General features: G+C 67.7%; 111 protein-coding genes, 8 tRNA genes and 1 pseudogene (2 of these 120 cut by a window edge). 63 read left to right on the forward strand and 57 right to left on the reverse strand.

What is annotated here, in order from left to right; translation table 11 throughout:
• A protein-coding gene (locus DMC64_RS02190; RefSeq protein ID WP_125731712.1) for a sulfite exporter TauE/SafE family protein crosses the window boundary here: on the forward strand, positions 1-24 show its final stretch. The gene continues 738 nt to the left of window position 1, outside the view; the window shows 24 of its 762 coding nt (coding positions 739-762); its start codon lies off the left edge, out of view; the stop codon is at positions 22-24.
• A gap of 49 nt (positions 25-73) precedes the next feature.
• Here DMC64_RS02190 and hisC read toward each other — a convergent pair whose 3' ends face one another.
• Complete coding sequence (gene hisC / locus DMC64_RS02195) at positions 74-1,129, reverse strand: histidinol-phosphate transaminase (protein ID WP_037333317.1); 1,056 nt, start codon at positions 1,127-1,129, stop codon at positions 74-76.
• A 97-nt stretch (positions 1,130-1,226) separates the two neighbouring features.
• Here hisC and DMC64_RS02200 point away from each other — a divergent pair, with 97 nt between their 5' ends.
• From DMC64_RS02200 to DMC64_RS02235, 8 genes are all read left to right on the forward strand, one after another.
• Complete coding sequence (locus DMC64_RS02200; protein WP_037333315.1) at positions 1,227-1,859, forward strand: dienelactone hydrolase family protein; 633 nt, start codon at positions 1,227-1,229, stop codon at positions 1,857-1,859.
• A 48-nt stretch (positions 1,860-1,907) separates the two neighbouring features.
• Positions 1,908-2,387: a hypothetical protein gene (locus DMC64_RS02205; RefSeq protein ID WP_233629538.1), complete on the forward strand. Its 480-nt coding sequence runs from the start codon at positions 1,908-1,910 to the stop codon at positions 2,385-2,387.
• Positions 2,387-3,520 (forward strand): PPE domain-containing protein, encoded by a 1,134-nt coding sequence (locus DMC64_RS02210; protein WP_125731714.1) that lies wholly within the window; start codon positions 2,387-2,389, stop codon positions 3,518-3,520. Before DMC64_RS02205 ends, DMC64_RS02210 begins: the two co-directional genes overlap by 1 nt.
• Complete coding sequence (locus tag DMC64_RS02215) at positions 3,520-4,281, forward strand: ESX secretion-associated protein EspG (protein WP_125731716.1); 762 nt, start codon at positions 3,520-3,522, stop codon at positions 4,279-4,281. Before DMC64_RS02210 ends, DMC64_RS02215 begins: the two co-directional genes overlap by 1 nt.
• A gap of 19 nt (positions 4,282-4,300) precedes the next feature.
• Positions 4,301-6,277, forward strand: coding sequence for an acetoacetate--CoA ligase (locus DMC64_RS02220; protein ID WP_125731718.1), 1,977 nt, complete (start codon positions 4,301-4,303; stop codon positions 6,275-6,277).
• Positions 6,278-6,307: 30 nt separating this feature from the next.
• Positions 6,308-7,957, forward strand: a complete 1,650-nt coding sequence (locus DMC64_RS02225; protein WP_125731719.1) for a phosphatidylglycerol lysyltransferase domain-containing protein — start codon at positions 6,308-6,310, stop codon at positions 7,955-7,957.
• A gap of 65 nt (positions 7,958-8,022) precedes the next feature.
• Positions 8,023-8,112, forward strand: a tRNA-Ser gene (locus DMC64_RS02230).
• Between the two features lie 42 nt (positions 8,113-8,154).
• Positions 8,155-8,228, forward strand: a tRNA-Arg gene (locus DMC64_RS02235).
• 70 nt (positions 8,229-8,298) lie between these two features.
• Here DMC64_RS02235 and DMC64_RS02240 read toward each other — a convergent pair.
• The 6 genes from DMC64_RS02240 to DMC64_RS02255 form a co-directional block, all read right to left on the reverse strand.
• Positions 8,299-9,459, reverse strand: a complete 1,161-nt coding sequence (locus DMC64_RS02240; protein WP_125731721.1) for an HNH endonuclease signature motif containing protein — start codon at positions 9,457-9,459, stop codon at positions 8,299-8,301.
• Between the two features lie 112 nt (positions 9,460-9,571).
• Positions 9,572-9,646: transfer RNA gene (locus DMC64_RS42615), tRNA-Cys, on the reverse strand.
• A 15-nt stretch (positions 9,647-9,661) separates the two neighbouring features.
• Positions 9,662-9,733, reverse strand: a tRNA-Arg gene (locus DMC64_RS02245).
• A 3-nt stretch (positions 9,734-9,736) separates the two neighbouring features.
• Positions 9,737-9,825 (reverse strand) — tRNA-Ser (locus tag DMC64_RS02250).
• A gap of 13 nt (positions 9,826-9,838) precedes the next feature.
• Positions 9,839-9,915: transfer RNA gene (locus DMC64_RS42620), tRNA-Pro, on the reverse strand.
• A gap of 35 nt (positions 9,916-9,950) precedes the next feature.
• Positions 9,951-10,023: transfer RNA gene (locus DMC64_RS02255), tRNA-Arg, on the reverse strand.
• Positions 10,024-10,633: 610 nt separating this feature from the next.
• Between DMC64_RS02255 and DMC64_RS02260 the strand changes: the two genes are divergently transcribed.
• Entirely contained in the window at positions 10,634-11,809 is a 1,176-nt protein-coding gene (locus DMC64_RS02260) for a YDG/SRA domain-containing protein (RefSeq protein ID WP_199754853.1), read from the forward strand.
• Here the strand turns inward: DMC64_RS02260 and DMC64_RS02265 are convergent.
• Positions 11,806-12,369 (reverse strand): TetR family transcriptional regulator, encoded by a 564-nt coding sequence (locus tag DMC64_RS02265; protein WP_125731723.1) that lies wholly within the window; start codon positions 12,367-12,369, stop codon positions 11,806-11,808. The two genes, DMC64_RS02260 and DMC64_RS02265, sit on opposite strands and share 4 nt — an antisense overlap.
• A 47-nt stretch (positions 12,370-12,416) precedes the next feature.
• Between DMC64_RS02265 and DMC64_RS02270 the strand changes: the two genes are divergently transcribed.
• Positions 12,417-13,085, forward strand: coding sequence for an SDR family NAD(P)-dependent oxidoreductase (locus tag DMC64_RS02270; RefSeq protein WP_125731725.1), 669 nt, complete (start codon positions 12,417-12,419; stop codon positions 13,083-13,085).
• Between the two features lie 4 nt (positions 13,086-13,089).
• A complete protein-coding gene (locus DMC64_RS02275; protein ID WP_125731727.1) occupies positions 13,090-13,983 on the forward strand; it encodes an SWIM zinc finger domain-containing protein in 894 nt (297 codons plus the stop codon).
• Here the strand turns inward: DMC64_RS02275 and DMC64_RS02280 are convergent.
• Positions 13,980-14,972: a tetratricopeptide repeat protein gene (locus tag DMC64_RS02280; protein WP_125731729.1), complete on the reverse strand. Its 993-nt coding sequence runs from the start codon at positions 14,970-14,972 to the stop codon at positions 13,980-13,982. The two genes, DMC64_RS02275 and DMC64_RS02280, sit on opposite strands and share 4 nt — an antisense overlap.
• A gap of 177 nt (positions 14,973-15,149) precedes the next feature.
• Here DMC64_RS02280 and DMC64_RS02285 point away from each other — a divergent pair, with 177 nt between their 5' ends.
• Positions 15,150-15,797, forward strand: coding sequence for an HNH endonuclease family protein (locus DMC64_RS02285; RefSeq protein WP_369797390.1), 648 nt, complete (start codon positions 15,150-15,152; stop codon positions 15,795-15,797).
• A gap of 28 nt (positions 15,798-15,825) precedes the next feature.
• Positions 15,826-16,482 (forward strand): alpha/beta fold hydrolase, encoded by a 657-nt coding sequence (locus DMC64_RS02290; RefSeq protein WP_125731731.1) that lies wholly within the window; start codon positions 15,826-15,828, stop codon positions 16,480-16,482.
• On the opposite strand, the gene DMC64_RS02295 is transcribed toward DMC64_RS02290, so the two are convergent.
• Positions 16,460-17,095 carry a nitroreductase family protein gene (locus DMC64_RS02295; RefSeq protein WP_125731733.1) on the reverse strand — a complete coding sequence of 212 codons (636 nt, stop codon included), beginning with the start codon at positions 17,093-17,095 and terminating at the stop codon, positions 16,460-16,462. The genes DMC64_RS02290 and DMC64_RS02295 overlap by 23 nt on opposite strands.
• 55 nt (positions 17,096-17,150) lie before the next feature.
• On the opposite strand from DMC64_RS02295, the gene DMC64_RS02300 reads away from it, so the two are divergent.
• Entirely contained in the window at positions 17,151-17,627 is a 477-nt protein-coding gene (locus DMC64_RS02300; protein WP_052120267.1) for a MarR family transcriptional regulator, read from the forward strand.
• On the opposite strand, the gene DMC64_RS02305 is transcribed toward DMC64_RS02300, so the two are convergent.
• From DMC64_RS02305 to DMC64_RS02315, 3 genes are all read right to left on the reverse strand, one after another.
• Entirely contained in the window at positions 17,596-18,021 is a 426-nt protein-coding gene (locus DMC64_RS02305; RefSeq protein WP_037333278.1) for an ATP-binding protein, read from the reverse strand. The genes DMC64_RS02300 and DMC64_RS02305 overlap by 32 nt on opposite strands.
• Positions 18,022-18,098: 77 nt before the next feature.
• Complete coding sequence (locus DMC64_RS02310) at positions 18,099-18,872, reverse strand: SigB/SigF/SigG family RNA polymerase sigma factor (RefSeq protein ID WP_037333276.1); 774 nt, start codon at positions 18,870-18,872, stop codon at positions 18,099-18,101.
• Positions 18,869-19,285, reverse strand: coding sequence for an anti-sigma factor (locus tag DMC64_RS02315; RefSeq protein WP_037333273.1), 417 nt, complete (start codon positions 19,283-19,285; stop codon positions 18,869-18,871). The genes DMC64_RS02310 and DMC64_RS02315 overlap by 4 nt, the downstream gene beginning before the upstream one ends.
• Positions 19,286-19,421: 136 nt before the next feature.
• Between DMC64_RS02315 and DMC64_RS02320 the strand changes: the two genes are divergently transcribed.
• The 5 genes from DMC64_RS02320 (at position 19,422) to DMC64_RS02340 (ending at position 22,127) form a co-directional block, all read left to right on the forward strand.
• Positions 19,422-19,730 (forward strand): WhiB family transcriptional regulator, encoded by a 309-nt coding sequence (locus tag DMC64_RS02320; RefSeq protein ID WP_037315146.1) that lies wholly within the window; start codon positions 19,422-19,424, stop codon positions 19,728-19,730.
• 214 nt (positions 19,731-19,944) lie between these two features.
• Positions 19,945-20,298 carry an STAS domain-containing protein gene (locus DMC64_RS02325; RefSeq protein WP_016330770.1) on the forward strand — a complete coding sequence of 118 codons (354 nt, stop codon included), beginning with the start codon at positions 19,945-19,947 and terminating at the stop codon, positions 20,296-20,298.
• A gap of 57 nt (positions 20,299-20,355) precedes the next feature.
• Entirely contained in the window at positions 20,356-21,141 is a 786-nt protein-coding gene (locus tag DMC64_RS02330; RefSeq protein WP_125731735.1) for a metal-dependent hydrolase, read from the forward strand.
• A gap of 63 nt (positions 21,142-21,204) precedes the next feature.
• Positions 21,205-21,762 carry a TetR/AcrR family transcriptional regulator gene (locus tag DMC64_RS02335; protein ID WP_125731737.1) on the forward strand — a complete coding sequence of 186 codons (558 nt, stop codon included), beginning with the start codon at positions 21,205-21,207 and terminating at the stop codon, positions 21,760-21,762.
• A 53-nt stretch (positions 21,763-21,815) separates the two neighbouring features.
• Complete coding sequence (locus DMC64_RS02340; protein WP_125731739.1) at positions 21,816-22,127, forward strand: hypothetical protein; 312 nt, start codon at positions 21,816-21,818, stop codon at positions 22,125-22,127.
• Positions 22,128-22,178: 51 nt separating this feature from the next.
• Here DMC64_RS02340 and DMC64_RS02345 read toward each other — a convergent pair whose 3' ends face one another.
• Together DMC64_RS02345 and DMC64_RS02350 are read right to left on the reverse strand one after the other, a co-directional pair.
• Positions 22,179-23,816 (reverse strand): ABC transporter permease, encoded by a 1,638-nt coding sequence (locus DMC64_RS02345; RefSeq protein WP_125731741.1) that lies wholly within the window; start codon positions 23,814-23,816, stop codon positions 22,179-22,181.
• A complete protein-coding gene (locus DMC64_RS02350) occupies positions 23,813-24,709 on the reverse strand; it encodes an ABC transporter ATP-binding protein (RefSeq protein WP_125731744.1) in 897 nt (298 codons plus the stop codon). Before DMC64_RS02350 ends, DMC64_RS02345 begins: the two co-directional genes overlap by 4 nt.
• Positions 24,710-24,803: 94 nt before the next feature.
• Here DMC64_RS02350 and DMC64_RS02355 point away from each other — a divergent pair, with 94 nt between their 5' ends.
• Complete coding sequence (locus tag DMC64_RS02355; RefSeq protein WP_037333262.1) at positions 24,804-25,307, forward strand: GbsR/MarR family transcriptional regulator; 504 nt, start codon at positions 24,804-24,806, stop codon at positions 25,305-25,307.
• Between the two features lie 230 nt (positions 25,308-25,537).
• On the opposite strand, the gene DMC64_RS02360 is transcribed toward DMC64_RS02355, so the two are convergent.
• Together DMC64_RS02360 and DMC64_RS02365 are read right to left on the reverse strand one after the other, a co-directional pair.
• On the reverse strand, positions 25,538-25,849 hold the full coding sequence (locus DMC64_RS02360; protein ID WP_158634196.1) for a helix-turn-helix domain-containing protein: 312 nt from the start codon (positions 25,847-25,849) through the stop codon (positions 25,538-25,540).
• A 223-nt stretch (positions 25,850-26,072) separates the two neighbouring features.
• On the reverse strand, positions 26,073-26,384 hold the full coding sequence (locus tag DMC64_RS02365) for a hypothetical protein (protein WP_125731748.1): 312 nt from the start codon (positions 26,382-26,384) through the stop codon (positions 26,073-26,075).
• A gap of 374 nt (positions 26,385-26,758) precedes the next feature.
• On the opposite strand from DMC64_RS02365, the gene DMC64_RS02370 reads away from it, so the two are divergent.
• Positions 26,759-27,820, forward strand: coding sequence for a hypothetical protein (locus DMC64_RS02370; protein ID WP_125731750.1), 1,062 nt, complete (start codon positions 26,759-26,761; stop codon positions 27,818-27,820).
• An 11-nt stretch (positions 27,821-27,831) separates the two neighbouring features.
• Here DMC64_RS02370 and DMC64_RS02375 read toward each other — a convergent pair whose 3' ends face one another.
• Positions 27,832-28,701 carry a 1-aminocyclopropane-1-carboxylate deaminase/D-cysteine desulfhydrase gene (locus DMC64_RS02375; protein ID WP_125731751.1) on the reverse strand — a complete coding sequence of 290 codons (870 nt, stop codon included), beginning with the start codon at positions 28,699-28,701 and terminating at the stop codon, positions 27,832-27,834.
• Positions 28,702-29,338: 637 nt separating this feature from the next.
• On the opposite strand from DMC64_RS02375, the gene DMC64_RS42625 reads away from it, so the two are divergent.
• The 3 genes from DMC64_RS42625 to DMC64_RS02385 all read left to right on the forward strand — a co-directional run bounded on the left by DMC64_RS42625 (position 29,339) and on the right by DMC64_RS02385 (position 33,076).
• Positions 29,339-30,652 carry a hypothetical protein gene (locus DMC64_RS42625; protein WP_158634197.1) on the forward strand — a complete coding sequence of 438 codons (1,314 nt, stop codon included), beginning with the start codon at positions 29,339-29,341 and terminating at the stop codon, positions 30,650-30,652.
• The gene (locus DMC64_RS02380) at positions 30,642-32,075 is read left to right on the forward strand and encodes a type IV secretory system conjugative DNA transfer family protein (protein WP_158634198.1); all 1,434 of its coding nucleotides are present in this window, start codon (positions 30,642-30,644) and stop codon (positions 32,073-32,075) included. Before DMC64_RS42625 ends, DMC64_RS02380 begins: the two co-directional genes overlap by 11 nt.
• A gap of 152 nt (positions 32,076-32,227) precedes the next feature.
• Positions 32,228-33,076, forward strand: a complete 849-nt coding sequence (locus DMC64_RS02385; RefSeq protein WP_158634199.1) for a replication-relaxation family protein — start codon at positions 32,228-32,230, stop codon at positions 33,074-33,076.
• A gap of 47 nt (positions 33,077-33,123) precedes the next feature.
• Here DMC64_RS02385 and DMC64_RS02390 read toward each other — a convergent pair whose 3' ends face one another.
• On the reverse strand, positions 33,124-33,540 hold the full coding sequence (locus DMC64_RS02390; RefSeq protein WP_125731757.1) for a hypothetical protein: 417 nt from the start codon (positions 33,538-33,540) through the stop codon (positions 33,124-33,126).
• Between the two features lie 41 nt (positions 33,541-33,581).
• Between DMC64_RS02390 and DMC64_RS02395 the strand changes: the two genes are divergently transcribed.
• From DMC64_RS02395 to DMC64_RS02405, 3 genes are all read left to right on the forward strand, one after another.
• On the forward strand, positions 33,582-33,857 hold the full coding sequence (locus tag DMC64_RS02395) for a hypothetical protein (RefSeq protein WP_125731759.1): 276 nt from the start codon (positions 33,582-33,584) through the stop codon (positions 33,855-33,857).
• Positions 33,858-34,565: 708 nt separating this feature from the next.
• On the forward strand, positions 34,566-34,964 hold the full coding sequence (locus DMC64_RS02400) for a hypothetical protein (protein WP_125731761.1): 399 nt from the start codon (positions 34,566-34,568) through the stop codon (positions 34,962-34,964).
• Between the two features lie 60 nt (positions 34,965-35,024).
• Positions 35,025-35,264 carry a hypothetical protein gene (locus DMC64_RS02405; protein WP_125731763.1) on the forward strand — a complete coding sequence of 80 codons (240 nt, stop codon included), beginning with the start codon at positions 35,025-35,027 and terminating at the stop codon, positions 35,262-35,264.
• Between the two features lie 69 nt (positions 35,265-35,333).
• Here the strand turns inward: DMC64_RS02405 and DMC64_RS02410 are convergent, their stop codons facing one another.
• Complete coding sequence (locus tag DMC64_RS02410; protein WP_125731764.1) at positions 35,334-36,893, reverse strand: recombinase family protein; 1,560 nt, start codon at positions 36,891-36,893, stop codon at positions 35,334-35,336.
• 51 nt (positions 36,894-36,944) lie between these two features.
• Positions 36,945-37,544 carry a TetR/AcrR family transcriptional regulator gene (locus tag DMC64_RS02415; RefSeq protein WP_125731766.1) on the reverse strand — a complete coding sequence of 200 codons (600 nt, stop codon included), beginning with the start codon at positions 37,542-37,544 and terminating at the stop codon, positions 36,945-36,947.
• 96 nt (positions 37,545-37,640) lie between these two features.
• On the opposite strand from DMC64_RS02415, the gene DMC64_RS02420 reads away from it, so the two are divergent.
• The 6 genes from DMC64_RS02420 to DMC64_RS02440 all read left to right on the forward strand — a co-directional run bounded on the left by DMC64_RS02420 (position 37,641) and on the right by DMC64_RS02440 (position 43,426).
• Complete coding sequence (locus tag DMC64_RS02420) at positions 37,641-38,273, forward strand: NAD(P)-dependent oxidoreductase (RefSeq protein WP_125731768.1); 633 nt, start codon at positions 37,641-37,643, stop codon at positions 38,271-38,273.
• An 85-nt stretch (positions 38,274-38,358) separates the two neighbouring features.
• Positions 38,359-39,084 (forward strand): SGNH/GDSL hydrolase family protein, encoded by a 726-nt coding sequence (locus DMC64_RS02425; RefSeq protein WP_125731770.1) that lies wholly within the window; start codon positions 38,359-38,361, stop codon positions 39,082-39,084.
• Between the two features lie 116 nt (positions 39,085-39,200).
• Complete coding sequence (locus DMC64_RS42905; protein ID WP_162836882.1) at positions 39,201-39,371, forward strand: hypothetical protein; 171 nt, start codon at positions 39,201-39,203, stop codon at positions 39,369-39,371.
• A gap of 330 nt (positions 39,372-39,701) precedes the next feature.
• Complete coding sequence (locus DMC64_RS02430; protein WP_007030724.1) at positions 39,702-40,307, forward strand: RNA polymerase sigma factor; 606 nt, start codon at positions 39,702-39,704, stop codon at positions 40,305-40,307.
• Positions 40,304-40,783, forward strand: a complete 480-nt coding sequence (locus DMC64_RS02435; RefSeq protein WP_125731772.1) for a carboxypeptidase regulatory-like domain-containing protein — start codon at positions 40,304-40,306, stop codon at positions 40,781-40,783. The genes DMC64_RS02430 and DMC64_RS02435 overlap by 4 nt, the downstream gene beginning before the upstream one ends.
• 42 nt (positions 40,784-40,825) lie before the next feature.
• The gene (locus tag DMC64_RS02440) at positions 40,826-43,426 is read left to right on the forward strand and encodes a CHAT domain-containing protein (RefSeq protein ID WP_125731774.1); all 2,601 of its coding nucleotides are present in this window, start codon (positions 40,826-40,828) and stop codon (positions 43,424-43,426) included.
• 223 nt (positions 43,427-43,649) lie between these two features.
• On the opposite strand, the gene DMC64_RS02445 is transcribed toward DMC64_RS02440, so the two are convergent.
• Positions 43,650-44,090, reverse strand: coding sequence for an SRPBCC family protein (locus tag DMC64_RS02445; RefSeq protein WP_073846095.1), 441 nt, complete (start codon positions 44,088-44,090; stop codon positions 43,650-43,652).
• A gap of 49 nt (positions 44,091-44,139) precedes the next feature.
• Between DMC64_RS02445 and DMC64_RS02450 the strand changes: the two genes are divergently transcribed.
• From DMC64_RS02450 to DMC64_RS02465, 4 genes are all read left to right on the forward strand, one after another.
• Positions 44,140-46,104, forward strand: coding sequence for an FUSC family protein (locus DMC64_RS02450; protein ID WP_125731776.1), 1,965 nt, complete (start codon positions 44,140-44,142; stop codon positions 46,102-46,104).
• Positions 46,105-46,177: 73 nt separating this feature from the next.
• The gene (locus tag DMC64_RS02455; RefSeq protein WP_016330785.1) at positions 46,178-46,516 is read left to right on the forward strand and encodes a hypothetical protein; all 339 of its coding nucleotides are present in this window, start codon (positions 46,178-46,180) and stop codon (positions 46,514-46,516) included.
• 202 nt (positions 46,517-46,718) lie between these two features.
• Positions 46,719-47,651, forward strand: coding sequence for a TauD/TfdA family dioxygenase (locus tag DMC64_RS02460; RefSeq protein WP_125731778.1), 933 nt, complete (start codon positions 46,719-46,721; stop codon positions 47,649-47,651).
• Positions 47,652-47,712: 61 nt separating this feature from the next.
• Entirely contained in the window at positions 47,713-47,940 is a 228-nt protein-coding gene (locus DMC64_RS02465; protein WP_016330787.1) for an antitoxin, read from the forward strand.
• 78 nt (positions 47,941-48,018) lie between these two features.
• Here DMC64_RS02465 and DMC64_RS02470 read toward each other — a convergent pair whose 3' ends face one another.
• From DMC64_RS02470 to DMC64_RS02490, 5 genes are all read right to left on the reverse strand, one after another.
• Entirely contained in the window at positions 48,019-48,972 is a 954-nt protein-coding gene (locus DMC64_RS02470; protein WP_037333234.1) for a prephenate dehydrogenase, read from the reverse strand.
• Positions 48,973-49,020: 48 nt separating this feature from the next.
• Positions 49,021-51,039, reverse strand: coding sequence for an NADPH-dependent 2,4-dienoyl-CoA reductase (locus DMC64_RS02475; RefSeq protein ID WP_125731780.1), 2,019 nt, complete (start codon positions 51,037-51,039; stop codon positions 49,021-49,023).
• 9 nt (positions 51,040-51,048) lie between these two features.
• Complete coding sequence (locus DMC64_RS02480) at positions 51,049-51,585, reverse strand: PadR family transcriptional regulator (protein ID WP_037333229.1); 537 nt, start codon at positions 51,583-51,585, stop codon at positions 51,049-51,051.
• A 112-nt stretch (positions 51,586-51,697) separates the two neighbouring features.
• Complete coding sequence (locus tag DMC64_RS02485) at positions 51,698-52,546, reverse strand: SAM-dependent methyltransferase (RefSeq protein ID WP_174491988.1); 849 nt, start codon at positions 52,544-52,546, stop codon at positions 51,698-51,700.
• A 27-nt stretch (positions 52,547-52,573) separates the two neighbouring features.
• Positions 52,574-53,041, reverse strand: a complete 468-nt coding sequence (locus DMC64_RS02490; RefSeq protein ID WP_037333227.1) for a MarR family winged helix-turn-helix transcriptional regulator — start codon at positions 53,039-53,041, stop codon at positions 52,574-52,576.
• Positions 53,042-53,185: 144 nt separating this feature from the next.
• On the opposite strand from DMC64_RS02490, the gene DMC64_RS02495 reads away from it, so the two are divergent.
• A complete protein-coding gene (locus tag DMC64_RS02495; RefSeq protein ID WP_125731782.1) occupies positions 53,186-54,133 on the forward strand; it encodes an alpha/beta hydrolase in 948 nt (315 codons plus the stop codon).
• Positions 54,134-54,269: 136 nt separating this feature from the next.
• Complete coding sequence (locus DMC64_RS02500) at positions 54,270-55,487, forward strand: esterase family protein (protein WP_125731784.1); 1,218 nt, start codon at positions 54,270-54,272, stop codon at positions 55,485-55,487.
• Here the strand turns inward: DMC64_RS02500 and DMC64_RS02505 are convergent.
• Together DMC64_RS02505 and DMC64_RS02510 are read right to left on the reverse strand one after the other, a co-directional pair.
• Positions 55,467-56,318 (reverse strand): oxygenase MpaB family protein, encoded by an 852-nt coding sequence (locus DMC64_RS02505; RefSeq protein WP_125731786.1) that lies wholly within the window; start codon positions 56,316-56,318, stop codon positions 55,467-55,469. The genes DMC64_RS02500 and DMC64_RS02505 overlap by 21 nt on opposite strands.
• 45 nt (positions 56,319-56,363) lie before the next feature.
• Complete coding sequence (locus DMC64_RS02510; protein WP_125731788.1) at positions 56,364-57,269, reverse strand: serine hydrolase; 906 nt, start codon at positions 57,267-57,269, stop codon at positions 56,364-56,366.
• 131 nt (positions 57,270-57,400) lie between these two features.
• Between DMC64_RS02510 and DMC64_RS02515 the strand changes: the two genes are divergently transcribed.
• Complete coding sequence (locus DMC64_RS02515) at positions 57,401-58,000, forward strand: DUF4383 domain-containing protein (protein ID WP_125731790.1); 600 nt, start codon at positions 57,401-57,403, stop codon at positions 57,998-58,000.
• A gap of 3 nt (positions 58,001-58,003) precedes the next feature.
• Here the strand turns inward: DMC64_RS02515 and DMC64_RS02520 are convergent, their stop codons facing one another.
• The 3 genes from DMC64_RS02520 to DMC64_RS02530 form a co-directional block, all read right to left on the reverse strand.
• Complete coding sequence (locus DMC64_RS02520; RefSeq protein ID WP_125731792.1) at positions 58,004-58,984, reverse strand: hypothetical protein; 981 nt, start codon at positions 58,982-58,984, stop codon at positions 58,004-58,006.
• 82 nt (positions 58,985-59,066) lie between these two features.
• Positions 59,067-60,440 (reverse strand): 3-carboxy-cis,cis-muconate cycloisomerase, encoded by a 1,374-nt coding sequence (pcaB, locus tag DMC64_RS02525; protein ID WP_125731794.1) that lies wholly within the window; start codon positions 60,438-60,440, stop codon positions 59,067-59,069.
• 203 nt (positions 60,441-60,643) lie between these two features.
• Positions 60,644-61,183 carry a DinB family protein gene (locus DMC64_RS02530; protein ID WP_125731795.1) on the reverse strand — a complete coding sequence of 180 codons (540 nt, stop codon included), beginning with the start codon at positions 61,181-61,183 and terminating at the stop codon, positions 60,644-60,646.
• A 99-nt stretch (positions 61,184-61,282) separates the two neighbouring features.
• On the opposite strand from DMC64_RS02530, the gene DMC64_RS02535 reads away from it, so the two are divergent.
• A tRNA-Lys gene (locus DMC64_RS02535) sits at positions 61,283-61,358 on the forward strand.
• A 206-nt stretch (positions 61,359-61,564) separates the two neighbouring features.
• On the opposite strand, the gene DMC64_RS43650 is transcribed toward DMC64_RS02535, so the two are convergent.
• The 9 genes from DMC64_RS43650 to DMC64_RS02575 all read right to left on the reverse strand — a co-directional run bounded on the left by DMC64_RS43650 (position 61,565) and on the right by DMC64_RS02575 (position 70,425).
• Positions 61,565-61,906 (reverse strand): tyrosine-type recombinase/integrase, encoded by a 342-nt coding sequence (locus DMC64_RS43650; RefSeq protein ID WP_199754915.1) that lies wholly within the window; start codon positions 61,904-61,906, stop codon positions 61,565-61,567.
• Entirely contained in the window at positions 61,903-62,316 is a 414-nt protein-coding gene (locus DMC64_RS42915) for a tyrosine-type recombinase/integrase (RefSeq protein WP_199754854.1), read from the reverse strand. The genes DMC64_RS43650 and DMC64_RS42915 overlap by 4 nt, the downstream gene beginning before the upstream one ends.
• A gap of 113 nt (positions 62,317-62,429) precedes the next feature.
• Entirely contained in the window at positions 62,430-62,813 is a 384-nt protein-coding gene (locus DMC64_RS02545; protein WP_125731797.1) for a hypothetical protein, read from the reverse strand.
• A 336-nt stretch (positions 62,814-63,149) separates the two neighbouring features.
• Positions 63,150-63,995, reverse strand: coding sequence for a hypothetical protein (locus DMC64_RS02550; protein WP_125731799.1), 846 nt, complete (start codon positions 63,993-63,995; stop codon positions 63,150-63,152).
• Positions 63,985-67,302: a hypothetical protein gene (locus DMC64_RS02555; protein WP_125731800.1), complete on the reverse strand. Its 3,318-nt coding sequence runs from the start codon at positions 67,300-67,302 to the stop codon at positions 63,985-63,987. The genes DMC64_RS02550 and DMC64_RS02555 overlap by 11 nt, the downstream gene beginning before the upstream one ends.
• A 242-nt stretch (positions 67,303-67,544) precedes the next feature.
• Positions 67,545-68,354, reverse strand: a complete 810-nt coding sequence (locus DMC64_RS02560; protein WP_125731803.1) for a hypothetical protein — start codon at positions 68,352-68,354, stop codon at positions 67,545-67,547.
• 111 nt (positions 68,355-68,465) lie between these two features.
• The gene (locus DMC64_RS02565; protein WP_125731805.1) at positions 68,466-69,410 is read right to left on the reverse strand and encodes a response regulator transcription factor; all 945 of its coding nucleotides are present in this window, start codon (positions 69,408-69,410) and stop codon (positions 68,466-68,468) included.
• 299 nt (positions 69,411-69,709) lie between these two features.
• On the reverse strand, positions 69,710-70,228 hold the full coding sequence (locus DMC64_RS02570) for a hypothetical protein (RefSeq protein ID WP_125731807.1): 519 nt from the start codon (positions 70,226-70,228) through the stop codon (positions 69,710-69,712).
• A complete protein-coding gene (locus tag DMC64_RS02575; RefSeq protein WP_125731809.1) occupies positions 70,225-70,425 on the reverse strand; it encodes a hypothetical protein in 201 nt (66 codons plus the stop codon). Before DMC64_RS02575 ends, DMC64_RS02570 begins: the two co-directional genes overlap by 4 nt.
• A 534-nt stretch (positions 70,426-70,959) precedes the next feature.
• Between DMC64_RS02575 and DMC64_RS02580 the strand changes: the two genes are divergently transcribed.
• Positions 70,960-71,235, forward strand: a complete 276-nt coding sequence (locus DMC64_RS02580) for a hypothetical protein (protein ID WP_125731811.1) — start codon at positions 70,960-70,962, stop codon at positions 71,233-71,235.
• Positions 71,236-71,706: 471 nt separating this feature from the next.
• Here the strand turns inward: DMC64_RS02580 and DMC64_RS02585 are convergent, their stop codons facing one another.
• Both DMC64_RS02585 and DMC64_RS02590 read right to left on the reverse strand, forming a co-directional pair.
• Positions 71,707-72,318, reverse strand: coding sequence for an NYN domain-containing protein (locus DMC64_RS02585; RefSeq protein ID WP_199754855.1), 612 nt, complete (start codon positions 72,316-72,318; stop codon positions 71,707-71,709).
• Positions 72,319-72,640: 322 nt separating this feature from the next.
• A complete protein-coding gene (locus tag DMC64_RS02590; RefSeq protein WP_125731815.1) occupies positions 72,641-73,138 on the reverse strand; it encodes a helix-turn-helix domain-containing protein in 498 nt (165 codons plus the stop codon).
• An 832-nt stretch (positions 73,139-73,970) separates the two neighbouring features.
• Between DMC64_RS02590 and DMC64_RS43145 the strand changes: the two are divergent.
• Positions 73,971-74,147, forward strand: a pseudogene (locus DMC64_RS43145) (DUF349 domain-containing protein); the annotation flags it as partial.
• A gap of 614 nt (positions 74,148-74,761) precedes the next feature.
• Positions 74,762-75,559 carry a hypothetical protein gene (locus tag DMC64_RS02600; RefSeq protein WP_233629539.1) on the forward strand — a complete coding sequence of 266 codons (798 nt, stop codon included), beginning with the start codon at positions 74,762-74,764 and terminating at the stop codon, positions 75,557-75,559.
• 43 nt (positions 75,560-75,602) lie between these two features.
• On the opposite strand, the gene DMC64_RS02605 is transcribed toward DMC64_RS02600, so the two are convergent.
• Positions 75,603-76,148 carry a response regulator transcription factor gene (locus tag DMC64_RS02605; protein ID WP_199754856.1) on the reverse strand — a complete coding sequence of 182 codons (546 nt, stop codon included), beginning with the start codon at positions 76,146-76,148 and terminating at the stop codon, positions 75,603-75,605.
• A gap of 395 nt (positions 76,149-76,543) precedes the next feature.
• Between DMC64_RS02605 and DMC64_RS02610 the strand changes: the two genes are divergently transcribed.
• A complete protein-coding gene (locus tag DMC64_RS02610) occupies positions 76,544-77,581 on the forward strand; it encodes a hypothetical protein (protein WP_125731821.1) in 1,038 nt (345 codons plus the stop codon).
• A gap of 240 nt (positions 77,582-77,821) precedes the next feature.
• Positions 77,822-80,560: a hypothetical protein gene (locus tag DMC64_RS43610; protein WP_125731823.1), complete on the forward strand. Its 2,739-nt coding sequence runs from the start codon at positions 77,822-77,824 to the stop codon at positions 80,558-80,560.
• A 99-nt stretch (positions 80,561-80,659) separates the two neighbouring features.
• On the opposite strand, the gene DMC64_RS02620 is transcribed toward DMC64_RS43610, so the two are convergent.
• Entirely contained in the window at positions 80,660-81,115 is a 456-nt protein-coding gene (locus DMC64_RS02620) for a hypothetical protein (protein WP_158634200.1), read from the reverse strand.
• Here DMC64_RS02620 and DMC64_RS42630 point away from each other — a divergent pair.
• A complete protein-coding gene (locus tag DMC64_RS42630; protein WP_158634201.1) occupies positions 81,114-82,244 on the forward strand; it encodes a hypothetical protein in 1,131 nt (376 codons plus the stop codon). The genes DMC64_RS02620 and DMC64_RS42630 overlap by 2 nt on opposite strands.
• A 71-nt stretch (positions 82,245-82,315) precedes the next feature.
• Positions 82,316-83,158: a class F sortase gene (locus tag DMC64_RS43155; protein ID WP_233629540.1), complete on the forward strand. Its 843-nt coding sequence runs from the start codon at positions 82,316-82,318 to the stop codon at positions 83,156-83,158.
• A 15-nt stretch (positions 83,159-83,173) separates the two neighbouring features.
• Here the strand turns inward: DMC64_RS43155 and DMC64_RS02640 are convergent, their stop codons facing one another.
• A complete protein-coding gene (locus DMC64_RS02640; RefSeq protein ID WP_233629541.1) occupies positions 83,174-83,788 on the reverse strand; it encodes a DUF2625 family protein in 615 nt (204 codons plus the stop codon).
• 155 nt (positions 83,789-83,943) lie between these two features.
• Between DMC64_RS02640 and DMC64_RS02645 the strand changes: the two genes are divergently transcribed.
• Positions 83,944-84,531, forward strand: a complete 588-nt coding sequence (locus tag DMC64_RS02645; protein ID WP_125731833.1) for a YiiX/YebB-like N1pC/P60 family cysteine hydrolase — start codon at positions 83,944-83,946, stop codon at positions 84,529-84,531.
• A 67-nt stretch (positions 84,532-84,598) separates the two neighbouring features.
• Positions 84,599-85,801 carry a hypothetical protein gene (locus DMC64_RS02650; protein ID WP_125731835.1) on the forward strand — a complete coding sequence of 401 codons (1,203 nt, stop codon included), beginning with the start codon at positions 84,599-84,601 and terminating at the stop codon, positions 85,799-85,801.
• Between the two features lie 38 nt (positions 85,802-85,839).
• Here DMC64_RS02650 and DMC64_RS02655 read toward each other — a convergent pair whose 3' ends face one another.
• The 3 genes from DMC64_RS02655 to DMC64_RS02670 all read right to left on the reverse strand — a co-directional run bounded on the left by DMC64_RS02655 (position 85,840) and on the right by DMC64_RS02670 (position 92,487).
• Entirely contained in the window at positions 85,840-86,568 is a 729-nt protein-coding gene (locus DMC64_RS02655) for a dienelactone hydrolase family protein (RefSeq protein ID WP_125731837.1), read from the reverse strand.
• 168 nt (positions 86,569-86,736) lie between these two features.
• Positions 86,737-87,945, reverse strand: a complete 1,209-nt coding sequence (locus DMC64_RS02665) for an amidohydrolase family protein (RefSeq protein ID WP_125731840.1) — start codon at positions 87,943-87,945, stop codon at positions 86,737-86,739.
• A gap of 60 nt (positions 87,946-88,005) precedes the next feature.
• Positions 88,006-92,487 (reverse strand): DUF6531 domain-containing protein, encoded by a 4,482-nt coding sequence (locus DMC64_RS02670; RefSeq protein WP_125731842.1) that lies wholly within the window; start codon positions 92,485-92,487, stop codon positions 88,006-88,008.
• A gap of 213 nt (positions 92,488-92,700) precedes the next feature.
• Between DMC64_RS02670 and DMC64_RS02675 the strand changes: the two genes are divergently transcribed.
• A complete protein-coding gene (locus DMC64_RS02675; protein ID WP_125731844.1) occupies positions 92,701-94,227 on the forward strand; it encodes a nucleobase:cation symporter-2 family protein in 1,527 nt (508 codons plus the stop codon).
• Positions 94,228-94,251: 24 nt separating this feature from the next.
• On the opposite strand, the gene DMC64_RS02680 is transcribed toward DMC64_RS02675, so the two are convergent.
• Positions 94,252-94,971: a MerR family transcriptional regulator gene (locus tag DMC64_RS02680; RefSeq protein ID WP_125731846.1), complete on the reverse strand. Its 720-nt coding sequence runs from the start codon at positions 94,969-94,971 to the stop codon at positions 94,252-94,254.
• A 25-nt stretch (positions 94,972-94,996) separates the two neighbouring features.
• Positions 94,997-95,830, reverse strand: a complete 834-nt coding sequence (locus tag DMC64_RS02685) for an alpha/beta fold hydrolase (protein ID WP_125731848.1) — start codon at positions 95,828-95,830, stop codon at positions 94,997-94,999.
• 183 nt (positions 95,831-96,013) lie between these two features.
• Here DMC64_RS02685 and DMC64_RS02690 point away from each other — a divergent pair, with 183 nt between their 5' ends.
• Both DMC64_RS02690 and DMC64_RS02695 read left to right on the forward strand, forming a co-directional pair.
• The gene (locus tag DMC64_RS02690) at positions 96,014-96,217 is read left to right on the forward strand and encodes a cold-shock protein (protein WP_005149851.1); all 204 of its coding nucleotides are present in this window, start codon (positions 96,014-96,016) and stop codon (positions 96,215-96,217) included.
• Between the two features lie 102 nt (positions 96,218-96,319).
• Entirely contained in the window at positions 96,320-96,964 is a 645-nt protein-coding gene (locus tag DMC64_RS02695) for a GNAT family N-acetyltransferase (protein WP_125731850.1), read from the forward strand.
• Here the strand turns inward: DMC64_RS02695 and DMC64_RS02700 are convergent.
• Both DMC64_RS02700 and DMC64_RS02705 read right to left on the reverse strand, forming a co-directional pair.
• Positions 96,954-97,601 (reverse strand): response regulator transcription factor, encoded by a 648-nt coding sequence (locus DMC64_RS02700; RefSeq protein ID WP_063277218.1) that lies wholly within the window; start codon positions 97,599-97,601, stop codon positions 96,954-96,956. The two genes, DMC64_RS02695 and DMC64_RS02700, sit on opposite strands and share 11 nt — an antisense overlap.
• Complete coding sequence (locus DMC64_RS02705; RefSeq protein ID WP_125731852.1) at positions 97,598-98,794, reverse strand: sensor histidine kinase; 1,197 nt, start codon at positions 98,792-98,794, stop codon at positions 97,598-97,600. The genes DMC64_RS02700 and DMC64_RS02705 overlap by 4 nt, the downstream gene beginning before the upstream one ends.
• Before the next feature lie 140 nt (positions 98,795-98,934).
• Between DMC64_RS02705 and DMC64_RS02710 the strand changes: the two genes are divergently transcribed.
• The 4 genes from DMC64_RS02710 to DMC64_RS02720 all read left to right on the forward strand — a co-directional run bounded on the left by DMC64_RS02710 (position 98,935) and on the right by DMC64_RS02720 (position 101,806).
• Positions 98,935-100,023 carry an alpha/beta hydrolase gene (locus tag DMC64_RS02710; RefSeq protein ID WP_125731854.1) on the forward strand — a complete coding sequence of 363 codons (1,089 nt, stop codon included), beginning with the start codon at positions 98,935-98,937 and terminating at the stop codon, positions 100,021-100,023.
• 154 nt (positions 100,024-100,177) lie between these two features.
• Positions 100,178-100,333: a hypothetical protein gene (locus DMC64_RS42635; RefSeq protein WP_158634202.1), complete on the forward strand. Its 156-nt coding sequence runs from the start codon at positions 100,178-100,180 to the stop codon at positions 100,331-100,333.
• Positions 100,330-100,713, forward strand: coding sequence for a PPOX class F420-dependent oxidoreductase (locus tag DMC64_RS02715; protein WP_125731856.1), 384 nt, complete (start codon positions 100,330-100,332; stop codon positions 100,711-100,713). The genes DMC64_RS42635 and DMC64_RS02715 overlap by 4 nt, the downstream gene beginning before the upstream one ends.
• A gap of 106 nt (positions 100,714-100,819) precedes the next feature.
• Positions 100,820-101,806, forward strand: a complete 987-nt coding sequence (locus DMC64_RS02720; protein ID WP_125731858.1) for an MCE family protein — start codon at positions 100,820-100,822, stop codon at positions 101,804-101,806.
• Positions 101,807-101,821: 15 nt separating this feature from the next.
• Here the strand turns inward: DMC64_RS02720 and DMC64_RS02725 are convergent, their stop codons facing one another.
• Entirely contained in the window at positions 101,822-102,244 is a 423-nt protein-coding gene (locus tag DMC64_RS02725) for a hypothetical protein (protein ID WP_174492075.1), read from the reverse strand.
• The gene (locus tag DMC64_RS02730) at positions 102,237-102,602 is read right to left on the reverse strand and encodes a hypothetical protein (protein WP_037333184.1); all 366 of its coding nucleotides are present in this window, start codon (positions 102,600-102,602) and stop codon (positions 102,237-102,239) included. Before DMC64_RS02730 ends, DMC64_RS02725 begins: the two co-directional genes overlap by 8 nt.
• A 425-nt stretch (positions 102,603-103,027) precedes the next feature.
• On the opposite strand from DMC64_RS02730, the gene lanKC reads away from it, so the two are divergent.
• The 4 genes from lanKC (at position 103,028) to DMC64_RS02750 (ending at position 109,297) form a co-directional block, all read left to right on the forward strand.
• A complete protein-coding gene (gene lanKC, locus DMC64_RS02735; protein ID WP_125731860.1) occupies positions 103,028-105,571 on the forward strand; it encodes a class III lanthionine synthetase LanKC in 2,544 nt (847 codons plus the stop codon).
• Between the two features lie 39 nt (positions 105,572-105,610).
• Complete coding sequence (locus DMC64_RS02740; RefSeq protein WP_123798255.1) at positions 105,611-105,754, forward strand: SapB/AmfS family lanthipeptide; 144 nt, start codon at positions 105,611-105,613, stop codon at positions 105,752-105,754.
• 142 nt (positions 105,755-105,896) lie between these two features.
• Positions 105,897-107,564, forward strand: a complete 1,668-nt coding sequence (locus DMC64_RS02745) for an ABC transporter ATP-binding protein (protein WP_125731862.1) — start codon at positions 105,897-105,899, stop codon at positions 107,562-107,564.
• The gene (locus tag DMC64_RS02750) at positions 107,561-109,297 is read left to right on the forward strand and encodes an ABC transporter ATP-binding protein (RefSeq protein WP_125731864.1); all 1,737 of its coding nucleotides are present in this window, start codon (positions 107,561-107,563) and stop codon (positions 109,295-109,297) included. The genes DMC64_RS02745 and DMC64_RS02750 overlap by 4 nt, the downstream gene beginning before the upstream one ends.
• Here the strand turns inward: DMC64_RS02750 and DMC64_RS02755 are convergent.
• Both DMC64_RS02755 and DMC64_RS02760 read right to left on the reverse strand, forming a co-directional pair.
• A complete protein-coding gene (locus DMC64_RS02755; protein WP_199754858.1) occupies positions 109,253-109,672 on the reverse strand; it encodes a thioesterase family protein in 420 nt (139 codons plus the stop codon). The genes DMC64_RS02750 and DMC64_RS02755 overlap by 45 nt on opposite strands.
• Positions 109,666-110,898 carry a hydroxyacid-oxoacid transhydrogenase gene (locus DMC64_RS02760; RefSeq protein WP_038520332.1) on the reverse strand — a complete coding sequence of 411 codons (1,233 nt, stop codon included), beginning with the start codon at positions 110,896-110,898 and terminating at the stop codon, positions 109,666-109,668. The genes DMC64_RS02755 and DMC64_RS02760 overlap by 7 nt, the downstream gene beginning before the upstream one ends.
• 171 nt (positions 110,899-111,069) lie before the next feature.
• On the opposite strand from DMC64_RS02760, the gene DMC64_RS02765 reads away from it, so the two are divergent.
• On the forward strand, positions 111,070-112,132 hold the 5' portion of the coding sequence (locus DMC64_RS02765) for a thiamine pyrophosphate-binding protein (RefSeq protein ID WP_255355312.1). 599 nt of this gene lie beyond the right edge of the window; the window shows 1,063 of its 1,662 coding nt (coding positions 1-1,063); the start codon lies at positions 111,070-111,072; its stop codon lies off the right edge, out of view.

Raw genomic sequence — 112,132 nt, forward strand, 5'->3', positions numbered from 1 at the left:
ATGGTGCAACTGCTCCTCAAGTAGGAAACGGCCCGCACTCCGTCGACGAAGTGCGGGCCGCCCCGAACCCTTGTCAGCGCGGGAAGTCCCCGGCCGCTTCGAGGAAGAGGTCGTTCTCCTCAGGCGTCCCGATGGTCACTCGCGCGCCTTCGCCCGCGAAGGGACGCACGATCAGCTTCCGCTCCAGGGCGTGCTCCGCGAACTCCGTCGTCCGCTCGCCCAGCGGCAGCCAGACGAAGTTCGCCTGCGTCTCCGGCACCTCGTAACCCTTGGCCACCAACGCATCCCGGACCCGGGTGCGTTCCGAGACGATCTCCTTGCAGCGTTCCAGCAGTTCGTCGGCCGCGTCGAGCGAGGCGATGGCCGCCGCCTGGGCGATCATGTTCACCGAGAACGCGACGTAGACCTGCTTCAACGCGACGGTGATCGCTTCCGGGGCCACCGCGTAACCCACGCGAAGGCCGGCGAGGCCGTACGCCTTCGAGAACGTCCGAAGCACCGCGACGTTGTCCCTGCCGCGCGCGAGTTCGACGCCGTCCGGCACCTCGGCGTCGGTCACGAACTCCTTGTACGCCTCGTCGAGCACGACGAGCACGCCCGAGGGCACGGCGTCGAGGAAGCGTTCGAGTTCCGCGCGCCGCAGGACCGTTCCGGTCGGGTTGTTGGGGTTGCACACGAAGACCAGCCGCGTCTTCGGCGTGATCGCGGCCAGCATCGCGTCGAGGTCCAACCCATGCCCGGCCGTGAGCGGCACCTTCACGCTCACGGCGTTCGCCACCTGCGTGACGATCGGGTACGCCTCGAACGAGCGCCACGGGAAGACGACCTCGTCGCCCGGGCCGCACAGGGCCTGGATCATCTGCTGGCAAAGGGAAACCGAACCGCAGCCGACGGCGATCCGGTCGACGGACTCGTTCAGCTCGCGGGCCAGCCGCTCGACGAGCGCGGAAGCCGTGATGTCCGGGTACCGGTTGATGCCCTGCGCCGTCTCGGCTATGGCCTGCGCCACACTCGGCAGCGGTCCACCGGGGACCTCGTTGCTCGCCAGCTTGATCGCGCCCTGGATTGTCCGGCCAGGGACGTACTTCGGCAACGATTCGAGATCCGCACGCGGCGAAACAGGTGACATCTTCGGCGCTCCTACGTCTGGGGGACGGCTCCGACACCGTATCCTCCCGCGCGGGCGCAAGCTCCGAATATTTACCTAAGAGTGGTCTGATGGAGGAATGACCCTGACGACCACCGTGGAACATCAGCACGCCGACGGCCACACGCTGCGCCTGACCTTCGCCGAACCGGATGGTGTCGTCCGCGGCGGACTCGTGGTGCTGCACGAGGAGGCCGAAGAGGTCGAAGAGGGTTTGGGCCTGCTCCTGGCCGGTCTCGCCGGCGAAGGCTGGCTCACCGTCACACCGCATCTCGACCGGGACAACCTCACGCAGCAGGACCTGCTCGAAGCCACCGACGCGACGCTCTCCTGGCTCGCGGAGCGCGGCGTCCAAGCGGATCTCGTCGGTGTCGTCGGTTTCGACCTCGGGGGCACGGCCGCGCTGGTCGTGGCGTCGAACCGCAGGCTGGGCGCGGCGGTCAGCGTCGGCGGGCAGGGTGTCACCGGGCTGCCGGTCCTCGTCGAGATCGCGGGACGGCTCACCAGCCCGTGGCTCGGCATGTACGGCGACGCCGGCGACGAGGCCGGAGGTGCCGAGGTCGAGCAGCTGCGTGACGCGGCGGCGACGGCGAACGTCGCGACGAACGTCGTCCACTATCCGGGCGCCAATCACCGCTTCGACGCAGACCCGGACGCGGCCGCGGAAGCCTGGCAGCGCACGTTGAATTGGTTCGACGCCCACCTGCGCTGACCCCGTTCGCGCTAGCATTCCCCTCAAGATGTGACAGGGGAGGGTCGAATGGCACAGTCACCCAAGGTGCCCGTGACGCCACAAGCCGCGTTCGGAGCTTCGGCTCCGGCGCTGGCTCCGGTGGCGGGTCAGATCCGGGACTCCAAGACCGATGCCAAGAAGGGGGCCGTCAAGGTCTCCGAGGACGCCGCCAAGAAGCTCGTCGACGCCCTGCTCAAGGCGCGCCAGGAGCTCAACGCGCTGATCAAGGACTCGACGGAGTTCAACGCGCCGCTGAAGCTGGGCGACAACGTCGTCGGGCACACCATGAGCGATCGTTTCCAGGGCGCCGCGAACAAGGGGACCGAGGCGGCCGTACCCGTGCTCAAGGACTTCGCCAAGGTGCTCAAGGACTTCCAGCTCACCGTGATGGCGGCGCGGAAGATGTACGTCGCCGCGGACGAGGAGGGCCAGGAGCAGCTTGAACGGGTCGCCCGCCGGTTCGACATGGAGGACATCGTCGGCCACGTGCGGAAGGACGAGCACTGATGCGCATCCTGCCCATGCCGTGGCCGCCGCGGGAGCCCGAACCGCAGCCGGGCCCCGAAAGCCTCACCGCCGACATCGACTGGATGAGCTACTCGCATCGAGAGCTCTACGCGATGGTCCACAACGAGCTGGACCTCGCGAGCGCGGAAGCCGTCGCCGCGCAGTGGACGAAGATCAGCGCCTTCCTCGACCGGGTCGGTTCCGAGCTCCGGGCGGCCCTCGCGGCCACCGCCGACGGCTGGACGGGCGAGGGCGCGGACAGGGCCCGCGACGCCGCGATCAAGCTCGTCGACTGGGCGGGCGAGACGGGCTGGCGGGCGGAGAACGTCGCGAACTGCGTGCGCCGCCAGGCGGACATCGCCGAAACCGCGCGCCGCACGATGCCCGAGCCACCGGGATACGCGCCGCGCCCCAAGTTGCCGGAGCCGCCGAAGCGGCGTCCGATCCCGGTCTCCGATTCGACGCAGGCCATGTCGACCTCGGCACCGTCGGGATCCGAGTTCGCCGAAGCCGGGCGGATCGTCGCCGAACCCACCGACGAGAGCTCGCAGGATCTGCACCGCCAGGCCGCCGACGTGATGAAGCGGATGCAATTCAGCTCCGGCGAGGTTTACGAGAACGTTCCGAGCTTCACGTCGTACGGCAAACAGCCGAAGATCCTTGAGACGCCCGAAGAACCGAAGCCGAAACCCGAAGAACCGAAGCCGGAGCCGGTCCCGCCGCCGGACGACTCGACACACAGCAGCGGCGCCGACGACGCGGCCCCGATCCAGGTGCGCGAGCCGGTCGAGGCGCCGCGCGGGCCAGGCGCGGGCAGCGGCGCCTACGTGCCACCGCCGCCCGGCACCGTCGGAGGGACCCAGGAACAGCTCGGGCAAGGCGGCCGGTCCGGCGCCGGTGCCGGTGGTTTCGGGCCGTCGGGGCAGCCCGGGCAGCCGGCCGGGACCCGCGCCGCGGCCGCGGGCATGGGCGGCTTCGGCGGTATGCCGATGGGGATGGCGCCTTCGCAAGGGCGGCAGGGCGAAGAAGCGCACAAGGCGCCGGACTACCTCGTCGAGGATTCCGACGTATGGGGCCTCAGCGGGCATGTCACGCCGCCGGTCATCGGCGAGGACCCGAGGAGCGGTCGCTGATGGACTGGATCCGGCTGCACGTCGGCGAGCTGTTCCTGCTCTGGTCGGCGCACGGACGCGACGAACTGCCCGCGGTGCTGGAGGTCCCGCACGTCGGGCGGACACCGGAGTTCCGCGCGGAGCTGGTGACCACGGCGAGCGCGACGCTGTCGGAACGCGGCCTCGGCACGGTGGACGCGCCCGCGCCCGAACTGGTCCGGCTGCTGCACACCGTCGCGAACAGCGAACTCACGCTCGATCTGCGGCTCGACGGGGATCCGGCGTACCGGGCGGTCGGCTGCGTATCCGATCGCGGCGCGGTCGTGATCGGCGTTTCGGGCACCGACGTCGAGTTGGCGGCCCTGCGGGAACCGCTCGTCGCCGCGACGCTGCTGCAGGCTTTGCCGCCGTGCGAGCAGGGGCGGGGCCTGTCGGTCAATCTGCGTGTCGACGACTACACGGCCGCGTGCGAGGCGGGGGAGCGTGGCGGGCAGCCGGCGTTCTCCGACGTCCTGCGCGACGCCGGGCTGAGGGAACCCGAGATCATCGTCATGGTGCGGATCGCGACGCAGCGGATCGGCAGTGGGCGGCTCGGCGCGGTCAGGAAGTCTTGGGAAGGCCGCTGGGTGCGCGGAGAGGGTACGTTGACCTGGGTCGACACCCCCGACGGCCGCTACGGGCTCCGGCGCGATCGAGGGTGGCTGACCGTCACCCCGCTCGACGCATCACGGCTGAAGTCGATGGCGTACGAGCTGTTCACGGGGGCTCGCCAAGCAGGTTAACGAGGGTTAACATCGCGGGGTGACTCACACCGCCGACGCCCCGGAAGTGCTCTGGCGCCCCGAGCCGAGCCGCCTGCCCGACACCAAGATCGACGCGTTCCGCCAGTGGCTGCGCACCGAACGCGGCGTGGAGGTCGACGACTACAACGCGTTGTGGGAGTTCTCCACGCGGCGGGTGCCGGAGTTCTGGTCCGCCGTCGCCGAGTTCCTCGGCGTGCGCTGGCACGAGCAGCCCGGTGAGGTGCTCACCGGTGAGATGCCGAACGCCCAGTGGTTCGCGGGCGGCACCCTGAATTACGCCGAGCACTCGCTCATGCCCGGCGTCGCGGGCGCCGCGAAGGCCGACGACGAGATCGCCGTGATCTTCCACCGCGAGGACGGCCTCTCGTCGCAGCTGACGTACGGTGCGTTGCGCTCCGCCGTCGCCGCCGCGCGGCAAGGGCTGCGCGAACTCGGAGTGTCCAAAGGGGACAGGGTCGTCGCGCTGGCGCCGAACTGCCCGCAGACGCTGATCGCCTTCCTCGCCACCGCGAGCCTCGGCGCCATCTGGTCGTCGTGCTCGCCGGACTTCGGTGTCCGCGCGATCACCGACCGCTTCGCGCAGATCGAGCCGAAGGTGCTCATCGCGGTCAACGGCTACGTCTACAATGGACGGTGGTTCGACAGCCGGTCGACGGTGAACTCGTTGCGCGACGAGATCCCCACGCTCGAAGCGACCGTGCTCGTCGACTACGCCGGCGGCCGCCTCGACGGCACCCTCGATTGGGACGAGCTGCTCACCGACAACGCCGGCGCGGAGCTGGCCTTCGAACCCGTCGACTTCGCCCACCCGCTGTGGGTCCTGTACTCCTCGGGGACCACCGGCCTGCCGAAGGGCATCGTCCACGGGCACGGCGGGATCACCCTCGAACACCTCAAAGCCCTTGCCCTGCAAAGCGATCTCGGCCCGGGCGATCGGTTCTTCTGGTTCACCACCACCGGCTGGATGATGTGGAACTTCCTCATCTCCGGCCTGCTGACCGGCACCACGATCGTGCTCTTCGACGGCAGCCCCGGCAGCCCGGACCTCAACGTGCTGTGGCATCTGGCCGAGCAGCACCGCGTGACGTACTTCGGCACGTCGGCGCCGTACATCCAGAGCTGCCTGAAGGCCGGGATCAAACCGGCCGAGCGCTTCGACCTGACGGCGTTGCGCGCCTTGGGATCCACCGGCGCGCCGCTGAGCGTCGAGGGCTTCCGGTGGATCGTCGACGAGGTGGGCAAACGCGTCCAGATCTGCTCGGTGTCCGGTGGCACGGATCTGTGCGCGGCGTTCGTCGCGTCGGCCCCGGACGTCCCGGTCTGGCTGGGCGAACTCTCGGTCCGCGCGCTCGGTGCCGCCGTCGCCGCCTTCGACGAGGACGGCAAGCCGGTGGTGGAGACGGTCGGCGAACTGGTGATCACCGAGCCGATGCCGTCGATGCCGGTGTTCTTCTGGAACGACCCGGACGGCTCGCGGCTGCGCGAGGCGTATTTCGAGATGTACCCGGGGATCTGGCGACACGGCGACTGGATCCGGATCACCGGCCGCGGCTCCGCCGTCATCTACGGGCGCAGCGATTCGACGCTCAATCGCGGCGGCGTCCGGATGGGCACGGCCGAGTTCTACCGCGTCGTCGAATCGTTCGACCAGGTCGCGGACTCGCTCGTGATCGACACTTCGGCGGCGGGCAACGAGGACGGGCAGCTGCTGTGCTTCCTCGTGCTGACCGAAGGCGCGTCGCTCGACGAGGTCGAACCCGCGCTGCGCAAGGAACTGCGCGGAGCCCTCTCGCCGCGGCACGTGCCCGACCGGTTCGTCCAGGTGAGCGAGGTGCCCCGCACGCTCAACGGCAAGAAGTGCGAGGTCCCGGTCAAGAAGATCCTTTCGGGGGTCTCACCTGACCGCGCCGTCAGCCGGGATGCCCTGCTGAACCCCGACGCCCTTGTACCGTTCGTAGAGCTGGCAAGGAGCTGACAGGGGCGGGATTTGGCAGGTGCTTGGCGGGTGGCGGGCGCCACCACGGTGGCGGTGATCACCTGGGTGACGCGGCTGGCCGGGTTGCTGGCACTGGTCTCGGTGCTGGTCCCGGCCGGGCGGCGCACCCTGCGCGGGCACGTCGCCACCTGGCTGGAACTGCCGCACGAGGCCACGGTCGGCGCGGCGACGGTCGCGCTGGTGACCGGCGTGCTGCTGATGCTGCTCGCCACCGGTCTCAAACGACGGAAGCGGCGGGCCTGGCAACTGGCGGTCGCCGCGGCCGCGCTGCTGACGGTGTCACACCTCGGGCTGCGGCACACCCTCGGCGCGGGGCTCGTGTCGCTCGCGCTGCTGATCGCCCTGATCGCGACGCGGCGGCACTTCATCGCGCTCCCCGATCCGGTGACCGGCCGGTGGCGCGCGATCCGGGTCTTCCTGCAACTGACGGTCGCCGGCGTCGCGATCAACTTCGCGCTGCTGTCGGTCGCGCCTGTCGACGCGGGTGTCGGCGACCGCCTGGCGCAGTCGACGCTGGCCCTGATCGGCGTGAGCGGCCCGGTGACGTTCCCCGCGCTGTGGCTGGAAGACCTCTCGGCGGCGGTCGGCCTGCTGTTCGGGATCGGCGCGGTGCTGCTGGCGGCGTACTTCCTCCTCCGCTCGGCCGAACCCGCCCCGGAGCTGACCGACGAGGAGGTCGAGCGGCTCAGGGGGCTGCTGGGGGAGCGGGACTCGCTGGGGTACTTCGCACTGCGCCGGGACAAGTTCGTGGTCTTCTCGAAGTCGGGGAAGGCCGCGGTGACCTATCGGGTGATCGCCGGGGTCGCGCTGTGCTCGGCGGACCCGCTCGGTGACCCGGAAGCGTGGCCCGGCGCGATCGAGGAGTACCTGGACGTCTGCCGGCGGTACGCGTGGACCCCGGCGACGATGGGCTGCTCGGAACTGGGCGCGACCGTCTGGGCCCGCTTCGGGCTCGAAGTGCTGGAGATCGGCGACGAGGCCGTCGTCGACACCGACACCTTCACGCTCGAAGGGCGCGTCATGCGCGGAGTCCGCCAAGCCGTCTCACGCACGAAGCGCGCCGGCTACACCGCGCGGATCCGAAAGGCCGAAGACCTACCGGCCGCGGAACTCGACGAACTGCGCGCCCTCGCCGCCACCTGGCGCGGCACGGATACGGAACGCGGCTTCTCGATGGCCCTCGGCCGCATGGGCGACCCGGGCTCGGTCCTCGTGACCGCCGAACACGACGGTCAGGTGCGCGGCGTCCTCCAGTTCGTCCCCTGGGGTGAGAAAGGCCTGTCGCTGGACGTCATGCGCCGCGACCGGACCGCCGACAACGGCGTCAACGAACTGATGATCTCCGAGCTGCTTCTGACGACGCCAGCCCAGCACGTCTCCCTGAACTTCGCCGCCTTCCGCGCGGTGCTGGAACAAGGCCAACGCATCGGCGCCGGCCCCGTCGCGCGCCTATCCGCCCGGACACTGCGATTCTTCTCACGCTGGATCCAGATCGAGACCCTCTACCGCTTCAACGCGAAGTTCCAGCCGCGCTGGGTCCCGCGCTACCTCGCCTACCCCGCGGCCCGAGACCTCCCTCGCGTCGGCGTCGCCGTCTTCGAAGCCGAAGGACTCGGCGGACGCCCATCTGGCCTGCTCAGAGCCCTGCAACGCGTCTAAGGGGGGTGCCTTCCGAGGGGGTCCAGGGGGTGTGTAACCTATTTGAGCAGTGGTCGTTGGGCCTGGGAGGCTTCGCCTAGTCTGGTCTATGGCGCCGCACTGCTAATGCGGTTGGGGGTGACCCCCCCTCCCGGGTTCAAATCCCGGAGCCTCCGCTGGTGCCTGTTCCGGCAGGTGCTAGATTGATAACTGAACAAGCGCCCGTAGCTCAGCTGGATAGAGCATCTGACTACGGATCAGAAGGTCAGGGGTTCGAATCCCTTCGGGCGCACGTCTGGTTGAGACAGCACTAAGGCCCTCTCGTTCGCGGGAGGGCCTTTTTGTCTGTCCGTTGTGGAGCGTTACTGGTCGGCCTTGCGGTGGAGTTCGGCAGCCCTGGCACGGAAACGACGCTTGATGGCGGCGCGGTTGGCTCCGCGGGTTTTCGCCGCATGGCAGTTTGGACACAGCGCGATCATGACGGATGGGTGATCAAGCCCGCTCAGTGCGAGATCGTCGACGTGGTCCACTTCAAGGATCGCCTCACCACCAGGTGCGGTGTCGAAGGGCATGCCTGTGCAGTCGTCGTTCTCGCAGTCGCCGTCCGCGCGGACGAGCACTGCATCACGTACGGCCCGACTGCGGGGAAAGAGATTTCGGGTTCCCTTGGACGGCTTGCGTCCACCGCGACCAGCCTTCGATGACTTGTCGATGAGGCGAAGGTAGTCCTGGTAGGTCTTCTTTCGCTGGCTGCTCGTGGCGTTCTCGGCTGGCGGCTGCGGCGGAGGCGTGTCCTTGATGTCTCCGTCGTCAATGAGCTTGCGCACACGATCCGGCCAAGTGGCTAGCTCGGGGCCGGGGACCGCCATCACTTGGAACGCATACTCGAGACGGAGTTCTTTGTTGTCGTCAGGTGACCACACCTGCGCTCGGCTCAGGATTGCTACCCACGTAGTGAACTTGAAGGTGCCACCTGCCGGTCGGTACCAATACCGCACGGCCTCGCGATTTCTGCGAGCGCTGTCGAGTGCCTTGTTGCCTCGTATGAGCTTTTGGTTGCCCTCACGCCCCTCACCGCGATACTCGAAGGGGTTTATAGCGTCTGGTGGTTCGTCGGCGTACGGCCCCTCTTCGTCGGAGAAAATATTGAGGACACCGTCGCCAAGGAACGTGGTTATCCCGGCGACCCCGTTGCCGCCAAAGGTGTTCCGGATGGTGGTTCGGTTGGGGTACTCCGCCCCCAGCAGTGGGGGCCACACTCGGGCCGTTGTCGAGCTGGCGAAGCCAAGTCGGCTGAGGCGGCGTGCTGCGGCTTCTCCGGTGAGATCGGAGGCGGGGAGTTTGTCGCGGTCTGGATGCTGAACCTTGTACGCGAGACTGGCAACTTTCTCGGCGTGGTAGTACTTGCCGTCGAGTTCGAGGACGAAGGCGCGAGTGAACCCGGCCCCGGTTACTCCTGGGTCGATGACATCGCACTGTTGTACTGCCGTGAGCACCGCGTCTCGACTCGTGAGCTCCTTCAAGGACACCTGGATACCCCCATTCGAACGTACGTCCGAATGTAGCGCAGGGGCTTGCGGCAGTGGAACTCTATTGCCACCTACGCAACTGTGTCGCCAGATGGTTACTCTGCGGTGGAGACCCACCCGGGAGTCGAACCCGGAGTCCAACGGCTTTGCAGGCCGCCGCACGACCGTCGTGAAGTGGGCCGAGTTGGGATCATCGTGCCCTCGGCAGGAGTCGAACCTGCGTTCCCGGCTTCGGACGCCGGCGTCGTATCCGTTGGACCACGAGGGCTTGCGGAGGATGCAGGATTCGAACCTGCGCGACGCTCTCACGCCGACCACCGTTTTCGGGACGGTTGCCTTACCGGACTCGGCCAATCCTCCTTGTCGTACTGCTTGGTCGGACGCCCGCGAGTCGAACGCGGTGACTCCTGATCCCAAATCAGGTGGGGTCGCCAGTGCCCCTCGCATCCGTCGACCGGCGTATCCCCCTCCGATACGCCGACCAGTACCCCTGCCAGGACTCGAACCTGGGACCTCCGCATTCGTAGTGCGGCGCTCTGTCCACCTGAGCTACAGGGGAGAGGTGGAGACGAGTGCACGCCTCCACCGGCGCTCGTCCTGGCCGCCTCTTTCGGCGACGGGGACGAGCTTTGGGAAAAGTCTTCTGTTGTCAAGGTTCGCGCTGAATAGGCAGCGTCGAGCACCGGCGGGAGGAGTCGAACCCCCTGGATACGGTTTTGGAGGCCGTTCCGCTTCCCAAGCTCGCCGATAGAGAATTATTTTGCGCAGCAAAAAGAGAAGCCGCCCATCAGTTTCCTGATGGACGGCTCCCTCGCATCACACGCGCTATGGCGTCATGATGGGGAGCCTTTGTCGGCAAGAACTTGCTGGTCAGCTCGGTGTGAGCCTCGCCAGGGACAGCGCGACGGACATACGGCGGTGGGCGCGACGGCTGAATGCCAACGCTGTGCCTTTCCCGCGTGCATGTTCATCATGGCTGCTCCTGAGATTGGTGAGTGCTGTAACTATGACTGATGAATCAACATAGTGCAATGCTATTTACCGATCCCGCTCTTCGGACAGGGTATGGGCTCCGCGGGGTGGGTGCCGCGAGCATGAGGCCAAAGCAAAGTTGATGTTCGTCCGGTTGAGGGTGTTGCGCTGCCGCAAGTTGGCCTAGCGTCTTGTTGTGGGCTTGAACGACATCTCTCGAGAAGCGGTGCTTGCGGCGATCGCTGAGCACGACAACGTTGGTGCCGAGCGCTTCAGGCGTCTGCAGGGTGTGACGCGTGCATCTCGCTACGTGGTGATGCACGAGGGATCGGATTACGACGCGAAAGTGCTCGTGCTGTCAGCGCACCGCTCAGTGGTCGGCGCGGAGCTCGGTGTGGCTGACTTGGGGGCAGCGGAAGAAAAGCTGATTGCTCGCCTGGGTCGTCTCGGGTTCGAGTTCAGGAACGTCGAGACTCACCGGCTGGCTGTCGGCGGAGAAGGGTTCGGGGAGATCCCTGGTATCCCTGAGGGGACTACGTTCGTCAACCGGCGAGACGCGTTCGATCGTGGAGTCCACAAGCAGCTTCAGGCTGGCATTTCCGGGAAAGGCGATACTGGAGCGAAGTCCATCGTTGTCTCTGGTGGGTACTCAGACGACAAGGACTTTGGGGATGAGATCATCTATACCGGCCATGGCGGGCGGAGTCCGTCAGGAAAGCAGATTGAAGATCAAAGCTTTAAAGCCAGTGGAAACGCTGCTTTGGTGACAAGCAGTGTTACTGGTGAGCCTGTTCGGGTGATCCGTGGCGCCGACAAGAAATCCTCCTATGCGCCAGATTCGGGTCTTCGCTATGACGGCCTTTACCGGGTTGCCGAGGTGTGGCGTCAGCCCGGTAAGGATGGCTTCATGGTTTGCCAGTTCCGCATGATGAAGCTGGCGGTTGGGACCGTGGTGGCTGCGGAGCCGCAAACTCAGGCGTTGCTGCCGATTCCTGCAGGTAACGATGCTCCCGCTAGGGTGTCTGCCAAGGTGCAGCGCTTGGTTAGGTCCACGCAGGTGGTCAACTACGTGAAACAAGTGCATGACGATGTGTGTCAGACTTGTGGGGTTCGATTGAGGATTGGCGACAAGGCCTATTCTGAAGGGGCTCATATTCGCGGCCTTGGGCGCCCGCATAACGGCCCTGATGTCTACTCAAACGTCCTCTGTCTATGCCCTAATTGCCACGTGCTGTTTGATTATGGGGCCATGGTGATTAGTGAGGACATGAAAGTCGTCGTGCATGGCGAGGTGGTGAGCGAGTTGCGTCAGCATGTAGACCACCACATTGATAAGGATCATCTCGATTACCACCGAGAGCACTACGCTTAAGACCCGCGCTCAAAGACGCTGGTCAGCGTCTCCCGGATCAGCCCCGCCAGATCCGCCTCCCCATCCGTCTCCGCCCACCGCAGCAGCGCGACATGCGCCGCCCCAAGGCACGCCATCGCCGTAGCCCGCACCCGAAACTCCTCTTCGGGCGAACAACCGAGCGCGGCCACGATCGCGTCCGCCGTCGCGTACTGGCTGTCCAGATGCCGCGCCCGTAGCGCCGGCACCGAGATCATCAGCCGCAGCCGCGCCAGCAGGAACGCCTTCTCCGACGAAGACCCGTGAGCGGCCGTCTTCGAGAGCGCGTGTCCGATCCGCGCGGGCAAGGGCCCAGGGGGCGCGGCAGCGACGGCCGAAGCGGTCACGGGGTCGTATTCGTCGTAGAGGACCAAGTCCTCCTTTGTCGGGAAGTGCCGGTAGACCGTCATCGCCGAGACGCCGGCGGCCGCGGCGACGTCGGCGACGGTGGTCGCGTCGTAGCCGACGTCGGTGAAGAGGCGGATGGCGTGCGTCTGGACGGCGAGCCGGGTTTCGGCGCGCTGGCGGTCTCGGAGGCTCACGTGGTAGACACTATCAAAGTGTTAGTCACTAACATCTGGGGTGCGCAATGAAGACGGCATTGGTGACGGGGGCCTCGCGGGGGATCGGGGCGGCGATCGCGCGGCGGCTCGAAAAGGACGGCATCGAAGTCCTGAGACACGACAGCACCAAGGGCGACTTGTCGACCATGGACGGAGTCGACAAAGCCCTGGAGGGCATCGACAGCCTGGACATCCTGGTCAACAACGCGGCGGCCGCACCGGGAGGGCCGATCGAGACCGACACGCCCGAGGGCTTCGACCACCTGATGGCGGTGAACGTGAAGGCGCCGTACTTCCTCATCCAGCGGGCACCGCTGAACGACGGCGGCCGCATCGTCAACATCTCGTCGGTCGCCACCAGGATGGCCAACCCGGCGCAGACGTCCTTCGCGATGACCAAGGGCGCGCTCGAGACGATGAGCCGCACCCTCGCCCACCAGCTCGGGCCACGCGGGATCACGGTCAACGTCGTCGCGCCGGGCGCCACCAGGACCGCGGACAACGGCCGGATCTTCACGCCGGAGCTGGAGGCCGCCATAAAGACGCTCACCGCGCAGCGAAGGCTCGGCACCGCGGAAGACATCGCGGACGTCGTCGCGTTCCTCGTTTCCGACGACGCCCGGTGGGTGACCGGGCAGGTCCTCGACGCGAGCGGTGGGTTGTTCCTCGGTCCTCCGGCGCAAGGCGCAGAATAGGCCGGTGACGTGGTTCAGCGAGGACGAACTCCGCAGGCAAGCCGGTGACGTCTCGTTCGCGCGCGGCGCCAAGTACCTGGAGTCGGTCGAGACGCTGGACGACGTCGCGGGCGGGGTGACGGCCGTGGTCAGCGGCACCGACCGCTACACGGTCCGGTTGCGCAACGTCGACGGCGAGCTGGTCGGCGAGTGCTCCTGCCCGCACGCGGCGGACGGCTTCTTCTGCAAGCACTGCGTGGCCGTCGGGCTGCTGGTCCTCGAAGGGGTGGCGGACGGCGGCGCGGCCGACATCCGTGGGTACGTCGAGACGTTGGACCGCGACGAGCTGGTCGAACTGCTCGTCGGGCACGCGAACGAGGATCCGGTCCTGTTCCGCAAACTCTCGCTCAAGGCGGGCCGCGGCGACCTCGACGCGTTGCGCCGCCACGTCGAGGGAACGTTGCGGTTGCGCGGTTTCGTCGGCTTCCAGGGCACGGTCGCGTACACCGAGAAGGTGCGCGAGGTGCTCGCCACCGCCAGGGAACTCATGGACGGACCGTTGCTGTGCCGCGTCATCGAGCTGGTCGTGGAGGCGTTGGACTTCGTCGAGGACTCCTTCGGCGTGCTCGGCTCCGAGGTGTCGGGCGCGCTCGCGCTGTACGCGGAAGCCTGCGCGGACACGCCACCGGAGCCCAAGGAGCTCGCGGAGTGGTTGCTACGGCTGGATCTCGACGGTTCCGGCCGGGTCGACGTGAACATCGCGGACTTCACCGCGGGCCTCGGTTTCGAGGGGCTCGCGGTGTTCCGCGCCGGCGTCGAGGAGCGGTGGCGGCTCGACGACGGCGAGGACCCGTATCGCAGCCGCAAGCTCCAGCGGCTGCGCGAGGGGTTCGCGGCGATGCGGAATTGGCAGGCCTAGTACCGCTGCCGGTTGCGGTACAGCTCCTCCAGATCCCGTAGGCCCGCCTGGTCGCCGGTGTCGGCGGCCGCGCGGAACCAGTGTTCGGCCTCCTGGAAGTTGCCGTGGTCGGCGGCCAGCCTGCCGAGGTTGGTGTACGCGGGAACGCTGCCGAGTTCCGCGGCCTTCCGGTACCAGGCGGTGGCCTCACCGGGGTCGTTCCGGTCGTTGGCCAGCACGCCGAGGTTCGTCATCGCGGCGGCGTCGCCTCGTTTGGCGGCCTTGAGATACCAGCGTTCGGCGGCGTCGAGTTCGCCGCGGCGGTGCAGCACCAGGCCGAGGCGGACGGCGGCGTCGGGGGCACCGGCGGCCGCGGCCGCGTGGAAGCAGCTTTCGGCGCGCGTGAGGTCACCTCGTTGCTGCGCCTGATGGCCGAGTTTGATCAGCGACGCCGCGTCGGCCTCTTCGCTCGCCTTGCGCCACCAGGGATCCGCTTCGGACGTCCGGCCGGTGTCGCACAGCACCGCGCCGAGCGTGATCATGCCTTCGACGTTGCCCGCCTCGGCGGCCTCGCCCGCCCAGTATTCGGCTTCCTCGAGATCGCCACTGCGGTGCCTTGACCGCGCGAGTTCCGCCATCGCCTCGACGCGGCCTTCGGCGGCGGCCCGGCGCCACCAGTCCTCCGCCGCCTCCCGATCCCCACGGCGCGCACAGAGATTTCCCAGATGCGACATGGCCTGCGAATCACCGGCGGTCGCGGCTTCGCGGTACCAGCGTTCGGCCTGTTCCGGTACGCCGCGCTCGTTCAGGAGATGCGCCAGGTTGCCCATCGCGACCCTGTCCCCGCCCTCGGCGGCCTTGCGGAACCACGTCTCGGCCCCGTCGAGATCACCACGCTCCAGCGCGGTGGATCCCATCCGTGCCATGGCGATCACGTGCCCGCGTTCCGCGGCCTTCCGGTTCAGATAGTCGTCGACCCGGGTGTTCCACTTACGTTTTTCGGCGCCCACAAGCCCGCTCCTTCCGGCAGCGTCCCTGGGGTAGTCGCTGCTCAAGGCCCCGATGTGACAACAACTACCGGGTGTCATCGCCGTGTCGCGCCCGGTTTCCCCGCGCCGCGCGGCGATACTTGGCGCTCCCCATCCCCCGTCGAGAGGAACCGCGCGGTGGCCACGCGTACCAGCCAGATGACCACTGCTCAGCGGTTGCTCCTGCTGATCACCCTCGCCGCCGTCGTGCTCGCGGTGTTCTGGTTCGTGAGCGGCAAGGGCGACGCGCTGCAGCCGAAGCCCGCGAACCCGGCGAGCGCGGCCGACGCGCGCAAGCAGCTGGACGAGCTCACCGTCGCCCCGCGCGGCTCGATGGACGGCTACGACCGCAAGAAGTACCCGCACTGGGACAACCAGGGGAACAACTGCAACACCCGCGAGTTCGTGCTCAAACGCGACGGCAAGGACGTCAAGACCGGTTCCGACTGCGCCCCGACCTCCGGCAGTTGGACGAGCATCTACGACGGCGAGACCTGGACGAAGCCGACCGACGTCGACATCGACCACATGGTGCCGCTCGCGCAAAGCTGGGTCAGCGGCGCGAAATCGTGGACCGACGAGAAGCGGCGCCAGTTCGCGAACGACCTGACCCGGCCGCAGCTGTTCGCCGTCACCGACAACGTCAACCAGGAGAAGAGCGACAAGGCGCCGGACCAGTGGAAGCCGCCGCTCGTCTCGTTCTGGTGCACCTACGCCACCGACTGGATCACCGTGAAGCACTACTACGGCCTCACGATCACGACAGCGGAGAAGAGCGCGCTCAGCGACATGCTCGGTCGTTGCTGATCCGCCCGGTTTCGGGTTGGCTGGGGCCATGGCGACCTTCGTACTGATCCACGGCGGTGGCGGCAGCGCCTGGGACTTCCACCTCCTCGAGGCGGAACTGACCGGGCGTGGGCACGACGTCGTCGCGGTGAACCTGCCGATCGAAGACGAAAAGGCGGGCTTCCCGGAACACGTCGAAGCCGTCGTGAACGCCATCGGCGATCGCGGGGACCTGGTCGTGCTCGGTCATTCCTACGGCGGCTTCACCGCGCCGTTGGTCGCCGAGAAGCTTTCGCCGCGGCTGCTCGTGATGCTGACGCCGATGGTCCCGAAGCCGGGCGAGTCACCGGGGGACTGGTGGGGCAACACGGGTTTCAAGTCCGACGAAAGCCTCAGCGAAGAAGAGCAGTTCTACAACGGCGTCCCCGCGGACATCGTCGCGGAGGCGGGCTCGCACGCCCGGAACCAGGTCAGCGCCGAATGGGGACAGCCGTGGCCGCTGGACAAGTGGCCGGACGTCCCGACGAAGGTGCTCATCGCGCGTGAAGACCGCTTCTTCCCGCCCGAGTTCCAACGCCGGGTCGTCCAGGACAGGCTCGGTTTCGTCCCCGACGAGATCGTCGGGTCGCACTCCGTGCCGTTGAGCCACCCCAAGGAACTGGCGGCCCGCTTGGAGTCCTACCTCACCAGCGATCCAGCCGCATGACCTCTTCCAGCGGCTGACGCGCGGCGGGCTTGAACGTGTCGCCGGTGTAGAACGCCGTCGGGATCAGCGCGGCCTGGTGCACGTTCTCCGGCAGGCCGAGGATCGCCGCGGCCTCCTTCTCGTACGCGAGGTGCAGCGTCGTCCACGCCGTGCCGAGCGTGACCGCCCGCGCCGCGAGCATGTAGCTCCACACCGCCGGCAGCAGGTTCCCCCACAGCCCGGCCTGGTTCCCGGCGGGCAGGTCCGCGCTGTCGGTCTCCAGGCACGGGATGACGTGCACGGGCACTTCGCCCATCTTGTCGGCCAGGTACTCGACGCTGGAGCCGACGCGCTTCTGCACCTTCGAGCGCTGGGGGTCGTCCGCGAACAGCTTTCCCGCCGCCCGAGGGGAATCCAGGTACTCGCGGCACGCCCGCTGGTAGAGCTTCCCGAGCTCGGCCCGCTGCCCGGGATCGGTGATCACCAGCCAGTGCCAGCGCTGGGTGTTCGACCCGCTCGGCGCCTGCAGCGCGACCTGCAGGGCGTGTTTGACCAGTTCGAGAGGCACCGGCCGGGTCAGGTCCAGTCGTTTGCGGACGGTCCGGGTGGTCGTCAGCAGCTCTTCGGGCGTCATCTCAGAAGTATGTCGTTATGATCCGCTGGTGGGGAGGCCGCCGCGCGAACGAGGGATGGGCACTTTGCTCAGGCACGTCCTCGACGTGACCGAAGCCGACGTCTCCGCGTTCTTCGAGGACATCGGGCTGGGGGACTACCGGCCGCGGTTCACGCCGTTCGTCCGCGCGATCGTCGCGCACGGGCCGCTGCCGATCCGCGACCTCGCCGCCGAAGTCGGCGTCACCCATTCCGCGGCCAGCCAGACCATCGCGCAGATGGCGCGTCAGGACCTCGTCTCGCTCCGGCCCGGGACGGACGCCCGGCAAAGGATCGTCTCGCTGACCGAGAAGACACTCGGCCTGATGCCGACGCTCGAAGCGGAATGGGCGGCGACCAGCGCCGCGGCCGCCCAGCTGGAAGCCGAACTGCCGTACCCGCTCAGGGAGGTGCTGGTCGCCGCCGTCGAAGCGCTGGAGCGGAAATCGCTGCGCGAGCGCATCGCCGAGACGGACGCCGCACTCAAGCTGAAGCGTCGGCTCGAGCAAGACTGAACACGGCCCAGACGTACTTGCCGCCCGAGCAGAGCTCGTGTCCCCAGTCGTCGGCCAACGCGTGCACCAGCTGAAGACCGCGGCTGCGCGCCGCCATCGGCGACGGCTCCTTCAGCTTCGGCCGGTTCGTACCGGAGTCGAAGACCCGCAGGGTGAGCCTTCCGTCGGAGTATTCGACTTCGAGCCTGTCCGGCTTCTCTCCGTGCTCGAAGGCGTTCGTGACGAGCTCGGAGGTGGCCAGGAGGACGTCGTCGACTTCCGGCCCGTCGAGGCCGAGGTTCCCGAGAGTCGTCCGCACGGCCTGTCGCGCGACGGCGGGTGCCGTCACATCGACCGGCAGGGGCAGGGAGACCACCGGCAACGAGCCCTCCGATCGCGTCTTGGACATCGTCATGGTTCCGCACCTCCCCTCACGAGAGACTCCCAGATCCGCTGTTCGCCTCCCTGATACCCACAAGGGCCGAGGTCGAATCAGACTCCGTCGGTGAGTTCCGTCTCGGTCAATCCTTCACGCAGTTTCTTGAGCGTGGCGGCCAGCAACCTTGACACCTGCATCTGGGAAACGCCGACCCGGCGCGCGATATCCGACTGGCTCATCCCGGACCCGAACCGCAGCGCGACGATCTTGCGCTCGCGATCGGGCAGCCGTTCCAGCATCGGCCGCAGCGCTTCCCGCAGCTCCGCCTGGCTCAGATTGGCGTCCGCCTCGCCGAAGCGGGTGTGCGCCGAGTTCTCCAGGAGGTTGTCCAGCGAGGCCCCATAGCGGCCTTGGCCTGCCCGGAGGCCCTCGTAGACCTCGTCGATCGGGACGCCGAGATGCGCGGCGATCTCACTGGGTTTCGGCGCGCGCGAGAGCCGGACGGTGAGCTCCTCGCGCACGGCCGAGATGTTCGCGTTCAGCTCCTTGAGCCGCCGCGGCACCCGGACCGACCAGCTGTTGTCACGGAAGTGATGCCGCAGCTCGCCGGAGATGGTGGGGACCGCGAAGGCCAGGAAGTCGCTGCCCTGACCGGGATCGAACCGGTCGACGGCGTGGATCAGCCCGATCGTCGCGATCTGGACCAGATCCTCCATCGACTCGTCCCGGTTGCGGAACTTGCGCGCCAGATTGCGCGCGAGTTCGAGGTGCGCGCGCACCAGCTCGTCCCGCAGCGCCTCGCGCTCGGGGGCGTCCGGGGGCAGCGCGCACATGCGCTCGAACAGGACCGGGACATCCGCGCCGTCTTGCCCGACGGGTTCGGTCACGGCCGGGCCGCCTCGCTCTCCCGGACGAGTTCCACCCTGGACAGGTAGCCGCCGTCGGCCGGGGTGACACTCCGCCGCGCGGACGTCGCGAGCGCGGTGAGCAGCTGCCAGGACAGACCGGTCTCGTCGTCGGGTTCCGGGGAGTCCGAAAGCACCGAGACGGTCACCTCGATCCGCCCGTCCTTCCACGAGAAGACGCAGGTCAGATGGCCGTCGGCGGCCGAGGGGAGCAGCATGGAGCAGGCCTCGTCCACCGCCATCCGGAGGTCTTCGACGGCGTCCAGATCGAAGTCCTGGCGCATCGCGATATCCGCGACGATCGTACGGAGAGTGGGTACCACGTGCGGTACCGCGGCCGTGCGTACCTCGATGAGTTGAGCGCCCTCCCCGCCGGGCGGGGTGTTGTCCACCACGTGTGTTCCTCTCTCGAGCTGCGCTGCCGATCGGTCAGATGCCCTGGGTGTGAGCAAACCAAACCCACGTTTGAGCCGTGCAGGGGGCGGGCATGTAACCGGCGACAAACGATCTCCTTGGAAGGCGGGGACCGACATGGCTGACGTGAGCCGGCTGCCGAACGTGGTGGCGGAAGAGTGGGACTGGCAGCTCCGTGGGTCGTGCCGAGGCGCGGACAGCAGCTTGTTCTTCCACACGGACAACGAACGCGGTTCCGCCCGTGAGCGGCGCGAATCGCGCGCCAAGGCGATCTGCCAGACCTGCCCCGTGCTGGCGCAGTGCCGCAAGCACGCGCTCGCGGTGCAGGAGCCGTACGGCATCTGGGGTGGCCTCGGCGAGATCGAGCGTCGCGAGCTGTTCCTTCGTGAACGCCGCGCCGGGCGCAAGGCCTTGACCGCGCATTGAGCGCGCCCCGGGCACCGGTCGGCGACGCGCACGACGGCGATCGTGGCGCCCCGTCCGTACTGGGTTAGGGTTGGGACTGTCGTTGCGGGGACAGCCACGCCTACCCGCCGAAGAAGAGCGTGCGTCCGTGTCCGGACTGGGCGCGGCCGTCGCTTGAGACCACAGGCGCGTTCCGGCGCTGAGCGTCGGTTCTCACCTGATGAGGAGAATGTGCATGCCCGCAGCGGACCAGAACACCACGCCGCCCGGTTTCAGCATCACGCTGGACGCCGACGCGTCTGAACCGCGTGTGGTGGTCACCGGTGAGCTCGACCTGCTGACGAGCCCGCAGCTTCAGGAGACCCTCGGGGCCCTGATCACGGACAAACCGTCCGGCCGGGTGGTCGCCGACCTGACCGGCGTGACCTTCTTCGACTCCTCGGCGCTGAACGTGGTGCTCCAGGCGCAGCGTCAGGCCGCCGAGAAGGCGGTCGAGCTCGAACTGGTGCCCAGCCCCCAGGTGAGCCGCGTGATCGAGCTCACCGGCGTCGCCGAGCACCTCAGCGTGTCGGAGGAGCCCCCCGCCTGATCCCCCGCTACGGTCGTGGGCTCGTGATCCGCGACACCTGGGGGCAGCTGCAAGATGATGGGGCGGACGCATGCCCTGACGGGGTGGTGCGCGGGCCTCGCGCTCGCGCCCGCCGTCGGAGCGGGCACGGTGCACCAAGCGGTCGTCTTCGCCGCGACCACGGCGGGTTTCGCACTCCTTCCCGACCTCGACCATCCGGGCGCTCGCGCGTCGAAGCTGCTCGGCTGGTTCACCGGCGCGATCTCATGGCTGCTTCGCCGCGTTTCGGCGGGGCTCTACGCGCTGACCAAGGGGCCTCGGGACGAGAAGGTCACCGGTAAGCACCGCCATCTCTCGCACACCGTCCTGTTCGCCGTCGGCCTCGGTTTCCTGACCTCGTGGGGGACCACCGAGGGCGGGCCTTGGGCCGTGTTCGGCGTCGTCGTGCTCGGCCTGCTGCTCGCGGAAGGCGCGCTCGGCGACTGGCTCCTGCCGGTCAGCGGCGCCGCCGTCGGCTGGTGGGTGTGGACCGCCCCGCCGGACAAGGCGGCGCAGCTCGCGGAGATCTCCGGCTGGCTCGGCATCGCCGTCGCGGCCGGGTGTTTCGTGCACTGCCTCGGCGACGCGCTGACCGAATCCGGCTGCCCGTTCCTGTTCCCGATCCCGATCGCGGGCGAGACCTGGTACGAGATCCGGCCGCCGAAACCGCTGCGGTTCCGCACCGGCAAGAAGGTGGAGAACCGGCTGATCTTCCCGGTGTTCGCGGTCGCCGCGGTGGTGCTGATCCCGGGTGTCTGGGAGTACCTCTTCACCACGGTCCAAGGGCTGCTCACCCCGGGCGGGACGCAGACCGCGGTCCAGTGAGGAATGCCCTCGTCGCCGTCGGCGTTGAATCGGAACGCCGGACCCGGTTGAGGAGGGGGAACAGTGGACAAGCCCGTGCTGCGCGCCGACGCGCGCCGCAACCGAGCGAAGGTGCTCGCGGCCGCCGAAGAGGCCTTCGCCGTCGACGGCCTCGCCGTCCCCCTCGACGAGATCGCCCGCATGGCCGGTGTCGGCGCGGGCACCGTCTACCGGCATTTCCCCAGTAAGGAAGCGCTCTTCCAGGCCGTCGTCGTGGACCGTCTCGAACAGTTCGCGCGGGAAGCCCGCGAGTTGCTGACCGCCGAAGACCCCGGCGAAGCATTCTTCGACTTCTTCAGACGCGTCGTCCAGCAGGCGTCCCGGAACCGGGCCCTCTGCGACGCGCTCGCCGAGACGACCGGGCTGGGTTTCAAGGCGAGCGCGGGCGACGAATTCCGCTCGGCGACGCAGGCGCTGCTGACCAGGGCACAGGCCGCGGGCGCGGTGCGTGAGGACATCGACGGCGACGACCTGCGCGCCCTGATCGCCGGGTGTCTCGCCGCCGAACGGTACTCACTCGAAGAGCGGCATCTCGTGCGGATCATTGTCGACGGTTTGCGCACGCTACGTAACAAAACGTAAGATCAACGCGAGTAGTCCCCGTACCTGCGCTTCGCATGGCGAGGGGGTGCCGGATGTCGAGTCAGGGTTCCGTCACGGTCGCGGCCATCGCGGGTCTCGCGACCGGACTGCTCGTCGCCGCGCTCCTGGTCGCCAGCCGTGAGCCCCAGCCCCGCGTCTACGAAGTCGGCACGACCCCGTCCCCGACCTCGACGTCCCGTTCGGTCGGGCCGGTCACGGTGACCGTGCCGGGGAGCGCCCCGGAGCCGCTCGTCATCACGCGGACCAGCACGCCGGCGCCGCGCACGGTGACCAGGACCGTGACGCCCTCGCCCACCTCGACGGCGCTGCCGCCTTCGACCACCACCGGGTTCCGAAGCGACTGAGGACCGTGAAGGCCGCCCCCGATGAACGGCCTCCACGGTCATCCCCTGTGGCTAGCCGACGTCGCGACGCCGCCAGCCCATGAGCCCGGCCACGAGCGCGACCACGGCGACCCCGGTCAGCCAGACCAGCGGTGTCGCGGTGAACTCCGCGGCGGGCAGCTTCGGAACGTGCGAGAACGGTGAGGCGTCCACGATCGCCTGCGGCAGGTTCAGCACCGGGCCGAACAGGCTGAGCAGCAACGCCAGCCCGGCGATCGCCCACGCCGCCGTCGTGAACTTCGGCGCCAGACCGAAGAGGGTCACGGCGAGCCCGGTGATCACCCACACCGCCGGAAGCTGCGCCAGCGACGCGACCACCATGTCGCCGACCGCTTCGCCGACCCCGCCGGACCGCATCCCGTTCGACAGTCCCAAGAGGACACCGCTGACGAGCATCATCAGCGCGGTGCCACCGAACGCGAACACGAGATGGCTCCCCAGCAACCGCATCCTGCCCACGCCCGTCGCGAGCAGCGGCTCGACCCGCACCGCGGTCTCCTCGGCGCGCAGTCGCAACGCGGCCTGCACCCCGTAGAGCGCGACGACCATGGCGAACAGTCCGGTCATCGCCGCCATGAAGGCGTCGACCAGCCCGTCCGTGCCGCCGAGACGCTGGAAGATCTCCTTCGCCTGCTGGCTTTCCCCGACGACGTCGCCGATCCCGCTCGCGACCGAGCCGAACACCGCGGCGCAGACCGCCGTGCCGATCAGCCAGCCGAGCAACGGACCCCGGTGCAGCCGCCACGCCAGCGCGAACGGGCTGCGCAGCGACGCCGCGGCTTCGGCGGGTCCGGGACGCGGCGGGATGATGCCGGTGCCGACGTCGCGCCGCGGGAGGAGCGCGTAACCGATCGCGCCGACGACCACGGTCGCGGCCAGTGGCAGCAAGAACACCCACCAGCGTTCGCCGGCGAACGCCCGGATCTGCTGCGCCCACCCGATCGGCGAAAACCAGGAAACCCAGGTCGCGTCCGAGGTCGAGTCACCGACGGCGCGCAGCAGGAACGCGACCCCGACGGCGGTGGCGCCGATCCCGTTGGCCGTCCGCGAGTACTCGGCCACCTGGACGGCGACCGCGGCGACCGCCGTGAAGACCAGACCGGTCGCCGCGGTGGCGGCGCCGAGCGCGAGCGACCCTTCGACGGGCAGCTTCGCGCCGATCATCAGCCCCGTCTCGACGAGTCCGATGAGGACACTCGCCCCGGCCGACACCAGCACACCCGCGGTCAGCAGGGCGTACCGGCCGACCACCGCGGAGGCCAGCAGTTCCGCGCGGCCCGAGTCCTCCTCGGCCCTGGTGTGGCGGGTGACGGTGAAGACCGCCATCAGCCCGATGACCAGGGCGAGGAAACCGCCGAGCCGCCACGCGGTGAACCCGCCCGCGGTCGAGAGGTCGAAGGCCGGGCCGTAGATCAGCGAAAGGGACGGGTTCGCGCCCATGCCCGCGGTGAGCCCGGCCCGTTCGGCGGCCGTCGGGTACAGGGTTTCGAACGTGCCCGACGACGTCGAGGGCATGATCCCGAGCAGGACGATCCAGATCGGCAGGACGATCCGGTCCCGCCGCAGCGCCAGCCTGGTCAGCTGCCAGGTGCCGACCAGTCCGTGCGCCGGCCCGGAAACGACGGCCGGGCGCTCCAGCGTCGCGGTCATTTCGCGCTCGCTTCGGTGGTGTAGTGGCGGAGGAACAGTTCCTCCAGCGTCGGCGGCTGGCTGGTCAGGCTGCGGACGCCGACCTGGGTGAGCTGCCGCAGCGCTTCGTCGAGGGAACGGGTTTCGACGTCGAAGCGGACCCGGTTGCCCTCGACCTTGAGGTCGTGGATGTTCTCGAGTTCGGTGAGCCCGTTCGGCGGACCGGCGAGTTCGGCCGAGATCGACGTCCTGGTGAGGTGCCGGAGCTCGGCGAGCGTGCCGGTCTCGACGGTGCGCCCGTTGCGGATGATGCTGACCTTGTCGCAGAGCGCCTCGACCTCGGCCAGGATGTGGCTCGACAGCAGCACCGTGCGGCCCTGCTCGCGCTCCTCCTGGATCGCGTACTGGAAGGTGGCCTCCATCAGCGGGTCGAGGCCGGAGGTCGGTTCGTCGAGGATCAGCAGGTCCACGTGCGAGGCCAGCGCGGCCACGATCGCGACCTTCTGCCGGTTGCCCTTGGAGTAGGTGCGCCCCTTCTTCTTGGGGTCGAGGTCGAAACGTTCGACGAGGTCCTTGCGGCGGCGCTGATCGAGCCCGCCCCGCAGCCGCCCCAGCAGATCGATCACCTCGCCGCCGGAGAGGTTGGGCCAGAGGTTCACGTCGCCGGGGACGTAGGCGAGGCGCCGGTGCAGGCTCGCCGCGTCCTTCCACGGGTCGCCGCCGAGCAGGCGGACGTCGCCCGAGTCCGCGTGGAGCAGACCGAGCAGGACCCGGACGGTGGTCGACTTCCCCGCGCCGTTCGGGCCGAGGAAGCCGTGCACCTCCCCCACGGGTACCCGCAGGTCGAGGCCGTCCAAAGCCTTGGTCCGGCCGAAGGATTTGTGGAGGCCGGAGATGGAGATGGCGTTTTCCATGAAGCTGAAGGTACAGTGATTTCACGAAGTTGTGAAGTTAAGAAAACGTATGGATGGTGTGATCACTCTGGGGGAAGTGAGAGAGGATGTGCCCATGACGACGACGCCTGAGAGTGCTTCGAGCACGCAGAGAGACGAGGACGCCGTCCGCCGTTACGTGGAGCACCTGGGCCTCACGCTCTCCCAGATCGGGATGCAGCGGATGCCCGCCAGGGTGTTCGCCGCGTTGATGACCACCGACGCCGGCCGCCTCACCGCGGCCGAGCTGGCCGACCAGCTGTCGGTGAGCCCCGCCGCGATCTCGGGGGCCGTGCGGTACCTGGAGCAGATCGGGCTGGTCGCCAAGGAACGCGAGCCAGGCTCGCGCCGCGACCACTACCGGCTCTTCGACGACCTCTGGTACGCCACCTTCATGAAACGCGACCGCATGATCACCATGTGGCGCGACGCGGCCGATGAGGGCGTTTCGGCGCTGGGGCCGGACACGCCGGCGGGCGAGCGGGTCGCCGAGATGCGCGACTTCCTGAGCTTCATGATCAAGGAGCTCAACGACATGTACGCGAAGTGGCACGAGATGCGGGCCGAAAAGGGCAAGTAGGTCATCGGGCCTCGTGAGTGTTTAGGACGGTTAGAGCTGACCCTGTTTAAGTTACCTACTCGTGACCTGCGGATTCTCGCGCTGCGGGGGCGGGGGGCGACGGTTGCCTGTGCCGCGCCCCCTTGCTCGCCCCCGTGCGCAATCCCTGCGTGGACCTTTCTGCCGCTCGGCTCGGCCGTGTCGGCTACGGTCGCGAGTTGCGGCGTATAGGCCGACGTCTCGGACTCCGGCTAATTCTCGGGTTGCGGGGGGTGAAGTGATTCACCTGACTCGTCGTCGCCAGTGGCGACGACGAGGACGCGGAACGTGTAACCGAGAACTCGCGCATACATTTGAAGTTCGGTTATGTTGCATGCGTAGGTCGGGCTGTGCTCCCAGCGCCAGACAGTTGACGGATGCACGTTCAGCTTGTGACCCACGTCGAGCAGGGACCAGCCCCGAAGCTTCCGAATCCGGCCAAGTTGCGACTGAACCCGGATCACTTCGTGCATGGCGTACGTATCGTCGTTCGTATCGCCCGTACCGGCCACCACGTCGCACACCCTCATATTCTGTTCCTGTTCTGTTTGTTAGCGGGTTACCGGCAAAGACCAAGGGATCCAAGACCAGGGTTATGATCTGACGTCGGAAGCCTTGTGCTTGTCACCCTCGATCGCCGCCGAAACCCTGAAGCAGCGGCAGCCGACCGAACATTGGGCAGCTATCCAGCGAACGCACTTCGAACGCCTCTTGCGCATGCACCGAGAATGTAGATGCAAGGCATGGTTAGACATCTTTGTCATCTTCCGGCCAATCGTTAGTACAAAGAGTTAGCCTCTTGTTGCATTCGCGCGCGAATTCAAGTGCGTTGAAAGCTAAGGCGATAGCGAATTCCCTGGCTGCTTGCGCTTCATGGCGTCGCGCTCCCGCCGTGAAAATGACTTCGGTCAGGCCGTCCGAAAGCATCAATCCCGGTATTGCACGCTGGTAACGCGGGAGGCACTGCGACCACGTCAGGCCGTCCACTGCGACCTCAAAACGGTCGCCCCGGGACTCATGGCTTGCCGCCTGACTCCAGTACGCTTCAACGCTGCTCACGGCACCCGTCCTGCTTCCCACTCGCGAAGCATCCGGGCAGCGTCCGCCCAGTCTTCGAGGGTCATGTCCGCGATCATCGTGGCGTGCTTGCGGTTCTCTATGTCTATCTCGCCGCCTAGCCGATGGCCGCGATTATCGAACATGAAGCACAGTGGGCCATCGGTCGCAGGACTCGCTTGGGTCATCCTGTCCGCCCTCCTAAAGAGTTATCGATCGAGCCGTACTTGCGTCTACGAAACAGCAGGTCAGCGCGACAAGACACCCCGTAGTACCGTGATCTTGTGGGACACTATGTCCCTGTTCAACCGGTACGTCCCGCACGAGCGGGCGTGGCACTACGGTCCATGCCCACAGGCGAGAGGAGACAGTCAACCATGCCATCAGCCCTGCGAAGTCTGCGACAAGAGCAACGAGAAGTGGTCGCCGCTCAACGTGCCGACCACAAAACTTGGGTTGAAATCGCGGCCCTGTTTTGCAGCCGCTATGGCGTTAACCTTCGCGCGGCAATGCGCATGGTTCATGATTGGAGTCAACGCGATGCGGCCGATCGATGGAACGCCCGCTGGCCCGCCGACCCAAAGACTTTCAAGAATTTTTCATACTGGGAACTATGGCCCGGCCCAACCGGCCATGCACCCTCACTTGACGTTCTAGGACGTCTCGCGGAACTGTATGAATGCAGCGTATCCGATCTGCTCGACGATTGCGCCAACTTTCGCTCAAATGACTCTGCTTATAAAAACAATGCGAATAGACTAGTTCGCCTGCCAGGGATCCCAAAGAAAGATGTTCCATCGTCTGGCAAAGATGAAGCACACGATCTCGGAGAGCTAATATCAACCTTGGAGCTGACTGACGTGAACGAACTGGCGCGCCTCGCGGCCGAATGGTCTAACGCGCTCGGCGAATCATCTAATCGGCGCGCATTATTGCTGAAGCTGAGCGCTGGTCTATCCCTTGCAGCTGCGTCACCCGCCCTGGCAGACGACGCGAACCCGGCTGATTCCACTCTGGAATTGTCTTCGCAAAGGGAGGGAATGACGGGCATTTGGCGCAGTCGGTATACATACCCCAGTACCGGTCGCGGCAAGGATTTCGTAGGCGAACACTTTGTTGTTATCCGCCAGCAAGGAAGTAAGCTGGTGGCCCAGAGTCTTCCGCATTCCACTGGTTCCAGCCTGCGAATTGAGCTTATAGTTGACGACTCCGTGGCAACCGGAAGCTGGCGAGAAACTACATCACCGCATGGGTACTACAAGGGAGCGACATATCACGGCGCCTTGCAATTGTTTGTCGACCCGAGTGCGCGACGTATGCATGGCATGTGGCTTGGGTTCGGCCGTGAGTTCGTCATCAATAGCGGTCAGTGGTTGCTAAGCCTGGAAAGCTCTTCCATAGGGAAGAACGCTCAGCGTGAATATCACAACAAGAAGTAGCGTTATGACAACTAGGATATCAGGGCCACTATCGACGTTCCGGCTTTGAAGCGGTCATGGTCGATAAGGTCCATCAATCCGTACATCATCTTTGCCTCGTAAATCCAGTCTAACTTAAGGCCGAAGCGCGACTCGAAGTCTGCAATGAAAAGTCTTAGCACCTGATCTGCTTTGGCGTACCCGCCGAAGTGGTACCCCAGTTCAATTGACCATCCGTCATCACTGTGTCCGAATGCCTGCTCTTGAAGTTCGCGAACATTGTCCACCAGGAATCCCGCACCCTTAAGTACTGCAAACCCCTTGGCGTGCTGATCTCGGCGCAGTGCGCTGGCGATGCCTGCCAACGTGCCGCCCGTGCCGCACGCACAGCATATAACGTCAAAATCGACCGTTATTTCTTCAATCAACTCTGCGCAGCCAGGTAAGGCGAGAGCATTACTTCCGCCCTCTGGCATCAGGTAGAACCGTCCGAACTCGGTACCCAGGCGTTCGATTACGTCGGAATCATCTTTATGTCGGTAGGTTTCGCGATCCATGTACGTCAGTGTCATTCCACAATCGACGGCGTACTCTAGTGAGGGATTGAGCGGATTGTGCTCTTCGCCTCTTATGACACCAATAGTTTCGAACCCAAAGTGCTTGCCTGCCGCCGCCACGGCGCGAACATTATTCGAGTAGGCACCACCGAAGGTCAAGAGACTAGAGTGGCCATCCTTCGTTGCTGCATTCAGATTGTATTTCAACTTGCGCCACTTGTTGCCCGGAAACTCCGGGTGAATAAGGTCATCGCGCTTGAGGTAAAGGCGAATTCCTTTGGCGTCCAAACGACCGTCGCGGACCTCAGTAAGGGGCGACGGTAGCCGCAAGTTCAAGCCGGTCATAAAGGCACATGCTATGGGATCCTTGCCGCCATGCCAGTGCGTAGACGGCCTGACGATCCGACCCGTGATCCGGCCCACCCCCACGACGACCGTAACGCACGGTGACAAGAATCATCGTCATGATCACTCGAATGATCTATTGCGGATCAGATTTGATCATGGGAATACTGGAAGGTCCTAGGTTGCGTCGGCGAGTTGCCCGCGAGAGGACTGGAAGGAGCGTAGCAGGGTGGCCGGGCTAGCGCGACCGGGCGTCACTTTGGTTGATCGGCTGGAATAGCTCCAGAGTAGAGATCCCAGTGACGCGCAGCGTCCGATCTTGCCCACGTGCACGATGGTACCCGCGCATTGTCGGGGTTCCCGTTGCCGGATGATCTCTCCGCGCTGCTGAACATGTCCCGCCGAACGGTGTTGTGCTGACCGATGTCCACGTCTGATGTGCGTGTGTTCCGGTCATCTGCCGTGGTCGGCTGATCCCCTTTTGTGCCAAGCGAAACAGCTATCCCGCTGTTGTCGGCTTGCTGTACCCGCGCGCTGTCGTGCGCTGGTTTCGGCGTCGATACGGGCGGGGTCGCGTCGTGGCACCGCCGCGTTCTGGGTGGCTGCTCTGCGACGCCTTAAGAGGAGTTGATGCAGCATGTTCAAGGCAGTTCAGCAGTGGGGCGCATTCGCGCTGGCGGACCCGTGTACGGGTTCACCGCTGGCGCGGTTGGTGTGTGATCCCTCGGCCGAGTTCAACGCGTTCATGTCGTGGTTGTCCTACACCCTGTGGGCTTGGATCACGGTGTGGTGGCCGCTGCTCGTGGTGGGCGCCGTGCTGGCGTTGGTGGCGGGTGCGGTGCTGGCCCAGGTGGTGCGGTTGCGCCGTGAGCGGGAGATGGAGGGAGCGCGGTTTTACGAGATCATCCCGCCGCATCGTCTGCCCGCCGACGGGGCGGTGCCGTTGTGGCGGCTGCTCGCGTCGACGCTGGCCGGGGTGTCGGTGCGGGCGCGGGTCGCGATGGTGTTGTGGGCCGATGATCCGGACGGCCGGATCCGTGCGGGGTTGTGGGTTCCGGGTGGCGGTCCGGCGCGGTCGGTGTCGCGGGCGGTCGAACACGCGTGGCCCGGTTGCGGGCTGACCCCGACAATGGCACCCCGGTTGCCTGCGGGCGCAACGGTCGGCGCAACGGAATTGGTGCCGCGTGAGGGACCGTGGGCGCCGTTGGTCGATCATCTCCACCGCCCGGAACGTGGCGTTGTGGCGGTGGAGGACGAACCGTTGCGCGCCGCTCTGGAAGGGATCTCCGACCACGCGGTGGCGGGTCGTTTCGCGTCGGTTCAGGTCGTGATTTCCCCTTCCCGCGGAAGTCGCCGGCGTGGCCGCGGGACGGGTCGCCGGCGGGGTCTGACCAGCCTGATCGGCGCCGCGCTGCTCGCGGTCGCGCGTGGTGTGGTCGGCGCGGTGGAGCTGATGCTGTCGTCGTCTTCGTCGCACGAGTCACGACGTGACACGCGGTCGTCCGCGCGGCGTGAGGAGGACCCGGTGATGGTGGCGCGGCGGCGGGCGCGGGAGGCCAAGCAGAAGGCCGGGCCGCACCTTCGTGCGACGGTGCGGTTGGTCGTCGCGGGCACGGACACGAGTGGGGATGCGCGGCGTGCGTCGGGCGGGCTGGCCGATGTGCTGGCGGCGCTGGCGACTGATGAACACGACACCGCGCGGCTTCGGGTGTGGCGTCCGGCGGGCAAGGTGGCGCGGTACGCGCACGGGCGTGGTTTCGTCGCGAGCGTGCGTGAGCTGGCGTCGGTGTGGCACCTGCCGCACCAGCCCGGGAGCCATGGCTTGCCCCACCCGGAGGCGCCGTTGCGGAAGGCCGACCGGGCCTTGCCCCGGCTCGACGGCGACCGCTACCGGCGCCGTCCCGGACGGGGTGGGTTCGACGGGTTCGGCGGTGATCGCGATGCGGCCTGAGGCCACCCTCCACGAGGGCAGTGGGACCGGTCGGCGCGGGCTGCTCGTGTCGCCGTGGGACGACCCGCGCCGCCAGTCACCGAAGCTGCTCGGTGCGACCACCACCGGGGTATCCGAACTGGTCGGCGTGAGCGTCGCGGATGCCCGGCATCATCTTCACGTGCAAGGCGTGACCGGGGCGGGTAAGTCCACCTGGCTTGCCCATCACGTCCTCGGTGAGGCCGAAGCGGGACGCGGGGTGGTGCTGCTCGATCCGCAAGGTGACCTCGCCGCGAACGTGATCGACCGGTTGCCCGCCGACTGCGGGGATCGGCTGGTGATCCTCGACCCGGACGAACGCGACGCCCCCGCCGCGTTCAACGTCCTCGACGCCCCCGACCCCGCGCAACGGGAACTGGTGGCGGACGGGGTGGTGTCGGTGTTCCGGCGTCTCTACGCCGCGTCGTGGGGACCGCGCATGGACGACCTAATGCGCGCCGCCTGCCTGACACTGATCCGGCGTGAGGGTTCGACGCTGGCCGATATCCCGCCATTGCTGCATCACGCGCCGTTCCGGCGTGCGGTGCTGGCGGAGGTCGGCGAGCCGGACGGGCTGGAAGGGTTCTGGGCCGCGTTCGATGAGGCCACCCCGGCGCAGCGTGCTCAGTTGTGCGCGCCCGTCGTGTCCCGTCTGCGCGGGGTGCTGACGCGACGGTTCGCCCGCACTCTGCTCGGCGCTCCACGGTCGAGTTTCACGCTGTCCGATGTGCTCGACGGCGGCGTCCTGATTGCCCGGTTGCCGAAAGGGAACATCGGTGAGGATGCGTCGCGGTTGGTGGGGTCGCTGCTGATCGCGGGCCTGTGGCAGGAGATCACCCGCCGCGCTGTCCGGCCGCCTGAGCGGCGGCCGGACGCGACGGTCGTGGTGGACGAGTGTCACAACTTCCTGCACCTCCCGATCGGCGTGGAAGACGCGCTAGCTGAGGCACGGGGCTACCGGGTGTCGCTGGTGCTGGCACACCAGCACCAGGCACAGCTGGTGCCGGATGTGCGGGAAGGGATCGACGCCAACGCCCGCACCAAGGTGTACTTCACCGTGTCGCCGGACGACGCCCGCCGCCTGGTGCGGCACGTCGCCCCCGATATCGACGAACACGGCCTTCGGCGGCGCCCCGCGTTCCAGATCGTCGCCCGCGCCGTGGCGGGCGGCCGGGACACCCCGGCGTGCACGTTAGACACGCTCCCGATGCCACCCGCCCCGCCCGGCCGTGGCGAGCTGGTGCGGCGTGCGGCGCGGGCACGGACCGGGCTGTCACACCGGCAGCGGGACGGCAGCACCTCGGCCCGCAGGCTCGACACCACGCCCGCCTCCAGCGGCGCGGCGCAGGCCCTGCGGCAGCACTGGAACAGCGATCACGACAACGCTTTCGGCGACAGCAACTAAGCAGGCAACTCGGTGGGCAATTCGGTGGGCCTCTTATGAGTTGCCTGCCGAGTTGCCGCCCGAGGCGCCTTAAAACCCCTGCGCACGTCCACAGTGGAGTACCCATGCCCGCGCCCCTACTTCCTAGGAACACCAACCCCCAACCCCCGAGGGTGCAACTACAGCCCACCAGTACCGGTGAGGCTCTGGCCCGCTCACGCGGGCTCACCGACCGGGATCTGTCTCTGATCGGCTACCTCGATCGGCACCGTGTGCTGACCGCACTTCAGATCACCCGGCTGCTGTTCGGCTCGCCGCACCACGCCCGGCACCGGCTGGCCGCGCTGTATCACCGTGGCGTGCTCGCGCGGTTCCGGCGCGAAGTCTGGCCCGGCTCCCAGCCGTGGCGCTACACCCTCGGGCACGTCGGCGCGGCGGTACATGCCGCAGCGACCGACGCGCCGCTACCGAAGCCGTCGGCGGTCACGGAGAAGGTTCTCCGGCTGGCGCACTCGCCACACACCGAACACCTGCTCGGCGTGAACGAGTTCTTCACTGTGCTTGCCGGGCACGCCCGCACCCGTCCCGGCTGCCAGCTACGTACGTGGACGCCCGAAGCGGTCACCGCTGACGCGTGCGGCGGCATCGTCCGCCCGGACGGCTACGGCGAATACAGCGACCCGCACGGAACCATCGGGTTCTTCTACGAACACGACACCGGAACCGAAACCCTCGACACCCTCACCGACAAGATCACCAGATACGCCGAACTCGCCCGCTCCGGAATCCGTCGACCAGTACTATTCGGACTTCCCAGCACCGCCCGCGAACGCAACCTTCACGACGCGTGGGCGCGCCGCTGGCCGACCGGGCCACCCGTCACCGTGGCAACCACCGCAACCGGCGATACAGCGGTCGCGACAGACCCGGTATGGCTGCCCGCAGGCAGCCACCAACGCCGTCCCTTGACCCGACTCACGACGTCCGCACGCCGCCACTCGCCGCGCCGGGAGGCGGCATGAAACCTCACACCCACAACCACGAGAACACGACCGGCACGGGCGGGTTGTCAGCGGCGCGGCTGGCTGCGATGGCCGACGCGCTGACCGTCCCGGACGGCGGGTTCACCGTCGATCCCGCGACCGGTGACGCCGCCCGCAGCGGCTACGCCGTCGCCGTGCACCCCGAGTGCGAACACATCTGCGACGGCCGTGTGACCGCCGATGATCTCGCCGACTACCTCACCCGTACCCGGCACGTCCTCGCGCTGCCGGGGCGGGTGTTCGGCGGATGGTGCGACCCCGGCACACGGCGGGTGTACCTCGACGTGTCCGCCGTCGTCGCCACGCTGCACGCCGCACTGGAACTCGGCCGCGCTGCCGGGCAGTGCGCCGTGTTCGACCTCGACGCCGCAACGTCGATACCCGTACCTCCCGCACCCATCCCCGTCACAGGAAAGGAGTCGCCAGACGACACCACGACGCACCCGCCGATTCCCGCACCGCGCAACGAAAGGAGGAAGCGGACATGCCCACCCGGCCACAACCGCCCCCGCGCCGATCGCCGAACGCACGCCGCCACCTCACCGCCGTCCCAACCCCGCACGACAAGCCCGCCAGGAAGGAAACCTACGCTGAACAGCAAGCCCGCCTCGACAACGAAGCCCTCGACAGGTGGGCGGTCATAGTCGCCGACCTGGCACCGCTCACCGATGACCAGATCACCTCACTCGCGGTGATCCTCAACCGCATCGACAAACGACGCCGCGCCACCCAACAAACCGACAGGAAACGCGCGGCCTGACACACCGACGACCGAGGACACACCCACCCCGCTTTGTCCGGGGTGTGGTGTGGCCTCGGTCGTCGCCCTATCTGACACAGCATCACCATACAAACATTGGCACTACATTCCGATAGACCTAACCGGGAACGGAGTCGCGCCCATTTGATCGCCCGCGTTTACAGTCACGCGAGTACCCGTGTAATTGGGGCCGGAGTAAATGATGATCCAACTCGACCGCTTATTCCAGATCGACATGATGTTCGGCGCGTCGCCCGTGGAATAGCTATACGGGTGGAAGCCGCCCCGCCACGTTGTGCTAGTCCACCCGCAGGCAACATTATTATAAGGAATGCACTGTCCTTGACTTTCAACTCCAGCTTCCGCCGTGGTGGTGACAATTCCAAGTGCGACAACAGACGTTGCCCCAACGGTCGCCAATGCTCGCAATATTCGCACAGTCTCCCCCTTAAGAAGTGTTCCCTAGATGTCGATTTCATATTCGAGACTAGCTCAGGTTCTCACGTTAGCAATACTCCAATCGAATGATCCACATGTGCTCTCACCAGCAGAACCACTCGGAGTTAGGCTGGGTGCGCAGTGTCGAGCGCCCCCTCTGCGCCCGAAGATGCAAGACTGTTATACTACGCAAGGTAAGCTGCTTACCAATCTCTACATTGGGGATGGGTTCACCGCGCGGATAAGTGAAAGAATAAAATGGTCATGCGAGTGAAGCAAAAGGTGGTTGTCGGTACAGTCGTAGCAATTTTGACTGCTTGGGTGATCGCAATTACGATCGTCATAGCCTTGCAGCCCGACGTGGGTGTAGAATCGCCGGAAAAGTTACGAGAACAGCTATCGAACGCCTTAAACTCCCGCGACAGTAAGGCTTTGGAATCCTTGATCGCCTACCCGCCCGGCGACGCCGACGACTTCGCTGAAAGCTACATGAAAAAACTCGACGACGTTGCGGCGAAATCAATAACAGTTAGCCTGAAGCCTAACTCGGAAGCCCCTAACAAAGTCGCGATTGCAGGCACGCTCGGAGACGGCGCCGATTTCAGCTATGACGTTTCCTTGGTGCAAGGCCGCGACGGCTGGCGGCTCGAATTGATTCCTCCGCTATAGCACGTAGAATCGCGAAATTGAAGGCGGCCACGGGATCCTCGAAGGGGACGTCGGGAGCCCGTGAACCGCTCGTTGCGATTACGGGCTGTAACTTCGGAGGGCTCACTCTCCACCAGCAACAAGGCGTCGGACGCTGATCACCAGCTACCGTGCCTGCCCTTCCCCTACAGGTGGGCGGTCATAGTCGCCGACCTGCCACCGCTCACCGATGACCAGATCACCTCACTCGCGGTGATCCTCAACCGCATCGACAAACGACGCCGCGCCACCCAAGACACCGAACAGAAACGCGCGGCCTGACACACCGGCGATCGAGGACATACCCACACACGTTGCGAGGTGTGTGGTGTGGCCTCGGTCGTTGCTCTATCAGGCCACGTGCTGGCCGCTCGCGCTGCGCTTGCCGGGCTTGTACGGGTCGATCCTCACTCGCTTCGGGTCGAACTGGCGTTGTCCGGTCTTGGCGGCGGGATAGAGATACAGGGTGTCCCGCCCCAGCGCGTCCGCCAGCATGGCGGCGCGTTCGGCGACCTCGGCGCCGTCCCATTGTTCGGCCGCGTCGTCACGGCTCATCGCTTCCGTGGGGCCTTCCGGGTTCCCGCCGGTCAAGGCGTCCCGCTCGGCTTCCAACCGTGCGTGCGTGGCCATGAGCGGTTCGTTGGCCGTGTCGTAGGCAGCTTCGGTCATTCGTCCGGCGCCGAGTTTCGCCGCGATGGAGGTCATCAGACGTTCGCACTCGGTGATCTCGGTGTGAATCTCCGCCAGCCGTTCCGAGACACGCGCCCGCGCGGCGCGGATCGCCGCCGCGTGCTTGGCATCGGACAAGCGCGACACCACCAGCGACCGCAACTCGCGATCCACCCGCCGGAAATCCGCGCTGACTTTGCCGCACCCGCCGGAACCTTTCACGCACGCGTACTGCCGCCGCCGCTCACCATCCGGGTAGTTCCCCTTGTGAGGGCGTCCCGTCAAGCCCTTGCCGCACAACCGGCACCGCAAGATCCCCGACCCCACATAGATCCCGAACGGTCGCGCGCCCCGCGTCCGCCCCGCATACAAGCCACGCAGCTTGACGAAGTCCTCCGGGTCCACGATCGGCTCACCCGGCATCGTGCCCACCACCACGCCGTCGTGCTCGATCAGACCGGCATTCACCGGACGCAGCAGCGCCGCACCCACCAGCGACGCCGTCCACCTCTTGCCCGTGGTCGTCATCAACCCTTCGGCGTTCCACTCATCGGCGATCGTGGTCTGAAACACCCCCGCCAGAACCGCCGCCGTGGCATCCCGCAACGCGCGGCGTTCCCGTTCCACCAACGCCAACGGAACAGGCTTACGGGTGTCTTCCCCGTTCTCGTCCATCGCCTCATCCTTGGGAACGGTCCGGTCCAGACCGGGGAACCCGAACGTGCGGCCCTGGTGATGCGGAACCCCACGCTTACGCAACACCTCGAACTGTTTCGAGATCCGCTGTGACGCCTCATCGGAGTTGCGCTGGTTGTGTGCGACCTCCTGCCGTAACTGGTACCGGTCGTTGTAGTCGGTGAGGTCATAACGGCCGTGCGAAGACGCCACCGTGAACGACTCGAACCCCTCAATCAGCTTGAACAGGTCCTCAAGATCCGGCGACTGCCGCCAACCCCGGTCGGTGTTCCACAACACCACCCCGTCACACGCCCGCGCCGCGATCCGCTTCATGATCCGTTCCCACCCCGGACGATGAACCTTCGGGTTCCACGCCGACAGCTTCGGATCCGAGATCTCCTCACCCAGCACGCCGCCCAACCGGTCGATGACCTCCCGGTTGTCGGCGTGCTGGGTCTCGCACTTCTCGATCTTCCGCTTGTGGTTACGAGACAGCCGCGCATACGAGTCCAAGATCGGCTGACGCCCGCCCTGACCTGCACTAACCTGGTGACTGGTAGCCATAGATCAACTGTAGGTAACCTAAACAGGGTTGGCTAGAACCGTCCTAAACACTCACGAGGCCACCGCGACCAGCAGCGTCGCCGCGAGCCGTTCCGCCCACTCGTCCAGCTCCTCCGTGGACGGTTCGCGGTCCTCGAAGGACGCCAGGAACGCGTACTGGAAGCACGCCCCGAGCAGCAGTGACGTCGCCGCGTCCAGATCCGCGTCCTCGCGGATCCTGCCGAGCCGGGCCTCTTTCCGCAGATACTCGGCGACGCGCACGAGCGGGACGTCCGGCCCGCGGTCCCGGCTCAGGACCCGTTCCCGGTGGGTCGCGAGCAACTCCCGTGACGAGAACAGCGACACCGCGATCGGGAAGCTCTCCAGGTAGAACGACAGCGTGATCCGCGCCAGCCGGGCGAGGTTCGCCGCGAGCGGGGTGTCCGACGGCGTCCCAGCGGTGTCCATCAGCTCGTCCAAGGTCGACCCGAGCGCGGGTAGCCGCTCGGTGAGCACGCTCGTGAAGATCTCGGTCTTGTCCTTGAAGTGCTTGTACAGCAACGCCTCGGAGTAGCCCGCCGCCTGCGCGATGGCCTTCGTCGTGGCATGCGCGTAGCCCTGCTCGCGCATCACCTTCGCCGCCGCGGCGACGATCTCCTCGCGGCTTCCCATGTTCACTCCTGAGGGCTTCTCAGCGTTCGCTCGACAAGTGGTTAGTGAACACTCACCATAGTGGGTGAGTGTTCACTAACCCAGGAAGGCGTGACCATGAAGCTCACTGTTCTCGGTGCCACGGGCGGGGTCGGTTCCGAAGTCGTCAAGCAGGCGCTGGCCGCCGGCCACCACGTCACCGCGGTCGTCCGCGACCCGTCCCGGCTGGACGTCGAAGGCGACCTGCTGGAAGTGGTCGTCGCGCAGCTGTCCGAGCACGGCGCGCTGACCGAGGCGGTGTCCGGGCGCGACGCGGTGATCTCCGCCCTCGGCGCCCGCGACCGCAACCCGACGACCATCGTCACCGACGGGGCCCGCGCCGCCGTCGCCGCGCTCGGCTCGGCGGGTGTCCGGCGGCTGCTGCTGGTGAGCGCCAGCGGCCCGTTCGTCGACGGCGACACCTTCTTCACCAGGAACGTCGTCAAGCCGATCCTGGGCAGGATCCTCCGGCACGCGTTCACGGACATGATCGCCGCCGAGCGGATCGTGCGCGCGAGCGACCTCGACTGGACGATCGTGCGTCCGCCGCGTCTGCTGAACGGGCCGCACACCGGCGAGATCGCCGCCCGCACCGACGGCAACGTCCGCGGGAGCTACAGCATCAACCGCGCCGACGTCGCCGATTACCTGCTCCGCGCGGCCGCGGACGACTCGCTCGTCCGCCAGACGGTGTCGATCGCCCACGGCTGACCTCCCGCATTTAGTCCTCTCGATGCGGTTGTTGCGTGCGCAACGATCGCGTTCAGAGGACGAAACGCGGCAGTAAGGTCGCGAGGTGATCAGCCGTGCGGTGGTGCTCGCCCCGATCCTGCTCGCGCAAGCCGTCCGGGTGCGCCGTACGACACCAAGGCTGCCGGGTGCCGCGGGGCCGGGCAGCGGCCTGGTGGCGGGCGACGGCGACCCGGTGCGGCTCGCGGTGCTCGGCGAGTCCACCGTGGACGGGGTCGGCGCGGCGACGCACGCCGAGGCGCTGACCGGGCGGCTCGCGGAGGAACTCGCGCGGGACGGCCGCGCGGTCGCCTGGCAGGCACTCGGCCGGACCGGCGCCAACGCCCGCGTGGTGCGCGAGGACCTGCTGCCGCTGCTCGAACCCGCCGACCTCGTCGTGATCGCGCTCGGCGTCAACGACACGATCGAACTGCATTCGGCCACGCGCTACCGGCGTGACCTGCTCGACCTGATCGTCGCACTGCGACGTCGCGTGGGACGGGTCCCGGTGGTACTGGCCGGTGTGCCGCCGATGGGCCGGTTCCCCTCGCTGCCGCGTCCGCTGCGGGACGTCCTCGGCGCGCGGTCGGCCGTCCTCGACGCCGCGGCCGCCCGGCTGGCCTTGCTGCCCGGCGTCGTCCACGTCCCGATGCCCGCCGCGATGCTGGACCCCGCGACCTTCGCCGAGGACCGTTTCCACCCCGGTCCCGAAGGTTATCGGCGCTGGGCCGGGCAACTCGCGGACGTGAGCCGCCGGCTACTCAGCGACACCTTTTCGGGCCAAAAGCGCTGATCAGGTCACTCGCTTGCCACAGATTAAGAAATTTCCATGAAAAAGCTGGCTCTGCGTGTATCTGGTGGCAGCCTCGTTGCGTCCTATGGAGCAGTCGAGGAAATGAGGGACACCCGATGACGACCGAGACCAACACCGCGCCCGTCGACGACGAGGCCACGGCCACCGAAGACCTCGAAGAGACGACCCCGAAGTCGAAGCCGATCACGGCGCCGGTCCCGCCCCGACCCGGCACGAGTCCGGACGGCAACTACGACCCGCACAGCACGAATCCGACGGTGAACTGACTCAACACAGACAGGTGATGTCCGGAGGCCGAGGGGGCCTCCGGGCATTGCCTCCGGGTGCTCCTTCGGGGGAGGGGGACGCCCGGACGCGGGCCCGTTGGGGAGCGGGCCCGGGGGGAGGGAAAAAAGGACCGGCCGGTGCGCAGTCCACACCTACTCGCGCCGGCCGGTGCCTTTGTCCTCCGCCCACGCCGAGGGGGACGACCGAAACTCGACAAAAAAGTTAGTGACTTGATGTATCCCAGAGCCTCTTGCACGCTCCTTCTCCCCGAAGGGCCCGCGATACTGCCAGCGCCGACACGAAGACACGTCCGAAGTGGGGCAGATACGGTGACCGACGTGCAAACGACCGAGGTAGACCCGCCATGGGAAGGACTGACCGGTGCCGACCTGCATGCCGCCTGCATGCGCGCGGCGCGGGCCGGTGACCGCCAGGCGATGGACAGACTTGTGCACGAGCTGACCCCGCTCGTGTGGCATGTCGCGCGCGCGAACGGGCTCGATCGCCTGACCGCCGAGGATGTGGTCCAAACGGTGTGGCTCGCGCTCTTCAGCCAGCTCGAAAAACTTCGTGACCCCAAAGCGCTCGCCGCCTGGTTGATCACCACCACCAGGCGCGAGGCACAGCATCCCTTCGGCCGCCGCGCTCAGCCCGTCCCGCTGACCGACGAGCTGGCCGAAAGCATGGAGAGCACCCATCCGGCCCCCGAAGAGGAAGCCGTCCGCGCCGACCGGGACCGCCGGGTCTGGCGCGCCTTCCTCCGCCTGCCGCACCGCTGTCAGCAGCTCCTTCGGCTGACCGTGCTCGCCGGGCGGGCCGAATACCAACTGGTCGCCGAAGCACTCCGGATGCCGCGCGGAAGTGTCGGCCCGACCAGGGGCCGTTGCCTCGAATCGATGCGCGACCTGCTGGCCCACGAAGGGGGAAGCCGATGAACGACCTCGGGGCGCCGGGGGAGATGACCTCCCCGGGCGATGAGGAGTTGCTCGCCGATATCGGGCGCTTCATGGACGAACTGGACCCGCCGCCGGGAGACCTGGTGCAGCGGGTTCAATTCGCGCTCGCGCTCGAAAACCTCGACGTCGAGGTCGCCCGCTGGGAACGGATGGACGCCACGGCGGGCGTTCGCGGCAGCGACACCGGCACGATCACCTTCACCGTCAGCGACCTGACCGTGATGATCAACCTCACCAAGATCGGCAAGAAACACCGGATCGACGGCTGGCTCGTGCCCGCCGGCGAGTACGGAGTGGAGGTTCGCGTCGCCGAGCACGGGACGAGTTCCACCACCGCCGACGAGGGAGGCCGGTTCGTGCTGGACAACGTGCCCCAAGGGACGACCCAGATCGTGGTCCACCTCGGCGACGTGACCTGTCGCCGGACCGTCGTGACCCCGACAGTGGTGCTCTGACCGGACGGCTGTTCCGTTATGCGGCGTGGGTGTGCTCCCATAGTGCGTGTGCCCGCGTCGCTTCCTGCCGTCGATTCCGTAGCCGAGGAGGCGGCCGATCTCCATCGCCGGGCCCGGGCCGCGGCCTCCGATCACGGTCCCGGTGCGGCCATCCGGTTGTTGCAGCGCGGTCTGTCACGCCTGGGACCGGTGGAACCGGACAGGGCCGAGCGGCTGGAGATCCGGGTCCGGATCCTCATCAGTCTCGCCGCCGCGGAAGCGGAGATCACGTCTCAAGAGGACGGCTTGGCCAGGCTGGACGAAGCGGAACGCGTCCGGCTTCTGTTGCCCCAGGGCGATATCCGCCGGGAGCTGAGCTACACCGTCGTGCTGCAGCGTGCCGTCGTGCTGATGCGTGCGGGACGGCTGGAGGAGTCGCTCGCCCTCAACAGCGCGGCCTTGCCGGGACTGGCCGCGAGAGCGGACAAGTACAGCCTGGTGCTGACCAGATCGCTGGTGAACCGGGCCTGGCTGCATCTCGAGATGAGCAACCCGGACGCCGCCTACAAGGATTTGATCGACGCGCTGGACCTCGCCGTCGAGCACGGCCACCGGATGCTCGAAGGGAAGATCCGGCACAACCTGGGTGATCACGCCCAGTTGCTCGGTGACATCCCCGAGGCGCTCCGGCACTACGAGCAGGCCGCCTCGATCTTCGTCACCGACGGACCAGGCTCGCTGCCGCTCGTCCGGCTCGACCAGGCGAAAGCCCTGCTCACCGCCGGGCTCGCCGAGGAGGCCGCGCGGCATCTCGATGAGGCCCTGCCGGAGTTGCGGCGCAACGGATCGGTCCAGCACGAGGCGGAGGCGGAGGTCGCCAGGGCGGGGGCCGCCATCCTCGAGCACGACTACGCGCTGGCGAAGAAGCTCGCGACGTCCGCGCGGCGGAGCTTCCTGCGGCGTGGCAAAGGACATTGGGCGGAGATCGCCGAACTGACCAGGCTCCGCGCGGACGCGGTGAAGGTCTTGGCGGACCGGGAGAAGAAACCGCCCGCGAAACTGCCGGAGCGGCTGGCCGAGCTCGCCATCCGGTTGGCGGGCCTGGGGCTGCGCGACGAAGCGGGCGCGGCCCGGATGTTCGCGGTGCGGCTGCTGATCCGTCGCGGGGAGACGGCCGCCGCCCAGACGCTGCTGGCGCAGGTGCCGAAACCGCGGCAGACCACGCCGATCGACCACCGGATGCAGCTGCGGTTGTGCCGGGCCGAACTCGCGGTGGCGTCCCATCGGCCGCGTTCGGCGCTCGCCCAGGCGCGGGCCGGGCTGGCGGAACTCGGGCAGATCCGCGACCGCATGGGCGGGCTCGACCTCGTCTGCGGGACGGCGGCGCACGGCGAAGAGCTGGGCAAACTCGCGCTGACGCTGGTGCTCAAGAAGGCGAGGCGCAGCGGCGCCGGCGCGAAGAGCCTGTTCGCGTGGCTGGAACGCACGCGCGCGCAGGTGTACCGCTACGAGCCGCTCCCGGTCATCGAGGATCCCGCGCTCGCCCGGCACATCAACGAAATGCGGCACGTGCAGGGGACGATCCAGGCGCGGCGGCTGTCCGGTGAACCGGTCGGGCAGCTCGAGGAGCGCTACGACCGTTTGCAGCGGGAGGCGACACGGCTCGGGTGGTACACCAGCCAATGGGGTCGCCCGAGGCCCGTCTCGGCACCCGAAGAGGTGGTCGAGCGGCTCGGCGATCGCGTGCTGGTCAGCCTGATGGGGTATCGCGACACCTTGTACGCGGTGGTCGTCGACCGCGGCCGGTTCCGGCTCCTGAAGCTGGGGCCGCTCGGGGAGATCGTCGAGACCGCGCGGCAGTTGCACGCGGACCTCGACGCGCTGGCGCCGGACAACCTGCCCGCGCCGCTGGTCGAGGTCGTCACCGGTTCCGCGCGGCGCCGGGCGGACAAATTGGACCGGCTGATCTCCGCGTCGCTGGCGAAGACGCTGGAGAACCGTGAGCTGATCATCGTGCCGATCGGTTCGCTGTACGCGTTGCCTTGGGGCGCTTTGCCTTCACTGCACGGACATCCGGTGTCGATCGCGCCGTCGGCGACCGCCTGGGTGACCGCGTCCGGGCGGCGGAACTCCGGTCCGGTGCTGCTCGCCGGCGGGCCGGGGGTGCCGGGTTCGGTCGGTGAGGTGCGGAACCTTCGGGCCGTGTACCCGCAGGCCCGGCTCGTCGACGGGAAGGACGCGACCAGCGACGCCGTCCTGTCCGCTTTGGACGGTTCCGGCATGGCGCACCTGGTCGCGCACGGCGCGCACGAACCGGCGAACGCGTTGTTCTCGCGGCTGGAACTGGTCGACGGCCCGTTGTACGCGCACGAAACCGCCCGGCTCGCGAAGCCGCCGGAGCGGGTGGTGCTGGCCGCGTGCGAACTCGCGATGAGTCACATCCGGCCCGGCGAGGAGGCGCTCGGTTTCGCCGGGACGTTGCTCGCCAGCGGTTCGCGGACGGTCATCGGCGCGATCGCGCGGGTCGGCGACAAGGCGGCCGCGGCCGCGATGGCCGATCTGCACCGGCGGCTGGCGTTGGGGACCGCGCCCGCTCTGGCGCTCGCGGAGGCGACGGCGGCCGATCCGCTGCGGCGCCCTTTCCTGTGCCTGGGCGCGGGCTGAGGTTCTCTCTCGCTTATGGGGCGAAGGCGTCCTACACCGCGTCTCATGCGGCGAAAGCTCCCTTCGCCGCGTCCAATGTGGCTATGGCGTCCTTCGCCTACCCACAGGAGTTGTCCACAAGCATCGTCGTCTGTGGACAACTCCGCCGATCGCCCGTTCCCGTCGCCCTCCGCCGGTAGACTGGACTCGGGGTCGCCCCCCTTGGGAAGGGCGGGGGGTGGGGTCAGGCGCGTTCGGCGTGTTTCACCAGGCGGGTGGCCAGGATCGAGATCACGGCGCGCAGGGCTGTGCGGATGCCGGCGCCGGTGCCGGGCAGCGGTTCGGTGAACCGGCCGGTCCATCGCAGATCCGTGCCGCCGGAAGCGTTCGGCGTGAACGAGACTTCGGCGCGATAGTCCTTCAGCAGCGCGAGACCCGCGAAGCCGTAGACATGCTTTCGGTCCTGTTCGTACTCCAGGGTCTCTTCGTGGAGATACACCGGCCACAGGCCGACGGCCCGCACGGCGCCGACGCCGTCCGCGCCCGGTTCCCGCGCCCAGCGCGAGTGGAACACCACCGGCTTCGCCCATTCCGACCACCGGGAACCGTCGGCCTCCAGCGCGAACAGCGAAGCGGGCGAGGCGCTGCTCGTCCGGTTGACCTCGAAGGAGTACGTCTTGCCCATGTGGCGACGATAACCGCTCCGAACGCCACGGATAAGTAAAGATAGGGGCGTGAGCACGCCGCGCCGCGAGATCGCCGCACCACATTGGCTGGTGCAGCTGCTCCGCAGCACACCGGTTCCCATTCCGTGGAACATGGTCACCCGCGCCGTCCTCGCCCTCGCCGTCCCACTCGCCGTCGGCTACGCGTTGGGCGACATCGGAGTCGGCGCGCTCGTCTCCACCGGCGCCCTGCCGACCGTCCTTTCCGAATCCGCCGGCCCGTACCGCTACCGCGCCCGGCGGCTCGGCGGAGCCACCGCGGCGGCCGGTCTCGGCTACTTCGCCGGACTGATCACCGGCGGCATCCCCGCCGCGTCCATCCCGGTCGTCGTCGGGGTCGCGGCGGTGTCCGCGCTGATCAGCGCGGCGGGCAGCAACGCGTCGGTCGCCGGACTGCAGATGTTCGTCTTCTGCGTGCTCGGCACCGGCCAGCACGTCACCGGCCTGCGCGTCGAAGTCCTCCTCGGCTATTTCTGCGTCGGCGCCGCCTGGAGCCTGCTGATCGCGCTCGCCACCTGGACCTTCCGCGCCACCAGCCCCGAACGCGGCGCCGTCGCGCACGTCTACGTCGAACTCGCCGCGATGCTCTCCGCGACCGACGAGGCCACCTCCCGCGTCGCGCGGCACCAGCTCACGACCGCGATGAACACCGCGTACGACCGGCTGCTCACCGCCCGCTCCTGGTTGTCCGGCCGCGACGCCACCTACCGCCAGCTGCTCAACCTGCTCTCGGCCAGCACCCCCGCCGTCGAGGCGTCGGTCGCGATGGTCAACGCCGGCCGCCACGCCCCGGACGACGTGATCGACCACTTCATCGCGACCTCGGCCGCCGTCCTCGCGAACCAGGAACTGCCCGAGCCGCCCGAAGCGCCCGAAGACGCCGACCCGGTCCTCGCCGCCCTCTACGCCGGGCTCGCCCGGATAGGCAAGGGCGACAACCGGAAACGGCGCGAGGTCCAGCCCTGGCACAAACGCCTTCGCGGCTGGGCGGCTTCGCTCGTTTCCGGCCCGCTCACCTGGTTCGCCGCGCTCCGCCTCACGTTGTGCGTCGCGATCGCCGAAGTCGTCGCGCTGCTCGTCCCGTTCGAACGGTCCTACTGGATCACGCTCACCGTCGGCATCGTCCTCAAACCGGACTTCGGCTCGGTCTTCGGCCGCGCCGTGCTGCGCGGCATCGGCACGGTGATCGGCGTCGGCATCGGCGCGGCCGTGCTCGCCGCGGGCGGCGAAGGCTGGCTGCTGGTCCTGCTGATCGCCGTCTTCGCGGGCGGCGTCGCGGTCGGCAAGGTGCGTAACTACGGCATCCTCAGCGCCTTCGTGACGCCGCTGATCATCCTGCAGATGGACCTCGCCAGCACCGGAAGCTGGAACATCGTGCTCGCGAGGCTCGTCGACACCGTGCTCGGCTGCGCGATCGTCCTGATCTTCGGCTACCTGCTCTGGCCGGGCAGCCGACGGCCGCAGGTCGGCGGACGGCTCGCCGACAGCCTCGACAGCCTGGTGAAGTACGTCGACAAAGGACTCGTGCTCGCGCCGTCCGGCGAGGCACGCCTGGAGCGCTCACGCGCCCGCCGCCGCGCCTACCGCGCGCTGGCGGACCTGCGGACCGCGTTCCAGCAGGTCGTCGTCGAACCCTCCGCCGCCGGACGGCAAGCCGTCGCCTGGTGGCCGGTGATCGCCGGGCTCGAACGCGTCGCCGACGCCGTCACCGAGGTCGGCGTCACCCTCGGACGCGGCGCCCCCGCCCCCGACGAAGCCGACGTCGCGCTCCTGACGGCGGCCCTCGCCGAACTCGCGGCCGCCGTCCGTGAGGAACGGGACCCGGCGGAGATGCCGATGCCCGACAACGAACAGCTGTCCGGCGTCGTCGACCAGATCGGCGCCGCCTTCGACGCCGTGCGCGGTCCCGACCTCGTCGAACGCGCGCCGTTGCGGCTGGTCCGGCGCTTCCTGCCGTATCACCGCCGCGCCTGACCTACCCACCCGGACGGGGGATGGGTGAGCATCATCTCGAACTAATGTTCGAGTTTTCACGCATAATCGACGCATGCTCGACACTGGTGACACGCTGCCGCCGGGGCCGCGTCACCTGCACATGGTCCGGCCCAACCAGCCCGTTTGGGTCGATCTCACGCTGGTGTACCCCGTCGGCGCGGTGAAAGCCCGGCTGCCCGACGGCCTGGATCTCACCGCCACCGTCCCCGGACTGCTGGGGATGTGGCGGGCGACGACGACGGGGCATTGGGTCGGTTGGGTCACCTTCCAGCTCGGCCCGGTGGGCCGGGGCGGCACGACGCATTCGCAGTGGGTGCTGGCCGAGGCGCTGCGGCCACGCGAGCACCGGAACACGTGGTCGGGCAGCTTCCCGTCCGAGCGGAGACGATGATCGTCCCGGCCCGTGGACGATGTTGACCGCATGCCAGAACGCGCCGACGATGGCCACGTGTCCGCCATCCTGGAGTCCTCGCCGATCCGTTCGGTGGGTGAAGGTGCCGTCGCGCTCTTCCTGCGCCGTGGACGTTTGGGCTCTCCGCCCGCGTAGCTCCTCATCTCGCGAAGTCGTCCGACGGTGAATCCAGGGAGCCTCCATGTCCATCGAACTGCCCGACCGTGTCCGCCTCCGCCCCGCGACCGTCCCCGACGGCGGGATCCTCGAAGGGCCGCGTCTGCTGCGGCGCTTGCCGGAAGGTGTCGAGGAGCGCCCGTACGAGCTTTTCTCGCTGCGCCCGCTGGGAAGGGTGATCGGCGCCGAGATCGGCGGCGTCGACCTCGCCTGTCCGCTGACACCCGAGCTCCACGCCGAGCTGAACCGCGCACTGCTGGAGTGGAAGGTGCTGTTCTTCCGCGATCAGGACATCACTTCGGCGCACCAGCGCGCGTTCGCCGCCAACTGGGGCGAACTGGAGACGAACCCGTTCATCCCCACGGGCGAGACTAAGGACACCACGCGGTTCGCGCGGTCCGCGACCATGCCCGCGTTCGAGAACATCTGGCACGTGGACGTCACGTTCCGGCCCGCGCCGGCGCTCGGTTCGGTCCTACGGCTGATCGAGGTCCCGCCGGTGGGCGGCGACACGATGTGGGCCGACATGGCCGCCGCCTACGACAACCTGCCCGAAGACGTCCGCGAACGCGTCGACGGGTTGACCGCGGTGCACGACTTCATCCCCGGCTTCGACCGTTTCTCCGATCCGGAACTCTTGCTGCGCCACCAGGACGCGTTCCCGCCGGTCGAGCATCCGGTCGTCCGCACGCATCCGGAGACCGGACGCCGCACCCTCTTCGTGAACCAGGCCTTCACGACGCACATCGTCGGCATCGACCGAGACGAGAGCGACAGGCTCCTGCGGTACCTGTTCAGCCGGGCGCATATCCCGGAGTTCCAGGTGCGCTTCGCCTGGCGGCCGGGTTCGGTGGCCTTCTGGGACAACCGCGCCACCCAGCATTACGCCGTCAACGACTACCACCCGTACACGCGGGTGGCCGAACGCGTCGCCATCGCGGGCGACCGGCCGTTCTGAGCGTCCCCATGACGGGTGATCGTCGAGGCGTGTTCACTCGTACCTGTGTGACGATGTGGCCATGGGCATCAACTTCGATGAATTGAAGAACAAGGCCACCGACGCTCTCCGCGAGCACAACGACAAGATCGAGGGCGGCCTGGACAAGGCGGCCGACTTCGCCAAGTCGAAGTTCTCCGGTCACGACTCCCAGATCGACTCGGGTGTCGAGAAGGCGAAGGGGTTCATCAACAAGTTCGACGACACCCCCGACAACCCCCAGCCCCAGAACCCGCCGCAGGGCCAGTAACCCCCCCAACCTCCCGCATTTCGTCCTCTGAACGCGGTACTTGCACACGTAAGGACCGCATTCAGAGGACGAAACGCGTCAGGAGACCTCGCCGATCGCGATGTCGCCCTCGATGGCCGTGATCCGGCCGCCGCGCTCCCCGAGCGCGATCAGGCCGTCGCGCGCGTCCGGGGCGCTGAGGCTGACCCGCACCCCAGCACGTTCCGCGTCCTTGCTGGCCGCAAACGCTTGCGCACCCTCGTGGCCCGCGTTGACCGTCACCGCGAGACCACCCGTCGACGCCAGCGATCCCCGCGCGGCACCCAGCCGCCCGAGTGCCTCGTCGACGATCGGCAGCAGCGCGTCCCGGTTGCCCTCGGTCATCGCCCGCACCAGCGCCGGACTCGACCCGGCCACCCGCGTGCCGTCCGTATAGGACCCGGCGGCCAGCGACATCGCCAGCGGCCCGCCCTGCGCGCCGATCGTGGCCAGGATGGCCGCGAAGATATGCGGCAGATGCGAGATCCGCGCGACCGTCTCGTCGTGCGAGTCCGCGGGCAGCGGTACGACGTGCGCGCCGACGTCCAGTACGAGCTGGGCGACCTCCGCCCACGCCGTCAGATCGGTGTCGTGTTCGACGCCCAGCACCCACGCCGCGCCGCCGAACAACGCCGGATTGCTCGCCTTCCAGCCCGAGTTCGCCGTCCCGGCCATCGGATGCCCGCCGACGAACTTCGCGTACGGCGCGCGGCGCCGCACCGAGTCGAGCACCGGCCCCTTCACGCTGGTCACGTCGGTGAGCACGCAGTGCCCGGCGACCCGCGAAACGGTACGGAGCACCTCTTCGACCGCGGGCAGCGGCACCGCGAGCACGATCATCGCGTCCCGCTCCGCCGCCTTGCTCAGCGCCGCTTCGACCTGCGTGGTGACGTCGAAACCCGCTCTGCTGGCGGCGTCCGCGTCAGCTTCGGAGGTCGTCGCCCCGAACGTGGTGCGGCCGATCGAATGCGCCGCGCGCAGCAGCGAACCACCGATCAACCCGAGCCCGATCACGCATACGTCCCGCACAAGGGTTCATCCTGCCATCTAGGCGGCCACTCGTCAGAGAACGGCGGCCAGGCGGGTTCCCTGATCGATGGCCCGTTTGGCGTCCAGTTCGGCCGCGACGTCGGCGCCGCCGATCAGGTGCACCGGCAGTCCGGCCGCCCGCAGGTCGTCGACGAGGTCGCGCACCGGCTCCTGTCCCGCGCAGACGACCACGGTGTCGACGTCGAGCACGCGTGGCTTGTCACCGACGGTGATGTGCAGGCCGTCGTCGTCGATCCGCTCGTAGGTGACCCCGGTGAGCTGCTCGACGCGTTTGGCCTTCAGCGCGGCCCGGTGCACCCAGCCGCTGGTCTTGCCCAGCCCCGCGCCGATCCCGGACTTCTTGCGCTGCAGCAGGAACACCTGCCGTGGTGACGGCTCGACCTTCCGTTCGGTCAGCCCGCCCGCGGCCCGCTCGGGATCGGTGACGCCCCATTCGGCCATCCACGCGTCCAGATCGAGCGCGGGGGAGGTGGTGTGCGTCAGGAACTCGCTGACGTCCACGCCGATCCCGCCCGCGCCGATCACGGCGACCTTGCCGCCCACCGGTTTCCCGTGCCGGACGACGTCCACATAGGACAGAACCTTGGGATGATCGATACCGGGAAGCGACGGCACCCGCGGCGTCACGCCGGTGGCGAGCACGACCTCGTCGAATCCGGCGTCGATCAGATCGGCCGCGGCCACGCGCGTGCCGAGGCGCACCTTGACACCGGTGACCTCCAGCCGCCGCGTGTAGTACCGGATGGTCTCCGCGAACTCCTCCTTGCCCGGGATCTTGCGCGCGATCCCGAACTGGCCGCCGATCTCGTCGTCGGCTTCGAAGAGTTCGACCGCGTGCCCGCGTTCGGCGAGGCCGGTCGCGGCCGCGAGCCCGGCGGGACCCGCGCCGACGACGGCGACGCGTTTGGTCTTCCGCGTCGGCGACAACGTCAGCGTCGTCTCGTGGCCCGCGCGCGGATTCACCATGCAGGACACCAGTTTCCGCTTGAAGGCGTGGTCGAGGCAGGCCTGGTTGCAGGCGATGCAGGTGTTGATCTCGTCCTCGCGTCCGGTCTCGGCCTTCCGGATCCATTCCGGGTCGGCGAGGAACGGCCGCGCCATCGACACCAGGTCGGCGTCGCCGCCGGCCAGCGCCTCCTCGGCGACCTCGGGCATGTTGATCCGGTTCGACGTGACCACCGGGATCCCGACGTGCGGCTTGAGTTTCCCGGTCACCCAGGTGAAGGCCGCACGCGGCACGGACGTCACGATCGTCGGCACCCGCGCCTCGTGCCAGCCGATGCCGGTGTTGATGATCGTCGCGCCCGCCTCTTCGACCTCCTTGGCCAGCGCGACGACGTCTTCCCAGCTTTGCCCGCCCTCGACGAGGTCCAACATGGACAGCCGGTAGATGATGATGAAGTCCTCGCCGACCGCTTCCCGCGTTCGGCGCACGATCTCGACGGCGATCCGCCGCCGGTTTTCCGCGCTGCCACCCCATTCGTCGGTGCGTTTGTTGGTCCGTTCGGCGAGGAACTGGTTGATGAAGTAGCCCTCGGAGCCCATGATCTCGACGCCGTCGTAGCCCGCTTCCTTGGCCAGGAAGGCACAATCGGCGAAAGCGCGGATCTGGCGCAGCACGCCGTATCCGGAAAGGGCCCGCGGTTTGAAGGGGTTGATCGGCGCCTTGATCCCCGACGCGGAAACACTCAGCGGGTGATAGGAATACCGGCCGGCGTGCAGGATCTGCAGCGCGATCTTGCCGCCCGCCTCGTGCACCGGGTCGGTGAGTTGCTTGTGCGCCTTGGCTTCCGCGCGCGTCGAGAGCTTCGAGGCCAGCGGCAGGAGCCAGCCGGTCCGGTTCGGCGCGAAACCACCGGTGACGATCAGCCCGACGCCGCCTCGGGCGCGTTCGGCGTAATACTCGGCCAGTTGCGGGAAATGCGCTTCCTTGTCTTCGAGGCCGGTGTGCATCGAACCCATGATCACCCTGTTGCGCAGGGTGGTGAAGCCGAGATCGAGAGGGGACAGCAGGTTCGGGTACGGGCTCATCGCTGGTCCTTACGCATCGTGGTGGAATGCCCGGAGGACTTCCTCGAGCCACTCGACGTGGCCCTGTTCGGTTCGGATTCCTCCGCGCAGCACGAGGAACTGGTGCAACGACTGTCCACTGAGGACGCTGGGGTCGGGGAAGTCGCGCTTCTCGATCAGCAGGTACGCGTCGAGCTGTGCCGCGTGCGCGTCGCGATGCCGGGTGACCTCGGCGGCGACGGCGGCCGGATCGCCGAGCGCCGCGCCGCGGATCTTCACGGCGAGCTCCCTGGCGGTGGCCGACGGATCGGGTTCGGCGAGCCAGCGGGCCAGTTCGGCCCGCCCCGCGTCGCCGACGGTGTACACCTTCTTGTCGGGTTTCCCGGACTGCGCGACCTGGTCGACGGTGATCCAGCCCGCGTCCTCCATCCGCTTGAGGACGCGGTAGATCTGCTGGTGGGTGGCGCTCCACCACAGCCCGATGGACTTCTCGAAGCGGCGCGTCAGCTCGTAGCCCGAGCCGGACCGCTCGGACAGGGAGACCAGGATCGCGTGCTCCAATGCCATGCACCTAGTTTCATATGCACCTAGTTGCACTGCAAGGCGACGCACGTCACAAGCGCGTGAAGGCCCCCTTCCCTCGGCTCAGCCGCGGGAAGGGGGCCTTCACGGGAAAAAGCTACGGCTTGCGGGCGATCCCGCCGATGACGCGCGACTCCGACGGCGAAGCGGCGAAGATCGTCTTCTCGTCCGGGTGCCACGCCGGCGCGTAGACCAGACCCGGCTCCAGCAGCGGCCAGCCGCCGAAGAAGCGCCGGAACTCGTCCATGGTGCGCAGAAAACCGGGGTTCGTCGTGGTCTCGTAGTACTCGAGGATGTCCAGCAGCGCCTGCCGTTCCTCGTCGTTGGCCGGGTTCTCGTTCGTCATCTGCGAGAGCACCAGCAGCGAACCCGGCGCGAGCCGGTCGCGGTAGAAGTCCAGCAGCCCGTCCGGGTCCTGCTCGTCCTTGATGAAGTGCATGACCGCGTTGACCACCAGCGCGATCGGTTCGCGGACGTCGATGATGCCGGAGTCCATCACCCGGTTCCAGAGGTCCTCGGGATCGAACAGATCCGCCGCGATCGCGTGGTGGCGGTCCGGGTCGGCGGTGTCGGCGAGCAGCAGCGTCGAATGCGCGAGCGCGATCGGCTCGTTGTCGATGTAGAGGACGTGCGTGTCCTCCTGCGGCCGCGCCTCGTCGGCGACCTCGTGCACGTTGCCCGCGGTCGGCAGCCCGGAGCCGATGTCGACGAACTGCTTGATGCCCAGTTCCGCGCAGTGCCGCACGGCCCGGCCGAGGAACTGCCTGCTGGTCTTGCAGTAGTCGCCCATGAGCGGCAGGCGCTCGCGCACCTTCTCGGCGAAGTTGCGGTCGATGGCGTAGTGCGTGTCGCCGCCGATGAAGTAGTCGTAGACGCGGGCCGCGGACGGCCGGTCCAAGCTGTTCTCGACGGCCTTGAGCGCCGCGTCGTGATCGATCATCGTCATCCCTTTGTCCGCGCCGGAAATCCCATGCTAACCGGCCGGGACATAGGCCTCGCGGTAGGCGTTCACGGATTCGGTCAAGCGATCGAGCTCCGCGCGGGTGCGGGCGAGACCGGCGGCGTCGAGCCCCATCGCGTCGCCGATGATCTTCGGGATCCCGCTCGCGCGTTCCCTGAGCGCGGCGCCGTCCCCGGTCAGGCTGATGCGCACGGACCGCTCGTCGTCGGCTTGCCGGACGCGCTGGACCAGTCCGGACTTCTCCAGTCGTTTGAGCAGCGGGGACAGCGTGCCGGAGTCGAGGTTCAGCACGGTGCCGAGCTCCTTGACCAGCCGCTCGTCCTCCTCCCAGAGCGCGAGCATCACCAGATACTGGGGATAGGTCAGGCCCAGATCGTCGAGCACCACGCGGTAGAGCGCGGTGACGGCCCGCGATGCCGCGTAGAGCCCGAAGCACAGCTGATCGTCCAGGCACAGCGACCCGGTGTTGTCCGTGGGCATCGGTCCTCCTTCTCCCCATGGTGCGCCGATCATGCCGCACCTCGCCATGGGAGTGGGCTAAATCTCCTTGAGTGCATTTTAGTTGTGCACAACTGAGTTGCGAGCTACCTTTGTCGCATCGACTTCGGAACCCAGGAGGCAGAAATGACCGCCAACCCGCACAACCTGGCTCTCGAACCGGCCGCGCAGGCCTTCGTCGAGGCCACCGCCACGCCGCCGTTCCTCTTCCAGCTGCCGCCGGAGGAAGGACGCAAGGCCGTCGACGAGGTCCAGGGCGGTGACGTCGAACTGCCCGCCGCGGACGTCGAGACCACGCACGTGGACGGCGTCGAGGTCCGCATCGTGCGGCCGCAGGGCGTCGCCGGGCCGCTGCCCGTGATCGTCTACATCCACGGCGCCGGCTGGGTCTTCGGGAACTTCCACACCCACGAGCGTCTGGTCCGCGAACTCGCCGTCGGCGCGGGCGCGGCCGTCGTCTTCCCCGAATACGACCGTTCGCCGGAGGCGCGCTACCCGGTCGCCATCGAGCAGAACTACGCCGTGGCGAAGTGGGTCGCCGAGCACGGCGCCGAAAACGGGCTCGACGGCACGAAGATCGCGATCGCCGGGGACTCCGTCGGCGGGAACATGACCGCGGCGCTCACCTTGCTCGCCAAGCAGCGCGGCGACGTCACCTTCCGTCAGCAGGTGCTCTTCTACCCGGTCACCGACGCGAGCTTCGAGACCGAGTCCTACCGGCGGTTCGCCGAGGGTTACTTCCTCGCGCTCGACGGTATGAAGTGGTTCTGGGACCAGTACACGACGGATCCGGCACAGCGCGCGGAAATCACCGCGTCTCCGCTGCGGGCGAGCCTCGACGAGCTGGCCGGTCTCCCGCCCGCGCTGGTGATCACGGCCGAGGCAGACGTCCTGCGCGACGAAGGCGAGGCGTACGCCGCGAAGCTGCGTCAGGCCGGTGTGCCGGTGACGGCCGTGCGCTACCAGGGCATTGTCCACGACTTCGTCATGCTCAACACGTTGCGCGAAACGCACGCCGCGGAGGCCGCGATAAAGCAGGCGATCGGCGTGCTGCGTACCGCTCTCGCAGGCTGAGTAGTCCGGAACCCGGTTTGTCCAGGGTGACACGCGTCACCCTGGACAACACTTCCCGGTGGTCGCACGTCTCTTGATCCAGATGTGGGAAGTGCGGTGCGGGGGCGTGCCGCGGCCGGAGAGGGACACGATCGCCATGGGACTGGGACTGAGTGCCATCCGGCTCGATTCGACACTGAACCTCGTCATCGTCCTGGTGCTGACGCTGCTCGCGATCATCGCCGTCCCGTTCCTCTGGGAACGCTGGCGCCGCAAGGTTCTCGGCCGCAGCGGCACGATCCTCGTCGCGGTCGTGCTGGTGGTGGTCAGCACCGGGATGGGCGGCAACATGATCGGCGGGTTCTTCCCCACGGTCGGCGCGCTGTTCGGCACCGGCGTGTACTCCGGGGAGAGCGTCGACGCCGTCGCCGGGCAGAACGGTTCGGATCTCGACAAACTGCGTGACGCCGGGGCGATGCGGGCCAAGGAGGGCAAGGGTTCCGTCGTGCACATGACGGTGACCGGCAAGCGCACCGGCCTCACGCGCGACGTCTCGGTGTACTTCCCGCCCCAGTACTACGATCCCGCGTTCCGGTCGCTCAAATTCCCGGTCGTCGAATGGATCCCGAACTACCCGTCCGGGCCCGAAGTGGTCACCGGCCCCTACGAACTGCCCGCCAAACTCGACGCGGCCATCGCGAAGCACGTGCTCCCGCCGACCCTGGTGATCATCCCGGACCCGACCGGGAAACCGAAGGTCGGCCACGACACCGAATGCATCGACGAGGTCAACGGCACCGCCAACGACACCTACCTGACCGCCGACATCCGCGACTGGGCGATCGAGAAACTCGGCGCCAACCCGCAGCGGAAGGCGTGGACGATGGCGGGCTGGTCGTCGGGTGGATACTGCGCGATGAACCTGGTGACGCGGCATCCGCAGTGGTACGGCCAGGCGGCGAGCGTCAGCGGGTACTACAAGGCTTCGGTGGACGCCGAGACGGAGAACCTGTTCAAGGGCAGGCAGGACATCGTCGACGCGAACACGGTCACGGTGAACCTGCAGAAGCATCCGTCGCCTGTCGACATCCTCGCGATCGCGGGGGACAAGGAAAGCTTCGAGAGTTTCTCGATCGACCAGATCCAGGCGGCCGTCCGCGCGCCCGCGACGCTCTCGTCGTGGCGGATCCCGGACGCCGGGCACAACATGAACACCTTCAAGGCGCAGGTGCCCGACGTGCTGGCGTGGATCGGCGCGCGGACCGTGCCGCCGTGCGCGCCGCAGGACAAGAAGATCGTCACCAACGGCGGGGTCACGCCGTGGCCGCTGCCCAACACCGGCGCCAAGGGCGCGCTAGTGGACGTCGTCGAGTGACTTGGCTCGATAAGCCTTGGGGTACAAGCGGATCCGGTCGGGAACCCGTTTCCCGGCCGCTCGCGTGATCGCTCCGAGGCGCCGGAGGCGGCGTTCGTCGGTGCCCGTCCACTTGAGACTCAAGCGCTCGCGAAGTGTCGGTGGCAGCAAGCCGATCGCGCACAGGGTCAGCACGTTCCCGCCCGCCGGCCGGACGGGGCGCCACAGGGCTTCCGGCAAGAACCACCACGGGGGCGGTGGTGTGTCGCGCATGGTGATCGAGTGGAGCAGTTCCCGGACCGTGTGGTTGTCTTCGAGCCGATTCGCGACGACGTCGTCGAAGTAGGTCTCGAACCCTTCGAGGTCCTCGGGCATGTGGTGCTCACGGAGGCCGAGCAGCAGGCCGACGCGTCGCCATTCCGCGTAGAACCGGCGCTTTTCCTTGTTGGACAACGGATGGACGAAGACCTCGTGCATGCGGACGGTCGTCCAGAACGTCGAGCCGTGCACCCACCAGTACGCCTCGGGGTTCAGCGCGTGGTAGCGCTCGCCGTGGTGGTCGACGCCCTTGATCGTCTTGTGCAGCTCGCGGAGCCGCTCCGCCTCCGCGACCGCCTCCCGGCCGCCGAAAACCTGGCTCAGCAAGGAATCGATGGTCCGGTCGAGGCGGCCCCACGGGTCTTCGGTGTAGTTCGAATGGTCGTGGACGCCGGCGCCGACCACCGGATGCGCGACCTGCAGCAGCAACGCCGTCCCCGCGCCGAGCAACAGTCTCCGGTCGCCGACCACTTGCCAGGCAACGGAATCCGGGCCGAGCGGGGTCAAGGTGGGCATGCGGGCTTCGGTGCTCATGACGACCTCCCGAGAGAGCGGCGTCACGCCACTGTCCCACCTTGTTTACACCTCGTCAATAGCGGGGAGCAGTGCCTTGACCACCTCCGTCACCCGTCGGCCCGCCCCGGTGTAGGTGGTCGACAACGGTTGAGAGGTCAGGACGACGACGATGTAGCGGTCGTCTTCGCCGACCGCGCCCGAGCTGTGCAGGATCCGCGAGCCGCGGCAGCACGCCCAGCCCTGTTTGATCGACCAGGGAAGGGAACCGACGGCGTCCGGGATGCCGAAGTACTGCCGGATCCCGTCGGAGCCGTTCTCCGTCGCGCCGCTCAACGCCCGCATGATCGTCGTGCGCGGCCCGGCGCCCGCCTGGTCCAGCAGGTAGCGGTAGATCTTCACGACGTCCGCGGCGGTGATCCGGGTGTCGCCCCAGCGGCCGGGATCCTCGGGCGGACGAGTACCGCCGAGGCCGATCTTCGCCGCCCAGCGGGTCACGATCTTGGGGCCGCCGAGAGCCGTCCACAGCCTGCTGGCGATGTCGTCGTCGCTGACCGACAGCATCCGCTGGACGGTGTCCGACGGTGTGCCCGCTTGAAGCGCTTCCAGCGCGATGAGGAGCTTCACGAGGGACGCCGAGGTGTAGGACCGTTCCGGCCTGAGCGAAACGGTGCTCTTCTTGGCGGTGCGGTCGTAGACGACCACGCTCACCTGCCCGCCGGGGACGAGGTCCGCGAGGGCTTGGCTGTCGACGGACTTCGGTGGCGGACCCGGCGCCGCCGACGACGAGGGCGTCGGGGACACGACCGGGTCCTCCGGTTCGACCTCGACTTCGACGGACGGCGCCGTGGTGCCCGGCACCGCCTCCGCGACCGCCACCGGACCGGGGCGCGACGCCGGGATCAGGACCATCGCGAGGATGGCGCCCAGGCACAGCCCCACCAGGAGGAAGACTCCGCTCACCTTGCCCACATGACCTGTTGACCGCGTCACCCGTTCGTGTTCACGGGTAGCCCGTTCGGACGATGCTGTTTGTCCGGAAGTGCAGCGGGGTATCCGGGGGCCAGCGTGAATTCAGGTCGCCAACTCTGGGAGGCGGAGCAATGGCACGTGCACAACGCGCTCGTATCCGGACGGCGGGGCTCCAGCCCGCTCAGGTACTCGCCGGGCTGTCGAGCCTGGCCTTCCTGGTGTTCGGGATCGTGGGCTTCACCAGGACGGGATTCGCCGATTTCGCCGGGCGCAGCGACGCGACCGTGCTCGGCTTCTCGGTGAATCCCCTGTACAACCTCGGTTTCGTCCTGCTGGGCGCGATCGGGCTGCTGCTGACCTTCGGGTCGGGGCGGTCCCGGGTCTTCGGTTTCCTGACGTTCGTCGCCTTCGGGGCGCTGTTCGTCTGGGGTCTCATGATCACGGGGACCGTTTCGACGAACCCGGTCTCACAGGCAGGCAACCCGTTCAACCTCAACGGGCCGGACAACTGGCTGCACCTCGGCCTCGCCGCGCTCGGGCTGGTGATCGCGTTCCTGCCCGCACGGCACAAGGTGCTGCTGCCGGAGGACGAAGAGGAGACCGTGGTCGCGGACCGTCGGGCGGACAGCGCCACGGTCGTCGAACCCCTTCCGGACGAATCGCGACGGCCGAAGCACGGAAAAGGCCCGACCGTCGCTCGGGAAGAGCGGCCGCCGGGCCTGGCCCACTAGCGCTCAGTAGCCGGAGTCCTGGGCGGGAGCGTCTTCCTCTTTCTTGGGGGCGGCGTTCCCGCTCTGCGCTGCCTTGTCCTTCACCGGCGCGGTGCTCTTGCAGCCGGCGGGCTCGATGACGAACCAGGTGCCGCCGACGCCGTGACCGTTGGCCTCGCCGGCGTTCGCGTCCTTGGCGTAGCGGTAGACGGCCCATCCGCCGACGGTGACCTGCATGGTGCCGTCCGCGCGCTTCACCTTGCCGAGCAACTTCTGGTCGATGCCTTCGAGCTGGACGTCGCCCTCGGCGAGCACCGGCGGCCAGGCCTTCGCGCAGTCACCGTTGCAGGTCGGCTGCTTGTTCTTCTTGTCCTTGGTGAACATGTACAGGGTGAAGCCGTCCTGGTCCACAATGGCCGGTCCGATGCCGTCGACGTTGCTCGCGACGAGCTTCGTGGCGCCGTCCTTCTGTTCTGCCGGAGCTTCCTTCGCCGCCTGGCCCGCCTTGCCGCCCTTGGCGTTCGCGGCGTACCAAGTGCTGCCGACGCCCTGCCCCTTCGTTTCGCCGGCCTTCGCATCCTTGGCGTAGCGGTAAAGCGCCCAGCCGCCGACGGTGACCTGCTTGCGCCCGTCGGCACGGGTCACTTCACCGACCAGAGCCTGATCCACGCCTTCGATCTGGACTTCGCCTTCGGCCAGCACCGGCGGCCAGGCCTTCGCGCAGTCACCGTCGCAATTGGACTTCGGCGGCTTCGCGCTGTCCTTGTCGAAGCGGTACAAGGTGAAGCCGTCCTTGTCGACGAGGACCTGGCCGAGATTCCCCGCTTCGGCCACGGCCACCTTGGTCTCACCCTTGGCCGCGGGGGCGTTCCCGCCCGCCCCGGCCACCGCCGCGGCGGGAGCGACGGCGGGGGCCGCCGCCTCGGTGCCGCCGGAGCAGGCCGACAGCACCACCAGGCCCGCGGCCGCGGACGCCGCTGCGACGACGAAACGCTTGCGAAGCATGGGATTTCTCCTTGTTCGTAGGGGTTCCGCGGCTTGGCGCGGTGAGCTTGTACCCCCTACACGGAGCCGGTTCGAGACCGGTTCAAGGAGTTTTCGGTTTTTCTTCGCGGGCCGCCAGCGCGGCATCGACGAGCACCCCGGCCGAGCCGGTGTAGTGCGCGGGATCCAGCAGGTCGGCCAGGGATTCGGGGGGAAGCACTCCGGTTATCTCCGGCAGGCCGGAAAGAACCTCGCCGAGGGCCTTGCCCTGTTCGAGGGCGAGCTTGGCCGCCTGCCCGAGGACCTCCTTGGCCCGCGCCTTGCCGAGCAGCGGGGCGAGCACGGTCGAAAGCCGCTCGGAGACGATCTGGCCGTGCGTGAGGCCGAGGTTCTCGCGCATGCGCTCATCGTTGACGACGAGGCCGCGGGCGAGCTCGGCCGCCGTATGCGCGGCGCCGCCGGTCAGGCGCAGGCACTCGCGCAGCAGCTGCCACTCGGCGTGCCACGCGCCCGCGGACCGTTCGTCCTCGGAGACCAGGGCCTGGGTGACGCCGGTGGCCAGCACCGGCACCTGGAGCGCGGCCGACCGGATCAGCGTCGCGAGCACCGGATTGCGTTTGTGCGGCATCGCCGAAGACCCGCCACGGCCCTCGCCCGCCGGCTCGGCGACCTCCCCGACCTCGGTACGCGTCAGGAACTGGACGTCGACCGCGATCTTCCCGAGCGCGGCGGCGGTGAAGGAGAGGGCGGCCGCGAGGTCGGCCGTCGGCGTGCGGAGCGTGTGCCAGGGGAGCGTGGTCTCGGCGAGCCCGGTCTCCTCGGCGAAGGCCGTTTGGAGGCGCTGCGGATAGCCCTCGGGCAGGTCCGCGAGGCGCGCGTACTCGGCGTACGCGGCCCTCGTGCCCGCTGCACCCCCGAGCGAGACCGGCAAAACGACCCGGTTCAGCCTGTCGAGCGCTTCGAGCGTCAGCTGACGCCAGCCCGCCGCCTTGAGCCCGAACGTCGTCGGCACCGCGTGCGCGGTGAGCGTGCGCCCGGCCATCGTCGTGTCGCGATGCGCGCGGGCGAGATCCGCCAGCGCCTCCGCCGTCGACTCGAGGTCCGCGACGAGAAGCGCCCGCGTCCGCGCGGCGACCAGCATCATCGCCGTGTCGAAGATGTCCTGGCTGGTGGAGCCACGATGGACGTACTCCGTCCCGGCGGCCTCGGTCAGCTCCTTGATCAGCCCGACGACCGGGTTCGCCGTCTCACGAGCCGCCCTCGCCAACGCGATCACGTCGATGTCGGCGGACGCGGCCGCCTCGGTGATCGCCGCCGCGGCGTCCTGCGGGATCAGCCCGGTGCGGGCCTGCGCCCTGGCGAGCGCCGCCTCCGTGTCCAACAGGGCCCGCAACCAGGCGAGATCACCCGTCGCCGCCTCGGCGGGCGTGCCGGCGCGGACCGGGGACAGGAGGCCGGAATCGGGATCGGCGTTCATCGGCCCAGCATCGCATTTCAGAGTTTCAGTGTCTGTTGGTGAACCCGCGTCCGCGATCGACGTTGCCAGGGCGCTGCCTGGTCAAACCTCTCACCTCGACGGACAACGGCGCCCTGCCACCGCGATAGCGGGGCCTTCGGCCAGGGCGGGTTCAGGCGTCATGTCCATTTCGCGAGATGCGCCGCAGCTCCGCCAACAGGCTCTTAGTGGCCGGTCCTCCCGTCGATGCGCTCGCGAAGCAAGTCGGCGTGGCCGTCGTGGCGGGCGTACTCGGCGATGTGATGGGTCAGCAGCCACCGCAACGAGAACGGCTCCCCGTCGCGACGGCGCTTGCCCGTGTCGTCGAGCGACGCGGCCGCCACGATCTCCCACGACCGCGCGCACTCCGCACGCCAAGCCGCCCATGCCTCCTCGACATCGCCGCCGAGATCCTCGAAGTCCTGCTCGGGCCACTCGTCGGAGTAATAGAGCAACGGGACGTCCTCGCCCGCGAACTGCACGCGGAACCACCAGCGCTCGACGCCCGTGAGGTGCCTGAGCAGCCCGTGCAGCGACAAACCCGACGGCTCGATCGGCCGCAGGGCCATCTGCTCAGGCGTCAGCCCCTGACACTTCAGCTCGAAGGTGCGGCGATGCCAGTCGAGCGTGGACGTCAGGATCTCGCGCTCACTCGCCACCCGCGGAGGCTCCGGGCGGTCGCCCTCCCAGCTCGCCGCGTAGTTCTCCTCGGGGATCGTGTCCATGCCCACGACCATGGCAGAGACCCCCGACAATTCCGTGGCGCTCCCGCCGCCGCCCCGGCATCCTGGTGGTCGACGGCGGTCTACTAGACTCGGCCGCACGGGCCGTTAGCTCAATTGGTAGAGCTGCGGACTTTTAATCCGTAGGTTCTGGGTTCGAGCCCCAGGCGGCCCACCACCTCGACATCCCCGCTGATCAGCGGGGATGTTCTTGTTTGTGGATCTTGCTGACTTCGTGGTGATCTTGCGTGGGCTCGCGGTGGGCTCTCGGTGCTCTGTGCTGGCAAATCGCTGCAACGTTGGCGTATCGGTGTGTTCCAGGGCGTGCTTCACCGCCGCGGGTTTGCGCCCTTCCTCGGTCGGCTTTGCGGGGGCTGCGAGGTCTCAGGCAGCAGCCTTCGTGTGGTGGGTCCGTCTGCCGGCGGTCACTGGGCGGCGCAGGGGCGGGCGCCGGCGCCGCGGCATCCGTAGGCGTGTGCCCGTGGCGCAAGCGGCGTCGAGGATGAGACGAGCCGTGGCTTCTGCGGAATCGCGGGCCAGGCTCGGCAGCACGCTGACGTAGGTGTCAGCGGTGAGCACGATGCTGCTGTGCCCGAGAAGGTGCTGCACGGTCTTAAGGTCCGCGCCTGCGGCCAGGGACAGGTTGGCTGCGCCGTGACATAGGTCGTGCAGCCGAATCGGCGGCAGCTCGGATCGGGTGTTGAGAAGTCGGAAGAGGCTCGTCAGCGCGTCGGGCCGGTCGGGTGGCCGTGCACGTTGAGGAACATGTAGCCCGCCGGGTCGCCGTGGTGCGTGTCGAGGTGGCGGCGCAGCAGGGCGATGGTGCCATGGTCGAGAGCGATCACACGATTACTCGTGTCGCTCGCGGGCTTGCCGATCTCGATGGTCGCGCCGACCTGCCGGATCTGATGCGACACCGCCAGGTAGCCGCCCTCGAGGTCGATGTCGCTCAACCGCAGCCCGATCACCTCGCCGCGACGCAGACCGAGCAATATCAGCAGCTGGAACAGCGGGTAGAGCCGGTGGCCGCGGATCTTCCGCAGGAACGTCGCGGTCTGCGCCGCGGTCCACACCGCCGCTGGCGGCCGGTCCCCGGTCGCCAGCCACAAGGCGACCCGTAGCGGCGTCCACACCACCGCGTGCGGTCGCCGTTGCCCGGGGGGAGCTCGACGAAGCGCGCGGGATTGCGGTCGATCAGCCCGCGCCGCACCGCCGCGTTGAGTGCCGCGCGCAACGTGGCGTGGATTCGTTACAGTGTCCCCGCGGCTACCGGACGCCCTGCTGCGCCGTGGGGCCGGATGATCGCGTTGAACATCGCCTGCACCTGCGCGTTGGTCAGCTCTCTCAGCAAACGGTCGCCCAGGTATGGGATCAGGTACCCGTGGATGTGCTGGCCGTAGCTGTGCAGCGTCGAGGCGCCTGGCCCGACTCTGGTGTCTAGCCAGAGCTGCAGCCACTGCGCGACCGTGATCGCCGCGGCCGACAAGTCTTTCCCGCTCGGATCGAGCAGGCAGGCCCGAGCCTGGCGCGCCGCCAGCTGCGACGAGAACCCGCCGCGGCGAATCTGTCGCCTCCGCCCGTCCGGCCACGGCGGCATCTCCACCCGGAAGTACCAGCTCCCGTGCCCCCGCACCGCCAACCCACGACACCGGCTACCTAGCAACCGGCCCGCTCCGTCCCGACAACCACACCGCGTGTACACGCCATCGACCTCCATGGCACACCGCTCGCTCCTTCGACGGACGTACTCAGCGTGCGCCGCCGGTGCGTGTCGAGGAACCCTGCGATAGAAGGCGGTGCAAGACGGCCTGAAGTACCGAGTGGACGCGCTGGTCGGGCTCCGTGTGGACCACGGAGTAAGGATGTGAGAGTCGTCGCCGAAGGGGTAGCCGCTCGGTGGATGCTGACTACGTCGCGTTCTTATCGGGCGTGTCCGTGGATAACAGCCCTGACCGTGGCTCTGTGGGGCTTACGCAGGCTGGATGCTGGCCCAGGAGGCGGCGACCAGTTTCAGGAAGGCGTCCCCGCGGGTGTGAGAGACCGCGGCCACGGCGTGGGCGAGCTGAATCCCGGCGAAGGCAGAACGCGAACCGATGACCTCCAGCTCCCGCAGAATCGTCATGTGGTCGCAGGGCAAAGCAGGTGACTGACTCATCAGGCTTCGTTCTACTAACGAATCCAATTCTGCGCTTGCATTCTGTCTTTTGGGTGAACGATACCAGCGCAGCTGGTTTTCAACTTGACGTGTATGGTAGCCGATTGCACTTTCTCGCAGGGAAAGGCCGAGGTCGATGGCGATCCTGACGACGACTGCGCGCACGCTTGTCGCAGAGTGCTGTTGCCATGCGTTGCGCTGGTTCTCACTCTGCGATATAGACATCGCCGCGTCTGCTAGTTCGGTAATTGCGTTGGTCAGCTGGAGGATCAGCTTTCTGGCGCAGATTGCCCATTCATTGGGATCTTGCGGTGTTCTCGTTCCACATGCTTCATAATACCAGTTTTGGAGAACTCGAACTGCTCCAGCGTTGGTCGAGTGTTCGTGGGCGGTTCGAATTTTCTGGAATCTCGCTTTGAAATCTTGTGTCTTCGGTGTGGCTGCTCGCGTCGTGGTCAACAGAAAAGCCACGTCTTGGCCCCATTGCTCGTGCCAGCACTTATACACCTCAGACACCAGTGTCCTGAAGTCGGCAAGGCTGAGTACGGTCTTCGGAATCTCCGCGCGGGACAGGGGCTCTAATGGCTCGCCTGTGCATATACGCTTGTGTTGCGACAGGCGCGTGTGTTCGACCTCGAGCTGCTCGAACTCATCCCACATGACGCGTCCCACCTTCCGGCTGGCGCAGCTTTCGAGCCGGATCGGCCAGGGCTCCGCGCATGTTGAAGGCGATGTGGAAGTCTGTGAGTGTATCGCCGCGTTGCGGAGACTCGGAGCCGCTGAATCGCCTGGGGATGAACGCCACCTCGATGGAGAGTTTGTCCAGCCAGACCTTGCCGCGGCGGCCGTCCGGTGATGTCCATGTAACACGCCCGCTATACAGCTGCGGTGCACCATTCTCGTTGGACGCGACGTAGGTTGCCACGACTCGGGAAGAAAGCTCAGCGGTGCGCTGGTCTAGATCTCGGAATATCGATTCCGATAGACGGTATTGGCCAAGATGGAAGAGGGCGAGACCGTGGAGGAAATCCAGACGGTAGCGCTCGAACGAGGTCGCTGTCGAGATGGAGTGGACAACTTCGATACATTCGTCCCAGTCCTGCGTGGTGAATGCCAGTACTTCGCGTTGGCCGCGCAGGAACTTTTTGCCTGTTTTCAGCTCCCAGAATAGATCGAGAAGCAAGCGAGAGCATCGCCAGTCTTCGCGTACTTCCGCTGGTGCGTCGAGTAGATTTTTTACCGCTGCCAACTTTCCTTCTGTGCCGTTTTGGGCATCCAGGCGGGCAAGGAAATAGAATGCGGCAGGATCGTTATTCGACTTCAGTGACTCCAGGTGCTCGAGCTCCATGGCTGGGTCCTTCATCAGCCGTGCCATATCGCGGTAGCGGAGATCATATTGGGCACGTTGGCTCGGACTGAGTCCGTCGGAGTCCACCGATGCTAGGGAAGCGTGGGCGTTGGCCAGGAGGTCCAGTCTCACCGATTCCCCAAGGCCTGCGTTCTCTAGCGCCTTCGATGTCGTCCATGCGACCACGTCGACCGGATAGTAGTTCTCCGGATCGACCTGACGTGCCGCCAACTGGGAGCGGATGACGTCCTTCATCAGTGCCGTCAGGTGTCCACTGTCGGAGGTTGATACCTGCTCGTACACCTGTGTGCCGATCGTGCTCCCGAGCTCTACCAAGAGGTTACGTTTGGCCATCCCGAAGAGTTGAGCTTCATCGATGGTCTCTTCAAGGAGATGCTGGGTGTCGACGAGCAGCGCGAGTCGCCGGGCTTGATCGTCCGGACTGTTGCCTTGGTCCCGTTTCGCGTACTCGCGCGTCAAGTTGGCCTCGGCGAGCACGAGGCGGTGATGGGCGGTGCCGAGCTTCTCCCTGAGAGCCTTAAAGGCTTCGGCCACGTCGAGCCAGTGCCGAGCATACTGCGGAACATCGGGCGACTTGTGGCCGATCTTGTCAACGAGGGCGACGATGAAGTCGACCTCGACCCCGCCCCAGTTGGAGTGGTCCGGCCGCAAGTTCTCGATCAGCTCGCGGATCACGCCGATCTCAGCGTTCGTGCTCAGGTCTTCCCTGGCGAGCAACTCGGCCTCAAGCTGGGTGCGCACCCCTAGTAGTTGTTCGCCGTTTCTGTCTTCCTCCCATCGGAAGAGGTCGAAGCGCGAGACGATCTCGGCGAGGTTGCTCCAGCCGTCCCGTCCAATCACGCGGAGGGCGAGCTCGAGTGGAATGGTGAGGCCCCACTTGCCGGCGACCAGGACAACGGCAGTCAGTTGTTCGGCTGTACTCCGTTCGGAGAAGGAGAGGTCGATCAACTCCTCATGCGGGCGCTCGGAGGGGCGCAGCGAGTTGATGTCGTACCCTGCGTCAGCGAGAGCTCGGGCTAGCGTTGTCAGCCCGAGTTGATCGGGAGTGGTCTCCTTGGCTAGCCGCTCGAACGCGGCCTCGTAGTGCCGGGCTTCCTGGGTCAGTCCGCGTTGAATGACGAACTGCGAGTCGGGGACCAAGCGATACAGAAGCGCCAGGAAGGAAGAGTTGACCTTGGATTCAGCTTTGGGGAGGTGCAGTCCGAACCGGTCGAGCCAGGTTCTCGCTCTCTCGACTTCCCCCTTGGACAGGTTGACGTCGACGACCACGTTACGCGTGGATTCTCCGGGGACCCGATAGCTACTGCCTACGATGAGGACGCGGCGTCCACGTGCCCGTAGCTTCTTCTGCAGTGAGTAGTAGTTGTCGTCGTCGACCATGGCATCCCAGATCAGCAACGTCGGTAGCTCCGCGACTTCGTCGGCCCAGAGAGCGAACTGCTCGATGTCCGCAGCAGCGGGACGGTCACCACGCCTGGCCTGGTGCAGTACTGCGGCTTGGCCGCTGCGGGCTACGTCGAGCGCCAAGCTGCAGAGTGCGAGGCTTTTACCTGTCGCTGTCTGCCCTGACACGATGATCGGATCGAGTGTCGACATGTCTTTGAGGCCACGCTGCACCCGATCCAAAAGCGCATCTTCGAAATCTCGGCGCAGCTTGTAGCCACTGGCGACAGCTTTGAAGGGTGGCGCACCGTCGCTGTAGCCGATCAAGTTGCGAAACCGCTCGTAGTCGATCGCTGGCGACGCTGCAGGAAAGGGTTCAAGCAGAGTTGTGTCGATCGGTCTCGCAGCGCTGATGACCTGGTTCCACGTACCGATGCCTAGCTCGACAAAAGTGCGTCCGGCGGGAATTAGCCTGCGATTACCGGCGCTGCTCCTGGCCGTTGACTTGTCAAGTCTTCCCTCGGCCTCGGCCTCGTGGAGGACCTGCGCGAGCGTATCCGTATGGGTGCACAGCAGATTGCGGTCGACCGCAGTGCCGATGAGTTTGTCTTCCAGCAGCTCCGATGTCGCGGAGAAGAGGTGTACTTGGCCGGCGCCGAGCTTCATCAGAAAGACGAACAGGTCCTTCGTGGTCAACCAGTCCCCGACCTGGTAGCCATCGATTACCACGACCCCGCGGGGCGTCACCAGGCGCTCCGCAAGAACCCCTAAGGTTTCGCCTGCTCTGGCGGTTGCCTCGACTTCGGCTACAGGGTCAGACGGTGGTCGTTCATCCTCCGGTAGAAAGGTTCCCCCGAACAAGTGACGGATCTGCAGGTCGGTCGTACTGCGCGGATTCCTTCCGAGCTGTGGCACACCGATCGACCTGACTCGTCGCCAGCTGGTGGAAAACGCCCGCTCGAGGGCGGAGTCGATACGCGAGGTGAAGACACCGTTCCAAGGGAAGTCGGCGACCGCGGCGAGCTGCTGGCCGGTCTCCGCGGCGCTCAGTGTCTCCGCCAAGGCCAGATACGTTTCCGGGGTGCTGCCGAACGGGGGGATCGGCAACGACGACGTATGTTGGTCATCTGTCCAGCTCGCGGACGCCTGGCCGAGCAGCACGAAGGCCGGCCCTACGCCGAGCCGGGGCAGGAGAGCTTGAAGCGAATCGTCCATTACCCATCCTCATAGTGGACCTCGTCCAGCACAGCGGGCTTACTCACTTACTGCACTTCTATCGCATGACCTGTAGTCGAAGAGCTGGCGTAAAACGCTACGCAGTCACCGGAAATAGCCGACCGACCACGACCCAGCGGAAGAGGAGACGGCCAGGTTGAGACACGAAACGATCAGTCAGTCTGGAGCTCTCGAGCCTGGCTAGCCGCGCTGGGGGGTCCTGACTTATGTGCGGAGGACACCTAACGGCGTCTGAGCTCGTAGAGTGGCGAGCCATCGTCGGCGTACACCACGATGTGGTCAGCCGAATCGAGCGCAGCCTCATACGTCGCTCTGTTGGGCTTCTGTGTCACGGTCAGGGTGTACCGGCCGTTCGCGCCCGGCTTGCCGCTGACGTCGCAGGTCATTGGGCCGCCGATATCGAGTGGTTCGCGCCCGTTGTAGTAGAACCCGTCGCAACGCCCGTCGGCTGCGAGAACTTTGATTCCACTTCCGTCGGAGGCGGTCCAGTTGCCGACGAAAGCCTCCGCGCCGGCCTGACTGTTGCCGGGCTGGGTTGCCGCCAGTATCGCGGCGATCGCGATTACGGCCACGACCAGCGTGGTGAGGCCGGCCGCGACGGGGTTCTTGCGAGCGTAGTTGATCACCTTGTTCTTGATGCGAATGTTCTGCCCGACAACGTTGCTGCCGCCGTAAATGCTGCCTGTCGCCACGCTTCCGTGAAGATCACGTGCTGTCCAGCCATCGGCTGTTTCGGCACGCACGGGGGCTAGGCGGCGCAGCTCGGCGGCGAACGTTTGATCACGGTCCGCCGCCTGTTCCAAGGCTGCCTGAGCTGCGGCTCTGGTGCCCGCTGGTACTCCGGACTCCGCCTTCGCGGCAGCGAGGAAGTCCTGGATCGCGGGTTCGTTGCCCAGCTTCTCGGTCACGACGGCGAATGTCTGCCGCACGACAGATTCGAGATTCGGTCCGGTCAGCCCCTCGATGTCCGCGTCGGCTCGGCGTGCAGCTCCCTGTGCCCAGGCCGTCAACAACCTCAGGATGATTTCCATGCGTTTCTCTGGTCCCGCCTCATTGTTCGGTCTTGTCAGCCGCCTTTGCGGCGACGGCGGAGCCTGCCAGAACTCGGAGACCGATGTCCTCAACCCAGGGTGGAGACGCGGCTAACTTTCTCGGTGGTCGCGCGTTTCGAGTAGTCGCCACACTGCGGCGGCTACGCCGTGCTTGTCCTGGGCGTCAAATACGCGCAACGCGGCGTTGATATAGGTCTTGATCGTCGATGAGGCGACGTTCATCTCTGCGGCGAGGACGTCGTTGCTGGGCACTTGGCCATTGCGGCCGAGATGATGCCCCATCAGTAGTGCCAGCTCCCGCTGCCGGGGGGTGAGCATGTCGAGCCACGCGGCCACGCGGCGATGCTCGCCCAGCTCGCGGGCCCACAGGTCGGACAAAAGGCGCTCCAGCTGTCTCTTGACCTTGCGCAACGCGGCCTCTGGGTCGCGTAAGCCTTTTCCCACTTGGCGAAGGTCGCGGGTTGCGTCACTGTGTACGGCGCCAATAGCAGCCAACACGTGGCTGATGAACGACTCCTCTGATTGGTCCTCGTTGGTTCCGGTTAAGGCATGTTCGTGCGCAAGCTGTGCGGCGAAGGCCTCTATTAGTGACTCGAAGGTGGCTACAACGGTTGTGTCGTAACAATTCGGCCGGTATGTCTGAATCGAGACTAGGCCGATGACGGACGCGCGTCCCCCGTCGAAGACGGGTGCGACGAGCGCATCGCGCGAACGCTTGTCAAGCTTCCCAAAGGAAATCCCAGCGTTCAACAGGCGTCCGTTGTCCGTGCCGTACTGATAGGTGCGGCGGTGGTGGCGGACCCAGGCCGCCATGCCGCCCGGGCGCACGGAGTGGGATCCAGGGAGATCGAAGACGTCGCCGTCGTATTGGTGGTGATAGTGGATGGAGTCGTCCCCGACGAACTCGGCGACGTAGAAGGCGTCGACGGTGGTGACCCTTCGCATTGCCGCCAGGAGCACGTCGTGCTGTTCGAACTGCTGTCCTCGGTGGTGTGCCAGCTCGCGGGCCGCTGCCGCGACGGTCGGGTTGCGCAACAGGGCTTCCTCCGGTTTCTGTGTCGAACCCGCTGTCTTCCGCAGGGGGAGGCCGGGGACGACGACGGTGCGGGGTGTCGGTTCACTCAGAACTTTGACGCTGGCGGTGACCACTGCTCGGGCGGAAGGTCGCGCCGAGCGTCGTGAGTGCTACAAGCTGGCGCGAGCGGCGATCTCCCGCGTGCTGACATTCTGAGCAGCTGGGAACGCTGCACCGTGTCTTAGTGAGCGCATACTGGGTGCTCTCGTATGGCAGAGCAGTTCACCTGTTGTCAGGCGGGCTCCTCAGCCACACGAGGTCACGGTTCCTTGCGGCTACCTGCACTGATGAACATGGCGCCGACGATCGTCGTTGCGGACCCGACGAGCGCGGGAACGACGAGCCGTGCCATGTCGAGACCGAACTCGGGTGTCACGCCGTGGTTCCAGACGGCCGTTAGGACTGCTCCGAACGCGGCGGCCAGCACGACAAGGACGCCACCGAGCACCAGCTTCTGCATCTTCGAGCGGTGGGCGTGCTCGAGCATGCGCATTTCCTTCTGGTGCTCATGGTCGCGCTTCTGCATCAACTCAGTGTGTTCGCGCTTCTGGGCTTGCTCAAGCTGTTCGAAGGTCGGCCCCTCCGGTATCGCAACCAGCGCGGAATGCCTCGGCTCCGCCGGGTCATAGAACACCTCGGTCACCGGAGCAGTCCCAGGCGCTGTGTCGTCGCGCCACACCGCCTCCTCGTCGGAGGCGCCCTGGCCTGTCGACGAGGACGCCGGTGCTTGCTCGGGCGAGGCGCTCGTGGCCGGCTCTTCCTCCTCTGGAGTGCTCACCTGTCCTCCTCTGGAAGGTTTGTCGCGATGTCAGGGCCCTCGAAGACGAACGTCACCGGGCTTTGCGATACATCGGATGCCTCTTCCACGCCAGTCAGGGTCGGCTCGGGCTGACTGAGGTCCAGCCAGGTGAGAGCGGCCGCGTCTTGCCGGCTTGCTCCCATCGCATCGACGCGGGGCTTCGGGGGTGTGGTCATCGACGGTCCTTCCACTGGGAGGCAGGGGCGTGGTGGCAGGTGTGTGCCGTGGCCGAACACCTGCCACGGACGGAAGTCGTGAGGTGGATCCTCGAAGAGATGCTAGCGCACACCGGGTTCCAGACGTGTCGAGGTGGTGCTTCTTAGGTGGTTCTCATGCGCTTCTAGCGTGTGACAGGTGTGTCATCAACGTGTGCCCCGTATGGTTGAAGCGAGTGATCTGCAACCTAAAGGGGTGGCTCTTTCGTGGGAAAGATGGTTCAGTATGTTGTGCACGCCCGTCAGGTAAAAGTTCGACGGACGGTGAGATGACAGTGCTATGACGTGGAGTTATGGGACGAACAAGATCGTCGCGGCTGCCGCAATCTGCTACGATCGCCCACAGCGAGGAGTGGCGAGTGCCACTGATGAACCACATACTAACCACATCCGCCGTCCACGAACTTAGCCGTGCTTGCGACGGATGCCGAATCGAGGGGGCGATCCGGGCAAGTGAGGGTGCGCCGTGCCGTCACGAAAAGGAGAGGTCAATCGATGCCCACACCCATCCGCACTCCGGGCCAGCGTGCCGAAGGCGAGGCTGGCAAGGCCGACGCGGCCAAGGCTGCGCCGAAGCGCATCAACGTCGCAGTCAATCCCGAGACGATGGCCGCGCTTCAGAAGGTCATGGACCGCGAGAACGTCTCCCTAACCGAAGCTGTTCGGCGCTTGGTCGGTTACGGGGAAGTCCTGTATCGCGCTGTTCGCGAGGACGACGAGGAGCTCCTGCTGAAGAGGGGGACAACTACCCGGCAGGTGATCATCCTATGAGAAGTGCGCAGACTCGCGGACGCCCCGCGGTTCGCTTGGTGATCCCGCAGTGGATTACGCGGTCGAGCCTCGCTGGCTTGCAGGCTGCGGCCTGAGCCATCACATCGGCGCCGCGATGGAACACCTGGGGGTGTCGTCGCGCAATGAGGGGCATGGGCCTTCTTCGCCCTGCGAACCTCGTGTTGGTTCTTTTCTGTATTGAATTATCAAACGGCGCGCTCGTCAATTCGCGTGTCCTGGAGATTCTACATGTGGGCCTCGTCGTGCGAATCGGCCCTAAATGATGGACAAGAACTGTAAGTTGTGTCCAATATTTGTCATGCTTTGGCGTACTCCTTGGCGATTGGTCAATTGGTGCCGAAGCGTCCCGGTGGGCAGGTGCAAGCCTCGGCTTCGACCCCGGCTTGCACCTGCTCGCGTGGTCGGCAACCGATGTCGACCTGTTGCATCCCAGGCTGATCTGCTCGGCTGTCATCGCTCGACCCATCGCTCCGGGCGTCTCAGGATGAGCCCGTCCCCGGCGACTACTTCTAGTGGCAGCTGGGCCTGACGAATCTTAGCCACGCCGATGGGAAAAGCCGCCGTCACCGCCAGCTTGAGATCATGGGACCATCGTGCCGGCGGAAATGCGACGACTACCCGCTTATCCGGGCACACCCGTTTGAGTGCGCGGACCGCCGGACAGAGATCACTGTCGCCAGAAATGATCAATGCGACGTCGAAGTCGTCCTTGATGCCGTGCTCAAGGAGGGCGATGGCGATACTGACATCGGTCTCCTTTTCCTCGTAGACCGTCCAGGTCGAGCCGCACCGCTTACAGCCGCGGACCTTCTCTTGAAACCTACCGTCGACGATCTTGACCTTCGGGCAGTGGGCCTCGAGCGCGTCCAGATAGATGGATTGCCGCTGCAGGCTGCCGGTGTCGTTGCGAACCCGGGCTGTGAAGTACATGACGCCGGTCAGCGTCTGCCAGTGTTCCTTGAGCAGGCTTGTCGCCAGAGCTTCAAGGTCCAGCCAGTGGTACCGACGCCCATGCTTGTCTTTCAGGCCGTGATAGAGGTTGAACCCGTCGACGAAGACCATGACTCGTTGCACGGGACACACCTCCTCTCGCGCCTGGTCATTGCCAGTCCGCGTGTGTACAGTTGTAGACACACCACGCCAAGGCGAGCAGCCTTGGCCTTACGGCCCTCGCAGAGGGCCGTTTCTTTTTGCCGCCAGCCACGACAGCGGCTTCACTGGCGTGTCATGCTTCACGGCTACTACATGTTGCGATGAGACTGCTTGCCTGCCACCTCAGCTGGGGTATGTAGACGGGGTTGGATGGCGGTTATACCGCCATCCTTGAGTGTGCCTCGCCGCCTGCGTGAGAAGGACGCGACACGCCGGAGCGAATCGTGAAGAGCTACGAAGGTGGCCCTGGCGGTAGATGGAACTGCTCGACTGCGGCCCGGTACTTGCCGGCGGCCTTTCGCATCGCGTCGAACGCTCGCTGGCGGTGCTCGTCCGCGGCGAGTAGCTCCGCCATCGCGCGGTCGTACTCCTCGTGAATCTCCATCAGCCGGAGATTGGCGTAGAGCAGGTTGACCGAGTCTGGCGACGATGACGGCTGGCCGCTCTCAATCGCGCGGACCCTGGCGACGAGGTTGTCGACCAGGTCCACGACCTCGTCAGCGGAGGGACGCTCCGGGGTCGAGAGGCGACCGTGTTCCGATACATATGCCTCGACGGAACTCGCCAATACCTGGTGGATGTCGCTGCGAGCCCCTCGGGACACGCGTACTCCTCGCAGCCGCCCGTCGCGCAGCCAGTTACGGACGGTCTGAGGGCTGCATCCGAGTGCTGCGGCTGCCTGCCTAACAGACAGCCGTTTCTCGGCTGGGTCGGAGTCGTCTCCAGACACGCTTCACAGTGTGCGCCACCTGACGCACACTTTGGCAAGTTGTGCCACTTCTGGGCTCGGCTAACCGAACAGTTGTGCAAAACTGTGCGAAACTGTTCGCAGCCTGCTGAGGAGGTTCCTATGCCGTTCGAGCGTGAACCAGCGCGACGTACGCGGCGTTCTGAGCAGCGGCAACGTACAGCGCTTGTCGCCTTGAGGTTGCTGCCGGAGGAGCGGACAATCCTCGAAGCCGCGGCCCGGGAACGCGGAGTGAGCTTGTCCGAACTTCTGCGGGTAAGCGCTATGCAGGCTGTCGTAAGCGGCGCCCACGTGAGCCCCGCCTAGTTTCCGGCTATGTAAGCTAAAGCTTTCGCCCACGCTGCATAGCGGAGCTTCGATGCGTGAAGTGCTGTCACTTATCGGGAAGAACCTGAAAGTCATACCTCGACTTCAGAACGATCAGCGCTTCACGTAGTCGAGCGTGTCGACAACGCGCGCCGGAGACTTTCGTTGCTGCTGGGGCTATCCCCACACACAGGGCGGACAGCCTCACCACGTCAACGGGCGAGAAGCTGACCGGGCTATCCCTGCATATGCGGGGATAGCCCGGTTCCGATCGTGCTGAGCGCGAGCAGTGCCCCTTCTGCCTCGCGTACGCGGGGATGGGCCCAACGTCGGGGCGAAGACCTCAAGCCTGGGCTATCTGCCCCGCGTACGCAGGGATGCTCCTCCACCGTCGTTGGCCTGACCGCCGAGCACAATCCGCCCCGCGTAGGCGGGGATGGCCCCGCCATCGGGATCCAGGCCGCGACCCAGGGCCAGTCCGCCCTGCGGGTGTGGAGTTGTCCGGCTCGTCAAGTCGGCCGAGGACAGCAAGTGGCGGCGGACCGACCCAGAGGTGCAGTTTCGTGAGCGTGTCAGCAGTTCGAGTCGCAGGCGGCGAAGGCCCGTGCGGTGGGCGAAGAAGGCGGACGAGCAGGCTGCGCAGTGGCGTGAGGGGCTCAGGCCATCGCGGACGAGTGAGCGCGACGACCATATTGAGGGGTATGTCGATGCCAGCGCGGCCAGGCCGACGAGACGCTCGGCCCAAAGACTGCTTTTCCCGAGCGTATCGGAGCGGGCTCGAACCCGACCGCTCTCTTCCGAGGCCGGAATCGCCAAGCCGTCGCAGGGGCCACGTCGTCTCCGATTGGGCTCCGTTGCCGACGTAGAGCCCGACACGGGTCGGCACAGGACAGCACTCGTCTCCGCCGAAACTGGCGTTGACCTGCACAAACTGTGCACAATCTGACACTGTGCGGCACTTGCCGACATAGCCAAATTGTGGACTTTTAATCCGTAGGTTCTGGGTTCGAGCCCCAGGCGGCCCACCACCTCGACATCCCCGCTGATCAGCGGGGATGTTCTTGTCTGTGGATCTTGTGGTCGTCGGCGTGTTGAAGCGCTTGCGCGGACGTCGGCTGTTGCCAGTGCTGCTCGTGTTCGATCGAGGCAGCGAGCCTCCGGGATGAAGCTCCACCTCGAGCGCTGACCGGCAAGCGGCAGTTTTGGCGAGAAGGGGTCACAACAGCACCGCATTCTGTGACACTTTCACGGGCTGTGTCCCGTTGTGTCAGTGCGAGAAGGGAATCTGCTGTGTCCGGAATGCTCAACAGACGCAAGGCGCTCGCTCTCGGTGGAGGTGCCGCGCTCGGCGCCATGGTCGCCGGTGCCGGTACGGCTTCCGCCGCGACGGGATGGATCCGGCTGCCGATCGTCACCGCCAACATCGGCCGCGACAACCTCGGGGCGCGCGAGGCCGCGATCGACGCCGTCCGCAACTGTGACTCCCTGGTGCGGCCCTTGGTCGGCTGGCAGGAGATCAACGAGGGCGACACCGGTGAGCCCGCGATGATCGACCACTACTTCGGGCCCCTGTACAACAACGCGTTCCTCCGGCACAACACGTCGTTCCGGATCCCGATCTCGATCCCGCAGCCGTGGGAGGTGGCGAGCTCGAAGACCACGTATGTGCACGGCGGTATCACCGGGGTGACCCCACCGCGCTGGATCAACGAGGTCGTGGTGCGTCACCAGAGCCACCCGACGCTCCAGTTCGCGCTGATCAACTCGCACTACATCGCGAACGCGTACAACGGCGACCAGCGCGCCGACCTGCGCGACGAGTGGAACGAGCACAAGAGGATCCACGCCAGTCGCGTGCTCGCGCACCACAACGTCGGACGCCTGGTCTTCTGGACCGCGGACACCAACAATCCGAACTACTACAAGGCCACCGGCCTGGACGCGGAGCGTCGGTGCTTCGGCACCGGGATCGACCGCATCAACTGGCTGGCGGGCAACGGCGTCGTCCAGGAGCAGTTCATCGACACCAAGACGGTGGACATGCGTGTGGACGGGCATGACGCCCGCGTCGCCGTCTTCCAGGTCCGCCTGGCCTGACGGTACGCACGGGCCGGGCGCTGCCCCGCCCGGTCCGTGCGGGTCAGGAAAGGAAGCCGGCGCGGAAGCCGATGGCGACCGCTTCGGCGCGATCGTGGACGCCCAGCTTGCGGAAGATCCGTTTGCAATGGGTTTTGACGCTGTCTTCGGAGAGCTCCAGATCGGCGCCGATCTGGACGTTCCGTTTCCCTTGCGCCATACCCCAGAGGATCTGGAGTTCGCGTTCGGACAGACGGAGGAGCTCGGCGTCGGGCGGTGCGGTGGCCGGCTCGGGGTACAGGCCGTCGTACTTCTGGAGGAATCCGCCGATGCCGGGCACCAGCGCACCGGCGGTCGTGCCGAACGATCCGAACATGATCACCGCGGCGTCGGGGGCGACCGAAAGCAACGCCGCCGCGGCGGCGGGACCGGTCGGCTCGTCCGGCCGGACCGCGACGAGCACCACGTCGGCTGGCGCGCGCATGTAGCCGCGGACGAGTTCCTCGGCGGTGGCGGCGCATTCGACGCGCCCGATTCCCGGCGCGCCCCGCAGGGACCGTGCGATCCCGTGGCGGGTACTCGGCCGGTCGGCGTAGACCACTATCGCCACCGCGACCGTCCTTTCCGGGGATCGATCGCGATCGCGTTCGTTTCGGGGATCGAACACGGCCTCCATGTCCCTGGAACGCCGGTGCGCACATTCTCTTACGCGGGATGATCAAAAATTTCCGGCACCCGATGCCGAGTTATCGAACTGTGACCGTCGATCCTGGGCCGGGATTTCGACAAGCAGTTGACCGCCACCATTTCAATTCACCCGATCGTGGACATAAGGCCGAATTTTCCGCGTTACCGCTCCGACGGAGAGTGGTTCATTCGAGGTGGTGGAGACTGTAAGGAGTGGCGGCCGCGGGTCCCGTAAGTGGCAGTTCCCTATTGCCTGACGGGTCCTTACTGTCTGCTGTTGGGGCAAACCTTCGAGTAAGCCGGAAATGGTGGAGTGCGATGGTGCGGCTGCGAACGACCGACGGTGGAATGGGCACTGCGCCCGTTTCACGCGGTCGTCGCGTGCCCGCCTCGTGGCGGGCGAGATGCTTCGCCGTGGTCTGCCGCGCGGTTCTGCTCGGCGCGTTCATCCTCGCCGGATTCGCCGTGATGAACGCCTTCGAAACCGCTGTCGCCGCGGATACCGGATGCGATCCAGGTGACCCCGCCACGGCGCCGCCGGGCTGCGAACTCGCGACCGTCGACGTCCAGGAGACGGAGCCCGCCGCGCGGATCGCGACCTCGCCGATCACGACGAAGGCGATCTCCCTCGTGAACACGACCGCCGAGCGGACCACGGCCCTGGTCGGCTCGGCCGCGCCGGTGCTGGCTCCGGCGATCGAGCAGGTCACCGCCATGACGACCGCGCTCACCCAGACCGTCGACACCGCGGTGAGCGAGACCGTCACCACGGTGAACCGCACGCTCGACAACCCGATCACGACCAAGCTCACCGGCACGGTGTCCGCGCTCGCGCCGGTCGTTTCCAGCACCGGCTTGCAGCCCCGGATCAGCGTGCCGGGCATCGTCACGATCACGGCGACGGAGGGCTCCCAGCCGGAGTCGCCCCGCCTGCGGCCCGTCCCGGAAACGCACCGTGAGCCGGTCTCGGCGGCTCCGCAGCCCTCGACGGCGGTGGACCTGCCGGTGGTCTCCGCTCCGGCGGCTCCGCTCGACGGCGACTGCGCGTTCTGCGTGAACGGGCCGCACGAGCCGTCCTCGTTCCAGTGGCCGACCGCGACGGCGGCGCCTGCCGACCTCGGCTCGCAGCGCCCGGTCGACCGCCTTCCCCTTGGTTTCCCGGCGGCGCCCATCGGCGCCGTCGGGCCCGGCGCCGGCACTTCGTCGGCGGGCTCGAGCGGTGGCCACGCGCAAGGCGCGATCGTGCTGCCTGGCAGGTCCGCCCACGACCAGCGGATCGCCTGCTGGAGTGTCGGCCCGGACCACATCGCTCCGCTGCGCAAGCGCGCGCAGCAACCTCCAGTGTCGCCTGACTGACGTGTCGGCCACCGAAGTGAATTCCTGATCGGTAGCGACAGCAGGACCGCCGAGGTGCAACTCGACGGCAGGCTCGCGAACTCATGGGCTGAAATCGCCAGTCTGTGGCTCCCGCTGCCACTACCTCCATCAAACGGTTTGGTGTCCAGGGCTGTCGGTGAACAAACCCCTTTTCTCAGCAGACACGTCAACCGCCATGCCGACTTTATCGGCAGGCGCTCATGAACTGGAGCGTTGAAAATGAAAATCACACGTCGGACTCGGCGCCATCGCGCCGATGTCCCCGGCGGACGGGCCTCCATCGGCCTTTCCCCGGCCAATCCGTTCTCCCGTCGATCGAACCGCGTACTGCGCGGGGCCGCGATATCGCTCACCGCGACGTTCGCGATTGTCGGCCTGGTCACGAACACCGCCGCTGCTTCCTTGCCGGGCCTCGATGGCCTCGGCCTTTCCGGAACGGACACCACCTCACTGCTCACGAGCTCTCAGCCCGGCTCGTCGGTGAGTGCTTCCGGAACGAGCGGCACCTCCAGCCCGGTCCCCACGGGGGACCTCCCGACAGCGCAGATCCCGACCGTCGGCAAGTTCCTCAGCGGCGACGTGCTCAGCGGCGGCGTCTTCACCGGCGGCCTGTTCGGTGGCGAGACGAAGCAGACGTCCGTCGACCCGAACCAGCCCGGCGGCCACTCGACCGGGGACACCACCCATGAGGGCGGCGGCGACGCGTGCGACTTCTTCCTGCAGCACATGTGGAAGAACGAGGACGGGATCCCGCTGCTGGGCAGCAACTCGCACGCCCTGACCTACCACACCGACCCGGCGTACAAGAACCTGATCCTGTCCATGGCCAGCGGAGCGATCGGCAACTCGCAGATGCCGGTCATCGACGCCTACGGCGGGCCGCTGGGCTGGATCCCGATCTTCAACCCCTCGCATGTGCGGGGCCACGGCACCGACTACCTCACGATGGCGACGGGATGCGGCGGCATGGGCCTGCCCATCGACACCAAGACCATGGCCGTCGACATGTCCCGGCTGCCGACGCCGGAGAAGGTGGTCAACTTCGTCCAGAAGGGGATGCCGAGCATTCCCGACCCGGCGAGGGTCCTGGCACCGGACTACCTCTACAACACCCTCCAGGTCGCCGAGATCATGAACCGGCTCGGCCCGGACACCGTGTTCACCCCGGACGAGTACTTGTCCTTCGCGGGCAACAACTTCGACGCCATGCGCCTGCTGTGGCAGACCGCGTTGGAAAAGGTGAGCAGCGGCGACCCGGCCGCGGTCTTGGACGTCCTGAAGGTCACCGACAACATCAAGACGTTCGAGTCGCTCGGCATGCCGGGCCTGCCCGGCTCGGGTGGTGACACGGCGACCGGGAGCTTGCCGCTCGTCGGTCCCGCCTTGGGCGGCGTTCTCGGCGGTTCGCCGACCAAACCGGGCACCCCGGGATCGTCTCCGCTGCGACCGGGCGTCCCGGCCATCGGCGGCACGCCGATCTCGGGCGAGGGCCCGACCATCCCGGCAGGCTCGCCGGTCTCGGGTTCGGTCACCTTCACGAACACCGGCACCGAGACGCTCACCAACCTGAGCGGTTCGTTCCCCGGCGGCACCGTCACCCCGTCCGCGACCTCGGTCGCGCCGGGCGGCACCGTCACCTACACGTTCACGGCCCCGGCGAAGTCGGGTTCGCAGAGCGCGAAGCTGACGATCACCGGTACCAAGCCGAACGGTTCGACCGTCAGCTCGGAGATGACGATCCGGTACGTGGGCAAGCCCGCACCTGGCACTCCTGCTCCGGGTACGCCCGCTCCGGGTCTTCCGGGGCTGCCTCTTCCGGGGCTGCCGAGCCTGCCCCTGCCGGGTACTCCCAGCGGGCCCGGAACGCCGACCCAGCCCGGTGTTCCCGGACTGCCCGGTCTGCCGGCCCTCGGTGGGATCTTGGGCCCGGTGACCGGCCTGCTGGGCAACCCGCAGCCGCAACCGACCCCGGTCCCGCTGCCGACTCCGCAGCCGACCCCGACCCCGGTCCCGGTTCCGACGCCGCAGCCGACCCCGGTTCCGGTTCCGACGCCGCAGCCGACTCCGCACCCGGTTCCGGTCCCGCAGCCGACCCCGGTCCCGCAGCCGACTCCGCAGCCGACCCCGGTTCCGGTTCCGCAGCCGGTTCCGCAGCCGCAGCCGAAGCCGTCGGCGAGCATCTCCATCGGTACCCCGCTGGTGAACGGGAAGGCCGCGGGAAGCGCCCCCGGTCCGAACGTTCCGTCGGGTAGCCCGGTCACGATCACGATCCCGGTGACCAACAACGGCACCGTCCCGGTGTCCGGGCTCGGTGGCACCACCTCGCTCGGCAAGCTGAACTGCGGCTCGGCCCAGCTGGCGCCGGGCAGCACGGCCCGCTGCACGGTGACCACGACCGCGCGGCCGGGCGCGAACACCGCGCAGTTCAACTTCACCGTGTCGGGTCCGAACGGCACCCAGCAGAGCAAGAGCTGCCGGATCTTCTACACCGGTACGCAAGCGGGTGCGGGCAAGCTGTCGATCACCGGCAAGCCTTCGGTGAACGGCGCCGTGGTCGGCTCGAACTCGACCGTCACCGTGCCCGCCGGCAGCACGTCCACCATCAAGGTGCAGATGACCAACACCGGCACCGCGCCGATCGCCAACCTGCGGGGCACTTCGCAGAACGGCCGGGTCACCTGCAACGACGCGACGCTCGCCCCGGGTGCCAGCACCCAGTGCACGATCACGTTCACCGCGAGTCCCGGTGGCAAAGCGGTGAAGGCGTCCTTCACCGGTAAGGACGCCTCCGGCAACACCGCGACCGTCGGTTTCTCGCAGAGCTACACCACCACCGGTGTGTGCACCTGCGACCCGGCCTCGTCGACCGGCTCGACCACGTCGACCGGGCACACCACGTCGACCGGGTCGGCGGTCACCTCGCCGCTGTCCATGATCACCGGCGCGGGCACGCACTGACAGACATCGGCTGACGACAGCCGGACACCGCCGAGACAACTGATCAGCTCAGCAGAGCGTGGAAAGGTTTCTCATGCGTACCTGGGTAAAACGGTCCATTCAGGCCGGGTTGCTCGCGGGTGGCTTGATGCTCCTCGGCGTGGGTGTGGCCCACGCCGAGGAGGACACCGGGCCTTCGCGAACAAGTGACCAGGCGACCGACACGACCGCGGGCACCAGCCCGCTGAACACCGTGACGTCGCTGGTGTCGGGACTCGTGCAGCCGCGGCAGGCGGCGACCACGACCTCGGCATCCGCGTCGACAGCCACCACAACGACAACAACCAGCACCGGCTCGGCTACGTCGCCGGGCACCGCGTCGGCGACCCGGCCGGTGACCGCGGCAACCTCGGCGATCACCGGGGAACCCGCGGGAAGCGGAGCCACCAGCGTCGCCGGGACAGTACCGACGGCGGCGACAACCGCCGGCACCACCACCACGGGTGACGACACGGCCAGTGCCGCCACGACCACGTCGACTCCGGCGGACACCGGATGCTCGTGCCACCTGACCATGGGCACGCCCACGGTCAACGGCACCGACGCCGGATCGCCGGGTAACGCGGTACCGGTCACCGCCGATCAGCCGGCGACGGTGACAGTGCCGGTGACGAACACCGGCACCGGCACCGTCAGCAACGTCAGCGGCGCCACCCCCAGCGGCGCGTTGACCTGTTACGACAGCACGCTGACCGCCAGTGAAAGCACCGTGTGCACCGGGCCGTTCACGCCGTCCGCGGACACCACCGCGGCACCGGTCACGGTCACCGGCACCACGGCGAACGGTGAGCAGGCCGGTGCCACCGGCACCGCTTACCTCGCGCCGGCCGTCAGCCCGGCACCCGCACCGGGTACCGGCGGCGACACCGGGTGTTCGTGCGACCTGACCATGGGCACGCCCACGGTCAACGGCACGGACGCCGGATCGCCGGGTAACGCGGTACCGGTCACCGCCGGGCAGCCGGCGACGGTGAGCGTGCCGGTGACGAACACCGGCACCGGCACGGTCAGTAACGTCGGGAGCACCACTCCCAATGGTGCCCTGACCTGCGATGACAGCACTCTGGTCGCCAAGGAAAGCACTGTGTGCACGGGAACGTTCACGCCGACCGCGGACACCACCGCGGCACCGGTCACGGTCACCGGCACCACGGCGAACGGTGAGCAGGCCGGTGCCACCGGCACCGCTTACCTCGCCCCCGCCGCGCCCGCACCGGCACCCGTTCCGGCGCCAGTGCCCGTTCCGGCACCGGCTCCGATGCCGGTACCGGGCACCGGCGACCCGCACGGTGACCCCGGGACCCACCCGGGTTCGCCGTCCACCGGCGGCACCGGCGGCACGGTCGGTCACCAGACCGGTGGCTCCGGGCACGGCACCGTGGGTGCCGGTCAGGGAGTGGTCATGGTGGGGAGCGGTCTCGTTTCCCACGCGGCCGGAGCGCACAGCGGTTCGGTGGAAGCGTCGCTCCACGGCGCCTCCGGCGAGCACGTCGACGCCGGATACCCGGTGCCCGCCGGTGCCGTCGAGGCCGGTGGCGGCGGGACCGCTGACGATCAGTGGCCCGTCGGCGGCGGGCTGGCGTTCCTGGTGATCGCCCTGCTCATGGTGACGGCGGTATCCGCGCGCCGTCGTCACCTCCGATAGGGGGAACGGTGTGGTGTGGCCTTGCCCCGGCCACACCACACCACCCCTCCCGGTTCGACGACTGGAGAGGCATGGCTGTCGAGACCATCCGGACCCGGTTGCTCCTGCTCGCCCTGGTCGGCCTGGCGTGGATGCTGGCGGCCGTCACGTTCTTGCCGGGCGACACCGGCTTCGCGGTGGTGAGCGCGTCGCTCGTGATCATCGTCGGCGTCGGCTGGGAGACACTCCAGGAGGCCGGCCGGCAGCTGCGCCGAGGCAAGGACCGGACGGGTCCCGGGTTCGGTGCGATCACCTCGGCCTTGGCCGCCGCGGCGGCATTGGGGCTGGTGATCAGCCTGACCACGGCCCCGATGCCGGCTCCGCCCGCGCCTGGCATCGCAGCCCCACGACCGTCCCCACCGCCGGTGATGCCGGCCAGGACGGTCGTCGATCCAGCGGTCCGGGTGAACCCGGTCGCGGTGCACATCCCCAAACTCGGCGCCGACTCGTCCCTGATCGAGCTCGGCCTCGACGCGAACCGGCGTATGCGGACCCCGCCGGTGTCCACGCCGATGCAGGCGGGTTGGTACGAGCCGGGACCGGCGCCCGGCCAGACCGGGCCCGCGGTGATCGTCGGTCACGTCGACGGCGCGTCCCAGCCCGGCATCTTCTACCGGCTGCACGAACTCGCGCCGGGAGACCGCGTCACCGTCGAACGCGCGGACGGTTCCGTCGTCACCTTCGTGGTGCGCCGGACCATCCACGCCCCCAAAGATCGCTTTCCCACCAAGGAGGTCTACGGCCGCACCGCCGGCCCGGAACTACGGCTGATCACCTGCGGCGGTTCCTTCGACCGAGCCGCGCGCTCGTATCGCGACAACGTCATCGTTTTCGCTCGGCTCGAAGGAGACGACGGCCACGACCGGCATGGGTGAAGCCGGTCGAGGAGCTCACTGGCCGTTCAGCTGCCGTGCGGCGTCTTGATGGAACGACACCAGTTCCGCCAGCGGGACGACCTTCCGCGACACGGTCGAAAGGTCTTTGCCTTCCTTGCTCCACGGTGGCGGGAAGGTGTGAATGCCCTTGTCGTCCGGAACGGCGCCGACCTCGTCCCGCCAGCCGGGCCAACGCAGGGTCTCGTAGAACTCGTCGAGCGATCCGCTGAGCATGGCGTTCAGCCAGCCCGCGTAACCCAGCTCGAGGTCTTCCCAAGCGAGGGCGTCGGGGCCGAAGTAATGAACGGTCGGCTGTCCCGCCGGTTTGACCGACCAGGCGTACACGCCACCCAGCACGTCGTAGGCGATCGGCAAGGTGCCTGAGGCGGGTTCCGCGTCGTCGAGGATGCCGGGCAACGCTCCCGTGCCGCCGCCGAGGACGCGCAACCACCCGTGGTCCACCAGCAGCCCGCCGGTGTGGCCGACGACCGCGCCCAACCACGAACCGGTCGTGATGCCGAGTTCGCGCAGACAGCGGGCGGCGCGTTCACTGTCCGGGACGAGCACGGTCACCGGGTAGGGAGCCGCCTCGACGGCGGCGGATACCTCGTCCCACGCGGATGTCGTCACACCGCAGAGCGTGGCAGACGTCGGTCCCATGACCGAAAATCCCCTCGTAATGGGGTTGATCGACCCACACCGCGCGACGGGCGGTTCCGATAATTTCAACCTCGGATCCGGGCGCCAGGGGAAGTGTCACTCAGCGAAAAGAACGGGGTTCGACCATGTCCAGAATCGGACGTATCGCCGCGTCTTCGGCGGTTTCCGCCGTTGTCGCAGGAATGGCGATGACCGGCCTGTTCGCCGCGCCCGCCCAGGCGGCGGAGACCGGCGTCGCGGCCTCCTCGGACAAGAACTGCGACCGGAAGGTGTCGGTCGGAAACGCGCGGTACAAGGGCGACATCTTCCACTCCGCCGCCTCGACCGCTTGGGTCAAGCACAACCACGTCGGCATCTACTACACGACGAAGACGATCGTGGAGGCGCCGGGCGGCGACCACAAGAGCTGGTCTCGCACGGCGTCCACGCACCGGGTGTGCGGCCCCGCCTACAAGATGTACGTCAAGGCCGCGCAGAGCAGCCGCAACAATGCGGCCAACTACGCCTACAACAGCCTGCGTGGCAAGCCGTACGACCTGAGTTTCTTCAACAACAAGTCCAACGGCGACGCGAATCTGAACTGTTCCGAGCTGGTGTGGAAGGCATACAAGCGGGCCGCGAACATCGAGCTCGACAGCAACGGCGGCCCGGGCGTGTACCCCGACGACATCAAGAACGACGGCAGCACCGTGGTCTACCAGACCGTCCGGTGACGAAAGCCAAGGCGGTGCGGTCTGCGAGGGCGGCCGCACCGCTTTGCCGTCGAAAGGATTCGCCCTGATGCGACCGGTTCGCTCCATCGCGCTCGCCGTCGGTGTCCTGGTGACGATGGCATCCTGTTCTTCTACGGAACCCGCCGAGATGACGCTCGACGAGGCTACCGTCGCGTTCTACCTCAGCGCGGAGACCTTCGAGTCGAATGGCGCGGCGGAGAAGCTCCCGGGCTACTTGGTCTTGGCCAAGGCGGACGGCGGCAGTCGGATGATCGAGACCAAGGGCATGAACGAGGCGCATATCGCCTGGGCGGAGAACGAGCTGTTCTTCAGCGACGAGGAGCGCGACTACCTACTCGGCAAGAACGGCCTGGTCAGTTTCGAGAACAGGAAATCCGGGCTGCAGCAGTCGGCGTTCGCCTTGCCCGACGGCAAGGGTTTCGTCGCGATCTACAACGACGGCATGTCCGGAGACGGCTACAGCAATCAGGTGGCCGTCACGACCTCCACCGGTTCCCGGCTGTACCAGGTGGAGGGGAATTACTACATGAACGCGTCGTGCGGTGGTGCCCTGTATGGGATCGCGACTCAGTCGGGTCGTCACTTCCCGGCGTCGGCACAGGTACCCGGGATGCGCTCGAAGGCCGATCCCGCCGCGGAGCCGGAGTTGCTTTCGAGGCTGTATCCGCCCGCGGAGGGCCGCGAAAAGACCATCGCCTGGCGGGCGGCGTTCGACGCGGCGGATCACAACCGTCACGTTCCCTGCCACGACGGCGTCATCACCTTCCTGTCCGACTACGCCGACGGTGACGGCACACCCCACCTGACCGTCGTGCGGTGGGACACGCGCACCGGCGAATACCGCGAACAGCCGCTCGTCGACGCGCAAGGTCGCCCGATTGGTGAAGAGCTCGTCAAACCCGAGGAATTCTCCGCGAAGTCGTACGACGCCCGCGCGATACGGGGCGGTCGCTTGGAATGGCTCTCCGCCGACGGCCGGATCATGAGTACCGAAATCGCGTCGGGCGTGACGAAGCCGCGGTTCGACACCGGGTTCGTGACGGGTGACGGCTCGGCGGGCCAAGTGGCCTTCACCGACCGGTCGATCCATGTCATCCACGAGGTGTTCGACGGCAAGACCCCGGTGAAGATCAAGCGCTTCGACCGGATCAGCGGCGATCTCGTCGCCGAGACGACCGTGCCGGGGACGACGGACCGGCTCGGTCTCAAGTACAACCTGCGTGGCATGGCCGTTCCCCCTTCGGCCTGAAGCCGGGGCCGCGGCCGGTACCGCCGCGGCCCCGGACGTCACTTCAGGTGCCGGGCGAGGAACCGGCCCGCGGCTTCCCCGGCGAACGACGGGACGCCCGTGTGCCCGCCCATGTTGGCGTTCAACGTCTTCTCCTTGGAGCCGAAGGCGTCGAACAGATCCAGCGCCTGCTGCCGGTCGTTCCCTTCGTCGTCCCACTGGAGCAGGACGTGCAGCGGGATGGTGACCTGCCGCGCTTCTTCGAGGATGCTGCGCGGTACGTAGCTTCCGGCGAACAGGACGGCGGCTTCGACGCGGGGTTCGACCGACGCCAGCCGTGTGCCGATGGCGATCACCCCGCCCGAGAACCCGACCGGGCCGCCGATTTCAGGCAATGCGAGGAGCGCGTCGAGGGTGGTTCGCCATTCGGGGACGGCCGTTTCCACCAGTGGGAGGACGAGCCGGTCGACGATGTCGTCGGTGACCGGCTCGCCGGCCTTCAGCGCGCGCTGAAGATCGGCGCGGGCCTCGTCGACGACGGGGAAACGCGGCCGGTCACCGGCTCCGGGGAGCTCGATGGTGGCCGTGGCGTAGCCCTCCGCCGCGCAAGCGAGGGCGCGGGCCACGAGCCGCGGGTGCATCCTGCCCAGTCCGCCGGGGTGACCCATCAGGACCAGCGGGACCGGCGCCGCGGACTCCGGCGTCCACAGGATGCCGGGGATCTCGCCGAGGGTGAATCCGCGCTCGAGGACACCGTCTTCGAGGCGTTTTTCGGAAGTGAAGTGCATGGTCGTGCCTTTCGGGAGTGCTCGTGAAACGGCGCTCCCGGACGACCTATCGCCCGACCGTGACCCCTGAGGGGAGCACCCATGTCGAAATGTCCACGGGTACCACCTCCTCGTTCGCTCGCACGGCCTCCGGCAAGGTAGCAGCGGCCGTGATCAGGTGCCAGCGGTTTAACCCACCACCGCAAGGCCGTCCGCCACGACGACGCCGTCGTGCAGCACCGTGCGGTCCTTGCCCCGGTCCATCACCGCGCTCGTCGGGGTCTCGCCGTCCACCAGCACGAGGTCGGCGCGGTCGCCGACGGCCACCCCCGGCCGGTCGGCGATGCCCGCCAGCCGCGGGACGTCGTGGCTCATGATCGACGCGCCGCCCATCGTGGCGACGGCCAGCGCCATCTCGATCAGGTCGTCGCGGCGGAAGCCGTTCGTGAAGGCGAGTTGCCAGGTGCGGTCGAGCAGGTCGCAGTTGCCGTACGGGCTCCAGTAGTCCCGCTGGCCGTCTTCGCCGAGGCCGACGCGCACGCCCGCGGTCGTGAGGTCCGCGAGCGAGAGCTGGCCGTCGGTCGACGGCGCGACGGTCGCCATCGCGATGTCCAGTTCCGCGAACGTGTCGATCAGCCGGCGGCTCACCGATTCCGAGATCGAGCCCAGTTCGTACGCGTGCGACATGGTGACCTTGCCGCGCATGTCCAGCGCGCGGACCCGTTCGATCACCAGATCGGTGGAGAACACGCCCAGATGGCCGGGTTCGTGCAGGTGGATGTCGACCTCGACGCCGTACTTCTCGGCGAGCCCGAACACGACGTCGAGATGTCCCTTGGGGTCTTTGTCCAGCGAGCACGGGTCGATCCCGCCGACGACCGTGGCGCCCGAGCGCAGCGAGGCCTCCAGCACGTCCACGGTGCCGGGTTCGCGCAGGATCCCGGCCTGCGGGAACGCCATGATCTCGACGTCGGCGTGCTTGGCGAAGCGCTCCTTCGCGGCGAGGACGGCGTCGAGCTTCTCGAGGCGGCAATCGACGTCCACCTGCGCGTAGGTGCGCACGCGGGTGGTGCCGTTGGCGATCATCCGCTCCAGTGTTCCGGCGACGCGCTCGGGCAGCGGGACCTCGGCGTCCCGCCAGTTCTCGCGGTCGTTCAGCATCATCGCCCATACGCCGGGCGCGCCGGTGTGCGGCCGGAACGGCAGGCCGATCCGCGTCGAGTCCAGGTGGACGTGCACGTCGCTGAACGAGGGGAACAGCAGCCGCCCGCGTCCGTCGACGGTGTCCGGCGCCGTCGCGGCGGCGGGCTCGTGCGGCCGCACCGCGGTGATCCGGCCACCGGCCACTTCGACGTCGCTGCGCTGTCCACCCCAGGGGCGGACGTCACGGATCAACAAGGGAGCACCTTTCTCGACAAGCTCCCTTTGGTATACCAAATCGTTCGGCCAGGGGCAACGTCACTTGGTGTGCCGGTACGGGCGCGTGTGCCCGGTTTCCGCGTTGTGCTTGGTGATTTCGTCGATCCCCATCTTTTCGAGCCGCGGGTACTCGGTCACGTCGAACACGTTGTCCTCGCGGCGATGCGGGTAGATGTCGTGCCCCTTGCCCGGCCAGTAGGGGAAGACCACGTGTGTGTCCTTGTTGGAGTTCTTGGCGAAGGTTTCGGAGACGTAGTCCCACTTCTCCTGGACGAGCGGCCTCCTCGGGTCCTTCGGATCGTTGATCCATCCGGGCATCTTGATGTTGTTGTCCTTGAGGGTGCCCTCGAGGGTGTTGCCGCCGTTCTGCTTCGCGATCTTGGTGGCCTTCTCCTCGATCGAGCCGAGGTACTCGTCCTCTTCGCCGCGTTTGCGCTTCTTGGTACCGCCGGACCAGAAGAAGTGCTTGTCCGCCTTCAGGATCTCGTCGAGTTTCGGCTTGAACTTCTCGAATTCCTCCTTCGACATCTTGTCGACGTCGATGGGAGGTTTCCGCGGGCTCCTTCGCAACGGCTGGGGTTGCCCGCTGGGGCCGACGGGCTGGGGCCGCGGCTGGTTGCCAGGACCGCTCCGCCCGCAGGGTGGGACGAGGCCGAGCGGGTCGCCGATGAGCAGCGGCTGATCGACGTAGCCGACGGGGTTCGGCGCGGCCGCGAGGCCGAGCGGGTCCTGGCTGAGGTAGCGCGAGGTCCTCGGGTCGTAGTACCGGAAAACGTTGTAGTGCAGCCCGGTTTCCTCGTCGCGCTGCTGGCCGGGGAAGGCCAGCGGCATCGACGCGGTGTCCGCGCCGGGCAGCGGCACACCCCAGAAACTGCTGCGGTCCTGCCAGACCAGCGTGCCGCGTTCGTCGAGCATCTCGGTCGGCGTGCCCGCCGGCGACGTGATCACGGCGCGGAACGTCACGTCTTCCGCGGCACCGGTGCGCTCGATCTGCGCGACCGGGCGGTCGTCGTCGTAGCGTTCCCAGGTGAAGAGCCGGTAGGACTCGTCGGCGGGGTCGTAGTCCATCCGCTCGACCACGTTCATCCCGCTCCACAGGAAGCGGACGTCGTGCGTGAGTTCGGCCCCGCCGTCCTGATCGATCAGCCACCGGCGTTTGGCGAACCGCCGCCCGAGCGGGTCGTAGTGGTACGTCCAGAACGCGCCGTCGGGAGTGCGCACCGAACGCAGCCGGTCGAGGTGATCCCACTCGTAGGCGCAGGATCGGTCGGCGGTGACGCGGCCCCGCTCGTCGGAGTCGTAGACGCCCTCGTCGTGGGTGAGGTTTCCCGCCGCGTCGTGGGTGAATCGCTCGACCCCGGCTGGTCCGCGTGCCTCGCTGACCCGGCCCGCGGCGTCGAAGGCGAGTCGCCACGGCCGGATCGCGTCGTCGACGGCGGCGAGCCTGCCGTCCGGGCGGTAGCCGTACACACGCTTCCCGACCCCCGCGATCTCCTCTTCGGCGAGCCGGTCTTCCGCGTCGAAGCGCCGCTGGAGCACCACGGTGCCGTCGATGCTGCGCGTGATCTCGCGTTCGGCGTCGTCGTAGCCGAATTCGATCTCGTGCCCGGCGATCTTCAGCGACCGCGGCAGTCCCGATTCGGTGAACCGCCACTCACTGTCCACACCGGACGATGTCCGGCGCAGGAGCACGTCGCCCTCGCGGCGCCAGCACACCCCGAGCCCGTTGATCGTGTCGACGACGACCTGATCCCCGTCGTCGTGCGTCATCTCGACCCGCGACTCGATGTTCTCGGCGACGATCAACCTGCCGAGCGCGTCGTATTCGTAGCGCGTGACGTCGTCGGGCGTGCGCCGTGCCACGACGTTGCCCTGGAGGTCGTAGAAGTACTCGGTCACGTCGCCCGTGCTGCTGGTCATGCGAAGCAGCTGTCCGGCGGCGTCGTAGGTGTAGCCGATCCGGCGGCCGTCGTAGTCGGTCTCCTCGACGAGCCGTCCCGCGGCGTCGCGGACGTAACGCCAGGTGAGGCCGTTCGGATTCGTCACCGAGGTGAGCCGCAGTTCGCCGTCGTAGGTGAACAGCGTGCGCGCGCCCGCCGCGTCGGTCTCCTCCAGGACGAGGCCGAACGGGCCGTACTTGCGGCGCCGCGCGGCACCGGTCGCGTCGCGGTGCTCGACGACGTGTCCTTCCGCGTCGTGCACCCACGTCTCGCGGCCACCGTCCGGGCCGAGCCGCCACGCGCGGCGGCCGTCGGCCGTCCAGCCGAGCTTCGCCGCGCCACCGGACGCCGTGTACGCGAGCCGCGGGCGGCCGAACAGGTCGCGGTCGCCGGGGCGATCCGTCACAGGAGCGTCGGTGAGCGGGTCGGGCGCGTCCGGGATCTCCATCGGCAGCCCGGTACCGATGAGGGTGGTGGCCGGATCGAAGGCGGGGACCGTCCGCCGGACGCCTCCCGCCGACAGCCGGACCTCGCCCTCGGCGTGGGCCAGCGACACCGTTTCCCCGCCGGGACGGTGGACGGCCACCAGCTCGCCGTGTTCGTCGTATTCGTAGCCGGTCTCGCGACCGAGTTCGTCCACTGTGGACAGAAGCTCGTCGCGCCGGTTCCAGTTGTAGCGCTGGGAATTGCCCAGTGGGTCGATGCGTTCGATCAGCTGTTTGGCGTCGTTGAGGCGGTACGTCCACGTGTGGCCGACGGCGTCGGTGTGCCGGGTCGTGCCGGGCTCGTAGGCGAACGTCGCGTTGTAGTAACCACTCGCGCCCACGGCGCGGACGCAGCGCCCGGCGTCGTCGTAGACGTAGCGGTACCAGGTGCCTGTGCGGTCCTTCCAGCCGACGAGCCGGTGCCCGAAGTCGTAATCGAGGGTCATCGGGCGGCCGGCGTAGTCCGTGACGGTGCTGAGCTGGCCGTGCCGGTTGTAGGCGAAGCGCACGAGCGGCGGCTGCCCCGGAGCGCCGAGCGCGACGATCCGCCCGTTCGCCGTGCCGATCGCGATTTCGACACCGTCGTCGCGGCGGAGTCCGATGGGAGAGCCGTCGGCCGCGTACGCGAATTCCGTGCGCCCGCCGTTCTGCTCGATGGCCACGAGCGGCAGGATCCGGCCCGCACCGGCGAAACGCAGTTCGCGATCGCCCATCGACAGCCGGTACCCGTCCGCCGCGCGGCGCAGCCGGTGCCGCGGCCCCTGCACCGGAAGCACGGGCGTGGCCGTCGGAACGGGATAGGTGAGCACCATGCCGTCTTCGGCGTAGAACAGGACCCGATCGCCCGTGACCGCCAACCGTTGGTCCATTGTGGACGTCCAAGAAGGACCGAACCAGCGACCAGCGGTGTAGGAAGACAGATGCGTGCGCGAGAGTTCCAGCTCCGCCGTGTCGCCGGGCAGCGTCACGTCAACCTGCTTCATGACGACCTCGCCGGTCGCGACGTCGACGGGGTCACCGCAGTAGTTCTTGGAATCCGAAGACGTCGAACGATCCCCGTTGCCGTCCTTCTTGGTGGTGTCGGTGTTGCCGCCCCGGTCCCGGTCGCCTCCGCCACCGGCGCCGCTGCTGTTCGTCTGGTCGTTGTCGGACTTGGTGTTGGTGCCCTTGTCGTTGGAGTTGCCGCCACCGTTGTTGTTGCCACCGTTGTTGTTGCTACCGTCGGGTTTGCCGTCGGCGCTGGAGCTGGTGGTGCCCTCGTCGGGATCCTTGTCCTTCTTGGTGTCGAGCCCGCGATCGTTGCCGCCCTTGGTCTTGGGCGGCGGCGGGGCGTCGACCTTCCCGCCCTTCAGTTTGCGCAGGGCCTTGGCGGCGTCGTCGAAAAGCGAGTCGGCCCGCTTGAGCAGCGGCATCAAACCCTTGAGCGCCTTGACGAGTTTGGTGGTGATGTCGGCGATCTTCGCGGCGGTCTTGGCGACCGCGGTCACCACCTGCGGCACCACCCAGGTCAGCCCGATGCCGAGGGTGAACAGCACCTGCAGCGCCCAGCTGATGAGGTGGCCGACGAGTTCGGCGATGATGTCGCGGACGAGGGTGCGGACGGCGGCGACGACCTCGCCCGCGGTCTTGACCCCGCTGGAGGCTCCTTCGCAGCCCTTCTGCGCGGCGGTGAGCACGTTGACGGTGTCCGCCGAGCGCTCGCGATAGCGGTCCGCCGCGTCGCCCGCCCAGGTCTGCAGGTCGGCCTTGACCAGGTCGGTCAGCTCCGTGCCGACGGCGCCGAGTTCCTTGGCGATGTTGGCCCAGGTTTCGGCCTGCGCCTTGATCTGGTCGGCGTCGCCGGTCAGGGCGTCGAGCGCGTCGGAGAGCGGGCCGACGTGTTCGAGCAGCCAGCCGACGCCCGCGGCGAGGATCGAACCGAACGGATCCATGGCCATCGACAGCGCGTCGAGAGCCGTCCCGACGGCACCCATCGCGACGGCGGCCCAGTCGCCCTTCTCGATGCCTTCTTTGAGGTCGTTCGCCGATTCCAGCAGCGGCACGCCGGAATGCCCCTTGGTGGAGTCCTCACGTTCAGCGACCAGCGGATTCGCCATGGTGTGCCGTCTTCCTGCCTTCGGGATCTCGCCGACTGGGCCAGGCGTTTCTACCATCGCCGCGCCCCGGCTTCCTGTGCGGGAAAGGATCTTTGTCCGCTCGCCGGAAGGACGACCCGTACGGGCAGGGTCTTGCAATTTCTGCCATGCGGAAGTTAACCTCCGCAGATTGAAATTGCCCGGCATCGCTCGCTTCTACCGAGAGGCGGATCCATGGTGAAGAGGACGCAGGCCGAAACGGCCGCGAGCGGCAGGCCCGAGGACGAACGGCTCGGGATCGGCAAGAGTTTCACTTACGGCATCCAGCACGTCCTGACGATGTACGGCGGGATCATCGCGCCGCCCCTGATCATCGGCGGTGCCGCGGGCGTTTCGACGGCGGAGATCGGGCTGCTCGTCGCGTCGTGTCTGTTCATCGGCGGGCTGGCGACGATCCTGCAGTCGTTCGGCATCCCCTTCTTCGGCTCCCGGCTGCCGCTGGTGCAGGGCACTTCCTTCGCGGGCGTGGCGACGATGACCGCGATCGTCGCGGACGGCGGGCTGCCCGCCGTCTTCGGCTCGGTGATCGCGTCCGCGGCGCTCGGCCTGCTCATCACGCCGGTGTTCTCGCGGCTGGTGAAGTACTTCCCGCCGGTCGTCACCGGGACGGTCATCACGGTGATCGGGCTCAGCCTGATGCCGGTCGCGGCCCAATGGGCGATGGGCAACAACACCAAATCGCCGGAATTCGGTTCGGTCTCCAACGTCGGCCTGGCCGCGATGACGCTGGCGATCGTGCTGCTGCTCAGCAAGGTCGCCGTCCCGGCGATCTCCCGGCTCTCGATCCTGCTGTCGATCGTGGTGGGCACCGTATTGGCCGCCGTGCTGGGCAAGGCCGATTTCTCCAAGGTCTGGGACGGCCCGATCTTCGCGGTACCGACGCCGTTCGCCTTCGGTATGCCGACCTTCGACGTCGCCGCGATCGTGTCGATGTTCATCGTCGTACTGGTGACCCTCACGGAGACCACGGCCGACATCCTCGCGGTCGGCGAGATCGTCGACACGCGCGTCGGCAAACGCCGGATCGGCGACGGGCTGCGCGCCGACATGGCGTCCTCGGCGATCGCGCCGGTGTTCAACGGTTTCATGCAGAGCGCGTTCGCCCAGAACGTCGGCCTCGTCGCGATCACCGGGATCCGGAGCCGGTTCGTGGTCACCGCCGGCGGCGTGATCCTGCTGATCCTCGGCATGCTCCCGGTGCTCGGCCGCGTGGTGGCCGCGATCCCGTATCCGGTACTGGGCGGTGCCGGTCTCGTGCTGTTCGGCACGGTCGCGGCGTCCGGTATCAAGACACTGTCCAAAGTGGACTACAACGGCAATATGAACCTGGTGATCGTCGCGGCGTCGGTCGGGATGGGCATGATCCCGATCGCGGCGCCGGAGTTCTACCACCACTTCCCGGCGTGGGTCGGCACGATCTTCCATTCGGGGATCAGCTCCGCCGCGCTCACGGCCGTCGTGCTGAACCTGTTGTTCAACCACCTCAAGCCCGCCAAGGCCGGCAGTGATCCGTCGGTGTTCGCGACGGCGACCAGGGTGATCGACTACTCGGATCTGAAAGCCTTCTCCCGGCTCGAAAACGGCGACAAGATCGTCGACGGCAAGATCGTGGACGCCGACGGCAAACCGGTCGAGATGCGCGACGAGGAAGGCAGGCCGGTGTCCTACCGGATCGGCTCGGAGCCCGACGCACACGGGTGACCGAGGCCGGCCGGGGACTCCGGGCTATCCGCGCTCGGCACGCCGCCGGGCGAGTTCGCCGACAACGCGTTGCCACGCCGGGGAAGCCTCGGAGACACGGGAAACCACCAGCTCGCCGTACCCCGGACGGCCGCCCCGCCGCTCGTGTTCGACCGCCCAGGCGTCCAGATCGTCGATGAGCGCGTCCAGGCGCGGATCGCGCGGATCCCAGCCGACGGCCTGATCACAGGCGAGATACACGCGGAGCGTCTCGGGATCGTCGAAGGCGGCGTTCTTCTCCCGCACCCGTTCCGGCACGGCGCGGGGATCCAGCGCCCGCATCAGGATCCACGCGTCGCGTTCGAGCAGCACCCGCCGCTCGCTGACGCCGAGACCGCGCATCCGCTCCAGGAGGGCGACCACGTCGGGCGGCAGGACGAGCCGCTCGCCGCCGGTCAGTTCGGCGATCCGGAGGCGGTTTTCGGCGAGCCGGTCGATCTTGCGCCGGAGTTCGGCGTCGATGTCGGAAACGGCGGCGGCGAACTCGGCGGGTTCCGCGTGCAGCAGCGCGTCGACGCGGGCCAGCGGGACCCCGGCGTCGGCGAGGGTCCTGATCCGGATGAGGTCCACCGCCGCTTGCGCGGTGTAGCGGCGGTAACCGGAGGCGTCCCGTTCGGGCTCGGGCAGGAGGCCGATGTGGTGGTAGTGGCGGACGGTGCGCACGGTCACGCCCGCGGTCGCCGCGAGCTGGCCGATCGTGAGCACCTGTCCTGTCCTCCTCTTCCTGAGCCTAAAGGCCTTCGACGACGTCGCGGATCGCCTGGACCACCGCGTCAGGGCGATCGAAGCAGAGTCGATGATGCAGTGTGTCGGTGAGGACGCGTTGCTCCCCTCTGGAGAACCCGCCGACCCGGGCCGCGTCCATCTTCAGCTTGGCCTCGTCGATCTCCCGCGGCGGAGACGCGACGACGGTGAGCGCGATCGCCGGGACGTCGGGCAGCTCCGGCCCGGCTCGCAGTTCGTCGGCGAGCGCGACCAGGCCGGTGCGCTCCGCGGCGCCGATGCGCAGCCACTCGTCGCTCACCTTGGCGTCGACGAGCGCCTCGCGGACGTCTTCCGGATAGTCCTCGCGCAGCTCGGCGTACATCGCGCGAAGGGCAGCGCGATCCGGACCGGGTGACGGCCGTCCGGCCGCGGACAGGCTCGCCTCGGGCGGCATGAAGTCGTCCCAGTCGGGATGGAGGGCGTCCAGGAAGACCAGCCCGGCCACGTCGCGCGGGTAGAGCTGCGCGAACCGGTGCGCGTGGAGGCCGCCGAGCGAGTGCGCCGCCAGCACGTACGGGGCGGGGATCTCCAGGGCGACCAGCAGCTCGCGCAGTTCCGAGGCGACCGCGGTGGCGGTGCGGGGCAGGGGGAGAGGGTCGCTGTGGCCCGTCCCGCCGCGGTCGTACACCACGGCGGTGGTGAACCGCGCGACCTCCTGCTGGACGCCGAAGTAGTCGAGGCCGACCGCACCGGCGCCCGGCAAGAACACGACGGCGGGCCCACCTTCACCCGATCGGTGCACGAAAAGGCGGTGGTCGTCTATCTCCTGGAGTCCTCCGACAGGGGGTGTGTTCGTCATGAGGCAAGGCTCCGACCCTGACGCAGGGTCAAGGTCAAGCGGACGAGAAGGTCGATGCTGACCTGGGGAAATGACCCGGTTCGGGACGGCAGCGTGTGCGAACGGGCAAGACCTGCGACAATGGACGGCGAGATCGGGGCATCGAATGGGCTCAGACTCGCTATGAAGAGCAGGTAAAAAAGTATGGCTCAGGGCAGCGTTAAGTGGTTCAACGGCGAAAAGGGCTTCGGCTTCATCGCTCAGGACGACGGCGGACCGGACGTTTTCGTGCACTACTCGGAGATCCAGGGCAGCGGCTTCAAGTCCCTGGACGAGGGGCAGCGCGTCGAGTTCGAGATCGGCCAAGGTCAGAAGGGCCCGCAGGCCCAGCGCGTCGTCGCCATCTGACTTTCTTCACGCCGAAGGCCTCCATCCGTACCGGGTGGGGGCCTTCGGGCGTTTCGGCTACCGATATCGTCGAAGCATGCTTGTGATCGTTCGTGAGCACCCGTGCGGCCGGACACGGTGAGCCGCTCCGCCCTGGAGCCCGAGCAGGTCGGGCGGAAGGTGCGGTTGCGCGAGGTCGGCCTCCGGGACCGCCGGGTCCTGATGGGCTTCGACCGTGACATGGCCCGCGAGGCGACGCCGCTGATCGGCGGCGGGCACCGGCACTGGGCTTCGCACCGTTCGGGGTCCGCCGGCGACGACATCCACTTCGGCATCGAGACCGTGCGCGGGCGGATGCTGGTCGGCTCGGTCTGCACCATCGGCGCCGACCCGGCGACCGGCAAGTTCGGCTACGGCATCGGGATCGCCCCGCGTCACCAGCGCTGCGGCTACGCCACGGACGCCATCACCGTCCTGCTGGCGCATATGTTCGGGCAGCGCGGCTTCCGCAAATGCGAGGTCAGCGTGTACGGCGGCAACGTCGCGTCGCTCTCGCTGCACGGCGGCCTCGGCTTCCGCGAGGAAGGCAGGCTGGCCGACACCGAGGTGGTGCGCGGCGAGATCAAGTACCTGGTGCGGATGGGCATCACGGCCGAGGAATTCGCCGCACGGCCTCTGGACGCCCTCGGCGACCTCGGCAGGCGTGGCCAGCACCGGCGGCCCCGCCGCGGCAAGCACTGGCGTACGCCCGCCGCGGTCAGCGGCTGATCAGCCCGGATTCGTAGGCGAACACGACCGCCTGGACGCGGTCGCGGAGGCCGAGCTTCGTGAGGATGCGGCCGACGTGCGTCTTCACCGTGCCCGGTGAGAGGAACAGCAGTTCGGCGATCTCGGCGTTGGACAGGCCCCTGGCCAGCTGCCGCAGCACCTCGTTTTCCCGCCCGGTGAGCAGGGCGAGCCGGTCGTCCGGCGGCGCCGCGGGCAGGCCGGTGACGACGCGGTCGAGCAGCCGCCGGGTGACGGTGGGCGCGAGGGTGGCCTCGCCGGAGGCGACCACGCGGACGCCGGCGAGCAGATCCGGCGCCAGCGCGTCCTTGAGCAGGAAGCCGCTGGCCCCGGCCCGGAGCGCGGCGTAGACGTATTCGTCGAGGTCGAACGTGGTCAGCACCAGGACGCGGGCGCGGTGGGCCGCGGCGATCGCGGCGGTGGCCTCCACACCGTCCATCTCGGGCATCCGGATGTCCATCAGCACCACGTCCGGATCGAGGTCCGCCACCAGCGCGACGGCCTCCGCCCCGTCACCCGCCTCGCCGACGACGTCGATGTCGTCCGCGTTGTCCAGGATCATCCGCAGGCCGGTGCGCACGAGCGACTGGTCGTCGGCGATGACCACCCGGATCGTCATGAGGGCAGGCTCGCGCGGACGGCGAAGCCGCGTTCCGGACGAGGCCCCGCGTCGAAGGTGCCGCCCAGGACGTTCACCCGTTCCCGCATGCCCTCGAGGCCGTGCCCGGAGCCGGACGGCTCTTCCGCCGCGGTGCCGTCGTCGGTCACTTCGATCTCCAGCGTCTCGGGCCCATACCGCATCACGATAGTCACCGACGCCGCCGGACCGGCGTGTTTCAGGACGTTCGTCAGCGCTTCCTGCACGATCCGGTACGCCGCCAAGTCCACTGTGGACGGAAGTGGACGGGGTTCCCCTTCGACCAGGAACTCGACCGGCGTGCCCGCGGAACGGAGGTCGGCGACCAGCCGCGGCAGGCGTTCCGCGCCCGGCTGGGGTTCCCAATCCGGCTCGTCCTGGCCGAGCGCGCCGAGCAGGCGCCGGATCTCGCCCAGCGCGGTCCGCCCGGTGCCGACGATGGCGTCCAGCGCTTCCCGCGTTCGCTCCGGCCGTCGCTCCAGTTCGGCTTGGGCGCCCTGCGCCTGCAGCACCACCACGGAAAGCGCGTGCGCGACGACGTCGTGCAGCTCTCGGCTGATGCGGCCGCGTTCGGCGGCCACGGCCAGCGCGGCCTGGGTGTCCCGCTCGCGTTCGAGGTCGGCGGCCCGCTGTTCCAGCACCGAAAGGCGGATGCGGCGCTGCCGCGTGTTCAGCCCGGCGAGCCACGCCACCGCGAGCGACAACCCGACACCGGCGAAACCGCCCCAGTCCTGCACTTGGTCGTCGTCGGGCTCGGGAGGCGCCAGCGGATCGATGATGATGATCCGCGGCGGTACCGGCGCCGGTTCCCGCGTATTCGCGTCGGCGGCGTGGATCATCCAGGCTCCGGTGACCAGCAGGCTCCCCGAGAGCAGGGCGAACGAAAGCCGTCGTGACCCCCAAGCCGCGACGGAGAAGAGACCGATCAGCGCCACGACGTCGACCGGGCGGAGATCGTTGCCCATGGCCAGATGCAGGAGTGAGACCGTCGCGCCGGTCGCGAAGGTGATCACGGGCCTGCGGTGCCGGACGAGCAGGGAAGCCAAGGCCACCAAGGAGGTCAGCCACCAGCCGAAGCCCTCCGGATCGTCGCTCGCGACCACAGTGGACAGTCCGATGAGCACGGTCAGCCCGATGTCCACGGCTTTCGGGTGATTCCTGAGGAAGGAGAGCACCGGCCGAGCGTAATCCCGGATCGGGGCCTCGCGGATCCCTCTCGCGGCAGACATCGGGATACGACCTGCGACAGACGCGCGAATACGACGGCGGGTCCCAGGCTGGACGCAGGAAGATCCCCGACAGAAACGGAAACCTCATGAGAAGGCTTCTCGTCGCGCTGGTCGCCCTCGCCGGCATGGTGTCCCTGGCGAGCCCGGCCGCGGCGGCTCCACGACTGAAGTTGCCGCCGCCGACCGGCTCGCATCCCGTCGGCTCCAGCGATCTGCACCTGATCGACTCTTCGCGCACGGACCCCTGGGTGCCGACCGAGCCGCGCGAGCTGATGGTGTCGATGTTCTACCCCGCGCTGGTGCCGTTCGGCGCGAAACGGCCCTACCTCACCTCGGCCGAGGCGAAGGCGTTCCTGACCGAATCGGGCCTGCCCGACGTCGACCCCGCGCTGCTCTCCGGACTCCGGACCAGCGCCAGGGTCGATGCCCCGCCGCTGCCGGGGAGGCACGCGCTCGTCGTCCTGTCGCCGGGATTCGGCAAACCGCGCACCACGCTCACCGGCCTGGCGGAAGAGCTGGCGAGCAAGGGTTTCGTGGTCGCGCTGATCGGCCACAACTACGAGTCCCACGGCACCGCGTTTCCCGACGGGCATGTCACCGAATGCGCCGCCTGCGGATCCGACTCCACGTTGCTCCCGCCGATCCGCTCCGCGGACGTCTCCTTCGTCCTCGACACCCTGACCAAGCCTTCCTCGCGCTGGTCCCGGCTGATCGACCGGACACGGATCGGGATGGCGGGCCATTCCATCGGCGGGTACAGCGCGCCGACCGCGATGGTCGACGACCAGCGGATCCGGGCGGGCGTCGACATGGACGGCAGGCTGTGGTCGCCGATCCCCGCGCCCGGTATCGACCGGCCGTTCCTGCTGCTCGGCCGCGAAAGCGAGTACACCCCGGCCGGCCCGGACACGACCTGGGCGGGCAGCTGGCCGAACCTCACCGGCTGGAAGCGCTGGATCAGCGTCGCGACGGCCGGGCACGCGTCCTTCACTGACGTCGGCGTCCTCGGTGAACAGCTCGGGCTGACCAAGCCCGGCCTGCTCGGTGGCGAGCGCGGGATGCAGCTGACCAGGGCGTATGTCTCGGCGTTCTTCGACGCGAACCTGCGCGGAGGACACCAGCCGCTGCTCGACGGGCCGGTGGCGGACAACCCGGAAATCAAGTTCTGGAACTAGCCGCGTTTCTCAAGTCCGTGAAGGCCTCCTTGAGGGACTCTGGGTCCCTCAAGGAGGCCTTCACGGACTGGGACGTTCCACGCGCCCCGAACCCCTCAGGCTCGCCCCACACCAGTGGGTGGGCGTGCGCCCAATGTGGCATTGGAGACGCTCAGTGTCCCCAATGTGGCATTGGGGACAGTCGTCGGCGGAGACAGCGGCCGACACGTTCGCCTTGGCCGCCGAGCTGGCCGACTGCCTGGAACTGATCAGCCGGAAGGTCGAGGTCTACCGTCACGTTTCGCGCGGCCGCTTCGTCCCAGTGACATGACTAAGCAGCTCACCGAATTCACCGCCCAGAAGACGATCTTGCTGAAGACCTTCAAACGGGACGGGACACCCGTCGGGACGCCGATCAACATCGCCGTCGAAGGCGATCATGCGTACATCCGGACGTATGACGCGGCGTGGAAGGCCAAGCGGATGCGCAACGATCCGCGGGTCGAGATCGCCCCGTCGACGTTCCGCGGCGTCCCGACCGGGGAGCCCGTGAACGCGCGGGTCCGCCTGCTCGACGGCGCCGAGGCGCGGCACGCGGCCACCCTTCTGGCGAGGAAACATCGGCTCTTGCACGGCTTCCTCGTCCCGCTCTTCCACCGGCTGAAGAAGTACAAGACGCTCCATTACGAAGTCCGGCTCGACGTCTCCTGATGTCCACTGTGGACAGACGTTGCCACCCGATCGGTGCAACGTTTCGCCTGGCGATGGGCAAGGGCGGCCCCTAAGCTTTGCCGCTCGTGACCTGCGAGGTGAGACGATGAGGTCCTTCGGCGCGGTGGATCCGGTCAAGGTGGCGCTCGCCGGGCTCACCACGATGGCCCTCGGCATGGCGGCGGCCCTGAACGCCGACGCTTTGCCGGTGATCGGCGGCGGCACCACCTATTCCGCCGAATTCTCCGACGCCGGCGGATTGCGCGCCGACAACGACGTCCGGATCGCCGGGGTGAAGGTCGGCAAGGTTTCCGAAATCGATCTCGACGGCGATCGCGTGCTCGTCTCCTTCCGGGTGAAGGACGCCTGGGTCGGCGACGCCACGAGCGCGTCCATTCAGATCAAGAACGTCCTGGGGCAGAAGTACTTGGCGCTCGACCCGCGTGGCGAAGCGATCCTCGACCCCGGTGACCCGATCCCGCTGCGGCGGACCACCGCGCCGTATGACGTCCTTGAAGCGTTTCGGGATTTGTCGAAAACCGTCGACGCCATCGACGTCGGCCAACTGGCGAAAAGCTTCGATGCGATTTCGGCGACTTTCGCCGATACGCCCGCCGACGTCCGCTCCGCGCTCGACGGGATCACGAAGCTCTCCGGCACCATCGCCTCCCGGGATCGGCAGCTCCGGGCGCTCGTCGCGAACACGCGGCAGGTCTCGCAGACCCTCGTCGACCGCGACACCGAGGCCCAGCGGCTGATCCAGGACGGCAACGCGCTGCTGCGCGCGATCTCCACCCGGCAGCAGGCGATCAAGGACCTGCTCGACGGCTCGAAACGGCTCGCGACCGCGCTCGACGGCATCATCGCCGACAACGACGGGCAACTGGGACCGGTGCTCGAACAACTCGACCGGCTGACGTCCATGCTCCAGCGCAATCAGGATTCACTGGCCAAGGGGATCGCCGCGTTCGCGCCGGCGATCCGGGTGCTCACCAACGTCGCGGGCAACGGCCGCTGGATCGACGGCTACCTGTGCGGGCTGGTCCTGCCGACGTTCGGCCCGCTCAACGAAAAGGGCTGCTTCGAGAAGTGAGCGGCCCGCTTTCGGTCAGGGTTTCGTCCGCCGCAACCAGAACAACCCGATCACCGGCAGCACCAGCGGGATGAAGAGGTAGCCCTGCCCGTACACCGACCACACGGTGGCGTGGGGGAAGGCCTCGCGGTCGAAGAGGCTGAACGTGCCGACGGTCAGCACGCCGAGCAGCTCGACGCCGCAGGCGATCAGCGCGATCCGCCACCAGCCCGCCCCGCGGCGGGCCAATGCCACGGTGGCCAGCAGGTAGACCACGGCCGCGAACGCGGAAAGGGCGTAGGCCAGCGGGGCTTCGTGGAACTTGGTGCTGATCTGCACGGCGGCGCGCGAGGTCGCCGCCAGCGCGAAGATCGCGTACACCGCGACCAGGATCCGTCCCGGGCCGGAGGCCTTGTCCGTCGCGGTGTCCACCGTCTTCTCCTCGGTTTCTTCAGGCACTGGCGCCCGCCCACACCTCGTGCAGCCGGAGCACCATCACCGGGATGGCGAGGCACGCGATGCCGAGGATCGCGGTGCTCGCCCGGGTGCGCTCGGCCAGCGCCCAGAACGTCCCGAGCGGGAGCACGACCAGGCAGCCGATCAGATAGGCGAGATAGGTGGCCATGCTGCCGGGGCGGCCGCCGCCGATCAGCAGGACGACACCGATCACGAGCTGGGCCACCAGGAGTACTTCGATCACGGCGAGGCCGGCGAGCAGCGCGTTGTCCGGCAGCTTCTTGCGCGCCGCCTGGACGAAACTCCACACCGCGACCAGCGTCGCGCAGATCGCGACGGTCACCGCGAACCCTGTGATCACGTCGGCCTCCTTACCCGCTCCACCGGCGACAACGTACCTCCGGGCCGATCATCGCCGACGGGCGACCGGTGGGCCGCGTGGCGGGCGCCACGAGCCGGGCAGTGGTCCAGACCTCGGGTGAATAGATCACGAAACGCGGCCGGTTGGCGCACTGTCAATTTCCGCGCGCATTATTGCTTTCGGTGCCTCGACCAGGGATTACGGCACCGGCGCGTTCCTGTTACACACCGACCGGGTGGTTGGAATCCGAGTTGATCTCACGCTGGGTACCCCTACCATTCGGTAGTTTTCGAATTCACGTCCCTGAACAGCCCATCCGAACCCCCGATATGGCGGATTGGCCGTTCGGGGTCCGGCGGGTGGAATATTCTGCATCGCGATGGTGCACATGGCCCATCCGATTGGTGCCAAGGAGGGGGCGCTCGATGGACGTCCGGTACGAAGCGTATTGCTTCGCCGATCCACTGTTCTTCGATGAGCAGCGGGAAACCGGGGACGTCGCCGACGATTTCGCCTCCCTGTTGCCCGCTCCCGGAGACGGCTGGCGCACCGGGGTGCGCGGAGTGTGGCGGTTACTGCACCCTGTTGCTCGAAACCTTCCCTTGCAGGGCTGGAAAATCCACGTTTCGGCAGGTTTGGACAACGCCGAACGGGTGCTTGTGAAGGTGCACGAGCATTGTGTCGAGCACGCCGTGTCCTACAAGCATCTGCGTTCGCGGACGACCCTGCTGGCCAGGAATTCCAAATACGCTCCGCGTGACGGAAGCGGTAAGTTACTGACTCTTTATCCGGCTGACAACAACGAGCTGGAGCGTGTTCTCGCGGCGTTGTCGGCGAAGCTCGACGGCGAACCCGGCGCGTACATTCTCAGTGATCTTCGGTATGGTGCCGGCCCGCTCTACGTCCGCTACGGCGGATTCGCCGAGCAATGGGTCGAACTCGACGGCAAGCGGGTCCTCGCGATACGCAAACCGGACGGGACGCTGGTCCCGGACAAGCGTGAGCCGACCTTCTCCGTACCCGACTGGGTGACGATTCCGGAGTTCCTCGCACCTCATCTCGCAGCTCGCAAGAGCGGCGGAGCGGATCAGTTCCCCTATCAGGTGAAAAGTTCTCTGCACTTCTCCAACGGCGGCGGCGTGTACCTCGCCGACCGGAAGACCGACGGCGAACGCGTGGTCCTCAAGGAGGCAAGACCGTTCGCCGGCCTGGACCGGGACGAGGTCGACGCCGTCGAACGCCTCCGCCGTGAGCACGAGGTGCTGGAGCGGCTGAAGGGCATCGACGGCATCCCCACCGCCTACGACCGCTTCACCGTCTGGGAGCACCACTTCCTGGCGATGGAGTACATGCCCGGCGTCTCGCTCGGCAACTGGCTCGCCCGCAACTACCCGCTCACCCGGCGCGACACCACCGAGGCCGACATCGCCGCGTACACCGAACGCGCGCTGGCGCTGGTCCGGCGGGTGGAGGCGATGGTCGGCGAGGTGCACGAACGCGGGATCGTCTTCGGCGACCTGCACTCGCTGAACATCCTCGTGGACGGGGACGACGACGCGGTCTCCCTGATCGACTTCGAGATGGCCTCGGACATCGAAAGCGGCACCAGGCCCGCGCTCGGCGCGCCCGGCTTCCGCGCTCCGAGGGACCGGAACGGGTTCGAGGTCGACGAGTACGCGCTCGCCGTCCTGAAGCTGTGGATCTTCCTGCCGCTCACGACGCTCCTCGAACTCGCCCCGGCGAAGCTGCGCGGGCTCGCGGACTTCGTCCAGCAGCGTTTCGACGTCCCGGAGGGCTACGCCGACTCGATCGTCGCGGAGCTCGCCCCCCGGAACCTGCCACCGCTCACGAGCGCCACCGAACTGGATCAGGAACGACCGGACTGGGCGCTGGTCCGCAAGCAGATCACCGAGGCGATCCTCGCCAGCGCGACCCCCGAGCGCACCGACCGGCTCTTCCCCGGTGACATCGAGCAGTTCCGCGTCGGCGGAGCGTGTTTCGGCTACGGCGCGGCCGGCGTCCTCCACGCACTGAAAACGGTCGGCGGCGAGCGGCATCCCCAGCACGAACGCTGGCTGCTGGACTCGATCCGCCGCGATCCGCCCGGACGCCCAGGGTTCTACGACGGCTCGTACGGGATCGCGTACGTCCTCGAAGAGCTCGGTTACCGCGAAGAGGCCACCAAGCTCTTGGCGGCGTCGTCGACGCTGGTCGAGCAGACCACCGACCACGGGCTGGAAGGCGGCCTGTCCGGGATCGGGCTCACCCAGCTGCATTTCGCGGTGGCCCGCAAGGACAACGAGTTCGGCAGGCAGGCGCTCGCCACCGCCGTCCGGCTCGCCGAAGCCCTGGAGATCGCCGACCCGCCCGGCGACTTCGGCCGCGCCGGGTTGCTCAACGGCTGGTCCGGTCCGGCGCTGCTGTTCGTGCGGCTGTTCGAACGCACCCGCGAAGAAGGTTGGCTGTCCTTCGCCGACCAGGCGCTGGAACGGGACATCGAGGAATGCGTCGAGTCCGACGACGGTTCGCTGCAGGTCCGCGACGGCGAAACCCGGACGTTGCCCTACGTGGGGGTCGGCAGCGCCGGGATCCTCATGGTTGCCGAGGAGCTGGCGAAGCACCGCCCCAACGCGAAGGCGTTGAAGAGCCTTCCCGGCCTGCGTGAAGCGTGCCGCGGCGAGTTCGTCATCCACCCCGGGCTGCTGTTCGGCAGGGGCGGGCTGATGACCGCGCTGGCCATGGGCGCCGACCCGGACCAGCGCGTCCGCGACGCCATCGACCTGCATCTTTCCCGGCTGGCCTGGTACGCGGTGCCGTACAAGGGCGGCCTGGCGTTCCCCGGCAACCAGCTGCTGCGGCTGTCGATGGACGTCGTCACCGGCGGCGCGGGCGTCCTGCTCGCCTTGGCCGCCACCCTGGACGGGAAGGCCGCGCTGCCTTTCCTGTCCTCCCGAACTGCCGTCCGATGAGGACGGCGGACCAAGAGGTAACTAGTGAAAGGGAACACCATGGAACTGGTTCTCGACCTGCAGGCCCTGGAAGCCCCCGAGGTTCTCGAAGGTGGCGGCGGTGGCAGCCACGGCGGCGCGAGCAACCTCAGCCTGCTGGCCTCCTGCGCGAACAGCACCGTCAGCCTGCTGACCTGCCACTGAGTCACGGCTGAGCACTGAAGGCGCGGGAGCGGCACAGGCCAAGTGCGCCGCTCCCGCGCCTTCATTTTGCCTTCCGGTTCATCTCGTTGGGATCACGGTGTCCTCCGGCGCGGTCGCGGGGTCACCAGGACTAAGGAGTGGGATGGCGGGTTCCGCCGATCGGTTGCTGGTCACGGTGACCGCACTGGATCGCCCCCGCCTGATCGCGCTGATCTTCAGCGCGCTCGCCGGGACGGCTGCGGGACTGCTCCTGCCCGGCGCGCTCGCCGCCGCGGTCGACGCCGTGGTCGCCGGACGGCCCAGCCTGCCCGAGGTCACCTGGCTGATCGTCCTCGGCGTCACCGAAATCGCCGTCGGCCTGATCGGCGGCATCCTCACCGCGCGGATGACCGCGTCCGCCACGGCCTGGCTGCGCCGGGAACTCGCCGACCGCTATCTCGCGCTCGGCACTCGATCGACCTTCGCCGACGGCGACGCGATCAGCAGGCTCACCGGTGACTGCACCGGCGCGGGACTGGTCGCCTCGGTCGTCGTCCAGCTCGGCTCGACCACCCTCATCTCCGGCGGGGCCGTCGTCCTGCTCGCACTGATGGACTGGCGGCTCGCGCTCGTCTTCCTCGGCAGCATCCCGTTCGGCCTGATGCTCGCGCGCACCCATCTGAAGAACACCGCCGACGACGTCCTCACCTATCAAGAGGTGTCCGGCGAGCTCGCGGCGAGGATGGTCGACGCCGTCGCCGGGCTCCGCACGATCGCCGCGTCGGGCACTGCCGACCGCGAAGCCGACCGTGTGCTGCGGCCGCTGCCGAAACTGAGCCTCGCCGGCCGCGGGATGTGGCGCACGCAGGCCCGGATGGTGTGGCGTTCCGGTCTGCTGCTGCCCGCGGTCGAGCTCGCGGTGCTCGCCGCCGCCGGTTTCGGCGTGCTGGAAGGCAGGCTGACCGTCGGCCAGGTCCTCGCGGCCCTCGGCTACGTCGCCCTCGGCATGGGCCTGATCACGCAGATTCCCTTGCTCACCACACTTTCCCGCGCGCGGTCGTGTGCGCGGCGGATCACCGAGGTGCTGGAGGCGCCGGTCCCCGAACCGGGTGATCTCGGCGTCGTCCCCGGGCGGGGCACGCTCGAACTGCGCGGCGTCACCGTCGAGGGCGCGTTGCGCGACGTCGACCTGCTCGTGCGGGGCGGCCGGTTCACCGCGGTCGTCGGGCGGTCCGGTTCGGGGAAGTCCGCGCTGGTCAACGTGCTCGGCGGGCTGCTGACCCCGGACGAGGGGACGGCGACGCTCGACGGCCGTCCGCTGGAGAAGCTGCGGCCGTACGAACTCCGCGCTGTGGTCGGGTTCGCCTTCGAACGGCCCGCGCTGCTCGGCGCGACGATCGGCGACGCCGTCGGCTACGGCTCGTGGGCCGGGGAGGCCGCCGTGCGTGCCGCCTGCCGGTCCGCGCAGGTCGACGACCTGATCGTCCGGCTGCCCGACGGCTACCGGACGCCGCTCAGGGAAACCCCGCTCTCCGGCGGGGAGGCGCAGCGGATCGGGCTGGCGCGCGCGATCGCGCACGCGCCGCGGGTGCTCATCCTCGACGACGCCACCGCCAGCCTCGACACGGTCACCGAAGCCGCCGTCGAGGAGGCGATCGAACGCACGCTGCCCGGCCGGACCCGGGTGGTGGTGACGCATCGCGCGGCCACCGCGTCGCGGGCGGACACGGTGGTGTGGCTGGAAGACGGCCGCGTCCGGGCGGTCGGCGCCCACGACGAGCTGTGGCGGACTCCGGCTTATCGGGCTGTTTTCACCGAGGGCGCGCAATGAGCGTCTGGGGGCTCTACCGCTCGGCGCTGGCCGGGCAGTGGCGCGGCGGGCTGGTGCTGCTGGCCTGCTCCGTACTGGAGAGCGCGCCCGCGTTCTTGTCCGGTCGCCTGGTCGAACTCGCGGTTGACGAGGGGTTTGCCGCGGATCGGCCAGGCACCGGACTGCGTTGGCTCGCGGTCTTCGGGCTGGTCGCCGTGATCGGCGCGTTCGGTTCGCGGCTGGTGTGGCATCAGCTCGGCAAGGTCGTCGAGCCGTTGCGCGACGCGCTGGTGACCGCCGTCGTGCGCGGGGTCCTGCACGATCCGGCGCCGCCGCGGAATCAGCCGGACGCCAGCGGCGTCGCCCGGATCACCCAGCATGTCGAAGTGGTGCGTGACGCCACGGCCGGGTTGCTGGTGCAGGCGCGCGGGATGATCGTGACGACGGTGGCGGCGCTGGCCGGGTTGTTCACCGTCGCCGGTTCGCTCGCGTTGATCGTCGCGATCCCGGTGGTGGTCGCGGTCCTCGTGTTCGCCTGCCTGCTCCCGTCGCTGGCGCGGCGTCAGCGCGCGCTCGCGCTGGCCGACGAGCGGACCGCCGAGGTCGCGGGCGCGTCGTTGTCCGGTATGCGCGACATCGTCGCGTGCGGCGCCGAACCCCTTGCCGCGCTGGAGCTCTACGACGCCATCGACACGCAGGCCAAGGCGGCCGTGCGGGTGGCGCGGTCCGGGGCGGCCCGGACGGTCGTGATCGCGACCGGCGGGTTCGTGCCGTTGCTCCTGGCGTTGCTGGTGGCGCCGGGCATGGTCCAGGCCGGGGTGCTCACCGCCGGTGCCGCGCTCGGCGCGCTGGTCTACCTGGCGACGACGATGCAGCCGGCGTTGCGCGGGCTGGCCGCGACCGCGAGCACCGTGGTGCTGCGGCTGATCGTCGCGTTGCGGCGGCTCGCCGAAACCGCCGAGGCCGAGCCGGAGGCCGACGGCACGGCCGAACCCGACGGGACCGCGATCTACGTGCGCGACCTGACCTTCAGCTGGGGCGCGGCCGCGCAACCGGTGGTGCGCGGACTCGACCTGCACCTTCGGCCCGGCGAGCGGCTCGCGGTGGTGGGGCCGAGCGGGATCGGCAAGTCGACCCTGGCCGGGCTCCTGACCGGCATGCTCGAACCGCAGGCCGGCCGGGTGCTGCTCGGTGGGGTCCCGGTCCGGGAGGTCCCGGCGGCGCTGCGGCACCGGATGGTCGCGCTGATCCCGCAGGAGGCGTACGTCTTCGCGGGGACCGTGCGGGACAACGTCGGCTTGTTCGCGCAGACCGCGATGGACGGCGAACTCCTGGCGGCGGTGCGGGCCGTCGGCGCGGAACCGCTGGTCACGCGGCTGGGCGGACTCGACGGCGAGATCGGGCACGGCACGCTGTCCGCCGGTGAGGCACAGCTGATCGCCCTCGCCCGGGTGTACGCGAGCGACGCGACCGTCGTCATCCTCGACGAGGCGACGTCGCATCTCGACCCGCCCGCCGAAGCCCGCGCGGAACGGGCGTTCGCCGAGCGGGGCGGGGTGCTGGTGGTGATCGCGCACCGGCTGACGTCGGCGCTGCGCGCGGACCGGGTCCTGGTGATGGACGGCAAGGAAACCGCCCTGGGCACCCATCTCGAACTCATGGACCGGTCCACGCGCTACGCCCAGCTCATGCACGCGTGGTCGCCGCGGCTACCCCAGCCCAGTGCGCAGTTCTTCCAGCGCGCTCCTGAGTAGACCCTCGACGGGGACCGGGCGCCGGGATTCGCGATCGACGAAGACGTGCACGAAATGCCCCTCCGCGATCACCGTCTCCTTCGAGTACATCCCGACCTCGTAGCGGACGCTGGACCGGCCGAGATGGCCCACCCGCAGGCCGACTTCGAGTTCTCCCGGGAACGACACCGAAGCGTGGTACTTGCATTGCGATTCCACGCACAGCCCGATGACCGCGCCGGTCTCGATGTCGAGTCCGCCGCGTTCGATCAGCCAGGTGTTGATCACGGTGTCCATCACCGAGTAGTGGACGACGTTGTTGACGTGTCCGTAGACGTCGTTGTCCTTCCACCGCAACGGAACCGTCTGCCAGTGCGGATAGTCGGCGTTCACCACAGCGTCACCGACTCCCGCAGGATGACGGCGAGGTCGGCTTCGGACGCCTCGCGCGGCGCCGTCGCCAGCAGCCGTTGTTGTTTCACCGTGCCGGAAACCAGAGAGTCCACATCGGACTCGGTGTAGCCGACGGCGCCGATCCCGTTGGGGATCCCGATCTCCCGCATGATCTGCCCGAGCACCGCGGGCAGGTGATCCCGCAGATCGCCCGGCCATTCGTAATCCGGCGCGAGCAGCCGGGCCACCCGGATGTGCCGTTCGGGTGCGGCGTCGAAGGTGAACCGGAACGCCGCCGGCGCGGTCAGCGAGACGGCCATCCCGTGCGGCACCATCGCTTCGTCGCCCGGGTACCCGGACGGATGGAAGTCCCGCACCTGCCCGGCGATCGGATACGCGTTGGCGTGCGGGATGTGCACCCCGGCGTTGCCGAAGCCGAGCCCGGCGAACGTCGCCGCGAGCGCCATCGCCTCGCGTGCCTTCATGTCGGAGCCGTCGCGCACAGCCGCGGGCAACGCCCACGACAGCAACCGCAGCGACTGCTCGGCGAACATGTCGGCCAGCGGATTCGAGCCACAGTAAGGAACCCGGTCCTCCGGTCGCTTCCGGTCGAACTCGGTGTACGGCTTGGCCGTGTAGCTTTCCGCGGCGTGGCAAAGGATGTCCATCCCGCTCGCGGCGGTCACCTCGGGTGGCTGCGAGACCGTCAGCCTCGGGTCGACCACCGCGAGGCTCGGCCGCATCCGGAGATGGCTGATGCCGCTCTTCACCCGCAGTGACAACACGTCCAGCACGCACACCGTGGTGCTCTCCGAGCCCGTTCCGGTGGTGGTCGGCACCGCGACCAGCGGTTTCAGCGGTGCGCTCGGGGCGCGGCCGCCGCCGACCGGTGCGTTGACGTAGTCCATCAGGTCGCCGTCGTTGCTGGTCAACAGGTTCACCGCCTTGGCGGTGTCGATGGCCGACCCGCCACCGACGGCGACGAAGGCGTCCCACTCGCCCTGTCCCCGGGCGAAGTCGACGGCCTTCCGCATGCTGACGTCGGTCGGCTCGACATGTACGCCGTCGAAGACGACGGCTTCGATGCCATAGGTCTCGATGCCTTCGGCGATCCGTTGTGGCCAGCCCGTCGCGGCGACACCCGCGTCGGTCAGGACGAGCACCCGGCGGGCGCCGTACTGGGTGAGGTCGTAGCCGATCTCATCGCTCGACCCGGTGCCGTACTTCAAGGCAGGCGCCCCGTAAGTGAAAACAGTTTCACGTCCGGCGGTGGCTGAGGTCACGTTTTCGTGCTCCCTTGCTCGAACACGTTCCGAATATCGGACATTCCGCCGCTCCGGGGTTGCCGGAATCGGAAGATCGCTTGACGGCACCGATCACCGCCCGCCTAAGCTCTTCTCATTAGATACCAACCGGGAGCGTCCGTCGCCCAGACGGCCGTGCGGATCCTGACCGAGGCGCAGATCCACCGCGTGTACGCGGTGGTGGGTGAGTCCTTCCTGGATCTGCTCGACGCGCTGCAACGCGAGCGCTCGATCACCTTCGTCTCGGCGAGGCACGACTCCGGCGCCGCCTTCATGGCGGAGGCCGAAGGCAAGCTCACCGAGCATCCGGCGGTCCTGCTCGCCGGCCGCGGCCCGAACGCGGCGAACCTCGCGATCGGCGTCTCCACGGCGTACCAGGACGAGAGCCCGATGGTCGTCCTCCTGGAGAACCCGCCGCAGGATCCCGGCCCGACGAGCGAGCTGCCCACCGCGGATCTGACCGCGATGTTCGAGCCGATCTCGAAGTGGACCGGCCGCGCGGAATCGCCGGACGAGGTCCCCGGTCTGCTGGTCGAGGCGCTGACCCGCTGCCGCGAGGGGCGGCCGGGCCCTACCGTCGTCGCCGTCCCCGCCGATTTCTGGGGTGTCCCGTTCGATTCGGCGAAACCGGTCGCCTCCGTGCGGCCGCCCGCCACCGGCGCGCTCGGCCGGACCGCCGAGGCGGTCGCGCAGCTGGTCGACGAGGCCCGCTACCCGGTGGTGATCGTCGGCGGCCGGGCCCGCGCGGCGCGCGACGAGCTGATCGCCGTCGCCGACGAGCTCGCGCTGCCGGTGTACAACGCGTTCCGCCGTCAGGACGCCTTCCCCGAGAACCACGCGCGCTACGCCGGCCATCTCGGCATCGGCATCCCCGCGCGGCAACTCGACGCGCTGGAGCGCGCGGATCTCGTGCTCGCGCTGGGCACGCAGCTCGACGAGGTCACCACCCAGTCCTTCCGCTACCCGACGCCGTCGCAGACGCTGGTGCTGGTCGGCACGGGGATCGAGCCGGCCCGTCGCGGCGGGCTGACCTTCCGGGTCGACTCGGAGGTCGAGCCGTTCCTGCGTGAACTGCGCAATGTCGCCTCGCCTCGGCAGCGGCGCGCGTCGGCCGCGAACGCCGCGGTGCACACCTTCATGACGCCGCCCGACACCAGCG

The sequence above is a fragment of the Amycolatopsis sp. WAC 04197 genome (assembly GCF_003947475.1).
Lineage (GTDB): Bacteria > Actinomycetota > Actinomycetes > Mycobacteriales > Pseudonocardiaceae > Amycolatopsis > Amycolatopsis japonica.

Excerpts from the sequence above, each read along its gene's own strand:
- hisC (WP_037333317.1), bottom strand. The coding sequence starts at position 1,129 with ATGTCACCTGTTTCGCCGCGTGCGGATCTCGAATCGTTGCCGAAGTAC.
- DMC64_RS02200 (WP_037333315.1), top strand. The coding sequence starts at position 1,227 with ATGACCCTGACGACCACCGTGGAACATCAGCACGCCGACGGCCACACG.
- DMC64_RS02205 (WP_233629538.1), top strand. The coding sequence starts at position 1,908 with ATGGCACAGTCACCCAAGGTGCCCGTGACGCCACAAGCCGCGTTCGGA.
- DMC64_RS02210 (WP_125731714.1), top strand. The coding sequence starts at position 2,387 with ATGCGCATCCTGCCCATGCCGTGGCCGCCGCGGGAGCCCGAACCGCAG.
- DMC64_RS02215 (WP_125731716.1), top strand. The coding sequence starts at position 3,520 with ATGGACTGGATCCGGCTGCACGTCGGCGAGCTGTTCCTGCTCTGGTCG.
- DMC64_RS02270 (WP_125731725.1), top strand. The coding sequence starts at position 12,417 with ATGAAGACGGCATTGGTGACGGGGGCCTCGCGGGGGATCGGGGCGGCG.
- DMC64_RS02285 (WP_369797390.1), top strand. The coding sequence starts at position 15,150 with ATGACCACTGCTCAGCGGTTGCTCCTGCTGATCACCCTCGCCGCCGTC.
- DMC64_RS02290 (WP_125731731.1), top strand. The coding sequence starts at position 15,826 with ATGGCGACCTTCGTACTGATCCACGGCGGTGGCGGCAGCGCCTGGGAC.
- DMC64_RS02295 (WP_125731733.1), bottom strand. The coding sequence starts at position 17,095 with ATGACGCCCGAAGAGCTGCTGACGACCACCCGGACCGTCCGCAAACGA.
- DMC64_RS02300 (WP_052120267.1), top strand. The coding sequence starts at position 17,151 with ATGGGCACTTTGCTCAGGCACGTCCTCGACGTGACCGAAGCCGACGTC.
- DMC64_RS02305 (WP_037333278.1), bottom strand. The coding sequence starts at position 18,021 with ATGACGATGTCCAAGACGCGATCGGAGGGCTCGTTGCCGGTGGTCTCC.
- DMC64_RS02320 (WP_037315146.1), top strand. The coding sequence starts at position 19,422 with ATGGCTGACGTGAGCCGGCTGCCGAACGTGGTGGCGGAAGAGTGGGAC.
- DMC64_RS02325 (WP_016330770.1), top strand. The coding sequence starts at position 19,945 with ATGCCCGCAGCGGACCAGAACACCACGCCGCCCGGTTTCAGCATCACG.
- DMC64_RS02330 (WP_125731735.1), top strand. The coding sequence starts at position 20,356 with ATGGGGCGGACGCATGCCCTGACGGGGTGGTGCGCGGGCCTCGCGCTC.
- DMC64_RS02340 (WP_125731739.1), top strand. The coding sequence starts at position 21,816 with ATGTCGAGTCAGGGTTCCGTCACGGTCGCGGCCATCGCGGGTCTCGCG.
- DMC64_RS02345 (WP_125731741.1), bottom strand. The coding sequence starts at position 23,816 with ATGACCGCGACGCTGGAGCGCCCGGCCGTCGTTTCCGGGCCGGCGCAC.
- DMC64_RS02350 (WP_125731744.1), bottom strand. The coding sequence starts at position 24,709 with ATGGAAAACGCCATCTCCATCTCCGGCCTCCACAAATCCTTCGGCCGG.
- DMC64_RS02355 (WP_037333262.1), top strand. The coding sequence starts at position 24,804 with ATGACGACGACGCCTGAGAGTGCTTCGAGCACGCAGAGAGACGAGGAC.
- DMC64_RS02370 (WP_125731750.1), top strand. The coding sequence starts at position 26,759 with ATGCCATCAGCCCTGCGAAGTCTGCGACAAGAGCAACGAGAAGTGGTC.
- DMC64_RS02375 (WP_125731751.1), bottom strand. The coding sequence starts at position 28,701 with ATGACCGGCTTGAACTTGCGGCTACCGTCGCCCCTTACTGAGGTCCGC.
- DMC64_RS42625 (WP_158634197.1), top strand. The coding sequence starts at position 29,339 with ATGTTCAAGGCAGTTCAGCAGTGGGGCGCATTCGCGCTGGCGGACCCG.
- DMC64_RS02380 (WP_158634198.1), top strand. The coding sequence starts at position 30,642 with ATGCGGCCTGAGGCCACCCTCCACGAGGGCAGTGGGACCGGTCGGCGC.
- DMC64_RS02395 (WP_125731759.1), top strand. The coding sequence starts at position 33,582 with ATGCCCACCCGGCCACAACCGCCCCCGCGCCGATCGCCGAACGCACGC.
- DMC64_RS02410 (WP_125731764.1), bottom strand. The coding sequence starts at position 36,893 with ATGGCTACCAGTCACCAGGTTAGTGCAGGTCAGGGCGGGCGTCAGCCG.
- DMC64_RS02415 (WP_125731766.1), bottom strand. The coding sequence starts at position 37,544 with ATGGGAAGCCGCGAGGAGATCGTCGCCGCGGCGGCGAAGGTGATGCGC.
- DMC64_RS02420 (WP_125731768.1), top strand. The coding sequence starts at position 37,641 with ATGAAGCTCACTGTTCTCGGTGCCACGGGCGGGGTCGGTTCCGAAGTC.
- DMC64_RS42905 (WP_162836882.1), top strand. The coding sequence starts at position 39,201 with ATGACGACCGAGACCAACACCGCGCCCGTCGACGACGAGGCCACGGCC.
- DMC64_RS02435 (WP_125731772.1), top strand. The coding sequence starts at position 40,304 with ATGAACGACCTCGGGGCGCCGGGGGAGATGACCTCCCCGGGCGATGAG.
- DMC64_RS02445 (WP_073846095.1), bottom strand. The coding sequence starts at position 44,090 with ATGGGCAAGACGTACTCCTTCGAGGTCAACCGGACGAGCAGCGCCTCG.
- DMC64_RS02455 (WP_016330785.1), top strand. The coding sequence starts at position 46,178 with ATGCTCGACACTGGTGACACGCTGCCGCCGGGGCCGCGTCACCTGCAC.
- DMC64_RS02460 (WP_125731778.1), top strand. The coding sequence starts at position 46,719 with ATGTCCATCGAACTGCCCGACCGTGTCCGCCTCCGCCCCGCGACCGTC.
- DMC64_RS02465 (WP_016330787.1), top strand. The coding sequence starts at position 47,713 with ATGGGCATCAACTTCGATGAATTGAAGAACAAGGCCACCGACGCTCTC.
- DMC64_RS02475 (WP_125731780.1), bottom strand. The coding sequence starts at position 51,039 with ATGAGCCCGTACCCGAACCTGCTGTCCCCTCTCGATCTCGGCTTCACC.
- DMC64_RS02480 (WP_037333229.1), bottom strand. The coding sequence starts at position 51,585 with ATGGCATTGGAGCACGCGATCCTGGTCTCCCTGTCCGAGCGGTCCGGC.
- DMC64_RS02485 (WP_174491988.1), bottom strand. The coding sequence starts at position 52,546 with ATGACGATGATCGATCACGACGCGGCGCTCAAGGCCGTCGAGAACAGC.
- DMC64_RS02490 (WP_037333227.1), bottom strand. The coding sequence starts at position 53,041 with ATGCCCACGGACAACACCGGGTCGCTGTGCCTGGACGATCAGCTGTGC.
- DMC64_RS02495 (WP_125731782.1), top strand. The coding sequence starts at position 53,186 with ATGACCGCCAACCCGCACAACCTGGCTCTCGAACCGGCCGCGCAGGCC.
- DMC64_RS02500 (WP_125731784.1), top strand. The coding sequence starts at position 54,270 with ATGGGACTGGGACTGAGTGCCATCCGGCTCGATTCGACACTGAACCTC.
- DMC64_RS02505 (WP_125731786.1), bottom strand. The coding sequence starts at position 56,318 with ATGAGCACCGAAGCCCGCATGCCCACCTTGACCCCGCTCGGCCCGGAT.
- DMC64_RS02515 (WP_125731790.1), top strand. The coding sequence starts at position 57,401 with ATGGCACGTGCACAACGCGCTCGTATCCGGACGGCGGGGCTCCAGCCC.
- DMC64_RS02520 (WP_125731792.1), bottom strand. The coding sequence starts at position 58,984 with ATGCTTCGCAAGCGTTTCGTCGTCGCAGCGGCGTCCGCGGCCGCGGGC.
- pcaB (WP_125731794.1), bottom strand. The coding sequence starts at position 60,440 with ATGAACGCCGATCCCGATTCCGGCCTCCTGTCCCCGGTCCGCGCCGGC.
- DMC64_RS02530 (WP_125731795.1), bottom strand. The coding sequence starts at position 61,183 with ATGGACACGATCCCCGAGGAGAACTACGCGGCGAGCTGGGAGGGCGAC.
- DMC64_RS02550 (WP_125731799.1), bottom strand. The coding sequence starts at position 63,995 with ATGTGGGATGAGTTCGAGCAGCTCGAGGTCGAACACACGCGCCTGTCG.
- DMC64_RS02555 (WP_125731800.1), bottom strand. The coding sequence starts at position 67,302 with ATGGACGATTCGCTTCAAGCTCTCCTGCCCCGGCTCGGCGTAGGGCCG.
- DMC64_RS02560 (WP_125731803.1), bottom strand. The coding sequence starts at position 68,354 with ATGGAAATCATCCTGAGGTTGTTGACGGCCTGGGCACAGGGAGCTGCA.
- DMC64_RS02575 (WP_125731809.1), bottom strand. The coding sequence starts at position 70,425 with ATGACCACACCCCCGAAGCCCCGCGTCGATGCGATGGGAGCAAGCCGG.
- DMC64_RS02580 (WP_125731811.1), top strand. The coding sequence starts at position 70,960 with ATGCCCACACCCATCCGCACTCCGGGCCAGCGTGCCGAAGGCGAGGCT.
- DMC64_RS02585 (WP_199754855.1), bottom strand. The coding sequence starts at position 72,318 with ATGGTCTTCGTCGACGGGTTCAACCTCTATCACGGCCTGAAAGACAAG.
- DMC64_RS02600 (WP_233629539.1), top strand. The coding sequence starts at position 74,762 with ATGCTCAACAGACGCAAGGCGCTCGCTCTCGGTGGAGGTGCCGCGCTC.
- DMC64_RS02610 (WP_125731821.1), top strand. The coding sequence starts at position 76,544 with ATGGTGCGGCTGCGAACGACCGACGGTGGAATGGGCACTGCGCCCGTT.
- DMC64_RS43610 (WP_125731823.1), top strand. The coding sequence starts at position 77,822 with ATGAAAATCACACGTCGGACTCGGCGCCATCGCGCCGATGTCCCCGGC.
- DMC64_RS42630 (WP_158634201.1), top strand. The coding sequence starts at position 81,114 with ATGGGCACGCCCACGGTCAACGGCACCGACGCCGGATCGCCGGGTAAC.
- DMC64_RS02620 (WP_158634200.1), bottom strand. The coding sequence starts at position 81,115 with ATGGTCAGGTGGCACGAGCATCCGGTGTCCGCCGGAGTCGACGTGGTC.
- DMC64_RS43155 (WP_233629540.1), top strand. The coding sequence starts at position 82,316 with ATGGCTGTCGAGACCATCCGGACCCGGTTGCTCCTGCTCGCCCTGGTC.
- DMC64_RS02645 (WP_125731833.1), top strand. The coding sequence starts at position 83,944 with ATGTCCAGAATCGGACGTATCGCCGCGTCTTCGGCGGTTTCCGCCGTT.
- DMC64_RS02650 (WP_125731835.1), top strand. The coding sequence starts at position 84,599 with ATGCGACCGGTTCGCTCCATCGCGCTCGCCGTCGGTGTCCTGGTGACG.
- DMC64_RS02655 (WP_125731837.1), bottom strand. The coding sequence starts at position 86,568 with ATGCACTTCACTTCCGAAAAACGCCTCGAAGACGGTGTCCTCGAGCGC.
- DMC64_RS02670 (WP_125731842.1), bottom strand. The coding sequence starts at position 92,487 with ATGGCGAATCCGCTGGTCGCTGAACGTGAGGACTCCACCAAGGGGCAT.
- DMC64_RS02675 (WP_125731844.1), top strand. The coding sequence starts at position 92,701 with ATGGTGAAGAGGACGCAGGCCGAAACGGCCGCGAGCGGCAGGCCCGAG.
- DMC64_RS02685 (WP_125731848.1), bottom strand. The coding sequence starts at position 95,830 with ATGACGAACACACCCCCTGTCGGAGGACTCCAGGAGATAGACGACCAC.
- DMC64_RS02690 (WP_005149851.1), top strand. The coding sequence starts at position 96,014 with ATGGCTCAGGGCAGCGTTAAGTGGTTCAACGGCGAAAAGGGCTTCGGC.
- DMC64_RS02700 (WP_063277218.1), bottom strand. The coding sequence starts at position 97,601 with ATGACGATCCGGGTGGTCATCGCCGACGACCAGTCGCTCGTGCGCACC.
- DMC64_RS02710 (WP_125731854.1), top strand. The coding sequence starts at position 98,935 with ATGAGAAGGCTTCTCGTCGCGCTGGTCGCCCTCGCCGGCATGGTGTCC.
- DMC64_RS02715 (WP_125731856.1), top strand. The coding sequence starts at position 100,330 with ATGACTAAGCAGCTCACCGAATTCACCGCCCAGAAGACGATCTTGCTG.
- DMC64_RS02720 (WP_125731858.1), top strand. The coding sequence starts at position 100,820 with ATGAGGTCCTTCGGCGCGGTGGATCCGGTCAAGGTGGCGCTCGCCGGG.
- lanKC (WP_125731860.1), top strand. The coding sequence starts at position 103,028 with ATGGACGTCCGGTACGAAGCGTATTGCTTCGCCGATCCACTGTTCTTC.
- DMC64_RS02740 (WP_123798255.1), top strand. The coding sequence starts at position 105,611 with ATGGAACTGGTTCTCGACCTGCAGGCCCTGGAAGCCCCCGAGGTTCTC.
- DMC64_RS02745 (WP_125731862.1), top strand. The coding sequence starts at position 105,897 with ATGGCGGGTTCCGCCGATCGGTTGCTGGTCACGGTGACCGCACTGGAT.
- DMC64_RS02750 (WP_125731864.1), top strand. The coding sequence starts at position 107,561 with ATGAGCGTCTGGGGGCTCTACCGCTCGGCGCTGGCCGGGCAGTGGCGC.